This is a genomic window from Isoptericola luteus (assembly GCF_020297055.1).
In the GTDB taxonomy this organism is placed as follows: domain Bacteria; phylum Actinomycetota; class Actinomycetes; order Actinomycetales; family Cellulomonadaceae; genus Isoptericola; species Isoptericola luteus.
In genome coordinates, this window is the sequence record NZ_JAIXCQ010000009.1 from 56450 (window position 1) to 167728 (window position 111279).

Annotated in this window: 112 protein-coding genes, 3 tRNA genes, 1 other RNA gene, 1 pseudogene and 1 riboswitch (2 of these 118 only partly in view); of the genes and pseudogenes, 63 read left to right on the top strand and 54 right to left on the bottom strand. The window is 72.2% G+C overall.

Going from position 1 to position 111279, the window contains the following annotated elements:
• On the top strand, positions 1–324 hold the 3' end of the coding sequence (locus LEP48_RS13180; protein WP_225566059.1) for a hypothetical protein. It extends 1164 nt beyond the left edge of the window; 324 of the gene's 1488 nt are visible here — the last part of the coding sequence; the start codon falls outside the window, past its left edge; it ends in the stop codon at positions 322–324.
• A 51-nt stretch (positions 325–375) separates the two neighbouring features.
• Here LEP48_RS13180 and LEP48_RS13185 read toward each other — a convergent pair whose 3' ends face one another.
• From LEP48_RS13185 to LEP48_RS13195, 3 genes are read right to left on the bottom strand one after another with little or no spacing between them, the layout of a single operon-like run.
• On the bottom strand, positions 376–2088 hold the full coding sequence (locus LEP48_RS13185; protein WP_225566060.1) for a carbohydrate-binding domain-containing protein: 1713 nt from the start codon (positions 2086–2088) through the stop codon (positions 376–378).
• A gap of 37 nt (positions 2089–2125) precedes the next feature.
• Positions 2126–2923 (bottom strand): polyphosphate polymerase domain-containing protein, encoded by a 798-nt coding sequence (locus LEP48_RS13190; RefSeq protein WP_225566061.1) that lies wholly within the window; start codon positions 2921–2923, stop codon positions 2126–2128.
• Positions 2920–3525 carry a DUF4956 domain-containing protein gene (locus LEP48_RS13195; RefSeq protein ID WP_225566062.1) on the bottom strand — a complete coding sequence of 202 codons (606 nt, stop codon included), beginning with the start codon at positions 3523–3525 and terminating at the stop codon, positions 2920–2922. Before LEP48_RS13195 ends, LEP48_RS13190 begins: the two co-directional genes overlap by 4 nt.
• A gap of 240 nt (positions 3526–3765) precedes the next feature.
• On the opposite strand from LEP48_RS13195, the gene LEP48_RS13200 reads away from it, so the two are divergent.
• Both LEP48_RS13200 and LEP48_RS13205 read left to right on the top strand, forming a co-directional pair.
• Positions 3766–5502, top strand: coding sequence for a glycosyl hydrolase family 18 protein (locus LEP48_RS13200; RefSeq protein WP_225566063.1), 1737 nt, complete (start codon positions 3766–3768; stop codon positions 5500–5502).
• Positions 5503–5635: 133 nt separating this feature from the next.
• Positions 5636–5725 (top strand) — tRNA-Ser (locus LEP48_RS13205).
• Between the two features lie 66 nt (positions 5726–5791).
• On the opposite strand, the gene LEP48_RS13210 is transcribed toward LEP48_RS13205, so the two are convergent.
• From LEP48_RS13210 to LEP48_RS13235, 6 genes are read right to left on the bottom strand one after another with little or no spacing between them, the layout of a single operon-like run.
• Positions 5792–7009 (bottom strand): tyrosine-type recombinase/integrase, encoded by a 1218-nt coding sequence (locus LEP48_RS13210; protein ID WP_225566064.1) that lies wholly within the window; start codon positions 7007–7009, stop codon positions 5792–5794.
• A 3-nt stretch (positions 7010–7012) separates the two neighbouring features.
• Positions 7013–7240, bottom strand: coding sequence for a helix-turn-helix domain-containing protein (locus LEP48_RS13215; RefSeq protein ID WP_225566065.1), 228 nt, complete (start codon positions 7238–7240; stop codon positions 7013–7015).
• Between the two features lie 46 nt (positions 7241–7286).
• The gene (locus LEP48_RS13220; RefSeq protein ID WP_225566066.1) at positions 7287–8819 is read right to left on the bottom strand and encodes a replication initiator; all 1533 of its coding nucleotides are present in this window, start codon (positions 8817–8819) and stop codon (positions 7287–7289) included.
• The gene (locus LEP48_RS13225; protein ID WP_225566186.1) at positions 8819–10309 is read right to left on the bottom strand and encodes an FtsK/SpoIIIE domain-containing protein; all 1491 of its coding nucleotides are present in this window, start codon (positions 10307–10309) and stop codon (positions 8819–8821) included. The genes LEP48_RS13220 and LEP48_RS13225 overlap by 1 nt, the downstream gene beginning before the upstream one ends.
• A complete protein-coding gene (locus tag LEP48_RS13230) occupies positions 10309–10674 on the bottom strand; it encodes a hypothetical protein (protein ID WP_225566067.1) in 366 nt (121 codons plus the stop codon). The genes LEP48_RS13225 and LEP48_RS13230 overlap by 1 nt, the downstream gene beginning before the upstream one ends.
• Complete coding sequence (locus LEP48_RS13235) at positions 10674–11108, bottom strand: plasmid replication, integration and excision activator (RefSeq protein WP_225566068.1); 435 nt, start codon at positions 11106–11108, stop codon at positions 10674–10676. The genes LEP48_RS13230 and LEP48_RS13235 overlap by 1 nt, the downstream gene beginning before the upstream one ends.
• 141 nt (positions 11109–11249) lie before the next feature.
• Between LEP48_RS13235 and LEP48_RS13240 the strand changes: the two genes are divergently transcribed.
• From LEP48_RS13240 to LEP48_RS13265, 6 genes are all read left to right on the top strand, one after another.
• Complete coding sequence (locus tag LEP48_RS13240; RefSeq protein WP_225566069.1) at positions 11250–12095, top strand: GntR family transcriptional regulator; 846 nt, start codon at positions 11250–11252, stop codon at positions 12093–12095.
• On the top strand, positions 12092–12763 hold the full coding sequence (locus LEP48_RS13245) for an HAD family hydrolase (protein ID WP_225566070.1): 672 nt from the start codon (positions 12092–12094) through the stop codon (positions 12761–12763). Before LEP48_RS13240 ends, LEP48_RS13245 begins: the two co-directional genes overlap by 4 nt.
• A 161-nt stretch (positions 12764–12924) precedes the next feature.
• Positions 12925–13830: an MT-A70 family methyltransferase gene (locus LEP48_RS13250; RefSeq protein WP_225566071.1), complete on the top strand. Its 906-nt coding sequence runs from the start codon at positions 12925–12927 to the stop codon at positions 13828–13830.
• A 126-nt stretch (positions 13831–13956) separates the two neighbouring features.
• A complete protein-coding gene (locus LEP48_RS13255; protein ID WP_225566072.1) occupies positions 13957–15663 on the top strand; it encodes an McrB family protein in 1707 nt (568 codons plus the stop codon).
• On the top strand, positions 15636–17060 hold the full coding sequence (locus LEP48_RS13260; RefSeq protein ID WP_225566073.1) for a 5-methylcytosine restriction system specificity protein McrC: 1425 nt from the start codon (positions 15636–15638) through the stop codon (positions 17058–17060). Before LEP48_RS13255 ends, LEP48_RS13260 begins: the two co-directional genes overlap by 28 nt.
• Before the next feature lie 880 nt (positions 17061–17940).
• Positions 17941–18345, top strand: a complete 405-nt coding sequence (locus tag LEP48_RS13265) for a hypothetical protein (protein ID WP_225566074.1) — start codon at positions 17941–17943, stop codon at positions 18343–18345.
• A gap of 414 nt (positions 18346–18759) precedes the next feature.
• Here LEP48_RS13265 and LEP48_RS13270 read toward each other — a convergent pair whose 3' ends face one another.
• The 6 genes from LEP48_RS13270 to LEP48_RS13295 all read right to left on the bottom strand — a co-directional run bounded on the left by LEP48_RS13270 (position 18760) and on the right by LEP48_RS13295 (position 24229).
• On the bottom strand, positions 18760–19338 hold the full coding sequence (locus tag LEP48_RS13270; RefSeq protein ID WP_225566075.1) for a hypothetical protein: 579 nt from the start codon (positions 19336–19338) through the stop codon (positions 18760–18762).
• A 21-nt stretch (positions 19339–19359) separates the two neighbouring features.
• Entirely contained in the window at positions 19360–21201 is a 1842-nt protein-coding gene (locus LEP48_RS13275) for an IS481 family transposase (protein ID WP_225566076.1), read from the bottom strand.
• A gap of 315 nt (positions 21202–21516) precedes the next feature.
• Positions 21517–21825 carry a type II toxin-antitoxin system TacA family antitoxin gene (locus LEP48_RS13280; protein WP_225566077.1) on the bottom strand — a complete coding sequence of 103 codons (309 nt, stop codon included), beginning with the start codon at positions 21823–21825 and terminating at the stop codon, positions 21517–21519.
• Between the two features lie 55 nt (positions 21826–21880).
• The gene (locus LEP48_RS13285) at positions 21881–22393 is read right to left on the bottom strand and encodes a GNAT family N-acetyltransferase (RefSeq protein ID WP_225566078.1); all 513 of its coding nucleotides are present in this window, start codon (positions 22391–22393) and stop codon (positions 21881–21883) included.
• Positions 22394–22678: 285 nt separating this feature from the next.
• Positions 22679–23140, bottom strand: coding sequence for a GNAT family N-acetyltransferase (locus LEP48_RS13290; protein WP_225566079.1), 462 nt, complete (start codon positions 23138–23140; stop codon positions 22679–22681).
• A 474-nt stretch (positions 23141–23614) separates the two neighbouring features.
• Entirely contained in the window at positions 23615–24229 is a 615-nt protein-coding gene (locus tag LEP48_RS13295) for a hypothetical protein (protein ID WP_225566080.1), read from the bottom strand.
• Positions 24230–24336: 107 nt separating this feature from the next.
• Here LEP48_RS13295 and LEP48_RS13300 point away from each other — a divergent pair, with 107 nt between their 5' ends.
• The 3 genes from LEP48_RS13300 (at position 24337) to LEP48_RS18845 (ending at position 27761) form a co-directional block, all read left to right on the top strand.
• Positions 24337–24558, top strand: a complete 222-nt coding sequence (locus tag LEP48_RS13300; RefSeq protein ID WP_225566081.1) for a hypothetical protein — start codon at positions 24337–24339, stop codon at positions 24556–24558.
• Positions 24559–25154: 596 nt separating this feature from the next.
• Positions 25155–25505 carry a hypothetical protein gene (locus tag LEP48_RS13305; protein WP_225566082.1) on the top strand — a complete coding sequence of 117 codons (351 nt, stop codon included), beginning with the start codon at positions 25155–25157 and terminating at the stop codon, positions 25503–25505.
• 81 nt (positions 25506–25586) lie between these two features.
• Entirely contained in the window at positions 25587–27761 is a 2175-nt protein-coding gene (locus LEP48_RS18845) for an acyltransferase family protein (protein WP_225566083.1), read from the top strand.
• Positions 27762–27768: 7 nt separating this feature from the next.
• On the opposite strand, the gene LEP48_RS13315 is transcribed toward LEP48_RS18845, so the two are convergent.
• The gene (locus LEP48_RS13315; RefSeq protein WP_225566084.1) at positions 27769–28833 is read right to left on the bottom strand and encodes a serine hydrolase domain-containing protein; all 1065 of its coding nucleotides are present in this window, start codon (positions 28831–28833) and stop codon (positions 27769–27771) included.
• Between the two features lie 80 nt (positions 28834–28913).
• On the opposite strand from LEP48_RS13315, the gene LEP48_RS13320 reads away from it, so the two are divergent.
• Positions 28914–29456 carry a PadR family transcriptional regulator gene (locus LEP48_RS13320; protein WP_225566085.1) on the top strand — a complete coding sequence of 181 codons (543 nt, stop codon included), beginning with the start codon at positions 28914–28916 and terminating at the stop codon, positions 29454–29456.
• 8 nt (positions 29457–29464) lie between these two features.
• Here LEP48_RS13320 and LEP48_RS13325 read toward each other — a convergent pair whose 3' ends face one another.
• The gene (locus LEP48_RS13325) at positions 29465–30769 is read right to left on the bottom strand and encodes a glycosyltransferase 87 family protein (RefSeq protein WP_225566086.1); all 1305 of its coding nucleotides are present in this window, start codon (positions 30767–30769) and stop codon (positions 29465–29467) included.
• Positions 30770–31013: 244 nt separating this feature from the next.
• On the opposite strand from LEP48_RS13325, the gene LEP48_RS13330 reads away from it, so the two are divergent.
• Positions 31014–32336 carry an Nramp family divalent metal transporter gene (locus tag LEP48_RS13330; protein ID WP_225566187.1) on the top strand — a complete coding sequence of 441 codons (1323 nt, stop codon included), beginning with the start codon at positions 31014–31016 and terminating at the stop codon, positions 32334–32336.
• 23 nt (positions 32337–32359) lie between these two features.
• Here the strand turns inward: LEP48_RS13330 and LEP48_RS13335 are convergent, their stop codons facing one another.
• On the bottom strand, positions 32360–32839 hold the full coding sequence (locus LEP48_RS13335; RefSeq protein WP_225566087.1) for an NUDIX hydrolase: 480 nt from the start codon (positions 32837–32839) through the stop codon (positions 32360–32362).
• Positions 32840–33054: 215 nt separating this feature from the next.
• On the opposite strand from LEP48_RS13335, the gene LEP48_RS13340 reads away from it, so the two are divergent.
• Positions 33055–34299, top strand: a complete 1245-nt coding sequence (locus LEP48_RS13340; protein WP_225566088.1) for an acyl-CoA dehydrogenase family protein — start codon at positions 33055–33057, stop codon at positions 34297–34299.
• 10 nt (positions 34300–34309) lie between these two features.
• On the opposite strand, the gene LEP48_RS13345 is transcribed toward LEP48_RS13340, so the two are convergent.
• The gene (locus LEP48_RS13345; protein ID WP_225566089.1) at positions 34310–35158 is read right to left on the bottom strand and encodes a LysR family transcriptional regulator; all 849 of its coding nucleotides are present in this window, start codon (positions 35156–35158) and stop codon (positions 34310–34312) included.
• Between the two features lie 92 nt (positions 35159–35250).
• Here LEP48_RS13345 and LEP48_RS13350 point away from each other — a divergent pair, with 92 nt between their 5' ends.
• Positions 35251–35967 carry an SDR family oxidoreductase gene (locus tag LEP48_RS13350; RefSeq protein ID WP_225566090.1) on the top strand — a complete coding sequence of 239 codons (717 nt, stop codon included), beginning with the start codon at positions 35251–35253 and terminating at the stop codon, positions 35965–35967.
• A gap of 86 nt (positions 35968–36053) precedes the next feature.
• Here the strand turns inward: LEP48_RS13350 and LEP48_RS13355 are convergent, their stop codons facing one another.
• The 5 genes from LEP48_RS13355 to LEP48_RS13375 all read right to left on the bottom strand — a co-directional run bounded on the left by LEP48_RS13355 (position 36054) and on the right by LEP48_RS13375 (position 40535).
• On the bottom strand, positions 36054–36662 hold the full coding sequence (locus LEP48_RS13355) for a histidine phosphatase family protein (protein WP_225566091.1): 609 nt from the start codon (positions 36660–36662) through the stop codon (positions 36054–36056).
• A 37-nt stretch (positions 36663–36699) separates the two neighbouring features.
• Positions 36700–37416, bottom strand: a complete 717-nt coding sequence (locus LEP48_RS13360) for a nicotinamide mononucleotide transporter family protein (protein ID WP_225566092.1) — start codon at positions 37414–37416, stop codon at positions 36700–36702.
• Between the two features lie 126 nt (positions 37417–37542).
• Positions 37543–37676, bottom strand: a riboswitch (FMN riboswitch).
• 185 nt (positions 37677–37861) lie between these two features.
• Positions 37862–38824 carry a TetR/AcrR family transcriptional regulator gene (locus tag LEP48_RS13365; protein ID WP_225566093.1) on the bottom strand — a complete coding sequence of 321 codons (963 nt, stop codon included), beginning with the start codon at positions 38822–38824 and terminating at the stop codon, positions 37862–37864.
• 50 nt (positions 38825–38874) lie between these two features.
• The gene (locus LEP48_RS13370) at positions 38875–40152 is read right to left on the bottom strand and encodes a class I SAM-dependent methyltransferase (protein WP_225566094.1); all 1278 of its coding nucleotides are present in this window, start codon (positions 40150–40152) and stop codon (positions 38875–38877) included.
• A gap of 164 nt (positions 40153–40316) precedes the next feature.
• Entirely contained in the window at positions 40317–40535 is a 219-nt protein-coding gene (locus tag LEP48_RS13375) for a hypothetical protein (RefSeq protein ID WP_225566095.1), read from the bottom strand.
• 88 nt (positions 40536–40623) lie between these two features.
• On the opposite strand from LEP48_RS13375, the gene LEP48_RS13380 reads away from it, so the two are divergent.
• From LEP48_RS13380 to LEP48_RS13390, 3 genes are all read left to right on the top strand, one after another.
• Positions 40624–41316: a mycothiol-dependent nitroreductase Rv2466c family protein gene (locus tag LEP48_RS13380; RefSeq protein WP_479691268.1), complete on the top strand. Its 693-nt coding sequence runs from the start codon at positions 40624–40626 to the stop codon at positions 41314–41316.
• Positions 41317–41471: 155 nt separating this feature from the next.
• Complete coding sequence (locus tag LEP48_RS13385) at positions 41472–42395, top strand: LLM class F420-dependent oxidoreductase (protein WP_225566096.1); 924 nt, start codon at positions 41472–41474, stop codon at positions 42393–42395.
• A gap of 141 nt (positions 42396–42536) precedes the next feature.
• Positions 42537–43904: a uracil-xanthine permease family protein gene (locus tag LEP48_RS13390; RefSeq protein WP_225566097.1), complete on the top strand. Its 1368-nt coding sequence runs from the start codon at positions 42537–42539 to the stop codon at positions 43902–43904.
• Positions 43905–43963: 59 nt separating this feature from the next.
• Here LEP48_RS13390 and LEP48_RS13395 read toward each other — a convergent pair whose 3' ends face one another.
• Both LEP48_RS13395 and LEP48_RS13400 read right to left on the bottom strand, forming a co-directional pair.
• Positions 43964–44608, bottom strand: coding sequence for a LytR C-terminal domain-containing protein (locus LEP48_RS13395; RefSeq protein ID WP_225566098.1), 645 nt, complete (start codon positions 44606–44608; stop codon positions 43964–43966).
• A 37-nt stretch (positions 44609–44645) separates the two neighbouring features.
• Positions 44646–44942, bottom strand: a complete 297-nt coding sequence (locus LEP48_RS13400; protein WP_225566099.1) for a type II toxin-antitoxin system VapB family antitoxin — start codon at positions 44940–44942, stop codon at positions 44646–44648.
• Positions 44943–45367: 425 nt separating this feature from the next.
• Here LEP48_RS13400 and LEP48_RS13405 point away from each other — a divergent pair, with 425 nt between their 5' ends.
• Positions 45368–46501, top strand: coding sequence for a glycoside hydrolase family 6 protein (locus LEP48_RS13405; protein WP_225566100.1), 1134 nt, complete (start codon positions 45368–45370; stop codon positions 46499–46501).
• 76 nt (positions 46502–46577) lie between these two features.
• Here the strand turns inward: LEP48_RS13405 and LEP48_RS13410 are convergent.
• Positions 46578–46662 (bottom strand) — tRNA-Ser (locus LEP48_RS13410).
• Between the two features lie 138 nt (positions 46663–46800).
• On the opposite strand from LEP48_RS13410, the gene ffs reads away from it, so the two are divergent.
• From ffs to LEP48_RS13430, 4 genes are all read left to right on the top strand, one after another.
• An RNA gene (ffs, locus tag LEP48_RS13415) (signal recognition particle sRNA small type) lies at positions 46801–46897 on the top strand.
• A gap of 404 nt (positions 46898–47301) precedes the next feature.
• Positions 47302–48228, top strand: a complete 927-nt coding sequence (locus LEP48_RS13420) for a MetQ/NlpA family ABC transporter substrate-binding protein (RefSeq protein WP_225566101.1) — start codon at positions 47302–47304, stop codon at positions 48226–48228.
• A complete protein-coding gene (locus tag LEP48_RS13425) occupies positions 48228–49343 on the top strand; it encodes a methionine ABC transporter ATP-binding protein (RefSeq protein WP_225566102.1) in 1116 nt (371 codons plus the stop codon). The genes LEP48_RS13420 and LEP48_RS13425 overlap by 1 nt, the downstream gene beginning before the upstream one ends.
• Positions 49344–49396: 53 nt before the next feature.
• Positions 49397–49996 (top strand): methionine ABC transporter permease, encoded by a 600-nt coding sequence (locus tag LEP48_RS13430; protein WP_255641414.1) that lies wholly within the window; start codon positions 49397–49399, stop codon positions 49994–49996.
• Between the two features lie 66 nt (positions 49997–50062).
• Here LEP48_RS13430 and LEP48_RS13435 read toward each other — a convergent pair whose 3' ends face one another.
• Entirely contained in the window at positions 50063–50569 is a 507-nt protein-coding gene (locus LEP48_RS13435) for a hypothetical protein (protein ID WP_225566104.1), read from the bottom strand.
• Between the two features lie 74 nt (positions 50570–50643).
• On the opposite strand from LEP48_RS13435, the gene LEP48_RS13440 reads away from it, so the two are divergent.
• Genes LEP48_RS13440 through LEP48_RS13450 form a run of 3 tightly spaced genes read left to right on the top strand, consistent with a single transcriptional unit; the run spans position 50644 to position 54626 of the window.
• Positions 50644–51177 (top strand): MarR family transcriptional regulator, encoded by a 534-nt coding sequence (locus LEP48_RS13440; protein ID WP_225566105.1) that lies wholly within the window; start codon positions 50644–50646, stop codon positions 51175–51177.
• Positions 51178–51223: 46 nt separating this feature from the next.
• On the top strand, positions 51224–54187 hold the full coding sequence (locus LEP48_RS13445) for a DNA polymerase III subunit gamma and tau (protein ID WP_225566106.1): 2964 nt from the start codon (positions 51224–51226) through the stop codon (positions 54185–54187).
• A 1-nt stretch (position 54188) separates the two neighbouring features.
• Positions 54189–54626: an NUDIX hydrolase gene (locus tag LEP48_RS13450; protein ID WP_225566107.1), complete on the top strand. Its 438-nt coding sequence runs from the start codon at positions 54189–54191 to the stop codon at positions 54624–54626.
• A 41-nt stretch (positions 54627–54667) separates the two neighbouring features.
• On the opposite strand, the gene LEP48_RS18850 is transcribed toward LEP48_RS13450, so the two are convergent.
• The gene (locus tag LEP48_RS18850; protein ID WP_308010038.1) at positions 54668–55597 is read right to left on the bottom strand and encodes a VOC family protein; all 930 of its coding nucleotides are present in this window, start codon (positions 55595–55597) and stop codon (positions 54668–54670) included.
• Between the two features lie 116 nt (positions 55598–55713).
• Between LEP48_RS18850 and LEP48_RS13465 the strand changes: the two genes are divergently transcribed.
• The 6 genes from LEP48_RS13465 to LEP48_RS13490 all read left to right on the top strand — a co-directional run bounded on the left by LEP48_RS13465 (position 55714) and on the right by LEP48_RS13490 (position 60719).
• On the top strand, positions 55714–56682 hold the full coding sequence (locus LEP48_RS13465) for an ABC transporter ATP-binding protein (RefSeq protein ID WP_225566108.1): 969 nt from the start codon (positions 55714–55716) through the stop codon (positions 56680–56682).
• Positions 56679–57530: an ABC transporter permease gene (locus LEP48_RS13470; protein ID WP_225566109.1), complete on the top strand. Its 852-nt coding sequence runs from the start codon at positions 56679–56681 to the stop codon at positions 57528–57530. Before LEP48_RS13465 ends, LEP48_RS13470 begins: the two co-directional genes overlap by 4 nt.
• Positions 57531–57577: 47 nt before the next feature.
• Complete coding sequence (locus tag LEP48_RS18855) at positions 57578–58813, top strand: sensor histidine kinase (protein ID WP_225566110.1); 1236 nt, start codon at positions 57578–57580, stop codon at positions 58811–58813.
• Positions 58810–59415: a response regulator transcription factor gene (locus LEP48_RS13480; RefSeq protein WP_225566111.1), complete on the top strand. Its 606-nt coding sequence runs from the start codon at positions 58810–58812 to the stop codon at positions 59413–59415. The genes LEP48_RS18855 and LEP48_RS13480 overlap by 4 nt, the downstream gene beginning before the upstream one ends.
• A gap of 73 nt (positions 59416–59488) precedes the next feature.
• Positions 59489–60088 (top strand): recombination mediator RecR, encoded by a 600-nt coding sequence (gene recR / locus LEP48_RS13485; RefSeq protein WP_225566112.1) that lies wholly within the window; start codon positions 59489–59491, stop codon positions 60086–60088.
• 61 nt (positions 60089–60149) lie between these two features.
• Positions 60150–60719, top strand: a complete 570-nt coding sequence (locus tag LEP48_RS13490) for a DUF5063 domain-containing protein (protein WP_225566113.1) — start codon at positions 60150–60152, stop codon at positions 60717–60719.
• Positions 60720–60792: 73 nt separating this feature from the next.
• Here the strand turns inward: LEP48_RS13490 and LEP48_RS13495 are convergent, their stop codons facing one another.
• Positions 60793–61344: an SRPBCC family protein gene (locus LEP48_RS13495; RefSeq protein WP_225566114.1), complete on the bottom strand. Its 552-nt coding sequence runs from the start codon at positions 61342–61344 to the stop codon at positions 60793–60795.
• Positions 61341–61736, bottom strand: a complete 396-nt coding sequence (locus LEP48_RS13500; protein ID WP_225566115.1) for an ArsR/SmtB family transcription factor — start codon at positions 61734–61736, stop codon at positions 61341–61343. Before LEP48_RS13500 ends, LEP48_RS13495 begins: the two co-directional genes overlap by 4 nt.
• 110 nt (positions 61737–61846) lie before the next feature.
• Between LEP48_RS13500 and LEP48_RS13505 the strand changes: the two genes are divergently transcribed.
• The 3 genes from LEP48_RS13505 (at position 61847) to LEP48_RS13515 (ending at position 65239) form a co-directional block, all read left to right on the top strand.
• Positions 61847–62629: a sulfite exporter TauE/SafE family protein gene (locus LEP48_RS13505; protein ID WP_225566116.1), complete on the top strand. Its 783-nt coding sequence runs from the start codon at positions 61847–61849 to the stop codon at positions 62627–62629.
• Positions 62630–62834: 205 nt separating this feature from the next.
• A complete protein-coding gene (locus LEP48_RS13510; protein WP_225566117.1) occupies positions 62835–64139 on the top strand; it encodes an aspartate kinase in 1305 nt (434 codons plus the stop codon).
• A 5-nt stretch (positions 64140–64144) separates the two neighbouring features.
• On the top strand, positions 64145–65239 hold the full coding sequence (locus LEP48_RS13515) for an aspartate-semialdehyde dehydrogenase (RefSeq protein WP_225566118.1): 1095 nt from the start codon (positions 64145–64147) through the stop codon (positions 65237–65239).
• A gap of 64 nt (positions 65240–65303) precedes the next feature.
• Here LEP48_RS13515 and LEP48_RS13520 read toward each other — a convergent pair whose 3' ends face one another.
• The 3 genes and pseudogenes from LEP48_RS13520 to LEP48_RS13530 all read right to left on the bottom strand — a co-directional run.
• A complete protein-coding gene (locus LEP48_RS13520; RefSeq protein ID WP_225566119.1) occupies positions 65304–65498 on the bottom strand; it encodes a hypothetical protein in 195 nt (64 codons plus the stop codon).
• A 146-nt stretch (positions 65499–65644) separates the two neighbouring features.
• Positions 65645–66355: a Fic family protein gene (locus tag LEP48_RS13525; RefSeq protein ID WP_225566120.1), complete on the bottom strand. Its 711-nt coding sequence runs from the start codon at positions 66353–66355 to the stop codon at positions 65645–65647.
• A gap of 432 nt (positions 66356–66787) precedes the next feature.
• Positions 66788–67081 (bottom strand): annotated as a pseudogene (locus tag LEP48_RS13530) (helicase-related protein); the annotation flags it as partial.
• A 19-nt stretch (positions 67082–67100) separates the two neighbouring features.
• On the opposite strand from LEP48_RS13530, the gene LEP48_RS13535 reads away from it, so the two are divergent.
• The gene (locus LEP48_RS13535) at positions 67101–67445 is read left to right on the top strand and encodes a hypothetical protein (protein WP_225566121.1); all 345 of its coding nucleotides are present in this window, start codon (positions 67101–67103) and stop codon (positions 67443–67445) included.
• Between the two features lie 139 nt (positions 67446–67584).
• On the opposite strand, the gene LEP48_RS13540 is transcribed toward LEP48_RS13535, so the two are convergent.
• Positions 67585–68331 (bottom strand): hypothetical protein, encoded by a 747-nt coding sequence (locus LEP48_RS13540; RefSeq protein WP_225566122.1) that lies wholly within the window; start codon positions 68329–68331, stop codon positions 67585–67587.
• Positions 68332–68596: 265 nt separating this feature from the next.
• A complete protein-coding gene (locus LEP48_RS13545; RefSeq protein ID WP_225566123.1) occupies positions 68597–69193 on the bottom strand; it encodes a DUF6318 family protein in 597 nt (198 codons plus the stop codon).
• 295 nt (positions 69194–69488) lie between these two features.
• Here LEP48_RS13545 and LEP48_RS13550 point away from each other — a divergent pair, with 295 nt between their 5' ends.
• The 8 genes from LEP48_RS13550 to LEP48_RS13585 all read left to right on the top strand — a co-directional run bounded on the left by LEP48_RS13550 (position 69489) and on the right by LEP48_RS13585 (position 76126).
• Entirely contained in the window at positions 69489–69878 is a 390-nt protein-coding gene (locus tag LEP48_RS13550; RefSeq protein WP_225566124.1) for a GntR family transcriptional regulator, read from the top strand.
• Positions 69875–70867 carry an ATP-binding cassette domain-containing protein gene (locus tag LEP48_RS13555; protein ID WP_225566125.1) on the top strand — a complete coding sequence of 331 codons (993 nt, stop codon included), beginning with the start codon at positions 69875–69877 and terminating at the stop codon, positions 70865–70867. The genes LEP48_RS13550 and LEP48_RS13555 overlap by 4 nt, the downstream gene beginning before the upstream one ends.
• Positions 70864–71634, top strand: a complete 771-nt coding sequence (locus LEP48_RS13560; RefSeq protein ID WP_225566126.1) for a hypothetical protein — start codon at positions 70864–70866, stop codon at positions 71632–71634. The genes LEP48_RS13555 and LEP48_RS13560 overlap by 4 nt, the downstream gene beginning before the upstream one ends.
• A 5-nt stretch (positions 71635–71639) precedes the next feature.
• Positions 71640–72455: a hypothetical protein gene (locus LEP48_RS13565; RefSeq protein WP_225566127.1), complete on the top strand. Its 816-nt coding sequence runs from the start codon at positions 71640–71642 to the stop codon at positions 72453–72455.
• Positions 72456–72525: 70 nt separating this feature from the next.
• On the top strand, positions 72526–73512 hold the full coding sequence (locus LEP48_RS13570) for an ABC transporter ATP-binding protein (protein WP_225566128.1): 987 nt from the start codon (positions 72526–72528) through the stop codon (positions 73510–73512).
• Complete coding sequence (locus tag LEP48_RS13575; protein ID WP_225566129.1) at positions 73509–74327, top strand: ABC transporter permease; 819 nt, start codon at positions 73509–73511, stop codon at positions 74325–74327. The genes LEP48_RS13570 and LEP48_RS13575 overlap by 4 nt, the downstream gene beginning before the upstream one ends.
• 98 nt (positions 74328–74425) lie before the next feature.
• Entirely contained in the window at positions 74426–75385 is a 960-nt protein-coding gene (locus LEP48_RS13580) for a bile acid:sodium symporter family protein (RefSeq protein WP_225566130.1), read from the top strand.
• 9 nt (positions 75386–75394) lie between these two features.
• Complete coding sequence (locus tag LEP48_RS13585) at positions 75395–76126, top strand: glutamine amidotransferase (RefSeq protein WP_225566131.1); 732 nt, start codon at positions 75395–75397, stop codon at positions 76124–76126.
• A 135-nt stretch (positions 76127–76261) separates the two neighbouring features.
• Here the strand turns inward: LEP48_RS13585 and LEP48_RS13590 are convergent, their stop codons facing one another.
• Positions 76262–78583, bottom strand: coding sequence for an immune inhibitor A domain-containing protein (locus tag LEP48_RS13590; protein ID WP_225566132.1), 2322 nt, complete (start codon positions 78581–78583; stop codon positions 76262–76264).
• Between the two features lie 134 nt (positions 78584–78717).
• Complete coding sequence (locus LEP48_RS13595) at positions 78718–79215, bottom strand: NUDIX hydrolase (protein ID WP_225566133.1); 498 nt, start codon at positions 79213–79215, stop codon at positions 78718–78720.
• Positions 79216–79567: 352 nt separating this feature from the next.
• Here LEP48_RS13595 and LEP48_RS13600 point away from each other — a divergent pair, with 352 nt between their 5' ends.
• Entirely contained in the window at positions 79568–80635 is a 1068-nt protein-coding gene (locus LEP48_RS13600; protein WP_225566134.1) for a 3-deoxy-7-phosphoheptulonate synthase, read from the top strand.
• A gap of 11 nt (positions 80636–80646) precedes the next feature.
• On the opposite strand, the gene LEP48_RS13605 is transcribed toward LEP48_RS13600, so the two are convergent.
• The 6 genes from LEP48_RS13605 to LEP48_RS13630 form a co-directional block, all read right to left on the bottom strand.
• Positions 80647–81636: a hypothetical protein gene (locus tag LEP48_RS13605; protein ID WP_225566135.1), complete on the bottom strand. Its 990-nt coding sequence runs from the start codon at positions 81634–81636 to the stop codon at positions 80647–80649.
• Between the two features lie 128 nt (positions 81637–81764).
• Positions 81765–83138 (bottom strand): DUF4232 domain-containing protein, encoded by a 1374-nt coding sequence (locus LEP48_RS18860; RefSeq protein WP_225566136.1) that lies wholly within the window; start codon positions 83136–83138, stop codon positions 81765–81767.
• Between the two features lie 74 nt (positions 83139–83212).
• Positions 83213–84463, bottom strand: a complete 1251-nt coding sequence (locus tag LEP48_RS13615) for an NAD(P)/FAD-dependent oxidoreductase (protein ID WP_225566137.1) — start codon at positions 84461–84463, stop codon at positions 83213–83215.
• A gap of 216 nt (positions 84464–84679) precedes the next feature.
• Positions 84680–85558 (bottom strand): fructosamine kinase family protein, encoded by an 879-nt coding sequence (locus tag LEP48_RS13620; protein WP_225566138.1) that lies wholly within the window; start codon positions 85556–85558, stop codon positions 84680–84682.
• Between the two features lie 234 nt (positions 85559–85792).
• Positions 85793–85969, bottom strand: coding sequence for a PIN domain-containing protein (locus LEP48_RS18535; protein WP_255641375.1), 177 nt, complete (start codon positions 85967–85969; stop codon positions 85793–85795).
• 314 nt (positions 85970–86283) lie between these two features.
• Positions 86284–86706, bottom strand: coding sequence for a DUF6228 family protein (locus tag LEP48_RS13630; RefSeq protein WP_225566140.1), 423 nt, complete (start codon positions 86704–86706; stop codon positions 86284–86286).
• A 227-nt stretch (positions 86707–86933) separates the two neighbouring features.
• Between LEP48_RS13630 and LEP48_RS13635 the strand changes: the two genes are divergently transcribed.
• Positions 86934–87557, top strand: a complete 624-nt coding sequence (locus LEP48_RS13635) for a site-specific integrase (protein ID WP_225566141.1) — start codon at positions 86934–86936, stop codon at positions 87555–87557.
• A 98-nt stretch (positions 87558–87655) separates the two neighbouring features.
• Here LEP48_RS13635 and LEP48_RS13640 read toward each other — a convergent pair.
• The 3 genes from LEP48_RS13640 to LEP48_RS13650 all read right to left on the bottom strand — a co-directional run bounded on the left by LEP48_RS13640 (position 87656) and on the right by LEP48_RS13650 (position 91128).
• Positions 87656–87732, bottom strand: a tRNA-Pro gene (locus LEP48_RS13640).
• Positions 87733–87835: 103 nt separating this feature from the next.
• A complete protein-coding gene (locus LEP48_RS13645) occupies positions 87836–88756 on the bottom strand; it encodes a metallophosphoesterase (RefSeq protein WP_422723842.1) in 921 nt (306 codons plus the stop codon).
• A complete protein-coding gene (locus LEP48_RS13650) occupies positions 88753–91128 on the bottom strand; it encodes a transglycosylase domain-containing protein (protein ID WP_225566143.1) in 2376 nt (791 codons plus the stop codon). The genes LEP48_RS13645 and LEP48_RS13650 overlap by 4 nt, the downstream gene beginning before the upstream one ends.
• A gap of 193 nt (positions 91129–91321) precedes the next feature.
• Here LEP48_RS13650 and LEP48_RS13655 point away from each other — a divergent pair, with 193 nt between their 5' ends.
• Both LEP48_RS13655 and LEP48_RS13660 read left to right on the top strand, forming a co-directional pair.
• On the top strand, positions 91322–91486 hold the full coding sequence (locus tag LEP48_RS13655) for a Sp36 family protein (RefSeq protein ID WP_225566144.1): 165 nt from the start codon (positions 91322–91324) through the stop codon (positions 91484–91486).
• On the top strand, positions 91483–91962 hold the full coding sequence (locus tag LEP48_RS13660; protein WP_225566145.1) for a RidA family protein: 480 nt from the start codon (positions 91483–91485) through the stop codon (positions 91960–91962). The genes LEP48_RS13655 and LEP48_RS13660 overlap by 4 nt, the downstream gene beginning before the upstream one ends.
• Positions 91963–92043: 81 nt before the next feature.
• Here the strand turns inward: LEP48_RS13660 and LEP48_RS13665 are convergent, their stop codons facing one another.
• Positions 92044–92679, bottom strand: a complete 636-nt coding sequence (locus tag LEP48_RS13665; RefSeq protein ID WP_225566190.1) for a Crp/Fnr family transcriptional regulator — start codon at positions 92677–92679, stop codon at positions 92044–92046.
• A gap of 245 nt (positions 92680–92924) precedes the next feature.
• Between LEP48_RS13665 and nth the strand changes: the two genes are divergently transcribed.
• Positions 92925–93671, top strand: a complete 747-nt coding sequence (nth, locus tag LEP48_RS13670; protein WP_225566146.1) for an endonuclease III — start codon at positions 92925–92927, stop codon at positions 93669–93671.
• A gap of 44 nt (positions 93672–93715) precedes the next feature.
• Here nth and LEP48_RS13675 read toward each other — a convergent pair whose 3' ends face one another.
• Entirely contained in the window at positions 93716–94660 is a 945-nt protein-coding gene (locus LEP48_RS13675; RefSeq protein ID WP_225566147.1) for an alpha/beta fold hydrolase, read from the bottom strand.
• Between the two features lie 42 nt (positions 94661–94702).
• Positions 94703–95485, bottom strand: a complete 783-nt coding sequence (locus LEP48_RS13680; RefSeq protein WP_225566148.1) for a winged helix-turn-helix transcriptional regulator — start codon at positions 95483–95485, stop codon at positions 94703–94705.
• A 227-nt stretch (positions 95486–95712) separates the two neighbouring features.
• Here LEP48_RS13680 and LEP48_RS13685 point away from each other — a divergent pair, with 227 nt between their 5' ends.
• Positions 95713–96462 carry a hypothetical protein gene (locus LEP48_RS13685; protein ID WP_225566149.1) on the top strand — a complete coding sequence of 250 codons (750 nt, stop codon included), beginning with the start codon at positions 95713–95715 and terminating at the stop codon, positions 96460–96462.
• An 8-nt stretch (positions 96463–96470) separates the two neighbouring features.
• On the opposite strand, the gene LEP48_RS13690 is transcribed toward LEP48_RS13685, so the two are convergent.
• Positions 96471–97127 (bottom strand): YceI family protein, encoded by a 657-nt coding sequence (locus LEP48_RS13690; protein WP_225566150.1) that lies wholly within the window; start codon positions 97125–97127, stop codon positions 96471–96473.
• Positions 97128–97291: 164 nt separating this feature from the next.
• Positions 97292–97678 (bottom strand): DsrE family protein, encoded by a 387-nt coding sequence (locus tag LEP48_RS13695; RefSeq protein ID WP_225566151.1) that lies wholly within the window; start codon positions 97676–97678, stop codon positions 97292–97294.
• Positions 97679–97836: 158 nt separating this feature from the next.
• Between LEP48_RS13695 and LEP48_RS13700 the strand changes: the two genes are divergently transcribed.
• The 12 genes from LEP48_RS13700 (at position 97837) to LEP48_RS13755 (ending at position 109147) form a co-directional block, all read left to right on the top strand.
• Complete coding sequence (locus LEP48_RS13700) at positions 97837–98403, top strand: heme-binding beta-barrel domain-containing protein (protein ID WP_225566152.1); 567 nt, start codon at positions 97837–97839, stop codon at positions 98401–98403.
• A gap of 91 nt (positions 98404–98494) precedes the next feature.
• The gene (ygfZ, locus tag LEP48_RS13705) at positions 98495–99646 is read left to right on the top strand and encodes a CAF17-like 4Fe-4S cluster assembly/insertion protein YgfZ (RefSeq protein ID WP_225566153.1); all 1152 of its coding nucleotides are present in this window, start codon (positions 98495–98497) and stop codon (positions 99644–99646) included.
• Positions 99647–99656: 10 nt separating this feature from the next.
• Positions 99657–100841, top strand: a complete 1185-nt coding sequence (locus LEP48_RS13710; protein WP_225566154.1) for an FUSC family protein — start codon at positions 99657–99659, stop codon at positions 100839–100841.
• A gap of 89 nt (positions 100842–100930) precedes the next feature.
• Positions 100931–101305, top strand: coding sequence for a PadR family transcriptional regulator (locus tag LEP48_RS13715; RefSeq protein ID WP_225566191.1), 375 nt, complete (start codon positions 100931–100933; stop codon positions 101303–101305).
• Complete coding sequence (locus LEP48_RS13720; protein ID WP_225566155.1) at positions 101302–102261, top strand: permease prefix domain 1-containing protein; 960 nt, start codon at positions 101302–101304, stop codon at positions 102259–102261. Before LEP48_RS13715 ends, LEP48_RS13720 begins: the two co-directional genes overlap by 4 nt.
• 147 nt (positions 102262–102408) lie before the next feature.
• Complete coding sequence (locus LEP48_RS13725) at positions 102409–102699, top strand: type II toxin-antitoxin system Phd/YefM family antitoxin (RefSeq protein ID WP_225566156.1); 291 nt, start codon at positions 102409–102411, stop codon at positions 102697–102699.
• A gap of 127 nt (positions 102700–102826) precedes the next feature.
• Entirely contained in the window at positions 102827–103252 is a 426-nt protein-coding gene (locus LEP48_RS13730) for a type II toxin-antitoxin system VapC family toxin (protein WP_225566157.1), read from the top strand.
• Positions 103253–103262: 10 nt separating this feature from the next.
• Positions 103263–103592, top strand: a complete 330-nt coding sequence (locus LEP48_RS13735; RefSeq protein WP_225566158.1) for a DUF2516 family protein — start codon at positions 103263–103265, stop codon at positions 103590–103592.
• Position 103593: 1 nt separating this feature from the next.
• The gene (locus LEP48_RS13740; RefSeq protein ID WP_225566159.1) at positions 103594–104724 is read left to right on the top strand and encodes an asparaginase; all 1131 of its coding nucleotides are present in this window, start codon (positions 103594–103596) and stop codon (positions 104722–104724) included.
• The gene (dtd, locus tag LEP48_RS13745; protein WP_225566160.1) at positions 104721–105146 is read left to right on the top strand and encodes a D-aminoacyl-tRNA deacylase; all 426 of its coding nucleotides are present in this window, start codon (positions 104721–104723) and stop codon (positions 105144–105146) included. Before LEP48_RS13740 ends, dtd begins: the two co-directional genes overlap by 4 nt.
• A 98-nt stretch (positions 105147–105244) precedes the next feature.
• Positions 105245–107230, top strand: coding sequence for a helix-turn-helix domain-containing protein (locus LEP48_RS13750; protein WP_225566161.1), 1986 nt, complete (start codon positions 105245–105247; stop codon positions 107228–107230).
• Positions 107231–107467: 237 nt separating this feature from the next.
• On the top strand, positions 107468–109147 hold the full coding sequence (locus tag LEP48_RS13755) for a glycosyl hydrolase family 18 protein (RefSeq protein ID WP_225566162.1): 1680 nt from the start codon (positions 107468–107470) through the stop codon (positions 109145–109147).
• A 69-nt stretch (positions 109148–109216) separates the two neighbouring features.
• Here LEP48_RS13755 and LEP48_RS13760 read toward each other — a convergent pair whose 3' ends face one another.
• Positions 109217–109930, bottom strand: a complete 714-nt coding sequence (locus tag LEP48_RS13760; protein WP_225566163.1) for an LPXTG cell wall anchor domain-containing protein — start codon at positions 109928–109930, stop codon at positions 109217–109219.
• Positions 109931–110100: 170 nt separating this feature from the next.
• Positions 110101–111279 carry the 3' portion of a DUF4012 domain-containing protein gene (locus tag LEP48_RS13765; RefSeq protein WP_225566164.1) on the bottom strand. The gene runs 744 nt beyond the window's last position, so the window shows 1179 of its 1923 coding nt (coding positions 745–1923); the start codon falls outside the window, past its right edge — the gene reads right to left on this strand; the stop codon is at positions 110101–110103.

The window sequence follows — 111279 nt, forward strand, 5'->3', positions numbered from 1 at the left end:
CGGACGACGGTGCGCCTGAGCGATGCGTCGGTGCGCAAGGGCGCCACGGTGAAGGTCAAGGGGACTCTCGCGAAGCCGTCGGCGACGGACGCGAACAACGGACAGGGATGGCGCCCCACCCGCGGGCAGAGCGTGAAGATCTACTTCGACCCGAAGGGATCGGCCAAGGCCGCCTACCGGGGCACGGTCAGGGTCAGCTCGAAGGGCACGTTCAGCAAGAACTTCCGTGTGACGCGGTCCGGCACGTGGATCGTGAAGTACCCCGGGTCGGACGCCGTGCACCTGCGGGCGTCCAGCGCGAAGGTGTCCATGTCCGTCCGCTGACGCACGGCCCCCACGAGGTGCACGGCACCTCGCGGGGGTCGCGCCGCCTCGTCAGGCTGCGTCGTCGTCGGTGGTGGTCGTGCCCGACGGCACCCGGCCGCCGGCCCCCGGGCCGCGCCCGCCCGACCCGGCGCCCATGCCGCCGGCCGTGGCCACGCCCGCGGTGGCCGTGCCGACCTCGACGCCGTCGGCGTTCAGCGTGTACGGCGCGTCGTCAGTGATGCCGGGCCCGCTGTAGACGACGGACGCCGCCTGCTTCGTCAGCGTCCACGACGCGACGACGGTGCCGTCGGCGTCGGTGAGCGCGATGTCCGTGCCGGGCTCCAGGGTGGCGTCGACAGTCGCGGCGACCCAGCCCTGGGTCGACGCGTCGTCCGGTGACTCGGCCATGCCGGTCGACCCGACGGCGAGCAGCGTGCCGCCGGAGACCGTGGTGCCGCCCGCGGAGTCGAGCGCTCCGTTCCCGCTGGTGCTCGGCCCCTCGACGACGATCTCGCCGCCGCTGATGACCGTGACGCCGTTCGAGTCCAGGCCGTCGCCCTGCGCGTCCACGTGCAGCGTGCCACCGGTGACGGTCAGCGACGCGCCCTCCTCGGCAGCCATGTCGCCGCGCATCCCGCCGCCCCCCTGGGGCGCCGCGCCGTCCGCGGGCGGCGCGGGCATCTCGCCGTCGCCCGAAGCCTCGGGCACCTGCCCGTCGCCGGACGTCGCGTCGTCCTCGGTCGCGTCCCCGGTGGCGGTGTCGGTCTCGGCCTCCTTGACGGTGGCGTTCAACCCGTCGTCGATGGAGGTGATGTCGACGTCGCCGCCGGACTGCACGACGGTCGCCGCCTCGATGCCCTCCTCGGAACCGGTGACGGTCAGCGTCCCGCCGGTGACGGCGACGTCCGTGAATCCCTGGACGCCGTCCGACCCCGCCTCGACGGTCACCTCGCCGCCGGTGAGCGCGACGTACCCGGCGGTCTCGTCGTCGTCGGCGTCGGACTTGAGCCCGTCGCCGCCGGCCTCGACGTCGATCACACCGCCGGCGACGACGAGGTAGTCCTTGCCGCGCACGGCGTCGTCGGCGGCCTGGACGGTGATGTCGCCGGCGGCGATGACGAGCCCGTCCTTGCCGGTGATGCCGTCGTTCGCGTTGCCGACCACCTCGAGCGCGCCGTCTCCGGAGAGCGCCAGGTCGGCGGTGGAGTAGAGCGCTGCGTTGGCCGCGTTGTCGGACGTCGTGTCGGCGTAGGTGTCGGCGTCCTCCAGTCGGTTGGTGGACCCGCCGGCGAGGACGACGGACACCTGGTCGGCGTCCTGCACGTCGATCGCCGCGCCGGTCGAGCTCGTGATGTCCGCGCCGTCGAGCACGAGCCGCACCACGCCGTCGGCGGGTGATGCGACGACCAGCCCGCCGTCGTCGAGCGTGCCGGAGACGCGGTACGTGCCGGGCCGGGTGATGGTCACCGTGGTGCCGTCGACGGTGACGCCGTTGCCGGAGGCCGTGGCGGTGTCGCCCTCGAGGGTGATCGCGACCTCCTCCGAGGCCTCCCAGGTGGCGTCGGCCAGCGCCGCCGTCTCGGCCGACGAGAGGTTCTCGGCGAGCACCTCCTCGGCGCCGAGGCCGGAGTTGTCGATCGCGACGGTCGAGGACGACGCCTCGCCGGACGACGTGCCGGACGTGCCGGCGTCGCACGCGGCGACGGCGCCGACGACCAGGGTGCCGGCGGCCGCGAGCGCGAGGGCTCGGGCCCTCAGGGTGCGGGTGGGGAAGATGCGCATGGGTGGTCCTTTCGGGTGGTGACGTGTGGCGGGGGTGTCAGGCCGCGGCGCACAGGCGCTCGCGGCGCAGCCGGCGCCAGGGATGGTCGGGCAGGTCGGGCCGCAGCGTGGCGAGCCCGGTGGCGTACTTGGAGATGCGGTCGGGCCGGTGCCCGGCCCGCCACAGGGCGCGGTCGGCGGACGACGGCGCGGTCCCGGCCTTCGTCTCGACGACGACGAGATTGCCGACGTGGGCGTCCGCGTCCCCTCCGGGGTGCGTGGTCGCGTGCCGCCACTGCAGCCCGGTGTCGAGGGTCATGCGGGCGTCGGGCAGCAGCACGGTGGTGCGGCGGTAGCGCGAGCGGAGCACGGGCGCGAGCTGGGCGGACGGCGGGACGTCGAGCCCTGCGGCCGCGAGCCGGCCGTCGACGAACTCGGCGCCGTCGTCCGCCAGGGGCGCCGCGAGCGCCCAGGGGCACCGCTCCTTGACGGTGACCCCGCGGGCCGCGCGCGTCTTGACCTCGAGGAACGTGGTGCCGCCGGTGTCGACGTAGGTGCGCGTGCGCACCTTGAACCGGCGCCGTCGGCGCAGCGCGGCCAGGCGGAACGTCAGCAGGTCGGGCGTGTCGTAGTAGGTCGAGGCGTAGGTGAACGCACGGTCGCCGTCGATCTCCAGGACGCGGGCCGGGCCCTGCGTGGTGAGCGTCGTCAGCAGCGCCGTGACCTCGTCGGGGGTGAGCACGTACTTGCGGTCCACCCGGGTCTGCAGGGCGGCGGTGGCGTCGAGCTCGGCGAGGTCGACGGACCCGCTCCCGGCCAGGCCGCGCGCGACGACGTGCTCGGCGAGGGCGCTCATCGGGCCACCGCCAGGGCGGGCGCCTGCGCGGCGGGCGCGGGCGAGGTGCGGGAGGCGTCGCGCGGCAGCTCGTAGCGCACCTCGACGCGGGTGGTGTCGTCCGCGAGGTCCAGCTCCTGCACGCTCACGGCGCGCACGCGGCCGCCGAGCAGCTCCTCGAGCCAGGTGGTGAGCTCGGCGCGGTCGGTGACCGCGCGGTCGAGGACGATCGTCTGGCTGGCGTGCCGGGCGAGAAGGCGGGGGTGGTCGGCGACGGCGATGACGGCGAGGATGAGCGCGGACCCGGCGAGGCCGAGCCAGCCGGCCGACGTGCCGAGCCCGCCCAGGAGACCGAGGGCCAGGGCCGCGAAGTAGTACGCGACCTCGCGCTGCGAGAGCTCGTTGGACCGCAGCCGGATGATCGACAGCACGCCGAAGAGCCCGAGGCCGAGCCCCGCGGCGATCGAGCCGGCCGACAGGACCGCGGACACGGCGAGGACGCCGACGTTGACCCCGAGGTAGGCGACGACGAGGTCGCGCCGACGGTGGCGGGGGAAGTAGAGGGCGAAGGTCAGGATCGACACGGCGACGAGGTCGACGGCGTAGAGGACGACGGGCGGCATGAGGGCTCCGGGGTGTGGTGGCCGTCCTGGTGCTGCGAGACGGCGGTGCGATCGGTGGGCCCCTAGTGGACATCTGTTGTTTACCGAATCGCTGGGGTACGCCTGGGGCTTGCCTGGGACCGGGAGCGCGCGGCGAGGTTGCCGGGTCTGGTCCGACGTGCCTGCTCACGGTATTGTGCAGGAGCCCGTACAAACCGGTCCCGGGTGCGCCGCACCCGGAGGAAGCAACGAGGCTCCTCCATGAGACACCGACCCGCCCGACCCGCCCACCTCCGACCGGCCGCGGCCACCACGGCCACCGTGGCCGTCGTCGCGGCCGCCGCGCTCGCCCTCTCGGCAGGGACCGCCGTCGCCACGCCCGACGACGCGAGCCCGGCCCCCGACGCCGACGGCGTCAACGGCTACACGACGCTCGGCTACTTCCCCGCCTGGGGACCCGGCGACACGCACGACTACGAGGTCGCCGACCTCCACCGGACCGGCGCCGCCGCAGACCTCACGCACCTCACCTACGCGTTCGGCAACGTCACGTCCGACCTCGTGTGCGACATCACCGACGCCACCGGGCCGGAAGGACCCGAGGGCGACCCGGAGAACGACTACCTCCGCCTCGTCGGGGCACAGGACTCCGTCGACGGCGTCGCCGACACCGCCGACCAGGCGCTCGCCGGCAACTTCAACCAGCTGCGCAAGCTCAAGGAGCTCCACCCCGACCTGTCGGTGATGATCTCGCTCGGCGGCTGGACCTGGTCCGACAACTTCGCCGAGGCCACGCTCACCCCCGAGCGTCGCGAGCGCCTCGTCGAGTCGTGCGTGGACCTCTACCTCGACGGCAACCTGCCCGTCGTGGGCGAGCAGGGCGGGGCCGGCGCCGCCGCCGGGATCTTCGACGGCTTCGACATCGACTGGGAGTGGCCCGCGGCGACCGGCGAGCACCCGGCACCGCACCCCGACGTGGAGAAGGAGAACTTCCTCGCGTTCATGGAGCTGCTGCGCGCCGAGCTCGACGAACGCACCGCCGCCACCGGCGACGAATACCTGCTCACCGGCTTCGCCCCCGCGGGCTGGGCGCCCCGCACCGACGGCGGCTGGGTCGACCCGCGGCTCGCCGCCGTCGTCGACTTCCTCAACGTGCAGGGATACGACTACCACGGCACGTGGGTGACGGACCGCACCGGCCACCAGGGCAACCTGCACCCCTACTCCTGGCCCGACGCGCCCGACCAGGACGCCAACTGGGGCCTCGCCGCCGACGGCCTGCTCGGCGCCTACCGCGCCGCCGGCTACCGCGACGACCAGCTCGTGCTCGGCCTCGCGGCCTACGGGCAGGGCTGGTCCGGCGTCGACGACCCGACCCCCGGCGCGCCGGCCGAGGCCGCCGTCGGGATCAAGAACTACTCCGAGCTGCGCACCCTGGGCACCGAGTACTACGACGAGACCGCTGTCGCCGGCTACCGCTGGGACGGCGACCAGTGGTGGAGCCTCGACACCCCGCGCTCCGTGACCGCCAAGGCCGAGTGGGTCGCCCAGAACGGGTACGGCGGCGCCTACTTCTGGGACATCGCCGGCGACTACCGCAACGAGCTCGGGTCGGCGCTCGCGGACACGCTGCGCGCGGCCGCGCCCGGCCCCCTCGTCGAGGGTGACGGGGCCGACCCCTGGTACGCGTCGGGCGTCTACACGTCCGGCGACGTCGTCGCGCACGACGGCGTGGAGTACCGCGCCCGGTGGTGGACCCGGAACCAGGAGCCGGGCGACCGGCACGGACCGTGGCAGGAGATCGGTCCGCGCGGCACCGAGCCCGCCGGCGCGGCGGCCGAGTGCGGCCCGTCGTGGTCCGCGGACGCCGTCTACCGCACGGGAGACGTCGTCTCCCGGGCCGGGGTGAACCACACGGCAATGTGGCACTCCCGGGGCGGCAGCCTGCCCGGCGTCACCACCTGGGACGCCTGGGACGCGGGGGCGCCCTGCGCCTGAGCCCGCTGACCGGCACGACGCACGACGAAGCCCGTCCCTCGGCCGCGAGGGGCGGGCGTCGTCGTGCCGCGGGGGACGATTTCGAGTCTGCCGTTCCATTGGGTATCCTCGGACGGCCGGTTCCTCCGGCAGAGGTAGCGTGTCCGAGCGGCCTAAGGAGCACGCCTCGAAAGCGTGTGTGGGTGAAAGTCCACCGTGGGTTCAAATCCCACCGCTACCGCCACCCGAAGGGCCCCACCCGCAGAATCATGCGGCTGTGGGGTCCTTCGTCGTTTCCCGTACTCCCTTTTCACTCCGTTTTCCCTTCCGGGACGCCCGGCGTCGACGCCTGGGTGACGAGCTGGTCGATCACCGTCCGCAGGTCCGGGGCGACGTGGGTCCGCTTCACGTAGTGCCGCACCGTGGTGCCCTCATCGGCGTGGCCGAGCAGCGCGGTCGCGTTGGCGATGGTGGTCGAGTTGGCGACCTGGGTGGCGACGGTGCGGCGGAAGTCGTGCGGCATGACCTTGGTGCCGATGGCGGCCTGGGCGTCGCGGAGCTGGTCGCGGATACGGCTCGGTGCGCGCGGCGTGGCATTGGTCGACGGGAACACGAGGTCGTCGGGTCCGCCGTCGAGCCCGAGGTCCAGCGCCTCGGTGAGGGCGGCGACGACGAAGGCCGGCAGTGTGATGGTGCGCCTCGACGTGTCCGACTTGGGCTTGGACTGCCGCAGCAGCCGGCCCTCGACGCGGACGATGGTGCCCGTCACGGTGAGCGTCGGGATCAGAGCCTCGAGGTCGAGGTCCGCCTCCCGCAGCGCCAGGCACTCACCGATGCGCAGGCCGGTACCGAGCATCGTGTCCACGATCTGCGGCAGCAGCGTGATGTTGCGCCGACCGCGGGGGAGCGCGGGACGGTCCTCCCACTCCCGGACGGCTTTCCGCAGCAGGGCGATGTCCTCCAGCCCAAGGGCACGGACCTCCTCCCGACGCGGCTTGCGCACCGTCACGGCGTCCCGCACCGGGTTGAACGGCGCCGCCCCGTAACGGACGCACATCATCATCACCTGCGACAGCACGTTCCGGGCCTGCCGGGCGGTGTCGAACTTCCGCGCCGCGCTCAGCGCCATGAGCACCCGATTCACCGCGACCGGAGTCACCTCCCGCACCCGCAGCGCGCCGAACGCCGGACGCAGGTCCCGCTCCAGCACCCCGAGATACGTCGCGAGCGACTGCGGCGTGATCTGCCCCTCGACCCGCTTCTCTGACACCCACTGGTCGAAGACGACCGTCATCCGGGACTCCTGCGTGATGGCGGCGCCACCGCTGGTCGTACCGTCCGTGCTCGAACGGTGCAGCTTGTCCTCCAAGCGACGTTGCGCAGCAGCACCGGACGGCCCGCGGGCCTCGTACTTGTGGAGCACGCCCGCAAAGTCGCGGTACAGCGCCTGCGCCCGCCAGACGCCGGGGGAGATCTCACGGCGGCGGATCTGCCCCCAGCGTCCTGGCTCGATGGGCTTGCGAGGCATCGGTCAGCCCGCCGCATGGTCGTCGGTGACGCGATCCAGCCACGCCTCGACGTCGTCGGGGCGGTATCGCAGCCGGGCGCCGACGCGGACCACGTTCGGCCCACCGCCGCGGCTCGACCACGCGTACACGCAGTGCAGGCTCACGCCCAGGTACTCGGCCAGCTCGTCCGGCGTCATCAGGCGACGCCGGTTGGTCGTCCGGTCCATCGGGTTCACGCTCGTGGTGCTCATTGCAGTTCCCTCCCGTGTCCGTTCTTCTGTCCCTCGTCGTTGTGGGTCATGCGGTACGGCTTGCCTTCCACTGTGCGTACTCGCGGGCACGGGCGGCAGCGGCGTCGGCGAGGGCCTTGTCCCCGGGGTTGGTCCAGCCGGTGCCTGCGTAGGTCCAGTGCCCGATGACGAGCGTGGTGTCTTCGTCGTCGGCGAGCAGGCGGTTCTCGAGGTCGGCGGTGTCCATCGCGGTGCCGTCGCGGTCCGCGTCGGTCTTGAGCTTCTGGAACCTGGCGCGGGCTCGGCGGAGCCTGCCGAGGGGGATGGAGTAGCGCCGGGACTTGCTGGAGAAGTGGCCGCGAAAGCCGAGCATGTGCGCCCACTTGGTCAGCAGCCGGTACGGGCTGTCGGCGCACTGCCCGCACAGGCAGCCGTCATCGTCCTCGGGGTCGGGGCCGCCGAGCCCACGGCAGGCGGTGCGGGCGCGTTCGGCGAGCCAGCGGCAGGTGCGGATGAGGCGCTGGTGGTGCGGTCGCGGCGCGGACGGGTCGGTGCCGGTGCCCTTGGTGGAGTACTTGGCGAGGTAGCCGGCCACCTGCTCGGGACGCAGGTCGTCGGTGCCGTCGTCGTTGTCCGGCACGCCAGAGCGCACACACCGCACGTCGAGCTGCTTACCGAAGCGCAGCACACGCGGGACGTCGCCACCGTCGACCGGGGGAGCGGTCACCACGACAGAGCGAGCAGCGTCCTTCGCAGCCTGCGCCAGGGACTCGCCATCCAGGGGCGCGGGGGACCCGGGGCCGTCGGGTCCGTCGAGGCGGATGAGGGCGTGGAAGTGCACGAGGCCGCGCACCTGGTACTCGGCGACCTTGGCGAACTGCACCGAAGCCACGTCGCGCAGGGTGGACTCGCGGACACCGAGGCGGTCGGCGACCTGGCGGCGCAGGGCGATGGTGAAGCGGCGCCACAGCTCGGGGGCGTGCCACTGCCACACGACGGCGGAGTGCCAGTCGTAGCAGCCCTCGCACAGCGGCCCGCCCACGAGGGGATCGGTGTCGGAGTGCTGAGCGGTGCACGAACGGGGACGGCCATGCGGGCAGGTGCCCGTGCCGTGGGGGCGGCAGCGTCCGCCACCGTGCTTGCCCCCGGTGCCGTGGACATGCCCAAACGACGGCGCGGTGAGGGTCGAGAACACGAGCGGGTTGTCCGCGACCTCGGCGGGGACGGTCTTGCCGCCCAGCAGGCCGGCACGGATCATCTCGAACGTGTCGCGGGCATAGACGCGAGAGCAGGCAGGGCAGACCGACTCGCGCCGGTTGCCGCACGCCCGGTACAGGGTGCCGAGCGGGGCGTCGGTAGAGCTGAACTGCGACAGCACCTCACCCGTCGCCGCGTCGATCGTGGTCGAGGAACCTTGCAGCCGGATGGGGTGCGAGCAGTAGCCGGTGCGGGCAGCAGCATCGGCGAAGGCGCCCGTCGTGCGGTCGCGCAGGCGGGCCACGATTCCCGCAGCTTGCGCGTCGGTGAGGTCGGCCAGGTCGAGGGGGACTTCGGGGGAGTGTCCCCAGAAGCCCTCAGCCGTCGCTGTGGCCGCGTTCATCAGGCGACCTCGGCGTCCCGCTCGACGGTCGACCTGCGAGGGGATCGCTTGCGCGGCGTGCGCGGACGCGGCGCCGTCTCGACTGGCTCGCCCGGAGCCTCCGCCGGGACGTCGTCGCCCGCAGGGGAGTCCGCCTCGGATCGCGTGGGCAGCGGCGGTGCGGGCGGTGCGGGAAAGGTGGCGGCGACCATGCGGATGAAGTCGTCGGCCCAGTAGTCCGCGCGCACGCGCTCGACGTGGCCGTCGTCCCCGACGACGTAGCCGGCGCCGGGCATCGTGGTCGCGACGTGGTGGGCGGGCGCAGCCGAGGCCATGCCCTCTCCGAGGACCATGCGCGTCTCGGCCGCCGATGCGAGGCGCAGCGCGACGGTCTGGGTGAACAGATCCCGCATGCCCACGGTCTCCTTGCGCGGGTCCTGCACGAACGCGACGACCATGACCCCGAACGCACGCCCTTGGGTCAGGATCAGCTTCAACAGGGTCGCGGCCTCGTTGACGACGTCCTTGGAGGCGTAGGCGGTCAGCACGGCGAGCTCGTCGATCATCAGCACGTGGACGGGATCGCCCGGTGAAGGGGTGAACGTGCGCGACAGGCCACGCATGAGGCTCTGCCGGTGGACGATCACGCGGTGCAAGTCGCCGAGGAGCCGGACCGCGTCTGGCTCGTTCATGGCAACGTGGGAGAACATCGGCGCCCCGACGGAGACCTCGACGCCGCCCTTGAGGTCGACGCCCCACAGCTGCACCATCCCGGCGTGCGAGGCCGGGGCGAGGTTCCCGGCGATGCCCCAGAAGATCGACCCCTTCCCTGATCCGGAGCGGCCGACGACGAGGGTGTGCCGGGCCGTGAGGTCGAGGCGCCACGGTGACCCGTCGGAGGTGCGCCCGAGAGTGACCGCGCCAGTCTCGATCGCGGACGGGATCACGGGCAGGGCCGGCACGTGCAGCAGCTCGCGCATCGTGAGCGTCAGTTCGAGCCAGCCGCCGCCGATCCGGCGAGTCTCGACCGCCTCGGCACCGACCGACGTCGCGATGGCCTCGGCTGCGGCGGCGACGTCGTCGACGGTGTGCCCGACGCGGGCGCGGACCCGGAAGGTGAGCGTGTTCCCGGAGGTGCGCACACGCCGCAGGCGGGGGATCACCCGTGCCCCGTCGTCGGAGTCCGAGGTCGCCAGGCCACAGCGGTCGGCGATCGTCGACCACCGCTTGCGCAGGTGACGACGCCACCCGCGACGCCGGATCGGCCCGCCAAGCACCGCCTCGTACGTGAGGGGGTGTGCGACGGCCCAGACCGCGCGCAGCAGGCAGAACGCCGGGACGCACCACAAGACCGCGTAGCCGGCGAGGTGGTGGTCGAGGATCAGTAGGACGTTGCCCAGCACGACGCAGGCCAGCAGCAGCCGCCAGGACCGCAGCGTCCACCAGACCAGGTGCCACACCGCCCCGGCGACCGTCCGGATGACGGCCCACGCCGTGCCGAGCGCGTCCATCACGCCGCCTCCGCCCCATCAGTCGGTCGGTCGTCGAGGTCGTCCCACCACGGCTCGACCGGAGGGAACGCGCGCACCGGTCGGACGAGCTCGCCGGCGTAGTGCACCGCGAACCGGGGCTCGACCCCGGACATCGAAGACCAGACCGTGAACCCTCGGGCGTGGTCCTCGGGCGGGTACTCGGTCACCTCGCCCAGGGACAGCAGGCGGGCCAGGTGCTCGGCGTCCGCCTGGGAGTCGACGTGCACGCTCACGCACGTGCGCCCGAGCGCGAGGTAGCCGACCCGGCCGCCGACCCACTCGACCAGGTCCCCGGCGACCTGCAGCAGTTCCGCGGGAGCGAGCCCGCCCGTGGGCGCGGACATCAGGCCGCCACCTTCGCCGTGGGCGGCTTCGCGTCGGTGCGGTCCTGCCCGGGAGCGACCATGCCCGATGCCCGGAACGACCAGGACAGCCGCGGGCGTGGGCCCGAGTCGTCGATCCACGGCAGCGCCGTCAGGCCGGTGAATTCCACTGGCGTCCACGGCAGGGGAGAGGTGTTCTTCGGAGGAACCGGCTGGACCTCGGCCGCGAACTTCACACTGACGCCGATGTCCTTGCGGTTCGCGTCGTCGTCGGCGTCGATGACCGTGCACTGCCACAACGGCAGCCCGGTCTCCTTGTCACGCTGCTGCGGGCGCGAACCGTCCGGCCGCTTCTCGCCGTTGAAGTCCGCGACCGGCTCCACGTAGCCGCGCAGGAACGCCCCGTTGGGGAAGACCATCGCGTGAGCGATGGGGAAACGCTTGGCGAGTGCCATGGTCTGACTCCCTGCATCTCGTGACTAGGTTGACTAGTCATGTGGTTGGACTCACTCAGGATGCACGGCTTGGCTAGTCATGTCAACGGACTGGGCAAGGTTGGCTGACTTGGATGGGCAACGCGCCCTAGGGTGGACGGCATGAGTCTCGATCCCGACGACCCGCGACCGCCCTACCTCCAGGTGGCGACGGCGCTCCGCGCTGCGATCCTCACGCGCAAGATCGAGCCGGGGGACAAGCTGCCCAGCCAGAACGAGCTGGCTGAGCGCTACGGCGTCTCCCGGATGACGATCCAACAGGCGCTACGCGTCCTCAAGGACGAGTCGCTCGTCGTCTCCCGCCAGGGGAGTGGTGTCTTCGCTCGCGAACGCACGGAGAAGCCCGTGGGTCTTCGACCGCACATCGAGAAGGCGTTTGAGGCCGACGAGGTCAGCATCGATTTCCTCGGCTACACCGCCGAGACCCTGCACGGTGCGATCGCCGAACCACTCGACAAGATCCGCGCGGGCCGGCTCACGCCGAAGTCGATTCGGATCCGCATCTTGGTCTCGGACATGACACAGCCTCTCGCTCTGCCCGTGGCGGTCGACGGCGTCGAGCGCGACTCAGCCGCCGCTCGGGCTCGCATGGCCGACCTCAGCACTCGTTACATCGGAGGCGTCACGGACGCCGTGCAGGAGCTCGCAGATCTCGGCCTGGTACCCGACGCCACGGTTGAGACCCGTCGCTTCACTGCCGCCCCGATGTTCAAGGCGTACGTCATCAACGGCGCCGACGCCTTCTTCGGCTACTACCCCGTCGTCAGGCACGACGTGCGAACCTCGGGCCGTCAGGTGTCTATCTACGATCCGATGGGCAAGGACACCGTCCTGTTCCACTGGACCGACGACGGCGACATCGAAGCCGTCGACACCCAGTTCGTCATCGAGACCCGCAACTGGTTCGACAGCGTCTGGAACACCATCGCCGTCGAGGATGCCCAGTGACCGACGCCCGCACGCTGCTCTGGTCCGCCCGCGCCGTCCTGCTCGACTTCGACGGCCCGGTGACGCCGCTCATGCCTGCGCCGCTCAACATGCAGGCCGCAGACGCCGCACGGGCTGTACTGGCCCGGCACGGCATCGAGCCGGCAGAACTACGGGAGACCTCCGACCACCTCGCGATCATCCGCTGGGCCGGCGCCCACGCACCCGACGCGCTGCCGGACGTCGAGGCGGTGTGCATCGAAGCCGAGGTAGGAGCCGCCCGAACGTCCCAGCCAACCGCGGGCGCGCGCGAACTGATCCTGGCGCTTGCCGATGCCGGTGTGCCCGTAGTCATCGTCACGAACAACGGGGCGAGCGCGGCCCGGACGTACCTCGAACGATTCAATCTCGCCCAACATCTCCGGGATATCGTCGGTCGGCCCGAGCGTCGGCCCGACCTCTTGAAGCCGAACACGCACATGGTCAAGGAAGCGCTCCGGATCGCCAACGTCGAGCCGAGCGAGGCCGTGCTCATCGGCGACTCGGTCTCAGACGTCGCGGTCTCGCACGCAGCCGGCCTGCAAGTCATCGGCTACGCGAAGAACCCACGGCGCGGCAGTGAACTCGCTGCTGCTAGTGCAGACGCTCTCACTGAGACGATCACAGCTCTGACGCCTGCCGGTGGTTGAGCTCGTCGAGATCACCAGAGCGAACGTCGGAGTCCCGAGTGGGCCCGACAGCTCGGCCGACGGCGCGTTTGCGCGCAGGGGTCGGGCGCGCCTCCCGGTGCGCGTCGAGATACGCGAAAGATCTATTTCGCAAAAGTAGATCTATCGACTAGGGTGACGGCATGCCCGCAGAAGCCGCCCTCGCCATCGACTCTCCCATCGACGAGCTTGAGCGCGTCGCTCCGCTGAGGGCCGGTCAGGCGCCGCCGCCCCTACCCACTGTCGATGGCGGTTTCCAGACGGTCCTCGCAGACCCGCCGTGGCGATTCGCCAACCGGACTGGCAAGGTCGCGCCCGAACATCGTCGCCTCGACCGATACTCGACCCTGACGGTTGAGGAGGTCTGCCAGATCGGGGTCCGAGACGTCACTGCCAAGAATGCGCACCTCTACCTGTGGGTTCCCAACGCGCTCCTGCCCGAAGGGATCAAAGTCATGGAGGCCTGGGGCTTCCGCTACGTCTCCAACGTGGTGTGGGCGAAGCGCCGGAAAGACGGCGGTCCGGACGGCCGGGGCGTCGGCTTCTACTTTCGCAACGTCACTGAACTGATCCTCTTCGGGGTAAAGGGTTCGATGCGAACGCTCCCGCCTGCCCGCTCCCAGGTCAATATGCTCGAGACTCGGAAGCGGGAGCACTCGCGCAAGCCTGACGAGCAGTACGACCTGATCGAGCGGTGCTCGCCTGGTCCTTATCTCGAAATGTTCGCGCGCTACCCGCAGGACGGGTGGGTCTCTTGGGGTGACGAGTCCTCGGACGACGTCGAACCGCGGGGCCGGAACCATCGAGGCTACGGCGGCGGCGAGATTGAGAGTGTCTCGTTCCCAGTGCTGGAGAGCCACGAGCGTATGCCCTCGACCACGGAACGTAGGATCGCCAAGGTGTTGCGGGAGCAGTACGAAGCTGGGGCGAGCGTTCGGGACCTCGTGCAGGAGACCGAATACACGATCACGCGAGTGCGACGGTTGCTTGAGATCGCCGGTGCCGAGATGCGCGGGCGGGGGCGAAAGCCCACCGACCCCGTGTCCTGAGGCGGGTCGGGTTGGGCTGAGCCCCCGCAGAGGCCTGTGTCCCCTACCGGTGAGCATGACCTTGATCTGGCCGTCCCCGCGCGTCTTGATGAGCGCCGACGGGTAGATGGCAGCTAGAGTCTGGTCATGCCCGTAGGCCTCGACACGATGTCCCTCACTAGAAATGCGACTCTGCGGGGCCTGTCCAATACCGCAGCGGGCCTGTCCGCAGGTATGACGGTCGACGACGTTGCAGCGGTAGCACAGCAGAACAGTGCCGAAGACGCCTCGACCTGGATCCGAAGTCTCTTTGTCTTCAGGAATGACAAGCTCGTCGAGGACCTCTGGGTGAAGACCGCTAAGGCCGGGCAACTCGAAGAGGCGGACGCTCTCGCCTGGGCAGCGCGGGTTTGGTCCGAGCCGCGTATCGCCGCAGTCGTCGAACAGACGCTCACGGATTCCGAGGGCCACTTCGACCCGGCGAAGTTCTCGACGGATGTCGTTCTGAAAGCGTTCGAAGATCAGGGTGTCGCGGGAAATGCCCGGAAGGCTGCAAGTAGCCTATTAAACCAAGCCGTTCAGGTCCCCCTATTCGAGCCGATCAGGCATGGCTCGACCATCGTTGGCGCCGACAACTTCTGGCCAACGGCCCACCTTGTGCCCTTGGTGGCTCAGTTCGTCAACGAGCGCCTTCAGGGTCAGGTTGAGACGGTGGTCGCACGACGTGGCGACCCGATCGAGCTCGCGCTCCTCTGGAAGGCGAACCGTTGGCTTGGTCTAAGCGTCGACGAATTTCGCCGCGCCGCCCGGCCAGCCCCTCCTGTCGCTGCTTCGGCGCGTGCCGCCATTCCCAGCGATCTCGCGTTGATCGATGGAGAACTTCGCCGAAGGGGCCAGGTCGTGCTTCAGGGTGCGCCGGGCGTCGGCAAGACGTTCGTTGCGATGAAGTACGTCGACTGGGCCTCGGCAGACCGCAAACTCGACTCGCATCTGACATCGATTATCGGGACGCTGCCAAAGAACCAAAGGGCGCCCCGCGACATTGCGCAGGAGATTGTCAGAATTGGTCTCACTGCTGTCTGGGACCTAACGCAGTTCCACCCATCGTACGGCTACGAGGACTTTGTTCGAACGCTGGCTCCCAAGCCGGCGCCAGGAGGAGTTACTTTTCGCGCGGAGCACCGGACACTCAGCTTCGCCGCCGCCGTGGCGCAAGAACTCGCACTAATGCGGAGTTCATGTGATGTCATCATTATCGTTGATGAGATCAACCGTGCTGACATTGCTCGAGTCTTCGGTGAGTTGCTTTACGCGCTTGAGTACAGAGACGAACCCGTCCGCACCCCATACGCAGTGGACGGAGATGCCTCGCTGGTTCTCCCCGGGTCTGTTCTCGTCATAGGCACAATGAACACCGCCGACCGGTCCATCGCGCTCATTGACTATGCGCTGCGGCGGCGGTTCACATTCATTGATCTCGCTCCGGAGCCCTCCGTCATCACGACAGCTAGTTGGGTCGGTACGGCCGACAAGATCGCGGCGCTGCAACTGTTCGAACGCGTTACCGAGCTTTTCCAGGATGACGATCTCGCCAACCAGTCGCTGGCAGTCGGTCACTCCTACTTTCTGCCGTCAGGCAATCCGACAACTGAAGAGGACTCGATTCGTATACTTTCACGCAGGTTCGCCTACGAAGTCGTTCCGTTGCTGTCGGAGTACGTGGCTGAAGGGCTTGTCGACGGAGACAGATTCGGGCAACTGCTAGCTGAGTTCGGTGTTGGCAGTCCACGGACGCCGCAGGACCAAATCGAAGGTCAGGTACACGCGTGGCTCTTGAACCCGCCGAATCCGTAGGTCACGGCAGGGACGGTCAGGTTTGGGATCTTGGGCAGCCCGTTCTTGAGATGCGGGAGCAGTCCGAGGTTCGCGCCACTGCCGAACTCGTCGCAGCGGTTTCACCGGCGACCTGGGAGCGGCTCGGACTAGTGGTGCGACGATCACCCGGAGACACGTACTGGATCGTTCGGAGTTCAGATCTCGCGGGCGTGGTGCGTCTCGATGTTCGGAGTACCCACGTTCATCTTCGGATCCAGCCCAAGCTCGTGGACCTCGACTTATTCTTCCTGGCCGACTGGGCATTCGGATCGCAGAAGTCCGGTCGTGCGTTCTCAGATGCTCGCGCGGAGCTCCAAGCTCTTCGGGCGGAGCCCGCGGCGTGTCTCCTTGGCTGGTATATCGCAGAGATGGTCGCCTTCGCCACTCGCTGGACGCGCCGAGGGTACGTCGTTAGGCATGAGGACCTGGTCGGCAGGGTTCGAGGCCATATCGACGTCGCGCGGTACGCCGCTATGTCGCTAGCTCAAGCGCGTCCACATGTGATTCCGGCACGCTTCACCGAGCCGTCGCACGATACGCCGCCGAACCAGTATCTCAAGGCTGGGATCCGCCACGCCGCGGCTTTATCACGAGCTGTCCCCCTCCCTGCTGCGCAGCGCGCGCTGCAGGAGTTGTCGCGAAGGGGCCTGTCTCTCTTGGCAGGCGTTAGCGATGTTCGGTTGACGGCGCGCGACGGACAAAGACTGAATCTGGCTGGACCACTACGGCACTACCGCCAGCCTGTGGCGTTTACGACCGCCGTCCTTGACGGGACGTTTTTGAGCACCGAACTAGGGACTCACTCCCAAGAGGCGATCATGTGGTCGCTTAACGTGCTCTATGAGGAGAGTCTGCGACGGGTTTTGGAAGCATGGCCGGGCGCTACCTCCGTGCGAACCCCGCTGCGCGCCACTGTTGAGGGTTCGCTCGGGGAACGGCTCGGCGCGAGCGCTGTTAAGCCCGACTATGTGTTCCGGAGAGGCGACGGAACGCTTCTGGTCCTTGATGCCAAGTACAAGGACGTGACGCCACGCTCGGCCTTGGGGGCAGGCTCCGCTGACGACGTTGTCGACGTGGCTCCTACAAAGCGCCAACGGGTTCGGGTGCGCAGAGCCGATGTGTATCAGGCAGTCGCATATGGGCGTCACGAGGGGCTTGGTGGGAGCACGGTTGGCCTTCTTTACCCAGTCACATTGGCCCATGACGAGCCGTACCCAGCGCCGCTCCGCCTGCGCGAGTTTGACCCGCGGGTACACGTCGTGTTTTTCGACGTCGGTCCCACCGCCTCTAGTCACGTCACCGATCTTTACGCTGTGCTCGACGGGCTGGGGGTAAGCGCCGCCCAACCAGTTGTGACGGCAGGAACACCAATCTGATCACTAGATTGGTGAGAACTTTCCTTACTGACTCAAGGCGCGGCTCCGCCGCGCTGGCCGCCTCCTTGCGGGGCCCCGCGCTCCGCTCGCTGCGCTCGCTTCGCGCACCCCGCCTTCCGGCGGCCACATGGCGAAGGCGGCCTCAGAGTCGTTCCGAGACCGCCCCATCGTCGCCCAGCCGTGCTCACGTCCAGTAGCGAGCGTCCCGCCACCAGTACCCGCCGAGATCGCCGACCATCCGACCGTCGGAATCGCGTACGAGCCGTCGCAGCTCTCGCCCGGTGCTCGACGGTGTCCGACGTATCAGGGACTCGATGATGTCGCGTGTCTCAGCGAGGGGCCTGTGGAAGCCGCAGCACTCCCAGATGCCGCAACTGGTCACGGACGGTTCGACCACAGCATCGGCGCGTAGCCAGACCGACAACGCGACGAGGAGGGATCCGCGCATCAGGCCTGCCCGATGCTCGTACTGGAGCACCGCAGATCGGGCTGCCCCGGACAGGTTGCCGCCACCGACCTTCGGCCTTCGAAGTGGCGTCGTCGCCCGCGCTAGCAGCTGCGCCTCCGCGCGCAGCTGGGAAGGACGCCTACGCGGCATGTCCCTTCGTGGAAGTGTGCATGCCGGGATCGTAGGGGCGCCGTGCGAGCTGCGTCTATCCGGCACTGTCCGGCCCCGCACCGATCGCCGAGCATCCGGCCGCCTCCGGCCCGCGTCAAGGGCGCCTGCGGCGTCGCTGCGCGATGGCCTGCGGCCACCCTTGACCCGGACCTCCGCCGACCTCTTGTGCTCCGCTATCGGTACGGCGCCTCCGAGTGTCCCCACCGATGGCTCGCCCGCAGTCTTGGGTCGTGCTCGGCAGCCGATCCATACACTCGCGCTGTGAGCTACGTCTTCAACTCGCTTCTTGGCCGGCTTGTGGGCTACCGGCTCTACTCGATCGAGTTCGTCCTCGACTACGTCCAGCTCCACTTCGACGCCTTCCCGACCGCGGACATGCCCGCGTTGACTTGCGAGGTGAACCCGACTGTCATCACGAGCGACCGCGTGATCGCACCGGGCCAACACGGGTGGGCCGACGCTCTCGTCGCGCTGGCCGGGCAGAGCGTCACGGCAACGCGCGAGGGGGTCGGTGCCGGCCTCAGCATCGAGCTCGAGATGGGCACGATCCGACTGCGCCCGCGTGCCGACGACCTTGTTGGTCCGGAGATCGCGACGCTCAATGCCTTCGCTGATGGTGAGTGGATGTGCTGGCGTCCGGGCGAAGAGGCTTTCGAGTACCTGTGAGCGGCAGGCCTGGTCGCCGGATTGCCTCCTTTTTGGTCGCCGGATCGGTGCCCGCAGGTGCGACTTGGTCCAACGGTCGGCACCGCGAAAGTCCAGGTCAGATGCCAGAACGACCCGTGCGAGCAGGGCGAGCCAACGCGCAGTTTTCAACCCACCGCTACCGCCACCCGAAGGGCCCCACCCGCACAATCCTGCGGCTGTGGGGTCCTTCGTTGTTCCCCGACTCCGTTTTCAGTCCGTTTCGGTCTGTCGAAGCAGGGTCTCAGATACAGATCCGGTTCGGTTCGGCTGTCTTGAAGCGGGACGTGCTTGACGGATCTGTGTCAGGAGGTGCTTGACACATCGCCTAGAGATCTGAGGGTTCAGCGGTGCGCGGCCGCTGTGCCTGATGCTACGCACAGGCTCGGGGCTGCGTCAGCGTCGTGTGAAGTTGCTGGCGGGAAAGCCGAACCGGAGCATCGCCTCGGTGGTGAACGCGACGACGATCTCGTCGCCGGTCGTGGAGACTGTGCCGTCCTCGGTGGGGATGCCTGCGACCAACCACACCGGGCCGGCGGGGAAGTCGAGCCGCAGCGCGACCGGCAGGTCCACGGTTCGTGCGGGCTCGACGATGCGGCCGTTCGAGTCACTGGCCGGACCGAGGTCGAGCCGTTCCCAGAGGGTCTCGACGGCGGTCACCGGTTGGCCGGCTCGCACTTGCCACTCGCGGTGATCGGTGACCGACCAGCGCTCGGGGCCGTCCTGGCGCAGGCGTAGAAACGTCCTCATTGGTTCGGTGAAGACTTCCACGCCGTAGGGGTAGAACGTGTTCGTCCACAGCACGGAGATAGGTCCGGATGCGGTCTGCAGCTCCACGCCCATGACGGCGTGGTGCCAGTCGCCGTAGTCCCACTCCCGTGGCTCGTTGCCGAAGTTGTGGAGGTCCCAGTACCCGACGTCGTGGATGCGGATCCCGACCATGCTGGCCGTCTTTCGGTCGTGGTCATCGCGCATGCTCACAAGGTGAACGATGCCCTACGCCGTGCGCGGTCGTTGCCCCTTCATGCTGCGCACGGCGTTGTCGTTGGTCCGGCGCACGACTCGCGTGTCACCGTCGGGCAGCTCGATCGCCAGGGTCGCCTCGGCGGCGTGGACGGTGACGGTGGCGCCGGCGTGGATTCGTCCGAGCGGGACCTTCTGGCCCGCTACGGCGATGATGCCGGTGGCCGAGGCGCGCCGTTGCACGGTCACGGGCTCGACCGCGGGACGTGGCCGTTCACCGGTGGGCACGGCCTGTTGCAACGTGTATTGGTCGCCGGGTGAGAGCGTGTTCGGCCGGGTGCGCAAGATGGTGCGGGTGGCCGGGTCGAAGAAGATCAGCGGGGCGTGGTCCTCGATCCAGACCCCGACCCGCCGCCCGGCCAAGAGCTCGGCCACCGCCACGGCCTTGTTGCCCAGGGAGATGTTCCCCGTTCGGGCCACGGTCCGTTCGACCTCCACCACGCCCTCACGGGCCCGGGCGCGGGCGGCGGCGGGCGGGTCGCCGGCCGGCCAGGCGCCGCGGGCGGCCAGGACGTCCAGGTCGTTGACGGTGAGCCGGGACCGCAGCGTCTTGATCCGCTGGGCGCCGATGGACAGGTGCAGCCAGTCGCAGTCTGCCCAGACCCGCACGACCTGCCCGGACCGTTCCGGGCCGAGCCAGACCTGCTGCCGGCCCACGGTCATGTTCCCCGAGGCCGGCGCGACCTTGTCCAGCTCGACCGGCGCCCCCGAACCCGGCACCCGCCGTGGCCGGTCCGTAGCGACGATGACGGGCCCCTCCACCGCTGCAGTCACCTGGGCGTCTCCAGCGGCCGGTCCGGGCGCGATCTCGAGGGAGGGCGGCACCCACAACGGGAGCATGGCCTCGTCCTTTGTGGGTGTGAACCGGTCCGCAGGCATCACCGGCGCCTGCTCGTCCAGCGCCTGGTGGGGCCGTTCGGCGTTGTAGTGCGCCACCCACACGTCGACCGCCCCCTGCGCCTCGACCAGGGAGACGAACGGCCCCTGCTCGGAGATCTCGGGCCGGAACGTGCCGTGGAACCTCTCCACCTTCCCGTTCTGGTTCGGCGAGGCGGGCTGCGTGAGCCGGTGCGTGATCGCGTTGTTGCGGCAGATCTTGTCGAACAACGCCTCCCCGCCCTTGGCGAACCGGGCGGTGAACTGCTTGCCGTTGTCGGTGATCACTTCCTCGGGCACCCCGTAGGCCGCCAGCGCCTTCGCGAACGCGAGACACACCGCCCGCCCGGTGGCCCGCTCGACCACCTGTGCCATGACGCAGAACCGGGAGTGGTCGTCCACGCCGGTGACGATCTTCGCCTCCCGCAGCTCCCCGGTGACCGGGTTGACCAGCTCGATCCCGCCCACGATGTCGATGCCCCACAGCTGCATCGGTCCGGGCCGCTCGAACCGCACGAACGAGGACCGGGGCCGCTTGCGCGGGCGCGGCTTGACCAGCCCGTGCCGCAACAAGATCCGGTTGATCGTGGCAGTCGACGGCACCGCCGCCGCATCGAGCCCTTCGCCGGGATGCCACGGCGGATCCGCGCGCAGCAGCTCCAACCGGATCCGCCTGGCACCCCAGCGCGGGTGCTCGCGGCGCAGCTCGGCCACCGCCGCCTCGACCTCGTCTGGCGCCCGCGACGGGCTCAACATCGGCCGCGAGGACCGGTTCGCCAGCCCCGCCACCCCGCCCAAGAGATACCGGGCCACCCATGTATGGAGCGACTGCCGCGAGACCCCCACACCCCGCGCGACCTCGGCCACCGGTGCCCCGCTCAACACCGCCCGGACCGCGTCCAACCTTCGCTCGACGACCGACAACGCCACCACTGCCATTCCCGACCTCCCGCCCGACGATGCCCGCGAACATCGTCCGGCCAGAGCCCGCGATCACGGCGGATGTCAAGCAGGTCCTGATACACGAGTGTCAAGAAGGTCCCGAGACAGGACACGGTTCGGTTCGGCCCGTCGTGAAGACTTTCCTTACTGACTCAAGGCGCGGCTCCGCCTCGCTGGCCGGGGCGTCGCGCGGGCTCCCACGCTTCGCTCGCTCCGCTCGCTGCGCACCCCACCCGACACCCCGCCCCGAGACGACGAAGGGCGGCCCTGGATCAGTCCGGGGCCGCCCTCTGTTCATGCTCGGCTGATCGTTCAGTGCGAGGTCAGCTCCTGCTTGCCGTGCTGCGGCGTGTCCCGTCGGACCGCAGCGATGAGCGCGGCGAGCTCCGGGACGACGCGAGGCTCGGCCTCGAGGGCAGTGTCGACTTGGTCGAGCTCGCGCGGAGTGAGCTGGAGGACGCGGTCCCGGAGCAGGACCTCGCGGGCGTGCTCCATGGCGGCCCCGAGCACGAACGCGGACACGTCCTGCTGCTGGGCGGCAGCGGCCTCGCGGATGGTCGCGAGGGCATCGGGCGACAGGCGCATGTTCAGGCGTTCTGACCGCGCGTTGGCGGTGGGCATAGTGGCTCCTCGGATCTGTAGTGTACGTCTACTGTACGCACGTGGTGCGTACGGCTCAACTTGGTTCTGCTGAAGCGAACGTCGCGCGCAGGTCCTTGGTCGTGAGGAAGAGGCTGAGATCGTGGTCGAGGAACCGGCGGAAGCCGTGCTTGAGGTAGAAGCAGGCGGCGTCCTCGTGGAGCGCATGCACGACGACGATCTCGAAGCCGACGTTGTCGGCCGCTGCCAGCAGCCGCTGGAGGGCGTCGACGAGGAGCAGCTTGCAGACGCCTTGACCCTTGTAGTCGTTGTCGACCGCGAGCCGTGCAAGGAGCATCGCCGGCACGGGGTAGCGGAGTCTGCGTCCCATCGCTGACTCGCCGTCGGCCGCTGACAGCTCGAACGTGCGCATGGAGAAGTAGCCGGCGACGCGCTGAGCCTCCTCGTCGAGCAGCAAGGTCGTGCGGACGTTGTCCTTCTTCTCGCTCTGGCTGGCGTAGCGGGCGAGGCAGTCGTTGAGCTCCGGCTCTCCGCAGTCGAACGGATGGAGCTTGATGGCCGCCGAGGTGAACGGCCGCGCGATGAGCATCGTCGTTGGTGCCTTTCCGATCGCCAGGACTCGAGCGGTCGCCACCCCATGGCGAGGCGGTGACAGGGATGTGTGCAGGTGGGAGGCGCCGCCGTCGGGTAGCGCTGCTCTCTTGCGTTCCGGCCCCGCACCGACAGCCGAGCATCCGGCCGGCTCCGGCCCGCGTCAAGGGCGCCTGCGGCGGCGCTGTGCGATGGCCTGCGGCCACCCTTGACCCGGACCTCCGCCGACCTCCAGTGCTCCGCTATCGGCACGGCGCCTCCGAGTGTCCCGACCTCGAAGAGCTCACGTCGTCTGAGCAGTCACTTCCGCCTGTGAAGGAGGCCGAGTCAGGAACCGGTGCGTGTCGGTTTCGCCGGTGAGCTCGAAGCCGCATCGCTGATAGAGCCGGACGGCACCGAGGTTCGGCCGTAGCGTTCGCAAGCGGACCTCCCGGCCTCGAGCCTCGTCGACGACGCGAGCAATGATGCGCCCGCCGATCCCTCGGCCCTGGTGTTCCGGAAGGACGAAGAGCTCCTTGAGCCAGACGTGGCCGTCTCGGTGCTCCCAGCCGACGACGCCGACCGGCACGCCGTTCCCCATGACGATGTGGATGCCGCCTGCGTCGAAGGCACGCTCAGCCGCGGCGTCCTGTGTGGCGTCGTCCCACACGAACAGCTGCTCGATCGTCGAGCGATACGACTCGTGGTGTACTCGGACGAAGAAGGCGCGGTCCGATTCGCTCGCCGGTACGAGGTCAACGTCCACAGCGTGACCTTAGCCGGGATCCCACCTCTTACCCTCCGTCTTGCGGTGGCGATCTGCCTGATCGCGTGCAACTCCGTGCGACGAGTCGGGTCCTGAAACTGCAGGTCAGAGCGGGTTTCATGGCCGTCGGGGTGGTCGCGTCCGAAGACGCGAGCAAAGCCCACCGCAACCATCACAGCTCTGGCACACGCACCCCGACCGTGAATGGCGCCGCGCTCGGGCGGATGGCGGCCATCCCTCGTCCTTGCCCTGCGTCGGGTGGCGTGAGACGTTTCCATCCTGACTTGAGTCGCGGGTTCGCCGCGCGGCCGTCACGAGCGGGCTGGCCATTGGGCCCGGTGCTCCGGTCGCAAGTTCGCTGCGCGCACCTCACAGCTCCCCCCGCCTGCTCGCGCCATCCCCGTGTGACAGGGCTGGCCCCGTCGGCGAGGAAGGCCGAAAGCCTCGCGGGCCGCGAGATCGCAGCCTTTGCGCTTAGCGCTCGTGAGACTTGCTCTGTTCTTCGGACGAGTCACAGCGCAGGGCTCGCAGCATCGCGGAGACGTCGTTGTCCGGGTGTGCGGGGAGCCGTGAGTATCGTGGGGCAAGCGAGACGGCGTGGTGATCGTCGCTCATGTTGACCACATTCCAGTTCGTCGTGCCCACTCGAGCGGTGCCAAGCGAGAGCACTAAGTCGTTGCGCGCTGCTGACCATCGCGGCCCTGCCTCCTTCCGCCCACTCCATAGTTCAACGCGGTCCGCCAGGACGACCAGAGCGGCAGGGCTGCCGCCAGATGCATGGGGACCGGTCCGCTGGAGGCCGAGCTCGAGCCTGTCTGCCCTGGTTGGAGCGAGGGCTGCAGCAGGAAGCACCGTTAGTCCAGGGCGCATGCGGGAGACGTGTTCGGTCAGGCTTGTGACCTGGCCGGCCAGGGCGCTCACAACGAATGCGACAAGCGCCAGGCCGAGAACAACTGCCGTGGCAAGCCCGGCGATTTGGGGTAGTCCGACGGCATCGGCAAGTAGGACCATCAGCACCATGAGGGCCAGCACAGCCGTCAGCCCAGCCACGATGATGCGGTTCGCCGTCCAGAAGTAGTTCGATCGCACCGGGGTCTCCCTGTCGTGGGGTGCAAGTCGTGATGGCCGGGACCGTAGCGCTAGATCGGGCCACAAACTGAAGTACGACGGTGATATACACGGCCCGTGAGCTCGCCGTGGACTATCCGTCCCTCGACGCGCTGGACGAGCTCGACTCCGAAAATGAGGATTCTGAGGCGCGACTGACCGACTACAGCTTCGGCCACCGACTGTTCTACGGCGCTGGCTCGTGGAGCCTTGCCCGCGAACTCGCCGAGTCCTGGGAGAGGCTCGGGCGGGAACACGGCGTCGCGATCGCGTTCGTCAGCGATTCGCCGCTGCGCATCGTCCGGCCATAGCGCGCCTGGGCACGCGCGTGGCGGAGCCGTCTCCGCCACGCGGGTGGTCCCCAGCCCGATCAGTCGCCGCTGCCCCGGGTGGTCGTCCCACAAGATGACGCCCGCGGCGATCAGAAGCGTGGCCGAGGCGGCATCAGGGCCGCTACCCCACATCGCCGCCCACGGTGAGAAGAGGCCGATCACGACGTCGACGAAGATCGTCAGCCACAGCAACGACTGCCCCGCGAGGTGGCGATCGGCGGCGATGGCCCCGATGGCGGCGTTACTGGTCCGTCACCCAGGGAGGTGCCGCGAACGTCGGGGCTCCACTCGATGAGTCCGCACCAGCCGCCGAACGCCCAGACGAACAGTGGTCAGGGTGGGGGCGTCCAGCGGCATGCACGTCATCGCGGACGCTCGCGCTGTGGGTGCCACAGCCATGGTGGATCCCGACCGTCGACGGCCCCTTGGCCAGCTCGCCCGGGGCGGGGGCCCAGGTGCCGTCGATGTCTTCCCTGGTCGTACTGTATTTTTGACCGCCGATGCCCGACACCGGGCTGATAGACGTCGCCATCGTCGACGTCGCACCAGACTCGACCTCGGGAGACGATATCCCCATGCGATCGCGGCGCGTGGCCGACGCCTACGGCCAGGAGCAGGAGTCCTCGGAGGGGGACCACGGGCCGGGCCTGCTGCACGCGGGCGCGGTGGTCGGCATCCTGCTCATCCAGGCCGGGATCACGATGCTCGCGGTCAGCACGTGGTGGCGGCACGTGAGCCTCGTCCTCACCAGCCCGTCCGTGGGATCGGTGCTGTGGCACCTCGTGACGGGTGCGCTGCTGGTGGGAGTGGTCGGCACCGAGATCCGCGCACTGGTGCGGGGCCGCAAGCCGCCGATCGTGGTGGTCGCCGCCGGCACGGGTGCGATGGTCGTCGTCCTGCTGCTCGAGGCCTTCGGCCCGCGCTGACGGCCCGCGACGGGGTGGCGAGAGCTACCCCGGCACCCGGACGGGCGCATCGGGCGGCCCGCGGTGGCCTACCCTGCCTGGGTGCTTGGACGGGACTCGGACGTGACGCGCGCGGACCCGCGTGGGGCCCCCGCACGCCCTGAGGCCGCCCGGCAGTCGGGCGCGCGCACGGACATCCAGGGCCTGCGCGCCATCGCCGTGGCCGCGGTCGTCGCGTTCCACCTGTGGCCGGGCGCGGTCACCGGCGGGTACGTGGGCGTCGACGTCTTCTTCGTGATCTCGGGCTTCCTGATCACGAGCCACCTGCTGCGCACACCCGTCCGCGGCGTCGGGTCCCTCGCCCAGTTCTGGGCGCGGCGCATCCGCCGGCTCATCCCGGCGGCGAGCGTCGTGCTGTTCGTGACGCTGGTCGCCACGGTGATCTGGCTGCCCTCGACCACGTTCGGCGTCGTCACCCGCGAGGTGATCTCGGCGATCTTCTACGTCGAGAACTGGACCCTGGCGTCGTTCGAGACCAACTATCTCGCCGCCGACCAGCAGGAGTCGCCGGTCCAGCACTACTGGTCCCTCTCGATCGAGGAGCAGTTCTACATCGTGTGGCCCGTGGTCCTGGGCCTCACGGCGTTGGTCGCGCGCCACGTCGCACGCCGGCGGGGGGCGGACGGCGCGGCCGCCCGGTGGGTCCCGGCCGTCGTCATCGGCGCGATCGTCCTGGCGTCGCTCGCCTGGTCCGCGCACCTGACGTCCACGGACCCCTCGGCCGCGTACTTCGTGTCGACGACGCGCGCCTGGGAGCTCGCGCTCGGAGGGCTCCTCGCCGCCGTCGTCGCCGCGTGGCCCCGGCTGGACCTGGCCGCGTCGACGGCGGCACCGGCCGGCGCGGCGCGCGCCGCCACCGCCTGGCTCGGGCTGGCACTCGTCGCGTGGTCGGTGTTCCGGTTCGACGCGGCCACGTCGTTCCCCGGCGTCTCCGCCGTCGTGCCGACGCTCGGGACCGCCCTGGTGATCGGCGCGGCCGCCGACGGCGCGCGGTGGGGTCCGGGCGGGCTGCTCGCGCGGCGCCCGATGCAGTGGCTCGGCGACGTCTCCTACTCGACGTACCTGTGGCACTGGCCGCTGATCGTCATCGTGCCGTTCGCGATCGGCCGCCCGCTGGGCCTGGTCGACACGCTCGGCGTCCTCGCGGCGTCGCTGCTCCTGGCGGCGCTGTCCCAGCGGTACGTGGAGGACCGGCTGCGCTGGCACCCACGGCTCGCCCGGAGCGTCGGCGCGACGTTCGGCATGCTCCTTGCCTGCGTGGTGGTCGTCGGCGGTGCCGCGGCGGGCGTCCTGCTGTACGCGGACGCCTCCGAGCGTGCCGCGCAGGACCGGTTCGAGCAGTCGGTCGCCGAGCTGTCCCCGTGCATCGGGGCGGGCGTGGCGGGGGACCCGTCGTGCGCGGACCCGGACCTGTTCATGCCGCCCGCGGTGGCGGCCGACGACAAGCCGGCCCCCTACGCCGACGGCTGCTGGAACAACGAGCCGTTCACCTCGCGCCACACCTGTACGTACGGCGTCGGAGACCAGGCCGCGGACGACGGCGCGCGCGTCGCGCTGTTCGGCAACTCGCACGCCGGGCACTGGCTCCCGGCCATGCAGGACGCGCTGGAACCGAACGGCTGGCAGGTCACCACGTACCTCCAGTCGGTCTGTTACGCGGCGGACGAGCCCCTGGAGTTCGAGGCCGCCGAGTCGTCGCAGAACTGCCAGGACATCAACCGGTGGGCCATCGACTCCATCGTGGCCGGCGGGTACGACCTCGTCGTCATGTCGAACCGCACGAACCAGCCGCTCGCGGGCGTCCCGGCGGCGGACCAGGCCGCCGTCGCCCAGGCCGGGTACCAGCGCACGCTCGACGAGCTCACGCGCGCCGGCATCCGGGTGCTCGTGCTGCGCGACGTCCCCGCGATGCCGCAGAACGTGCCTGACTGCGTCGCGGAGCACGAGGACGACCCGGACGCGTGCGGTGCGCCACCGGCCGAGGCCATCGAGCCGGACCCGCTGGCCGAGGCGGCACGGGGCGACGACTCCGGGGCGGTGTCCCTCCTGGACGTCAACGACTTCCTGTGCGACGACGCGCTGTGCCGCCCCGTCGTGGGCGGGCTGATCGCCTACTTCGACCACGGCCACCTGACGGCGACGTTCGCGCGGACGCTGGCCCCCGACGTCACGGGCGCGATGCGCGAGGCGCTGGACGGCGTTCCCGCGCCGTCCTGAGTCGCGGTCACGGCGCGGCGGCGAGGAGCTGCGCGATGCGCGCGTGCGTCATGAAGCTCTGGTTCATGCGGCTGTAGGAGTGGAAGTTCAGCACCACGTGGGCGTCGTGCTGCGGGTAGAAGAACATGTGCGTGGCGAAGTGCCCGAGCCCGCCCACCGGCTCGGGCAGCCCGCGCAGGAACGGCGGGGTGAACTCGCCGAACCGGACGGTCACCATGCCGGCCCCGTAGTGGATGCCCCGACGACGGCGGTGTCGCGGCGCCGACATCCACGCCAGCGTCTCGGCGGAGACGAGCCGCCCGCCGTGCAGGGCGCGCTGGAAGGCCACCAGGTCGGCGGGCGGGGCCACGATGCCCCCGCCGGCCCAGTCGAGGCTCATGCTCAGCGCACGGCTCAGCTCGTGGCCGCCCAGCCAGAAGGGGGCGACGTCGAGCCCGGCGAGGTCGGCGGGCGTGCGGGCGTCGCTGTACGGGGTGGCGGCACGTTCCATCCCGGCGGGCGCGAAGACGCGTTCGCGCAGCCGGGAGCTGAACGACTGGCCGGTGGCCTCCTCGACGATGCGACCCAGCAGCACGAACACGGTGTCGCCGTACCGGAAACGATCGCCCGGCCGGCCGACGGCGGGCAGCCGCCGCGCCTCGTCGAGCAGGTCGGCCGGGGACCAGTAGCGGTCGGGATCGGCGGCCACGGTCCGCACGGAGCACCCGGTGCTCGTGCCTCGCGGTGGCTCGAAGTAGTCCGGCAGCCCACTGGTGTGCGTGAGCAGGTGCTCGACCGTGACGTCGGTGGCGGCGTCGACGCCCGGCGCGGCGGGGAGGCCGTCGACGTCGGCCGCCGGGAGCAGCTTGCCGAGCGGAGTGCCGACGTCGAACCGGCCCTCCTCGACGAGCATCGCGACGAGAGTCGCCGTCATGACCTTGCCGACGCTCGCCGCGTGGAACGGCCGTGCGCCGCCGTGCTCCAGCTCCAGCGCGGGCGAGATGACGAGCACCTGCGGGGCCGGTCTCGAGCTCCGCCGCCCCATCCGCTCCAGCGATGCCTGCAGCCTGCCGACCGCGTCCTGCCGCGCCATGGTGGTCTCCTCGCCTCGACAACCCTCATAGACATGTCTACTAGACATGTCTATGAGCGTCAACGGTCTAGGGTCGGGGCATGGCGTACGTGATCCTCGGTCTGCTCCACCTGTGGCCGCAGAGCCTGTACGACCTCGTCAAGAACTTCGAGGCCGGGGTCTCGCTCTTCTACAGCGCCAGCTCGGGCAGCATCAAGCGCGCGCTCGACGGCCTGCTCGAGCGCGGCGCCATCGAGGCGGACGACGGCGACGGCCCCCGGTCGCGCAAGGTGTACCGGGTGACCGCCGTCGGGCGGCGCGAGTTCCACGAGTGGATGACGGGCCCGCTCGCCGGCCCCGACGCCGAGGCGGCCGCGCTACCGCGGCTCTACTTCCTGGGGCTGTTGGCCGAGCCGGAGCGCGGGCCGGTGCTCGCCGGCATCCTCGCCCGGATCGACGCCGACCTGGCCCGGCTCACCGACCTCGCGACGCAGATCGAGGGCGTGGACGTGCCCGACGAGCTCCGGGACGTGTTCGTCTTCCAGCAGGCCACGCTCGACTACGGGATCACCTCGTACCGGCACTCCCTCGAGTGGTTCCGCGACCTCGCGCAGCGGCACGCCGACGGGTCGGCGCAGCGGTGACCTAGCGGCTACGCCACGGAACGTGTGGCGTCGTCCGCCGGGTGCGGGGCGCTCCGGCCGAGCTGGACCACGCGCCACACCGCGCCGACGAGCAGTGCGACGAGCGCGACGTTCCGCAACGCCTCGACGACGACGATCCACGGCACCGCCGTGAGGAACTCCCCGTACGCGACCGGGTAGACGAGGTAGGTCGCGTAGGCGACGAGCAGGGCGCCGACGGCGGGCGGGGCCCAGATCCGCCGATGGCCGGGGCCGGCCAGGGCGAGCGCCACCGCGAGGGGTGGCCCGATCCAGGCGACGAACTGCGGCGAGCCCACCTTGTTGAACACGATGAGGGACAGCAGCAGCGCCGCCGACCCCAGCAGGAGGACGTCCCCGCCGTGGTCGGGGCGGCGCCGCGAGGCCCGGAGCACGAGGCCGGCGATGACCAGCACGGCGACGGGCAGCAGCCAGTCCAGGACGCCCGCCACGCGCGCCGCGGCCTCGCCCTGGACCTCGTAGGTGTAGATGTCGTCGTTGTAGTCGATCTGCACGGACGGGTCCCACAGGCGGGCGACGCTGAACCAGGTGGCCGCGACGGACTCGGCCTGCAGCGTGCGGTCGCCCTGCTCGCCGAAGACGCTCAGGGCGCGGTCGCCCGCACCGCCGGTGAGCGCGAGCCCTACCGCCACCACGCTGACCGCGGCCCCGGGCAGCAGGACGGTGCGCCACAGGTCGCGGGTCGTGCGCCGGGTGGCGGCGAGGGCGACGACGACGGCGCCCGGCGCGATCTTGATCCAGGCGCCGACGGTCGCGATCGTGGTGGCCAGGGCCGGACGGCGGGCGGCGAGCACCAGGGCGACCAGGATCATCGGGGCGATCACGCCGTCGAGCCGGCCGAGGAAGATCGGCCCGAGGGCCACCAGGAACGCGAGCCACCACCAGGCGCCGACCAGGCCGCGTGGCGTGGACCGGACCAGCACGACCGTGGCGACGGCGTTCAGCGCGACGATCATCGCCGTCCACACGATCTCGTACCCCAGCACGTCCTGGGAGACCAGTGCCGGGAACGTGACGGGCACGAGCGCGCCGACGGGGTAGACCCAGTCGTAGTCGAGCACCGGCCACTGCCCGGTCGTCAGGCCGTGGCGCGCCCACCACTCGTAGAGCGTGACGTCGCCATAGATGGTGTAGGCCCAGCCGATCGCCGCTCGCACCACCCAGGCGTGCACGGCGACGAATCCCGCCAGGAGCAGCCACGGCGACCGCAGCACGGACCGCAGCACGCGACGCGCTGGGCGCGGGGTTCCGGTGGTCTCGGCGGCGGGAGGCACGCGCACATGCTGCCAGAAGCCCCGGCCATGTCGTCGGTGCGTGTGAGATGCGGGCGGCAGCGTCTATGGTTTCGGATATCCGAAACCATGCCCCATGGCGCCAGGAGGAGAACACGTGAGCCGCACCGGACCAGTGACGTCGGAGCACGGCGCCGTCCCGGGACCGTCCGGGGGAGCCCCTGCCGGGGGTCGTGCCGGCCGGGGTGCCCACGGGCGCGGGGCTCGGTCGGCGCGGCTCGTCACGCTGCTAGGCCCGGCGTTCGTGGCGGCCATCGCGTACGTCGACCCGGGCAACGTCGCGGCGAACCTCACGGCGGGCGCCCGGTACGGCTACCTGCTCGTCTGGGTGCTGGTCGCCGCGAACGCGATGGCGGTGCTGGTCCAGTACCTCTCGGCCAAGCTCGGGGTCGTCACCGGCCGGTCGCTGCCGGAGGTGCTGGGCGAGCGGATGTCCCGGCGGGGCCGCATCGCGTACTGGCTGCAGGCCGAGGCGGTCGCGATGGCGACCGACGTCGCGGAGGTCATCGGCGGAGCCATCGCGCTGCACCTGCTCTTCGGGGTGCCGCTGGTGCTCGGCGGCGTGATCACGGGCGTCGTGTCGATGCTCGTGCTGTCGCTGCAGCAGCGTCGTGGTCAGCGGGTCTTCGAGACCGTCGTGACGTCGATGCTCGCGATCCTCACGGTCGGGTTCTGCGCGGGGCTGTTCTTCGCGCCCCCGGACGTCGGTGCGCTCGTGGGCGGGCTGGTCCCGCGCCTGGACGGGCCGGAGTCGGTGCTTCTCGCGGCGTCGATGCTCGGCGCCACGGTGATGCCGCACGCGATCTACCTGCACTCCTCCCTCGCCCGTGACCGGGTGCGGCACGACGCTCGCATGCGGCAGCGGCACGTGCTCGCGACCGGGTCGGACGCTCCCGTCACGGGCGTCACGGGCGTCACGGGCGTCACGGGCGTCACGGGCGTCACGGGCGACGCGGTCGATCCCGGGCGCGACGGCGCGACGCCGCCGTCGACCTCGACCGTGCGCCGGTTGCTGGTGGCGACGCGCTGGGACGTGGTTGCGGCCCTCGTGCTGGCGGGCGGGGTGAACATCGCGATGCTGCTGCTCGCCGCGGCGAACCTGCCCGGCCGCACGGGCACGGACACGATCGAGGGCGCGCACGCCGCGATCTCCGCCTCGCTGGGGCCCGCCGTGGCGGTCCTGTTCGGCATCGGGCTGCTCGCGTCCGGGCTGGCGTCGACGTCGGTCGGGGCGTACGCCGGCGCCGAGATCATGTCCGGGCTGCTCCGCGTGCGGGTGTCGCTGACGGCGCGACGCCTCGTCACGCTGGTCCCGGCGATCGTGCTGCTCGCGACCGGCATCTCGCCCACCTGGCTGCTGGTGGTGAGCCAGGTGGTGCTGAGCTTCGGCATCCCGTTCGCGATGATCCCGCTGGTGCGCCTCACCCGGGAGGCGGAGCTGCTCGGGTCGTTCCGCAACCGCTCGGTCACGCAGCTGATCGCGTGGGCGATCGCCGCGGTCATCGTGGCGCTGAACGTCGTGCTGCTCTGGTTGACGTTCACTGCCTGACGGGCGCGCCCGCTGCTCGACGCCTACCCGGCGACGGCGGTCTCGAGGCGGTCGACGAGCGCGGCCTGCGCTCTCACGACGAGGCGGCGTGCGTCGTCCGGCGCGAACCATGCGACGCGGTCGATCTCGGGGACCTCGAGGCGCCGCCCGGAGCGCGGCGGCCACTCGATCTCGACGGTGTTGCTGCGCACCTGGTCGAGGTCGGGCCCGGGCAGGGGCCACTCGCGCGCCCAGGCGAGCACGCGCTTGCCGGACTTCTGGCGCACCTCGCCGAGGTCGACGTCGGGGGACGGGGGTGTCGGCAGCGGCAGGCCGAGCTCCTCGCCGGCCTCGCGGACGGCAGCGGCGTGCGGGTCCTCGTCCGGGTCGAGCTCACCCTTGAGCACCGTCCACGCGCCGGCGTCCTTGCGTGTCCAGAAGGGTCCGCCCATGTGTCCGAGCAGCACCTCGAGCCCGTCGGTTGTCGTCCGGTAGAACAGCAGGCCCGCGCTCGTCGTCGCCATGCACCCAGTGTGGGCGGACGGTCCGACACCGGCGCGCTCGTGCCTGCCTGACGGCGTCCGAGAGGTTGATACGGAGTCTCGTTTGACGTGAGACCCCGTCGCGGTGGACGATGGACGCAGGACGGCGCCGTCGCTGCCACCAGCCTCGCGTCGGCGCCGTCCGCTGTTCTCCACCGGGCCCGAGCCGGACCCCCGCGCAGAGAGTGAGGTCGTCGATGACCCGCAACGCCCCCGTCATGCCTGGCGTGACCGCCCCCGACTACGACCTGTCGGCGCCGCTCGACCTGGACTACGTCGGCGCCTTCGCCGACGTGACACCCGCGGAGCGGGAGCACCAGCTCGCCGTCCGCGCGTTCGTCCAGGAGCACGTGCTCCCCGTCATCGACGGCTACTGGGAGCGTGCCGAGGTCCCGTTCGACCTCGTCAAGAAGCTCGCCGAGCTCGACTTCCTGCGCGACGGCGTCGACGTGCCCGGCCGCCCGAAGGTGTCCTTCATGGCCGAGGGCCTCGCCAGCATGGAGATGTCGCGCGGAGACGGCTCGGTCGCCACCATCTGCGGCGTCCAGGGCGGCCTCGCGCTGCGCTCCATCGTCATGCACGGCTCGCCCGAGCAGATCGAGAAGTACGCCGAGCCCATGGCGCGCGGGGAGATCCTCGGCGCCTTCGCGCTCACCGAGCCCACCCACGGCTCGGACTCCGTCTCCCTCGAGACGACGGCCCGCAAGGAGACCCGCGACGGGGTCGAGGGGTACGTCATCGACGGCGAGAAGAAGTGGATCGGCTTCGGCTCCTGCGGCGACATCTCCGTGGTCTGGGCCCGCCTGGTGGGTGAGGACGGCGACAACCAGGTCCACGGCTTCATCGTCCCGCAGGACGCTCCGGGGTACGACGCCACCACGATCGAGGGCAAGCTGTCGCTGCGCGCCATCACGCAGGCGCACATCGTGCTCACCGACGTCTTCGTCCCCGCGGACGCGGCGCTGCCGCGCGCGACGTCGTTCGCCGCGACGGCCGCGGTCCTGTTCGCCACCCGCCTCGCGGTGGCCTGGTCGGCCGTCGGGCACGCCGTCGCCTGCTACGAGGCCGCGGTGGCGTACTCGAAGCAGCGCATCCAGTTCGGCAAGCCGTTGGCCGCCAAGCAGATGGTGCAGGAGCGCCTGACCCGCATGCTGTCGCTCGTCACGCAGATGCAGCTGCTGGTCGCGCAGACCACCCGCCTCGCCGACGCCGGCGCGCTCACCGGCGAACAGGCGTCGCTCGCCAAGTACACGACCACGCGGCAGGCCCGCGAGGTCGCGTCCATCGCCCGCGACATGCTCGGCGGCAACGGCATCCTGCTCACGAACCGCGTCGCGCGGCACTTCGCGGACGTCGAGGCGCTCCACACCTACGAGGGCACCGAGTCGATGCAGGCGCTCATCGTGGGCCGCGACATCACCGGGGTGTCGGCCTTCGCCTGAGACACGCCTCTCACAGCTCGGTCGCGGTCTCGCGCAACGCGTCGAGAGCGGCGGAGCGGGTGTGCGGTGGCCACGCGAGGACGGTCGTCACCTTCGGTGCGTCGGTCACGGGGACGGCGGCGTGCTGCGGCCACTGCCACGCGCGGCTGGAGGCAGGGATGACCAGGAGGGCGCGGCCCAGGGCCACCAGCTGTGCGATCTGGGACTGCGTCCTCACCCCGGGTCCCGGTCCGTCGGGATAGGTCCAGTCGGGCCGCGGCCAGCGCGCCATCGGCAGGTCGGCGACGTGCGCGATCTCGGAGGTCGTCACCTGGTCCCGGGAGGCGAGCGGGTGCGCCGCGGGAACGATCGCCACCTGGCCCTCCGTCAGCAGGTCCTGCGTCGCCAGCCCCGCGAGGTCGTCGACCGGCCGGTGCATCAGTGCCACGTCGGCCGCCCCGGCACGGAGGATGCCCGCCTGCTCGCCCACCTCGCACAGGAGCACGTCGACCGGTACGGCGTCCGGAGCGCGCGAGAAGGCGTCGAGCAGGGACTGCAGCAGGTCGGACGAGGCCCCGGCCTTGGTCACGAGCGTGATCGCCCGCGCCGGGTCGGCTGCTCGCCGGGTGCGTCGCGCCGCCGCCTCGACGGCGGCCAGCGCCGGCCCCGCCTCGCGACGCAGCACCTTGCCCGCCTCCGTGAGAGCGACACCCCTGCGGTCGCGGTCGAACAGCCGCACCCCGAGCCGTCGTTCGAGCTGACGCACCGCCCGCGACAGCGGGGGCTGAGCGATCCCCAGCCTCTCGGCCGCCCGCCCGAAGTGCAGCTCGTCGGCCACCGCCGTGAAGTAGCGCAGCTCACGCGTCTCGAGACCGTCCATGATGCGAGCCTACGCAGTGATACCCGCCAGGTATCACAGGCGACCCGATCGGTCTTGGACGGGTCAGGCACGCGCCGTCGAACATGTCTCGTATGGAAGAGAAGAAGGTCGCCCTCGTCACGGGCGCCAACAAGGGAATCGGGTTCGCCGTCGCCCGCGGTCTGGGCACCGAAGGGTTCCGGGTCGCCGTCGGCGCCCGCGACGACGCGCGACGGGACGCCGCCGTCGAGAAGCTCCGCGCGGACGGCGTGGACGCGTTCGGTGTGGCGCTCGACGTCACGTCCGACCGGAGCGTGGCCGCGGCGGCGCAAGCGATCGATGCCGAGGCGGGGCGGCTCGACGTCCTCGTGAACAACGCCGGGATCTCCGGGCGGTTCGACGGCGGCGCCCAGGACCCGACGACGCTCGACCTCGACGTCCTGCGCACCGTGCTGGACACGAACGTCCTCGGCGTCGTCCGCGTGACCAACGCGATGCTCCCGCTGCTCGAGCGGTCCCGTGCACCCAGGATCGTCAACATGTCCAGCGACATGGGCTCGCTGGAGCTGCACACCGGCCCGATCCTGGCCACCTACGCGTCGTCGAAGACGATGGTCAACGCGCTGACGGTCCAGTACGCGCGCCGACTGGCCGACGGCCCCGTCGTCGTCAACTCCGCGTGCCCGGGCTACGTCGCCACCGACTTCACCGGCCACGCCGGCCCGCGCACCCCCGAGCAGGGCGCCGCGATCGCGATCCGGCTGGCCTGCCTGCCCGACGACGGCCCGCGGGGCGGGTTCTTCAACGAGGCGGGCCTCGTCCCGTGGTGACGACCGTCCCGTGGTGACGACCGTCCGCTGGTGGCGCCGGCACGGCGAGGTTCCGGTGCGCGGCCCTCAGGGGCCGAGCGACCGGGTCAGGCGAGGTCGTACTCGAGGTGCAGGACGTCGGGGAACGACAGCTCGTCCCACGCGCGGGCGGCCGGCGCGCCGGGGTCCACTCGGCCGATCGACACGAGCCACGCCGTCAGGACCATGCCGTGCGTGCCGATCACCAGCGTGCGCGTCCCCGTGGCGTCGGCACCGCCCGCGCGGGCGTGGGCGCGCACCGCGGCGTCGAACCGGAAGGCGGCGACGTCGGGCGGTTCCCAGCCGGCGTGCCGACCGTCGAGGGTCCCCTCTACCCAGGCTCGCCGCGCCTGGCGGAACGAGGTGTCGAACGGCTCTCCCGGGCGCGCCACCTCGTCGAACCGGGCGTCCGTGGCGACGGACCGGGTGCCGAGCGCCAGGCAGAGCGTCTCGATCGACTTCGGCTCGGTGCTCGCGACGGCCAGGCTCGAGGCAGGGAGCACGCCCAGCAGGCCGCCGGGCACGCCCTCGGGAGGGGGATCCGGGACATCCCGACGGCTCGCAGCCGGCCCGAGCCGTGCGCTCGCCACCCGCCCCTCGGACGAGAGGGGCCACGACCGTGCGGGCACGGCCGCCGACACCTCGGGGGCGCCATGGCGGACCAGGACGATCTGCACCGTCCCAGTATGGGCGGCCACGTCGTGACCGGCCCGGTCAGATGGCGGCGTCGCGCGCCAGGTCGCCCGACGCGCGCTCGCGCCGGTGGATGCGCCACCAGACGAAGAAGCCGACCAGCGTGAACACCCCGTAGAACACGTACATGAGCGCGGTCGCCCAGTAGTCGGCGGCGAGGAGCAGGGGCACGCCGACGATGTCGACCGCGACCCAGACCAGCCAGAACTCGACCCACCCCTTGGCCATGCCGTAGGTGGCGATCAGCGAGCCCATGAAGATCCAGGCGTCGGCCCACACGGGCTCGAACGAGCCGAGGGCGCGGAACAGCGGGGTCAGCAGCAGCGTGCCCGCGGCCATCGCCACGACGATGCCGGCCCGCTGGCGCCACGACGCCCAGTGCGGGTGCACCCCGACGCCACCGTCGGCCGGGATCTTGCCGTCGGCGCGCACCTCGAGCGCGGCGCGCCGCGTCTGGCGCCACTGCACCCACCCGTACACGGAGACGATCAGGAACATCACCTGGCGGCCGGCCTGGCCGAGCATGTCCGCACGCCCGGCGTCGCCGAACCAGGAGCCCATGAAGACGGTGAAGAGCACCAGGTTGCCCACGATGCCGATCGGCCACGCCCACACCTTGCGCCGCATGCCGCCCAGCGCGGAGGTCAGGCCAAAGGCGTTGCCGATGATCTCGCGCCACAGCAGATGCTGGTCGCCGATGGTCAGTGTGGCGTCGAAAAGGGCGCTGATGGCGTCCATCGGATCCTCTCCCGGTCGGGCGTACCGACTCCGGGGGGACGGGCGTGGGTCGCCGAGGCCGGCCCCCAGGGGGCGGCCGCGACGACACGACGACCGGGCGGCACGCACCCGTCGCCGGGGCGCGCCGCACGTGCTTCCTCCCATCCGGACTTTGACCGTCGGCTCTGGAGTTCCACCAGATCAACCGCCTCTCCCGAGGGAGACGCGGGTCGCGGGCTGTGACCGCCGGCTCGGAATTTCACCGACCCCGGAGCACGTACGTACGTGTCTCGCCGCCGGATGTCCCGACGGCGTCCTGCACAACGCAGGATGCCACACCGTCATTCCCCGTCCGGCATCGCCCGCACCGCCGCGGGCTCGGTGGGTGGGGGAGCCGCGGGCTCGGTGGGTGGGGGAGCCGCGGGCTCGGCGCGCGGGGGAGTCGAGGGTTCGGGCCGCCGGCCGGCTACAGGAGCGCGTCGCGCACGGCCCGGGCGACGTCGTCCGGGCCGGCGCCGGGCTCGAGGACCGTCACGACGACGCGCCGCCCGTCGGACCCGGAGGACCGCGACCGGTTCCCCGCGGGACCCGTCCCGCGACCGGGCTCGTCGTTGCCGGCGTCGGCGCCGGTGCCCGCGTCCTCGGCGCCGGTTCGCGTGCCCCTTCGAGACGAGGCGGCACCCGACGCACCGGCACCCGACACGCCCGTGCCCGAGGTGCCAGCGCCCGCGTCGGTGGCACTGACGCCCTCGGTCGCGGGGTGCTCGGAGGCGGAGGCGGCGGTCTCCGCGGTGCGCGGGTCGGACGAGACCGCGGCCCGCCGCAGGTCGGCGAACGCCTCCTCGAGCTCCGGCCGCAGGTCGAGGTGCGGGTGGCGCAACCAGCGGCGCAGGATCGCGTTGTGCACCGCGACCACCGACGCGGCGAACGCGATCGACATGGTCGTCGAGGAGCGGTCGGGAGGCAGCGTGTCGCGCAGGTACGCGGTGAAGGCGCGCTCGTACCGGTGCGTGGTGACGAGCTCGCGGTCGCGCAGCGCCGGCACCTGCTGCAGCAGCGTGTGGCGGGCGATCGACGTCTCCCGCTGCCCCACGTGGTGGTCGAACACGAGCCGTGCCGCGCGGCAGACCTCGAGGTAGGGGTCCGTCGCCGGGTCCCAGGCGCGTTCCGGGGCGCGCCCCGACTCCTCGCTCGCCCGCGCCTCCGGACGCGTCTCGGCGAGCATCACCACGACCTCCTCCAGCAGGAGCTCGTGGTCGGCGAAGATCACGTCGTCCTTCGACCGGAACCGGCGGAAGAACGTGGCACGGCTGACCTGCGCCGCGTCGGCGATCTCCTCGACCGTCGTCTGCTCGTACCCCTGGCGTGAGAAGAGGTCGATCGCGGCGTCGACGGCCTGGGCGTGGGTGTGCGTCCGAACGGCAGTCATGGCACGGAGGTTACTCCGCGGGAGGGTCGAGCCCGCACCGGTGCCGTGCCTCAGTGCATCAGCTGGTAGAACCGGAAGGCGGCGAAGTCGTCCACCGGGAGCACGTCGAGACCGGTGAACCCGGCATCGAGTGCGTACCGGCGCAGCATGGAGGTGCGCATCACCGTGCCGGTACCGGCGGACGGCGACGTCGACAGGCCGTCCGGCAGGCACACGAACAGGCTGTACCCGTACATGAGCCGGTCGATGTCGTCGGCGGGGGCGCTGAACTCGTCGGCCACGGCCTCGTCCATGACGACGACGGCGCCGCCCGGGCGGACCGCGCGCCGCAGGGACGCGAGCACCTCGACGGGGTGCGGCAGGTCGTGCACGCACTCGAAGGCGAAGGCCGCGTCGTAGGGCTCGGCGGCCTCCAGCCGTGCGGCGTCCAGGTGCTCGAACGTCACGCGGTCGCCGAGACCCTCCTCGGCCGCGGCCGTACGGGCCGCGTCCAGGGACGGGAGGTCGACGTCGAGCCCGTGCACGACGGCCTGCGGGTAGGCCCGGGCGAGCGCCAGCGTGGACCAGCCGAACCCGCACCCGACGTCGAGCACCCGTGCGCCGGGCATCGAGAGCGCGTCGTGGACCGCGGGCAGCCCGGCCAGCGCCGGCGCGAGCCGCTGGGTGAACCACGGGCGGTTGGCGTCGGACTGCGCCTCCCGGGCGTCCTCGCCGAACTGCTCCCACGACACGCCGTTCCCGGTGCGGTAGGCCTCGAGAAGCTGCGGCATCCGGGCGGCGATCGCACCCACGAACCGGGCGAGCGGCGCCAGGTACAGCAACGAGGCCTCGTCGGTGAGCACCTCCGCGTGGCCGGTGGGCAGCGCGTACGCGCGAGTGCGAGCGGTCGACCGGGGGTGGTCGGGGTGCAGGTCGTCGGGGTCGTCGCCGGGCGCGCCCTCGTCGGCGTGCGGTGCCGGGCTGGGGGAGGGCCGTTCCTGGACGACGACGATGCCCGACCCCGCCTGCTGCTCCAGCCACTCCCGCGCGAACCGTTCCGCGGTCCCGGTGGTGTGCGCCAGCTCGGACGAGGTGAGAGGCCCGGAGGCGGCGAGCGCGCGGTACCAGCCCAGCCTGTCGCCGAGGTGCGCGGCCATCACGTCGACCGTGCCGAGCCAGGCGCCGAGGAACTGGTCGGCGAACGCGTCCGCCGACAGCCCGCCGTCCGCCGGCAGCCCAGCACCTCGGGGCGTACTGCTGTCCGTGCCGGTGGCGTCCCTGGGGAGTCCGGCTCCCGCGGCGTCGTCGCTCGCGGTGCTCTCGCTCGTGCTGCTCTCGATCGCGGCCATGGCGGTACCTCCGTACCGGTCATTGCGGGGGTATGCGGCCGGGGCGTCGTCGGGCGTCGTCGGGCGGCATCGCCCCGGTGTCGACGCTAGACCGCGACCGATCGCGTGTCGATGCTCGCGGCGGGTGACTCTCGCGGAGGCACGACGCCGTCCTGCCCTTCTCGTCAGCCGCTGCGGCGGCGTCCGCGCGGGGTCTCGTCGAACCCGACGGGCGGCCGCGCAGCCCGCTGGAGGTGGCGCACCTCGCGCACGGCCACGCCGAGGGCGAGGACGAACGGGACCAGCGCCCAGGCGCGGCCCCGGATCGCGACCCACAGCATCACCAGCGCCACCACGCCGGCACCGACGACGGTCGCGACGCTCGACCACTGGACCCTGCGCACACGTCGAGGCTACCCGCGTGCCCCGGACGGGTCCGTGCAGCGGCCCGCGGCCTGCTGGCGGAGCGACCCTCGGCGTAGGGTGACGCACGTGACTTCCGGCACCACGAACGAGACCGAGACCACCACCCGCACGGCCGCCGAGACACCGGCGGACGCACCGTCGGAACCGACCTCGACGGTGCCCGTCGTCGACGTCTACGTCGACCCGACGTGTCCCTTCGCGTGGATCACCTCGCGGTGGGCGCTCGAGGTGGCCGGGCAGCGCGAGGTGCGCCTGACGTTCAGGCTGATGAGCCTGTACCTGCTCAACCGCGACAAGGACATCCCCGACGACTACCGCGCCAGGATCGAGCGGTCCCGCGGGATCGGCCGGGTCGCCGCGGCCGTGCAGACCGATCACGGCCCCGAGGCGTTCTCGGCGTTCTACACCGCGGCCGGCACGCGCATCCACGGCGGTGGCCGCCGGGACGAGCTCGACGACGTCACCGTCGAGGCGCTCGCCGAGGCCGGGCTGCCCGCGTCGCTGGCCGACGCCGCGACCTCTCAGGACTACGACGACGCCCTGGCCACGTCCCACCACGCCGGCATGGACCCCGTCGGCCAGGAGGTCGGCACCCCGACGATCCACGTCGACGGCGTGGCGTTCTTCGGCCCCGTCCTGCAGAGCATCCCGCGCGGCGAGGACGCGCTGCGCGTGTTCGACGGCGCCGTGGCGCTCGCGTCCTACCCGGACTTCTTCGAGCTCAAGCGCACCCGCCAGGGCAGCCTCGACTTCTCCTGACCGCGGGCCGGCGGTCGCCGGCCACGGCCGCGTGCGTCGTGACCCGCGGCCGCGCGACCTCCCGCGGGACGGGCGCCACACGGCCGTCCCGGCCCGTGCCGACCCGCGGCCCCGCACCGGCCACGCCACGCCCCTTCGATACCTGTGAGGACCCCATGACCCTCGACCTGCGCATCTTCACCGAGCCCCAGCAGGGTGCGTCCTACGACGACCAGCTCGCCGTCGCCCAGGCGACGGAACGACTCGGCTTCAGCGCGTTCTTCCGCTCCGACCACTACCTGGCGATGGGCGGCGACGGCCTGCCCGGCCCCACCGACGCGTGGACGACGCTCGCCGGGCTGGCCCGTGAGACGACGACGGTCCGCCTGGGCACGCTCGTCACGTCGGCGACGTTCCGCCACCCGGGCGTCCTGGCGATCCAGGTCGCCCAGGTGGACCAGATGTCCGGCGGCCGCGTCGAGCTCGGGCTGGGCGCGGGCTGGTTCGCCCGCGAGCACGAGGCGTACGGCATCCCGTTCCCGGACCGGCGGTTCGGCCTGCTCACCGAGCAGCTCGAGATCCTCACGGGCCTGTGGGGCACGCCGGAGGGGGAGACGTTCTCGTACGACGGCGAGCACTACACGCTCGTCGACTCCCCGGCGCTGCCCAAGCCCGCCCAGGCGCGGATCCCCGTCATCGTCGGGGGCGGCGGACCCAAGCGGACGCCGGCGCTCGCGGCCCGGTTCGGCGACGAGTACAACCAGGCGTTCCCCGAGCTCGACACCGTCGGTGCGCGGATCGGCGTCATCAACGACGCGCTGGCCGAGACCGGGCGCACCCCGGACTCGATCACGCAGTCCGTGGCGCTCGTCCTCGCCGTCGGCACCGACGAGGCGGAGTTCACGCGCCGGGCGGCCGCGATCGGTCGTGAGCCCGGGGAGCTGCGCGAGCACGGCATCGCCGGCACCGTCGACGAGGCCGTGGACCGGCTGGGGACGCTGCGCGACCAGGGCGTCGAACGGGTGTACCTGCAGGTGCTCGACCTGCACGACCTCGACCACCTGGACCTGGTGGCCCGCGAGGTCGCGACGCGCCTCTGAGGATCGCGTCCCGGGCTGCCCGCCTCGCGACCCCGCGGGCGACGGCCGGTACTCTGTGCGGCGGCGATCTTCACCGGACGTTCACGGGCGAGCGGCATCGGTGACCATGTGGCCCCGCGCGGGCCTGACGGACGGAGCACCATGAGCCTCGGCTGGACCCTGCACGGCGACGGCAAGCACGTCGGACCTGGCGACGTCGTCCCCCCGGAGGAGCGGCTGAGCTGGCCGCGCACCGTGGGCATCGGCATGCAGCACGTGGTGGCGATGTTCGGCGCCACGTTCCTCGTGCCGCTGCTGACGGGCTTCTCGCCCGCGACGACGCTGTTCTTCTCCGCCATCGGCACGGCGCTGTTCCTGCTGATCACGAGGAACCGGCTGCCCAGCTACCTGGGGTCCAGCTTCGCGTTCATCGCGCCGATCATCGCCGCGACGGCGTCGCACGGGCAGTCCGTGGCGGTGGGAGGCATTCTCGTCACCGGCCTGGTGCTCGCCGTCATCGGCGTGGTCGTGCACTTCGCCGGGGCGCGGTGGATCGACGTCGCCATGCCGCCGGTCGTGACCGGCACGATCGTGGCGCTCATCGGCCTCAACCTCGCCCCGGTGGCGTGGGGGTCGTGCGACCAGTCCGTCGTCGACGGCGCCATCGTCCAGACGTGCACCAACGGGTTCCGCGCGGCACCGGTCACCGCCACGGTCACGCTGGCCTCGATCATCCTCGTGACCGTTCTGTTCAAGGGCATCCTCGGCCGGCTGTCGATCCTCGTCGGCGTGATCATCGGCTACGTCGTCGCGACGATCCGCGGCGAGGTCGACTTCACCTCCGTCGAGGCGGCGGGTTGGGTCGGCCTCCCCGAGTTCGTGACCCCGTCGTTCGACGTCGGTGTGCTGGGCCTGTTCGTGCCGGTGGTCCTCGTGCTCGTCGCGGAGAACGTGGGCCACGTGAAGTCGGTGGCCGCCATGACCGGCAGGAACCTCGACCACCTCACCGGCCGCGCGCTGTTCAGCGACGGTCTGGCGACCACGCTGGCCGGGGTGGGCGGCGGTTCCGGCACCACGACGTACGCCGAGAACATCGGCGTCATGGCCGCGACCCGCGTGTACTCGACCGCGGCCTACTGGGTGGCGGCGGCGACGGCCCTGCTGCTGTCGATGTCGCCCAAGTTCGGTGCCCTGATCGCGACGATCCCGGCGGGCGTGCTCGGCGGCGCCACGACGTTGCTCTACGGGATGATCGGCATCCTCGGCGCGCGCATCTGGGTCCAGGGCCGCGTGAACTTCGGTGACCCGGTGAACCTCACGACGGCGGCCGTGCCGCTCGTCATCGGCATCGCGAACTTCATGTGGGTCGCGGGCGAGCTGACCTTCGAGGGGATCGCGCTCGGCACGGCGTCGGCCCTGGTGATCTACCACGGGATGCGGGCCATCTCCCGGTGGCGCGGCACCTCGGCCGAGCCCGCGTCGCCCGCGTCGGTGCCGTCCGTCCCCGCGGGCCCGGCGACGCAGAACTGACCGTCAGGTCCTGCTGGCAGGGTCGTGGGGTTCAGGTCCTCGAGGTCGGGGCCGCCGGCTCAGGCGTACTTGACGCTCGCCGCGGGCTCTTCGCGGACGATCGGTGTGATCTGGTCGGCGGGGACGCATCCCTGGACGTCCTGCAGGGGCGTGTCGGCGGTGATGAGCACCTGGTCGGCGTTCATCGGCGGCGTGTACCGGTTGCCGACGAGCATGTCGACCGAGCCGCCGTCGCGGTCGTCGAGCACGAGCCGGATCGAGGTGAACTGCGCGGCGAGGGTGTAGGCGCGGGTGATGCCCTTGACCCCGAAGTGCAGCTCGGACGTCTCGACCTGCCTGCTCATGTCGCCGGTCGCGATGACCGTGAACCCGCGCTCGTCGAGCACCTCCGCGGTGGCCGAGGCGATCCCGCCGGTCTCGGACGCGTTGAACACGCGGACCTTGATCTTCTCGTACGGCACCGGGAGCGCGCCGTCGGGCTGCCCCTTCACCGCCGGCAGGCAGGGCTCGGGGCTGGGCGCGACGGCGACAGGGGTGTAGATCGGGCGCGAGAACGGTGTGCTGATGGCGCCCGAGTACGCGGCGACGGCCCCCAGCGCAGCGATGAGCAGGAACGCGATGATCAGGCCGAAGACGACGGCCTGGCGTTCGTGCTCGCGCCGACGGCGCGTCAGGCGCGTCGGGTCAGGGGTCGGTGTTGTCACGCGTAGAAAATACCTGAGTTCGTCGGGGAGGGTGGGATCAGCGCAGCACGAGCACGCGGGCGTGCAGCACGGGGCGCTGCTGGAGGGCGGCACGCACGGCGCGGTGCAGGCCGTCCTCGAGGTAGAGGACGCCCTGGTACTCCACGACGTGCGCGAAGAGGTCGCCGAAGAAGGTCGAGTCCTCGGCGAGCAGCGCGTCGAGGTTGAGGTTGCGCTTGGTCGTGACGAGCTCGTCCAGGCGAACCTGACGCGGGGGCACGTCGACCCAGTCCTTGGCACTGACGTGCCCGTGGTCGGGGTACGGACGGCCGTCCCCCACGGCCTTGAAGATCATGGCTGCCATCGTAGGGCCCGCCGCGGTGGTGGAGGCCAGGCCGCTTCCCGATACGGACACGATCCCGTCACGATCCCGACACGGGTGTCGGTCGTGGTCAGAGGACTGCGGCGGGTCGCCGCCGCCCCCGGCGACCGGTTGACGCGGCCGCCGGACCGGAGGACGCTGGGACCCGCAGCCATGGGAACGCTCCCACCGTGTCCCGGGCCGCATGCCAGGTTCGTTGCGACATCGGGTCATTGGAGATCTCCATGTCTTTCGGCAGGTCCATCGGCAGGTCCATCACACCGTCCCTCCTGAGGTCGGTTGCCGTCCTCGGCGTCGGCAGCCTCGCCCTCCTCGGAGCCGCCTCGGCGTCCGCGGCCCCACCACCTCCCAGGGACCCGGTCCTGTGGGTCAACCCCCACAGCTCGACCCTCGCTCACGTGGAGGAGCTCGGTCTCACGGGCGACGCGCGGGACGACGCCCTGGCGCTCGCCGACATCCCGTCGGCGTCGTGGTTCACCGGAGGCAGCGCGCGGGAGGTGCGGCAGGACGTCAAGCACGCCGTCGTGCACGCCCACGCCGACCGGGCGATCCCCGTGCTGGTGGCCTACAACCTGCCGTTCCGCGACTGCGCTCAGTACTCCGCGGGCGGCGCGACGTCCCTCGCCGAGTACACGGCGTGGATCGACGGGTTCGCCCGCGGCATCGGGAACAAGCAGGCGGTCGTGGTCCTCGAGCCGGACGGGCTCGGCATCATCCCCTGGTACACGACCTACGAGGGCACGCAGGAGTGGTGCCAGCCCGACGAGGCGGACCCGGAGACGGCAGCGGCCGAACGGTTCGCCATGCTCAACCACGCCGTCGACACCCTCGGTGCGCTGCCCGGGACCAAGGTCTACCTCGACGCCGGGAACAGCAAGTGGCTCAACGTGGGCGACAACGCCGACCGCCTGCTCAAGGCAGGCGTCGAGCGGGCGGACGGCTTCTTCCTCAACGCCTCGAACTACCAGTACACCGAGAACTCCGTCGCCTACGGGCGGTGGATCTCGTCGTGCGTCGCGCTCGTCACGCAGGCCGGCGGGGCGCTCGCCGACTGCGGCAACCAGTACTGGAACGGCGGGCCCGCCAACGGGTGGTCCGGCGTCGAGATGTCGCCGTACGGCCGGTGGACGGCGGGCGCCGCCGACCCCGCGCTGGACACCGCCGGCGTGGACTCGCGGTACGCCGAGCAGCTCGGCGACGTGCGTCCGACGACGTCGTTCGTCGTCGACACGTCACGCAACGGTCAGGGGCCGTGGGACCCGGCGACGTCGGCGAACACGTACACGGACGCCGAGGACTGGTGCAACCCGCCCGGACGCGGCCTGGGCGTGCGGCCCACCCTCGACACCGGCGAGCCGCTCGTCGACGCGTACCTGTGGATCAAGGTCCCGGGGGAGTCCGACGGCCAGTGCTTCCGCGGTACCGGCGGGCCGCTGGACCCGGAGCGCGGCATGGTCGACCCGCCCGCCGGGCAGTGGTTCGTCGAGCAGGCCGACGAGCTGATCGACCTGGCGGTGCCGCCCCTGGGCTGATCCACCCGCCTCGGGGTCGAGCAGCCCACCTCACGACGAAGGCCCGCACCGGCGAACGGTGCGGGCCTTCAGGCGGCGGAGGATGGGGGATTCGAACCCCCGAGGGCGTGAACCCAACACGCTTTCCAAGCGTGCGCCATAGGCCGCTAGGCGAATCCTCCTGGAGCGACCGGCGCCTCCCCGCGGACGGGTGGTGGCGCAAGCAGCCTGAGCAGGATACCGGACCGGAGCGGGTGCCCCGAAATCGAGCCGGCGAGACGGCGGTTTCGGTGCACGGGGCCCTCTCGGTTAGGCTGTTCCCAGACCCCTCGTGCGGCACCATCTCGCCGAACTCCCCCAGGGCCGGAAGGCAGCAAGGGTAAGTGAGCTCTGGTGGGTGCACGGGGGGTCCTTTCGCGCCTCCGGGGCGCCCGACGAGTGACCGGCCTCACTCTGCCCACGATGCGGATGGTTTTGTGTTCGCATGGCGAGATTTCCGGTCGGCCGAGTTGGCGAACACCGATCCGGGGTGGTCACCTTGTGCCATGCCCCGCATCGCCACGACAGCCACGACGACCGCGCACTCCCTGCCGCGCGTCGCCATGTGCTGCCGCGCGAGCACCGCGGGGCGAATGTGCGAGGGACGCTGACCCCGAGCGTCTGACGACGCGCCGTCCGGTGCCGCCGTCCTCGATGACCCGGCTCTGCCTGGTCACCACCACACCCGCGCCCGCCCCGCGCTGATGGCCGGGGCCGCCGCCCCTCATGCTCACCGGCACCGCCGATCCACACCGGTGTCGCCTGCCCTGGAAGGACTCACCATGTCCAGCACCGCCCGTCCCACCGCCCGTCGCGCCGTCCGCGCCGCGGGCTCTCTCGCCGCCGTCGCGCTCGCCGTCACCGCGTGCGCCGCCCCGGGCAGCGACGCCGCCGCCGACGGCGCGGCCTCCGGCTCCGCCGAGGACCCGGTCCGCATCGGCGTCGTCTCGTCCGGCGAGGAGTACTGGACCACGTTCGCGGACGCCGCGAGCGACGCCGGCATCGAGGTCGAGATCGTCAACTTCTCCGACTACCAGCTCCCGAACCAGGGCCTGACGGACGGAGACCTGGACCTCAACCAGTTCCAGCACCTGCAGTTCCTCGCGGGCTACAACGTGGCGTCGGGCAGCGACCTGACCCCGATCGGGGCCACCGCCGTCTACCCCCTGGCGCTCTACTCGGCGAAGCACGACACGGTCGAGGCGATCCCCGCGGGCGGCGAGGTCGCCATCCCCAACGACGACACCAACCAGGCCCGCGCGCTGCTCGTGCTCCAGGACGCCGGCCTGATCACGCTCAAGGACGGCGGCAACTCCTTCTCGACGCCGGCGGACGTGATCGCCGACGAGTCGAAGATCACCGTCACCCCCGTGGACGCCGCGCAGACCGCGCTCGCCCTGCAGGACGTCGACGCGTCGATCATCAACAACGACTTCGTCGGCGACGCCGGCCTCACGGCGGACGACGCGCTCTTCAGCGACGACCCCGACTCCGCCGCGGCCGAGCCGTACATCAACGTGTGGGTCTCCCGCGCGGAGGACGCCGACGACGAGACGCTGAACAAGCTCGTCGACATCTTCCACAGCCCGGAGATCGAGGAGGGCGTGCTCGAGGCGTCCGGCGGCACCGGCGTCATCAAGGACAACGACGCGGCCGACCTGCAGCGCATCCTCACCGACATCCAGACCAACCTGGGCGCGCAGGGCTGATGCCTGCACCGATCATCAGCTTCCGTGAGGCGGCCAAGATCTTCCCCGGCCGCAAGGGGGCCGAGGTGCGCGCCGTCGACGGCGTGACCCTCGACATCCGGGCTGGGGAGATCTTCGGCGTCATCGGCTACTCCGGCGCGGGCAAGTCCACGCTGGTGCGGCTCGTCAACGCGCTCGAGCGGACGACGGGCGGTGCCGTGGTCGTCGACGGCACCGACCTCACGGGGCTCTCCGAGGCCCGGCTGCGGCCCGTCCGCGCCGGCATCGGGATGATCTTCCAGCAGTTCAACCTGCTGAGCTCGCGCACCGTCGCGGGCAACGTCGCGTACCCGCTCGAGGTCGCCGGGTGGCCCAGGGCCCGGCGCCGCGAGCGGGTGCGCGAGCTGCTCGACTTCGTCGGCATCGCCGACAAGGCGGACGTCTACCCGGCCAAGCTGTCCGGCGGGCAGAAGCAGCGTGTCGGCATCGCCCGGGCGCTCGCCACCAACCCGAAGATCCTGCTCGCCGACGAGGCCACCAGCGCCCTCGACCCCGAGACCACGCACGACGTCCTCGCCCTGCTGCAGCGGGTCAACCGCGAGCTGGGGATCACCGTCGTCGTCATCACGCACGAGATGGACGTGGTGCGCTCCGTGTGCGACCGCGTCGCCGTCATGGAGCACGGCAAGGTCGTGGAGCTCGGCGACGCGTACCAGGTCTTCAGCGCGCCGCGGCAGGACGTCACCCGCCGGTTCGTCTCCACCGCGCTCAAGGACCGGCCCTCGCCGGCCGTCATCGCGCGCCTGCGCGCCCGGCACACCGGCCGCATCGTCACGGTCGGGGTGGACGACGTGTCCGGCTCGTCCGCGCACGTCACCCACGTGCTTCGTGAGCACGGCGTCGACGGCACCATCGTGTACGGCGGCATCACCGAGGTGGCCGAGCGGCCGTACGGGTCGCTCACGCTCGAGATCGTCGCGGACGGCGCCGCGGGGGACGACCCGCGCGTCGAGGCCGCCGTCGCCGGCCTGCGCGCCGTCACCGACGTCGTCGACCACGGCACCGCGCGGGACCCGCTCGACGACGCCGCACCGTCCGGCGGACCTACCGGTCTCCTGGAAGGGAACGACCTGTGAGCACCGAGCAGCTCCTGCCCCTGCTGTGGCAGGCATTCCTGGAGACGTCGTGGATGGTGCTCGTCGCGCTCGCCGTCGGCGGCGTGGCGGGCCTCGCCATCGGCATGGGCCTGTACCTGACACGGCCCGGCAACCTGCTCGCCAACGGGCCGGTGTTCGCGGTGCTCAACGTGCTGGTGAACATCGTGCGGCCGGTGCCGTTCATCATCTTCCTGGTCGCGCTGGGACCGGTGACGCGTGCGGTCGTCGGCAAGACGATCGGCATCGAGGCGTTCACGTTCGCGATGTGCGTGATGTCCGCGTTCGTGTTCGCGCGCCTGGTGGAGCAGAACCTCGTGTCGATCGACCCGGGCGTGGTCGAGGCCGCACGCGCGATGGGTGCCTCCCCGCTGCGGATCGTGCGCACGGTGCTCGTCCCCGAGGCGTTGTCGCCGCTGATCCTGGGGACCACGTTCCTGTTCGTCGGGGTGCTCGACATGTCCGCCATCGGCGGCTACCTCGGAGCGGGCGGGCTGGGCGACTTCGCCATCGTCTACGGCTACCGGCAGTACGACTGGGGCACGACGGCGATCGTCGTGGCGATCATCATCGTCATCGTCCAGCTCGTGCAGTGGCTGGGGAACACGCTGGCGAGGCGGGCGCTGCGCCGCTGATCCGCTGGCGTCGATCGGTTCGTGACGTCGTGAATTCTTCGCTTCCGGGGCCTAGAGGCGAAGAATTCACGACGTCGGCACGCGGGCGGTGGTGGCGATGTGAACGATCGTCGTCATCCACACCAGGGTGAACGGGATGACGGTGACGTTCTTGACCGCCAGCTCCCAAGCGGCGAACGACGCCTGCGCGTCGGCCGCGAGGGTCCCGGCGACGACGGCCGGGAGCACCTTGGCGACCAGGGTGAGCGCGACGAGCAGCACGGCGCTCGCGAGCAGCATCCCGGTGTGCGCCTCGGCGAAGCGGGTCACGCGCGGCCAGACCTGCGACCACGGCACCTGCGAGCCCGTGAAGAGCGTCCGGACGAGCCAGAGCACGAACAGCAGGCGGACCGCCGTCGTGAACGCCTCGCCGGCGATGCCGCCCGCCCAGGCGAACCGTTCCTCGCCGCCGACGGAGAGGAACCGCTGGGCGGACACCAGGATGCCGAAGCCCGCGACGACGAGGTAGTGGCGACCGGTGAAGGACAGCGCCTGGACGAAGGCCGTCCAGGCCTCGGTGAACGCGGTGTGCATGAGGACTCCCGACTGCTTCGGTGGACTAAATGGTTTAGCGTACTGAACTATAAGCCATGATGGAGGATGTGACCATGACGGCGGACGACACGACCGGCCAGAGCGGTCCCCAGGACCCTGGCGCGCTGATGGGCACCGAGCTCAGCGACGCGGTGGTGCTCTTCCACGACGCGCTGGGCTCGCTCATGGGCCTGTCCGCCGCCGACCACAAGGCCCTCGGGATCCTGCGCAGGGAGGGCCCGATGTCGGCGTCGGAGCTGGCGCGGCGCACCGGGCTCACGGCGGGGGCGGTCACGGGGCTGGTGGACCGGCTGGCGCGCGGCGGGCACGCGCGTCGCGAGCGCGACCCGGACGACCGCCGCCGGCTCGTCATCGCGGCCGGCGGTCCCGCGTCGCCGGAGCTCGTCGCGGCCGTTGCCGGGCTCACGCAGGGCATGGCCGCGGTCACGGCACGCTTCACGCCTGACGAGCTCGCCGTCGTCGCGCGGTGGGTCGAGGCGACCACGGCGACCCTGCAGGAGCAGGTGGTCGCGATCGCGCGCCGCCGGGACGCGGACGCCGCGACGAGGACGCCCGCCGGGTCGTCCACCGGGTCGTCCACGGGGTGACGGCGGCGCCTCGTGACTGTCGGCCGCGACGTCTACAGTTGCGGGGGTGACCACCGCTCTGTACCGCCGCTACCGGCCCGAGACGTTCGCCGAGGTGATCGGCCAGGAGCACGTCACCGCACCGCTCATGCAGGCGCTGCGCAGCGGGCGCGTCAACCACGCCTACCTGTTCTCCGGCCCCCGCGGCTGTGGCAAGACGACGTCGGCCCGCATCCTCGCGCGCACGCTGAACTGCGCGCGGAACACGCCGGAGAACCCGATCGACACCCCGTGCGGCGAGTGCGACTCGTGCGTCGAGCTGGCCCGCGGCGGCCCCGGCTCGCTCGACGTGGTGGAGATCGACGCGGCGAGCCACAACGGCGTCGACGACGCTCGCGACCTGCGGGAGCGCGCCACGTTCGCCCCGGCACGCGACCGGTACAAGATCTTCATCCTCGACGAGGCGCACATGGTGACGCCGCAGGGCTTCAACGCCCTGCTCAAGATCGTCGAGGAGCCGCCGCCGCACATCAAGTTCGTGTTCGCCACGACGGAGCCGGACAAGGTGATCGGCACCATCCGCTCGCGCACCCACCACTACCCGTTCCGGCTCGTGCCGCCGGACGTGCTCGGCCCGTACCTCGAGCAGCTCTGCGCGGCCGAGGGCATCGAGCTGGGCGGCGGCGTGGTGCCGCTCGTGACGCGCGCCGGCGGCGGTTCCGTCCGGGACAGCCTCTCCGTGCTGGACCAGCTCATCGCCGGCGCCAGCGGCGGCACGGTCGAGTACGACACCGCGGTCGGGCTGCTCGGGTTCACCCACGCGACGCTGCTCGACGACGTCGTGGACGCGCTCGCCGCGCGGGACGGGGCGTCGATCTTCCGCGTCGTGGACCAGGTCGTCGCCACCGGGCACGAGCCGCGCCGCTTCGTCGAGGACGTGCTGGAGCGGCTGCGTGACCTCATCGTCATCGCCGTGTCCGGGGACGAGGCCGAGGTCGTGCTGCGCGGCCTGCCCACCGACCAGCTCGAGCGCATGCGCGCCCAGGCGTCGCGGCTCGGCGTGGCGGAGCTGTCGCGCGCAGCCGACCTCGTCAACGCCGCGCTCACCGAGATGACAGGTGCCACGTCGCCACGGCTGCACCTCGAGCTGCTCTGCGCGCGCCTGCTGCTGCCCGGGGCCGACGACGGCGCCGCCGGGCTGGCGGCGCGGCTCGACCGTCTGGAGCGGGGCGTCGTCCCGGTGGGTGCCACCGCGGGGACGGTCGCGCAGGGCGGCGTCGCGGCCGGTGCCGTGCCGTCCGGCCAGGCTTCCGGCGGGACGCCCGGAACGTCCGACGGCAGTGCGTCGTCGTCGGTGGCGTCGTCGGCGTCCGTACCCGGCGGGCTCAGCGGTGCCGCGGCGGCTCGTGCCGCGCTCCTGGCGAGCCGGCGCCCGGCCGAGCCCGGGGCTCCGGCCGAGCCTGCCGCTCGACCCGCGGCTGCTCCCTCGTCCGCGCAGGCTCAGGCCCCCGCCTCGTCGGGCGCGCCTTCGCCGTCCGCTCCCGCGGACGACCCGGCGCCCTCTTCGGAGCCGCAGGCGCCCACCGTGTCCGAGACCGAGCCTGCGCCCACGCCCGCCTTCGGGACCGAGCCCGTGCCCGCCTTCGGGACCGAGCCCACGCGCGAGCCCACGCCCACGCGCGAGCGCGAGCGCGGGGCAGAGCCGCCGACCGAGCCGGGGGACGGAGCGGGACTCCCCGCAGCCCAGGTGCCGAGCCCGGACGTCGAGGCCCCGGCGCGGTCGGTGGAGCAGCCGACATCGGGATCCGCGTCGGCACCGGACTCGGCCGACCGGTCGTCGGCGGAGCAGCCAACGGCAGAGGCTCCGGCCGCGGAGGCGGCGGCGCCGTCCGGAGGGGTGACCACCGAGACGGTGCGGCGCCGCTGGGACGAGGTGCTCGCCAACCTCGGCCGCGTCACGCAGACGCTCGTGAGCCAGAACGCCCAGGTCGTGACGCTCGACGGCGGGGTGCTCCGCCTGGGCTTCGCCGCGGCGGGCATCGCGCGCACGTTCTCCCAGCCACGCCACGTCGGGGCGGTCGAGGAGGCGCTGTACCAGACGCTCGGCGTCCGGGCCCGCGTCGAGGCGATCGTCGGCGACGCCGGCACCCCCGGAGGGACGCCCGGTGGCGCCGGTGGAGCACCGGGCGCCGGTCCCCGGGGGGCGGGTGGCCCCGCGGGCACCGGACCGGCAGCCCCGACGTCCGCGGCACCGGGAGAGTCCCGGCCCGACGGGCGAGGGGAAACGTCCCGTCCCGGCACGGGGTCGCGATCAGAGGCGGCGCCGTCGGGCGGCGTGGCGTCGTCGACCGTTTCGACGTCGGGCGGCGTGGCGTCGTGGACCGCTGCGGCACCAGGCGTGGCGTCCGGGCAGTCCGGGCAGTCCGGGCCGGCTGCCGGCACGGCGGTTGCGCCGTCGTCGCCCGGCGGTGGGCTCGCCCTCGCGGAACGCCCCGTACCGGCCCCGGACGCGGCGCCCAGCGCAACGACACCCGGCGCAACGACACCCGGCGCAACGACACAGGGCGCCGCGGTGTCGGACGCCGCAGACGCGGCGTGGCTCGCGGGCGTGCCGCTCGCCGAGCCTGCCGACCCTGCCCACGCGCCCGAACCGCCGCCCGAGCCGTGGCCGACGGAACCCGACCCCGCGGGAGACCCGGGCGAGACGACCGCGCTGTCGACGTCTGCCCGATCGGCCGGGCCCGCACCCGGCTCGCAGGCCCCGGCGGGTCAGCCCGCCGCGCCGGCGGCCGGCCCGCACGTGCGGGAGACTCCGCGCCAGGCCGCCGAGCGGCAGGTGCGCGAGTCGCAGGCGCGCTCGCAGCAGCGGACCGTCCCGGTGCCCAACGCCGCGCAGGACGCGGACTACGCGGAGTACGACGACTCCACCGACGACGACCAGGCTGCCGCCGCCCCCGGGCTGGCCGGCGTCCCGCTGGTCGTGAAGGTGCTCGGCGGCACCGTCATCGAGGAGTTCTCGGATCAGGGGTGAAATGACCGACCGGACCACCACCCTGCACATCGTCGCTGCCGTCATCGTGCGCGGCGACGGGCGAGCGCTGCTGGTGCGCAAGCGTGGCACGACCTCGTTCATGCAGGTCGGCGGCAAGATCGAGCCCGGCGAGGAGCCGTTGGCCGCGCTCGTGCGCGAGTGCGCCGAGGAGATCGGGCTCGACGTCGACCCCGCGTCGGTGCGGGCGCTCGGGCGGCGCACCGCCGTCGCCGCGAACGAGCCGGACCACGTGGTCGACGCGCACGTGTTCGAGGTCGACCTGGACGCGGGCGCGGGCCCCGACGACGTCGATGTCCAGGTCCGGGCCGAGCTCGCCGAGCACGTCTGGGTGGACCCGGCCGACCCGGTGGCGTCGCACCCGATCGCGCCCCTGTCGGTGGACCTGCTGCGGGAGGTCGCGCAGCCCTCGCCGAGGTAGCCGTCCTCGCCGGGGCTCTCCGGCTCTCGCCGTGCGCCGGCTCAGCCCGCCACGAGCTCCACCTCGAAGCCGTCGGCGTCCTCCAGGTACGCGGCGTGGTGCTCGGGCCCGCCGGCGAACGGGTGGCGGTCGGCGAAGAGCAGGGTCCAACCGTGCTTCGGCGCCGCGGCGACCAGGGCGTCGAGCTGCGCCGGAGTGCCCGCGTGCAGAGCCAGGTGGTTCAGTCCGGCGCGCCGGCGGTCGTGGCCGCCGTCGCGCATCGCCGGGCTCTGCTCGACGACGACGTAGGTGTCGCCGAGCCGCCACGACCGCCCGTGCTCCCACGACCGGTACGGCCGGTGCCCGAGCTCGCCCAGGAGCCAGCCCCACGAACGCTCGGCGCGGGCGAGATCGGGCACCCACAGCTCGACATGGTGGACGACGCCTGGCTGCACGGTGCCCCGGGGCCCGGCCGGTCGCGACGGGCGGGCGGGCTCCCCGGCGGCGAGCGCCTCGACGTGGCCGCGCATCCCGACGACGGTGTCGGGCATGAAGGGCAGGACGTCGAGCAGCTCCAGCAGCAGGGCCGGCGCGACCCATGCGCCCCACGCGACCTCCTCCGGCTGCCACGTGACGGGGCCGTCGTACGTGCACTCGTACAGGAACTCCCGCATCCGGGTGCGGGAGTCGGCGTAGTCGGCGAACCCGAGGGGCACCAGCTCGACGCCGGTGACCCCGAGCTCCTCCGCGAGCTCGCGCACCGCGGAGTCGTACGGCTCCTCGCCGGCGAGCACCACGCCGCCCGCGCAGATGTCGTACCGGCCGGGGTAGAGGTCCTTGGTCTCGGTGCGGCGGTGCACGTAGACGTCGCCCGTCGAGCGGCGTACGAGCACGCCGGTCGACGCGTGCCGCAGGTTCTGTGCCCGCACCCGCGCGCGGTCGGCCACGCCGCAGGGCCCTTCGTCGTCGTACAGCGCCACCAGCTCGGTCATGGGTCGATGGTGTCACCCGCCGCATGACAGATGTCACCGCGCCGGCGTGACGGGTGCCCGCGCACCGGTGAGAGACGGCACTACCTGCGGCGACGCCTCGCCCGCAGGCTGGGAGCATGACTTCGCAACCCATCGTCTCCGTCCGCGGGGCCCGACGCCGGTACGGCAGCTTCGAGGCCGTCCGCGGCGTCGACCTCGACGTCCACCGCGGCGAGCTGGTCGCGCTCCTCGGCACGAACGGCGCCGGCAAGACGTCCCTCGTCGAGCTCGTCGAAGGGCTCGCGCCCGCCGACGGCGGCGAGGTGCGCGTGCTCGGCCACGACCCCTACCGCGAGCGTCGCCGGATCGTCGGCTCGCTCGGCATCATGCTGCAGAGTGCGGGCTTCTCCGGCGACCTCACGGTCGCCGAGACGGCTCGCACGTGGGCAGGCACGCTGACGCGGCCGCGCGCCGTCGACGAGGTGCTGCGCGCCGTCGACATGGCGCACCGTGCCGACGTGCGGGTGGCGAGCCTGTCCGGCGGCGAGAAGCGGCGCCTCGACCTGGCGCTGGCCACCATGGGCGACCCCGAGGTGCTGTTCCTCGACGAGCCCACGACCGGGCTCGACCCGGAGAGCCGTCGCGCCACCTGGCGCCTCGTGCAGGGCATGCTCGCCGCGGGCACCACCGTGCTGCTCACCACCCACTACCTCGAGGAGGCGGAGCAGCTCGCGGACCGCATCGCGATCCTCCAGGGGGGCCGGATCGTCCGCTCGGGCACGGTGGCGGACATCGTCGCCGCCGAGCCGGCCCGGCTGGAGTGCGTGGTGCGCGGGCGGGACGGCGGGGCCCTCGCCCCGGCCGTGGCGGACCTGCCGGTGCTGGCCGGCGTCGTCGGTGCGCCCGACATCGACCACACCGGCCGCCTGCGCCTGCGGACCACCGCCCTGCAGGACGACCTGTACACCCTGCTGCAGTGGGCCGACGCCCGGCAGCTGCGCCTCGACGACCTGGACGCCCGCTCGGCGTCCCTGGAGCAGGCGTTCCTCGCGATGGACGGCGCCGGGACCCGCGCCGTCGACGACACCTCGGAGGTGGCGGCATGACCACGAAGACCTTGGCCTCGACCTCGCCCGCCGGCGGCCGCCCGTTGCCGCCCCCTGCGCGGAGCTTCAGCCCGCGCCGGGTCGCGGTGCTGGCCCGCGCGGAGCTGCGGCTGCTGGTGCGCAACCGCACGGCGCTGTTCAACGCGCTGGCCATGCCGCCCCTGACGGTGGTGCTGTTCGCGGCGGTCGGGGGGATCGACGCCGGGACGTCCGCCGCCACGGGCGTGATGATGGTGAACCTCCTGGTGTTCATGTCCCTCGCGTTCGTCGTCTACTACAACCTCACGGTCACGTACGTGGCGCGGCGCGAGGAGCTGGTGCTCAAGCGCTACCTCGTCGGCGAGTGCTCGCGGGTGGAGATCCTGGCGGGCGGCGCCGTGCCGGCGTTCGCCGTGGCGCTGGCGCAGACGGTGCTGGGCATCGTGGCGGTGTCGCTGGTCCTGGAGCCGCCCGCCTTCGTCAACCCGCTGCTCGTCGTGGTGGCCGTGGTCGGCGGCGCCGTGATGCTCACGGCGCTGGCCGCCGCGACGTCGGGGCTGTCCCGGACGGTCGAGTCGGCGCAGCTCACGACCCTGCCGCTGCTGATCGTGGCGATCCCGTTCGGCGGCCTGTTCGGGGCTCCCGGTGCGTCGTCCGGCCTGTTCTCCACGATCGGCACGTTCACGCCGTTGCGTCCGATCACCGACCTCATGCTGCTCGGTTCCGCGGGGATCGGCGACGGCGGGCAGGTGCTGACCCTCGGCGAGACCTTCGCGGCGGCTGCCGTGCCCGTGGCGGTGCTCGCCGGCTGGACGCTGCTCGGCGCGCTCGCCGCCCGGCGCTGGATGCGCTGGGAACCGCGCCGTTGACCTTCCTCGTGACCGCACCCGGCGGGGTGTCGTGGCAGGCTGACGACGTGACCAGTCGTCGGCCCGCCGCGACCCTCGCCGGTGGCGCGCGCGGGGTCGAGGTCTACACCCGCGTGAGCCTGTACCTGTTCGTGCTCCTGGAGCCGTTCCTCTTCCTGTACGCGGCCGCCGCGCTGTCCGGCGTCGGCACCGTGCCGGGCGCGGGGGCGGCGCTGGTGCTCGTCGTCCTGGGCCTGCTGCACACGGCGCTCTGCTTCGCGACCGTGCACGTGGGTTTCGACCACGCACTGTGGCACGGGCGCCGTCCGGGCGCCGTCGTCGTCGCCCTGGCGGCGGTGACGGTCGCTCTGGTCGTGGCCGTCCTGCTGGTGCTGCCGGCGTACGACGGCGGAGGCGTGAGCAGCGACCCGCGCACGGTGATGCTCTTCGTGACCGGCGCCGCGACGATCGGCGCGCTGGCGGTCGCGGTCCCCATGGGCAGGCTGATGCTGCTCGCGCTCGTGGTGCCGCTCGGCCTGGCTGCCGCACGCGCCGGGTCCGAGGGGATGGTCGACGTCGTCCCCCTCGGCCTCGGTGCCTACACCTTCACCCTGCTGTGGGCGGGGACGCTGCGCATGTCGATGTGGATCGTCGAGGTGGTCCGCGCGCTCGACGACGCACGTGGGGTCGCGGCCCGGCTCGCCGTCGCGGAGGAGCGGCTGCGAATCTCCCGCGACATGCACGACGTCGTCGGCCGGGCGCTGTCCGCCGTCGCCGTGAAGGCGGAGCTCGCCGGCGCGCTGGCCCGCCGGGGGGACGCCCGTGCCGCGGACCAGATGGACGAGGTGCGGACCCTCGCGCAGGACTCCCTGCGGGAGGTGCGCGGCGTCGTCGCCGGGTACCGTGCGGCGGACCTCGCGACCGAGCTCGACGGCGCCCGGTCGGTGCTGCACGCGGCGGGGACGGCGGTGCGCGTCGTCGGCGACGTGCCCGACCTTGCGGCGCCGCAGGTGGAGGCGCTCGCCTGGGTGGTGCGGGAGGCCGTGACGAACATCGTGCGGCATTCGGCGGCGACCGCGTGCCGGATCGACCTGGAGCGGGAGGAGCAGGCCATGGTGCTGCGGGTGAGCAACGACGGGGCACGGACCGGCGTCGGCGGTGTCACAGGCCTGAGCGGAGGGTCGGGGCTCGCCGGCCTGCGGGAACGGCTCGCGGCGGTCGGCGGGGAGCTCCACGTGGCGGCCGACGGCGACCGGTTCGTCGTCACGGCGCGCGTGCCCGTGCCGTCGGGGGTGGTCGTGTGATCCGGGTCGTGCTCGCGGACGACGAGACCCTCATCCGCGACGCCGTCGCCCAGCTGCTCGGGCTCGAGGACGACCTGGAGGTGGTCGCCGTGGCCGGGGACGGGCCGGAGGCGATCGCCGCGATCATGGCGCACCGCCCCGACGTCGCCGTCCTGGACCTGCAGATGCCGGGCGCCGACGGCATCGAGGTCGCCGAGACCGTGCGCCGCACGCATCCCGGCTGCCAGGTCGTGATCGTCACGAGCCACGGCCGGCCGGGCTACCTCAAGAAGGCCCTCACGGCCGGCGTGCGGGGGTTCCTGCCCAAGACGGTGCCGGCGACGGTGCTGGCGGGGGCCGTGCGTCAGGTGGCCCGCGGCGGCCGGTACGTCGATCCCGAGCTCGCGGCGGACGCGATCTCCGCGGGGGACTCGCCGCTGACCCCGCGCGAGGCGGACGTGCTGGAGCTCGCGGCGGAGGGAGCGCCCGTCGAGGAGATCGCCCGGCGCGCGTCGCTGGCCGCCGGGACGGTGCGCAACTACCTGTCGTCCGCCGTCGCGAAGCTCGGCGTCAGCAACCGGCACGAGGCGGTGCGGGCGGCCCGCGCCCAGGGCTGGATCTGAGGCTGCTGGATCTGAGGCTGCCCGCCGCCCGGGCGGCGTCCGCTGTCGTCGGCGCACCGTAGGCTGGTCGACTGTGTACGAGGGCGCAGTCCAGGACCTGATCGACGAGCTCGGCCGCCTTCCCGGCGTCGGGCCCAAGAGCGCGCAGCGGATCGCGTTCCATCTGCTCGCGGCCGACACCGCCGACGTGCGCCGGCTCGCCGACGCGCTCACGGAGGTCAAGGCGCGCGTGCAGTTCTGCGAGCTCTGCGGCAACGTGGCGGAGTCGGAGCGCTGCCGCATCTGCGTCGACCCGCGCCGCAGCGACGACGTGATCTGCGTCGTCGAGGAGCCCAAGGACGTCGTCGCGATCGAGCGCACCCGCGAGTTCCGCGGCCGGTACCACGTGCTCGGCGGCGCCATCAACCCGATCGAGAACGTCGGCCCGGACGACCTGCGGATCAGCCAGCTCATGACCCGCCTGGCGGACGGCACGGTCACCGAGGTCATCCTCGCCACCGACCCGAACGTCGAGGGCGAGGCCACGGCCACCTACCTGTCGCGCCTCATCGCGCCGATGGGCGTGACCGTGTCTCGTCTCGCGTCCGGGCTCCCGGTCGGGGGAGACTTGGAGTACGCCGACGAGGTCACCCTCGGTCGGGCGTTCGAGGGCAGGCGGGTCGTCGGCGGCTGAGCTGGCCGTCCGGCACCACCGGCAGATCGCGCTGTCGACCACGGCGCAGGGAGGACAGATCGTGGGGGAGATCGAACCAGGCTCCGAGTACAGCGACATCGCGGAGCAGATGTCCGCGCAGGCGCGCACGTTCCTGTCGACGACGACGCAGGTCGCGTCAGGCGCCGCGCCAGGGGCCGAGCTCTCGCTGCTCATCCTGGCGACGTCGGACCTGCTCGCCGCCGGCGCGCGGCTCGCGGCCGTCGTCGACGTCGTGCCCACCGAGCGGTTCGAGCCCGACGCCGGGCCCGAGACCGACGTCGACCCCCTGCGCGACGCCCTGGCGAAGATGTTCGCCGGCTTCGACGACTACGTCGAGGTGTCCGACCCGGCGCTGAACGCCGACGTCGCCCCCGCCACCCTCTCCGGCGACCTCGCGTGCGTGGCCGAGGAGCTCGCCAAGGGGCTCCAGCACTACGACGACGGCCACGAGCTCGAGGGGCTGTGGTGGTGGCAGTTCAGCTACCTCTCCTCGTGGGGTGAGCGCGCGTCGTCAGCCCTGCGCGTGCTCCAGGGCGTGCTCGGCCACCTGCGCCTCGACGTCGAGGACGACGTCGCCGCCGAGGCGGAGTACGACGCGCTGCACTCCTGACCCGGGTCCCTGAACCGGGCTCCTTGCCTAGCTCGCGGCCCCGGGCGTGCCTCGCGGTGAGGGCCCGCGGCGGTCACGCGCCGTCCGCGGCCCGCCGGTAGTGCTCGCTCATGGCCGGGTAGTAGGCGTCCCACGGCACGGCGTCCGTCGGCCGCCCTTCCCGAGCGGCGACGAGGCGGTCCAGGTAGTACTCCCACCCCGGCCCGGTGGAACCCGGGTCGGCCTCCGGCCCGAGCAGCTGGCGGAACGTCAGGGTCGTGACGCCACCGGACTCGTCGAGGTCGAACCGGACGTGCCACACCTCGCCGGCCGTCGTCGTGTCGGCCGCGAACCGGTGCGGTGGTTCGCAGCGGGTGATCCGGACCTCCTCCGGGTCGACGTCGTCGCCCTCGGCCGTCATGAAGAACGTGACGCGGCCCGTGGACGGGTCGCCCTCCCACCGCCCGATCCAGCGCTCCATCCGGTCGGGCTCGGTGAGGCTCGCCCACACGTCGGACGCGGGGGCACGGAACGTCCGGGTGAGGAGGAGCTCGCGCCCCTCGCGGCCCGTCGTGACGGTCCCGGTGGCCCGGGGCCCGGCCGCGGCGTCGTCGTCGCGCCCCTCGCTCTGCTCGTGGTCGTTCATGCCGTCTCCTCTTCTCGGGCCGCCGTCCGGGCGGCGCGGCGTTCTCGTGTCGTCCGGCGGACCTCGAGGTCGAGCCCCGCCAAGGCTCCGGCCGGCAGGGGAGGCCTCACGTCCGCCTCCGTCGTCGTCCCTGTCGCCGGCTCTGCCCGGAGTGTTGCGACGAGGTGCTCGACCGGGGCGAGTGCGTCCGGACGCAGCGAGTAGACGCGGTGCCGCCCTCGGGCCTCGACGTCGACGAGCCCTGCCTCGCGCAGCCGCCGCAGGTGCCTGCTGACCCCGGGCTGGGAGCCTGGCTGCGGGTCGCCGAGCTCGCTGGCCGAGAGGTCGGCGCCGCGGAGCGCGAGCAGGAGCTCCCGGCGTACCGGGTCGGCCAGCGCCTCGAAGACGTCCATCCAGCAAGCATAACCGCACGGTTATGCATTCGCGCGGTGGCCGGTGGCCCGCGACCCAGCGGCCCGGCGGCCCGGTGGGTGGACGGGCGCGGCCGTGGCAGGATCTGCGCGTGCCCGACCTCGACCTGCTCACGATCGTGCTCCTCGTCCTCGCCGGTCTCGCGGCCGGCTGGGTCGACGCCGTCGTGGGCGGCGGCGGGCTCATCCAGCTCCCCGCACTGCTGCTCGTGCCGGGCATCTCGCCGGTGCAGGCGCTCGCGACGAACAAGCTGGGCTCCATCATGGGCACCTCGACCAGTGCCATCACGTACTACCGGCGGGTGGGGCCGGACCTCACGACGGCGGGACCGATGGCGCTCGCCGCGCTAGTGGGCGCCTTCGGCGGGGCGGTGCTGGCGAGCAGGATCCCGTCCGAGCTGTTCACGCCGGTCATCCTCGTGGTGCTGGTCTGCGTCGCCACGTACACGATCCTCAAGCCGCAGCTCGGCGCGCACGACAACCTGCGCTGGGAGGGCAACCGGCACCGGTGGACCGCCGCGGGCATCGGCCTGGTCATCGGCGCGTACGACGGCCTGCTCGGGCCGGGCACGGGCACCTTTCTCGTGATCTCCCTGGTCAGCGTGCTCGGGTACGCGTTCCTGCCCGCCTCGGCGCTCGCCAAGATCGTCAACTTCGCCACCAACCTCGGCGCGCTGCTGTTCTTCGTGCCGCACGGCGCCGTCATCTGGGGGCTGGGCCTGGCGATGGGCGCCGCCAACCTCGTGGGCGGGTACGTCGGCGCCCGGATGGCGGTCGCCAAGGGCAGCGCGTTCGTGCGGGTCGTGTTCGTCGTCGTCGTGGGTGCGCTCATCCTCAAGCTCGGCTACGACGTCATCACCGACCAGCTCGCCTGAGCGCCCCCCTCCTCGCTGTGAGCGGGCGTTTGGCCCTGTCGACGGGGCTTCGGAGGGCCAAACGCCCGCTCACAGCGTTCGAGTAGTCACGACCTGAGACGCCACTCGTCGACCGGGGCGGTCGCCGTCTACCATCGACGGGCAAGCACAAGCACCCGGCGGGCCGTTGAGAGAGACGGAGGCCGGCGACAGAAGGTTGTGAAGCATGGCACTTGTCGTACAGAAGTACGGCGGATCATCGGTCGCAGACGCCCAGAGCATCAAGCGCGTGGCCAAACGGATCGCAGCGACCAAGCGGGCGGGCAACGAGGTCGTCGTCGTGGTGAGCGCCATGGGCGACACCACGGACGAGCTGCTCGACCTCGCCGGGCAGATCACCCCCCTGCCCCCGCAGCGCGAGCTCGACATCCTCCTCACCTCCGGTGAGCGCATCTCGATGTCCCTGCTCGCCATGGCGATCACCAATCTCGGGGTCAAGGCGAAGTCCTTCACCGGCCAGCAGGCCGGCCTCATGACCGACGCGGTGCACGGTCGCGCGCGCCTCGTCGACGTCGTCCCGCACCGCATCCGGGAGACGGTCGAGCGCGGACAGGTGGCGATCGTCGCCGGGTTCCAGGGCGTGAGCTCGACGAACGACGTCACGACGCTGGGCCGCGGCGGCTCGGACACGACGGCGGTCGCGCTCGCGGCCGGCCTCGGTGCCGACGTCTGCGAGATCTATACCGACGTCGACGGCGTGTTCACCGCCGACCCGCGCATCGTCCCCGGTGCGCGCAAGGTCGACCGCGTCACCTACGAGGAGATGCTCGAGCTCGCGGCGTCGGGCGCCAAGGTCCTCGCCCTGCGCGCCGTCGAGTACGCGCGCCGCTACGACGTGCCCGTGCACGTGCGCAGCTCGTTCAGCAGCACCACAGGCACTCTCGTCACCGGCACGTACGGCGACAGGATCGACCCGAACGCCCCCGACGGCGAGCAGGAGGAAACCCCGATGGAAGCCCCGATCATCTCCGGCGTCGCGCACGACCGCAGCGAGGCCAAGATCACCGTCGTCGGCGTCCCCGACAAGCCCGGTACCGCCGCGCGCATCTTCGAGGTCGTCGCGGGCGCGGGCGCGAACATCGACATGATCGTGCAGAACGTGTCGGCAGCCCACACCGGGCTGACGGACATCTCGTTCACCCTGCCACACGGCGACAGCCCGTCCACGCTGGCCGCCCTGAACGGCCTGCAGGACGAGATCGGCTTCGCGTCGCTCCAGTACGACGACCAGATCGGCAAGCTGTCGCTCGTCGGCGCGGGGATGAAGTCGCACCCGGGCGTGTCGGCGCGGCTGTTCGGCGCGCTGCGCGACGCGGGCATCAACATCGAGATGATCTCCACCTCCGAGATCCGCATCTCCGTCGTCACCCGCGAGGACGCCCTGGACGACGCCGTGCGCGCCATCCACACGGCGTTCGACCTGGACTCCGCCGACGGCGAGGCCGTCGTCTACGCGGGCTCGGGGCGGTGAGCGCGGTGGCACGGATCAACGAGCACGGGATCAGCCTCGCCGTCGTCGGCGCGACCGGGCAGGTCGGCGGCGTGCTGCGCCGGCTGCTGGCCGAGCGCGAGTTCCCCGTACGGGAGCTGCGGTTCTTCGCGTCGGCGCGCTCCGCCGGGTCGGTGCTGCCGTTCGGCGGGGTCGACGTGGTCGTCGAGGACGTCGCGGCGACGCCCACCGAGGCGCTGGCCGACGTCGACGTCGCGATCTTCTCCGCCGGCGGCTCGACGTCGCGCGAGCACGCCCCTCGGTTCGCCGAGGCCGGCGCCGTCGTCATCGACAACTCGTCGGCGTGGCGTCTCGACCCCGAGGTGCCGCTCGTCGTCTCCGAGGTGAACCCGGAAGCGATCGGTGACGCCGTGAAGGGCATCGTCGCGAACCCGAACTGCACCACGATGGCGGCGATGCCGGTGCTCAAGCCGCTGGCCGACGAGGCCGGGCTCGAGCGCCTGCAGGTCGCCACCTACCAGGCGGTCTCCGGGTCCGGGGTGGACGGCGTGCGCGAGCTCGCCGACCAGGCGCGCGCCGCCGTCGCCGGGGACCTGGAGGGCCTGGCGCACTCGGGCGGGGCCGTGGACTTCCCGGCGCCGTCGAAGTACGTCGCGCCGATCGCGTTCGACGTCGTGCCCCTGGCGGGGTCGATCGTGGACGACGGGTCCGGGGAGACCGACGAGGAGCAGAAGCTGCGCCACGAGTCGCGCAAGATCCTCGGGCTGCCGGACCTGGCCGTGTCCGGCACGTGCGTGCGCGTGCCCGTGTTCACGGGCCACTCCTTGGCGATCCACGCGGAGTTCGGCGTGGCGATCACGCCCGAGCGGGCGCGCGAGCTGCTGGCCTCCGCACCGGGCGTCGAGCTGGCGGACGTGCCGACGCCCCTGGCGGCGGCCGGTGCCGACCCGTCGTTCGTCGGGCGGATCCGCGTCGACCAGTCCGTACCCGGCGGGCGCGGGCTCGTGATGTTCGTGTCGAACGACAACCTGCGCAAGGGCGCGGCGCTCAACGCCGTGCAGATCGCGGAGATCGTCGCCGGCGACCTGGCTGAGCTGGAGGTGCTCGACGCCGCCGGCTGATCACCGGTCTGATCGGACCTCGTCGCTCCGGTGGGGCCTGCCGAGACGCGTCGTCTCGGCAGGCTCAACCGGAGCGCGTCAGTACCTGAAGCACCCGCGGGGCGAAGAACCGGCGCTTGTACGCGTCCGGTTCGACCACGTCGAGGATCTTCAGGTCGACGAGCTGGCTGACGAGCTTGTTGGCCCTGCCGTACGACAGACCGAGCTCTGCCTCGACCCTGCGGACCGTGAAGGTGGGGTTGGCGACGGCAAGATCCACGAGCGCGTGCGCCGAGTCGGCCCGGAGGCTGGAAGCACGGATGACCTCCTTGAGCTCGGCCTGAACTGCGACGAGCGCGCCATCTCCCGGTGCGTCGTGTCCGCCGCCTGGCGCAGGCCCTCGGCGAAGAACCTGATGAACGTGTCCTAGTCGTTGCGGGTGCTGATGCCGAGCAGGTGGTCGTAGTACTGGCTTCGCCGGGCCTCGAACCATGGCGAGACGGTGAGCGTGGGTTCGACGAGGACGCCCGCGCTCTGTAGCTGGAGGACGATCAGGAACCGGCCGATGCGGCCGTTGCCGTCGCGGAACGGGTGCAAGGTCTCGAACTGGTAGTGGGACATGCCCGCTGCCACCACGGGATCGATCGCTCCTTGGTGATCGGTCCGCATCCAGTCCACGAGATCCCGCACCCCGGTCTCGAGGGCGAGTCCCGCAGGTGAGGGGACGAACCGCGCTGCCTCCACGGGGAACTCCACCGCGGCGGCGTCGTCGCGGCGGCCGATGACGACCTGCCCGTCCCGGAGCCGCCCGGACTGGGCGTGCAGCGGGGTGCCTGCCATCAGGATCCCTTGGAGCTCATTGAGCATCGTGACGGAGATGGGCCAACCCTCGGAGGTCCGCGCGAAGCCCGCATTCGCCATCCGAACGTAGTTGAGGATCTCGACCAGCTCGGCAGTGGCGGGTTCTTCATCGTCGGCAGTGAACACCTGGGACAAGGGCGCATAGGTCCCTTCCAGCGCGGACGTGCTCTGCGCCTCTCGTCGCAGGGTGGGCATACGGAGCAGCGTGGGGTTCGGGAGTCGACGGGCAGTGCTGTCGAGCGCTGCCAGGGCGGCGCGCGCCTCAGCGATGGCCAAATAGGTCGGGGGAGTGAGGCTTGGTCATGGGCAACGGGTGCGGGACAAACGCTCGGTGTCGCCACTCGCCCAGCACCGGGTCGCTCCCGTGGATCGCGACGAGTTCTCCCGGAGCGTTATTGAGGAACATTTCGATGTTCACAATGTCACTCTAGGGTCACTTGAGTGTCATGACGGCAGTTCAAGTGTCACTTGTGGACAACTAATACCTGCTCCCGGGCGGTGACGCCGTCCTGCGCCTCCACCGGTTGTCGTCAGGGCCGCTCACAGCCCGATGGTCGCCGACCTGTTCGACACGTTCACGCCGTCGGAGTCGCTCGCGCGCGCTCTCCTGGGTGCCACCGGAGCCACGGGCACGACGAGGCGCACCGAACGATCTTCGGTGATGGCGGGACGACGAAACGTCGCCAGAGCGACGTCAGTAGGCCACCGTCAGACGCCGCCGTCGAACAAGCCGCGGATGTCGTCCGCGCCGAGACCTTGAGAGAAGAACTCCTCGTCGTCGCCCAGGACCGCCCCGACCATGCTGGCCTTGCGCTCCTTGAGCGCCATCACCTTCTCCTCGATGGTGCGCGCGGCGACGAGGCGGAAGACCATGACGCTGCGGGCCTGGCCGATGCGGTGGGCGCGGTCGACGGCCTGCGCCTCGGTCGCGGGGTTCCACCACGGGTCGAGCAGGTAGACGTAGTCGGCCTCGGTGAGGTTGAGGCCGAACCCGCCTGCCTTCGATGCGCCGAAGGGGGAGATGCAGCCCCTCGGCTACGTCATCATGCAGCCGGAGATGCGCCTGGACCGTCCGGTCAAGGCCTATGCGCGGTGGTTGCAGCGCATCCCGCGCGTTTTCGCCTCGGCCGTGCTCGGTGACGCCGCTGAGGCTGACGACCGAAGCCATGAGATCGCTACCCTGCGCAACTTCCGCAGTCTCATGCCCTTGGCGCACGACGCACGCAAGCCGATGTTCGACCTGCGCGCGGCCGACGGGGCGCTCGGCAGCACGCAGCAGTACGTGCAAACCTGCTACCGGGAGTTCAGGTCGCTCGCGGAGGAGATCATTGAGCGGATGGACCTGACCATTTCGGACCCTGCGTAGGGGATCCTTCGATCATGGCGTCGAACGCTCAGCCGCTCTGATGGCGCCGGTTCGGCACTCCGAACCTTTCGCCGCCGGGCCAGGCGACGTGTCAGTTCAAGGGGGAACCGGGACCAGACCGCTCGATGGATCGTTGAGCTCAGCAGAAGCTGTTGCCGTGGAGGTCCTCGCAGACGAGGCGGGTGCGGGCCTCGGTGACCGTGGCCGGGTCGGTGGTGCTGGTCGTGGTGATGGCGCCGTCGATGTCGGTCCAGGTGCTGGTTCCCTGGAGGCGGAACCGGCCCTGCCACGTGGTGGTCAGGGTCACGGCGATGTCGGTGCGGTAGACGTCGCCCTCGGCGTCGCGGTGCACGCCGGCGTCCGTGTCGGGGTCGCCGAGCCGGCTGTAGGTGTGGCCCACCCACGTGGCATCGGGAAGAGGGTCGCCGTCACGCCAGGGGTGGCCCGGGTCGGTGGTGGTCAGGGTGCCGCCACCGGCGCCGTGCGGGTCGTCGAAGTCCCACGTGAACTCGGCAGGGTCGGCGCGGATGACCACGGGCACGCCCAGCAGCACGGCCTCGAGCTCCTGCGGCTCCGCGGTCGTGTAGGCGGGGTAGTGCACGTTGACCAGCATGGGTTCGCCGCCCTGGACGATCGCGGGCGGAGCCGTGATCCTCATCGTCGCGAACTCACGCTGCGCCTCGGCGGTAATATCGGCAGGGGTGATGCACTCGTTGTCGGTGAGCTGTTCGGGCTCGGCGTACGTGCCGTCGGGGCGGACGCGCTGGACCCAGAGGGCGTTGAGCCAGACGCCGTCGCAGTCGGGCGTGATCCCGACGTCGAGCATGCCCTCGTCGCACGCCCTCGGGGTCGCCACGATGGCGGAGATCGTGTCGATGTCGGACATCGCGCCGCACGCCCGCGCGTCGACACGCAGGTACCGGTCCCGAGGCTCGTCGGAGCCTGAACTGTGGCCGTCGCCCGAGGAGGGCCGGGTGCCCTCTCGTCCCGCCTCTAGCGTGTCACCCACTTCGCCGATCCGGCCCCATACCGAACTTTCTTCGTCCTCGACTATGGTCGTCGTCGATGGCCGGGGTTCTGGTTCTGGCTTGTCGTCCGCCGCAGCAGTCAAGCACAGCGTGCCCGCAAGGATGCTTCCCAGAAGGCGCATCTCACTCGTCCTCGAGGGCGCTGACGGCAACGATGACCCAGCTGTCGTTCTTCGAGGCGATCTCGACGCCCAGCTCGAGGGTTACTTGATCTTCTTGGTAGATGACCGAGCCGTCTGAGGCGCTGAGCGTGACCGCGCCTTGAGTGACCTCGATGTCCATCGGCCAGGTCCCCGTCGCCGCATCTTGTTCGTAGGTGTGGACGACCCGCGCGCTCGTCGGCCCGCTCGTCCATGTGTAGCCCTCGTCGGCGATTTCGTTTGCACGCTTCAGCCGGTTGGCACAGTGCTGACAGCTCTTGTGCGACATCGCTTCCCACTCGGTGGTGTCACCAGTCGACATCATGTAGTCGTCGAGTTCAAGGAAGTACACGGCGGCCGCCTCGGCACCGTCAGCCCCGTCGTCGTCCATCGCGTCCGGACGTTCCGGGGCCACGACCACCGCGGTGGCAGTGGGCGACGCCGACGGCGATGCGTCGGGACTCGCGCTGTGGGAGGTGGGCTCGGGCGTCGGCGCCACGGGCGGGTCGTCGTCGCACCCGGAGACGAGCAGCACGGCGGCGAGGCTTGCGGCGGCGTATATGGCCCGGGATCGGGTCATGACGAGGCTCCCTGTCGGCGGTGACGTCGCCGACACTGTAGAGCAAACCGTCAGATCGTTGCCCGGGCGTCTGTGGACAGCCCCACCCCTGCCGAGTTGTCAGGCCCAGGAGCACCGGAACGTGGACTTGGGCCTGACAAGTCGTTGGGGTGGCGAGTTGTCAGGCCCAGGAGCACGGGAACGTGCACGTGGACCTGACAACTCGCACGAAGGGGTTGCGCGCCGACGTGGGTCTGTGGTTCATTAGTCGAGTAATGAACCACCGAAGCAAAGAACCAGCCCGAGGGAGGCCCGCGTGTTCGACGGACCCGAGCCGATCTACGTCCAGATCGCCCAGATGATCCGGTCGCAGGTGCTCGCCGGCGAGCTCGCCGAGGAGGAGCAGGTCATGTCCACCACCCAGTTCGCGACGACCTTCCGCATCAACCCGGCGACGGCGGCCAAGGCGTTCAGCGGCCTCGTCGAGGAGGGCGTGCTCTACAAGCGCCGCGGCCTGGGGATGTTCGTCGCCCCCGGCGCGCGCGAGCGCCTCCTCGGACAGCACCGCGACGCGTACTTCGCCGACGTGCTGGCTCCCGCACTCGCGCAGGCCGACGTCCTCGGCATCCCCACCGACGAGATCGTCGCCTACGTCCTCGGCAGCAACGGCCACCAGCCCCGCCCCACCACCACGGAGGAGTCATGACACCCGCACCCTTCGGCGCCCGCCTGGACGACGTCGTCGTCCGGTTCGGCACGCAGCGCCGGATGACGGTCGCCGGCACCACGTACAAGGACGACGCCACGACGGCGCTCGACGGCGTGGACCTGACGATCCGCCCGGGCGTCATCACGGGCATCCTGGGCCGCAACGGCGCGGGCAAGTCCACGCTGCTGTCGCTGCTGGCGTCGTACACCCGGCCGACGTCGGGCACGATCCGGGTGGGCCCCGACGCGGCGGACGACCTGTGGGAGGACCCGTGGGAGAACCCGTGGGTGACGGCGAACGTCCAGCTCGTCCGCGAGAGCGGCGACCTGCAGGACGAGGAGAAGGTCTCCGAGTCGCTGAAGTACTACGCCGACATGCGCCCGTACTGGGACGCGGACCTCGCGGCGCGCCTCCTCGACCTGTTCGAGGTGAACCCCCGCAAGAAGCCGTCCGCGCTCTCGCGCGGCAAGCGCTCGGCCGTCGGCGCGATCATCGGCCTGGCCGCCCGGGCACCCCTGACCGTCCTCGACGAGGTGTACCTCGGCATGGACGCCCCCACGCGGTACGCGTTCTACGACGAGATCCTCGCCGACTACGCCGAGCACCCCCGCACCATCCTGCTGTCGAGCCATCTCGTGGAGGAGGTCGCGCGGCTCTTCGAGGACGTCGTGGTGCTGCACCGCGGCAAGGTGCTGCTGGCCGAGCCCGCGGAGCAGATCCAGGCGCGGGGGTTCAGCCTCACCGGGCCGGCGCGCGCCGTCGAGCAGATCGCGGCGGGACGCCGGGTGCTGCACCGTCAGCAGCTCGGCGCCACCGTGCAGGTGACCCTCGAGGGCGCGCCCGCCGACGGCGAGAGCGCCGCCGCCCGGGCCGCCGGCGTCGAGATCGGGTCCCTGCCGCTGCAGGACCTCTTCGTCCGCCTCACCCAGCCCGACCTCGACGCGCGAGGCGCCGTCGCGGCCGGCCAGGACGGCGGTGCCCGATGAGCGCCGTCACCGTCACCCGCGACCAGCGGGATGCCTTCGCGGCCCAGGTGCACTCCTGCGCGGTGCGCAAGGTGTTCCGCACCGTCACGGAGGGGTGCGTCGTGCTCGGACTCGGGTTCTGGGCCGTGTTCGGCCTCGTCATGGTGGTCGTCCCGCTCGTCGTGCACCGTTCCGGAGGCGTCATGGGCGGCGGCGTGTCCTACGGCGCGGAGTACAGCGCCCGCTGGTTTGCGTTCTCCCTGGGGATGATCCTGTTCCTCCTCGTCCTGGCCACGCACCTTGCCGCCGGGGGGACCCGGCGCGCCCTGTTCACCGGGGTTCTCGGGGCGTCGCTGGTGACCGGGCTCCTCTACGGGGTGCTGCACGCCCTCTTCCTGCTGGCGGAGCGAGGCCTGTTCGGCGCGCTCGGCTGGGAGTGGACGAGCCCCGACGCCACGGCCGTCACCGGAACCGGCTTCCTGGTGACCGTCGGGACCCAAGGCATCGTCGCCGCGGCCTACATGCTCGTGGCCGTCGCCGTCGCGACGGGCTACCAGGCCTACGGCGTGTGGCGTGGCACCGTCCTCGTCGTGCCGGGGCTCGCCATGCTGGGGCTGGTGGAGGCCGTCGTCGGGAGCGGCGGCGTGGCCGACGCCGTGACCGCGAACGCGCCCGACCTCGTCATCCCGACGTCGCTGCGCCTCGTGGGCGGCCTGGTCCTGCTGGCGCTCGCCGCGCTCTGGCTGCGGTGGCAGCTCCTGGGCCTCCGTCTGCGGCCCGCGAGGTGAGCGCGATGACGACACGCGACATGAGCGGCACCGACCGGCGCCGCGTCTCGCCCCAGACCCTGAACAGGCCCGCCGTGCGGGTCGCCCGACGCAAGTTCCTGCGCGCGTTGCTCGTCGCCGGGGCCTGGTTCTGGGCCCTGTGGGGACTGCTCGTGGCCGGGGTGCCCCTAGCCGTCGAGCGCTGGGGCGGGGACATGGAGGGCCTCAGCTACGACGCTGCCGGCGGCCCGGCCCGCTGGGTCGCGTTCACCGTGGGCGCCGTCGTCACGGCGGGCTGGCTCACGCTCCACCTCGCGGCGGGCGGGACCCGGCGCTCGTTCGTCGAGGGCGCGGCCCGCGCGGCCGTCGTCGCCGGCGGCGTGTTCGGGGTCCTGGCGGTGCTGCTCGCCGTCGCCGAGGAGCGGCTGTACACGTCGCTCGACCGGACCTGGCAGGGCACCGCCTCGGCGGTGCCGCTCGACACCCCTGCGGGGTTCATGGTCACGGCGGCGGGGGAGGCGCTCGTCGTCGTGACCTACACGCTCGTGGGACTGGCCGTCGTCGGCGGCTACCGGCGGTTCGGCGCGTGGCGCGGAACGCTGTTCATCGCCCCGCTGCTCCTGCCGGCAGCGCTGGCCGACGTCGCGACGGCGACGGGCATGGCCGGCCTCCTGCGCCGGGGCGGGCCCGACGCCGGCCCGCTCGCCGCGGACCTCGGCCTGCCGCTCGGCGCCGCGGTCGTCGTCGTGGGCGGGCTCGCCGCCGCGGTGATCGCGGCCGTCGTCGCCGGCCGGGTGCTGCGCTCCGTCCCCGTGAGCCCCGAGCAGAGAGGACGCCCCTGAACCGTGCCCGACCACGTGCCCGAACGACCGACCGACAACCATCCGAACGAACCGACGAAGGAGGCCTGACATGGCCGATCCCATCGTGGAGGTGCGGAACCTCCGCAAGACGTACGGCGCCAAGGTCGCCGTGGACGACGTGTCCTTCGCCGTCCAGCCAGGAGAGATCTTCGGCATCCTGGGCCCCAACGGGGCCGGCAAGACCACGACCGTCGAGACGCTCGCCGGGCTGCGGTCCGCCGACGGCGGCGCCGTCCGCGTGCTCGGCATCGACACCCTGCGCGACCCGGCCGCCGTCCGCGACCGGTTGGGCGTGCAGCTCCAGGAGTCCTCGCTGCACGACAAGATCACCGTGGCCGAGGCCCTGGGTCTCTTCGCGTCGTTCTACGACGACGCGGCCGACCCTCGCGAGCTCATGGAGCTGCTCGACCTCGCGGACCACGCCGACAAGCAGTTCGCCCGACTCTCCGGCGGGCAGAAGCAGCGGCTGTCCATCGCGCTGGCGCTCGTGGGCAACCCGCAGGTCGCCATCCTCGACGAGCTCACGACGGGCCTCGACCCGCAGGCGCGCCGCGCCACCTGGGAGCTCGTGGAGCGGGTGCGTGACACGGGCGTGACGATCCTGCTCGTCAGCCACTTCATGGAGGAGGCCGAGCGCCTGTGCGACCGGCTCGTCGTCATCGACGCCGGGCGGGTCGTGGCGGAGGGCAGCCCCGCCGAGCTGATCGACGGGCTCGAGGGCGGCCGCACCGTCGTCGTGCGGTTCGCGACCGACGACGCCGCCCGGGGCCGCACGCTCCTCGCGGACGTCGCCACCCGGCACCCCGACGTGGACAGGGTCGAGGTCTCCGACGGCGGGCTCGAGGTCGCCGTCACGGGCACCCCGCGCGTCCTGTTCGCCGTCGTCCCCGCCCTCGCGGAGGCCGACCTCGTGCCCGACGACGTGCGTACCGTCACGCGGACGCTCGAGGACGTGTTCCTCGCCGTCACCGGGCGCACCTACGACCCCCAGGCGGAGCGCGAGCCCGCCCTCGCTGGAGAAGGAGACCGGTCATGACCGCCCTCACGCCCACCGCACCGTCCCGGGCCCGCCAGGGCACTGCCGGCTGGCGCGGCTTCGGACCGCTGCTGCGGACCGAGACCCGCGTCTGGCTGCGGGACTTCGCGGCCCCGTTCTTCGGGATCGTGTTCCCGACCCTCATCCTCGTCGGCGTCGGGTTCGCCATCCCGGGGATGCGCGACCCGATGGTCGAGGACGTCCCGCCGGGGTCCGTCTGGTACGGGCTCACGCCGATCGCCACGTACCTGCCGACGGTCATCGCGATGGCGGTCGGGACGGCATCGCTCACCGTCATGCCCGTGACCGTCGCGACGTACCGCGAGAAGGGCGTGCTGCGCCGGCTGTCCACGACGCCGATGCGGCCCCAGGGGATGGTCGCGAGCCACCTCGTCATCAACGCGGGCACCACCGTGGTGGGCGTGGCCCTCGCCCTGGTCGTCGCGCTCCTCGCGTTCGACGTCGCCACTCCCACGCAGGTCGGGGTCGTGCTCCTGGCCTTCGTGCTCGGCATGTGCGCGATGTTCGCGGTCGGCATGCTCGTGGCAGCGGTCGCGCCACGGGCCTCGGCGGCCAACGCGATCGCCATGTCCCTGTACTTCCCGATGCTGCTGCTCGCGGGCCTGTGGACACCGGGACCGATCATGCCCGAGCTGCTGCGCCAGATCGGGCAGTTCACCCCGCTCGGCGCCGCCGGGCAGGCGATGACGACGGGCTGGTTCGAGTCCGGGTTCCCGCTGCTGCAGTGCGTCGTCATGGTGGTGTGGACCGCGGTGCTGCTGCCCCTCGCGATCCGGCTGTTCCGCTGGACGTGACCCGCTCACCCTGAGCGCCGAGCACGGGGTCGGGACCGACATGGCTCGCATGTCGATCCCGGCCCCGTGCTCGGCGCCGAGTCGGTAGGGTGCGGCGGGTGCGCACAGTGGCGGAGCTGGCAGGTCGGTGGTTCGCGGTCCTCGTGGTGCTGGGCGGTGTGGCGGGACTCCTCGCGCCCGACGCCCTGGCACCGATCGCCACACAGATCCCCCTCTTCCTCGGGATCATCATGTTCGGCATGGGTCTCACGCTGCGGGGCGCGGACTTCGCGCTCGTGGCCCGGCGTCCCTGGGCGGTGCTCGTCGGCGTCGTCTGCCAGTTCACGATCATGCCGCTGCTGGCCTGGGGGATCGGGCACCTGTGCGGGCTCGAGGGCGAGGCGCTGATCGGCATGATCCTCGTCGGCGCCGCACCCGGCGGGACGGCGTCGAACGTCATCGTGTACCTCGCCAAGGGCGACACCGCGCTGTCGGTGACGCTCACCTCGGTCTCGACCGTGCTCGCGCCGCTGCTCACCCCGGCGCTGGTGCTCTGGCTCGCCGGGTCGTCCCTCGACGTCACCTACGGCTCGCTCGTGATGTCGATCGTGCAGGTCGTGCTCATCCCCGTGGTCGCGGGCCTGCTGGTGCGGACCTTCGCCGGCGGTCTCGTCGAGCGGTACATGCTGCCGTACCTGCCGCTGGTCTCCGTGCTGGGGATCGTCGTCGTGGTCGCCGGCATCGTCGCCGCGAACGCGGACGCCGTGCTCGGCACCGGACTGCTGGTGGCGCTCGCGGTGGTGCTGCACAACGGGCTCGGGCTGCTGCTCGGGTATGGCGCCGCGCGTGCGGCGGGCCTCGACGAGTCGGCGCGCCGGGCCGTGAGCGTCGAGGTCGGCATGCAGAACTCCGGCCTCGCGGCCAGCCTTGCCACCACGCACTTCACGCCGGCGGCCGCGCTGCCCGCGGCGCTGTTCTCCGTGTGGCACAACGTGTCCGGGTCCGTGCTGGCATCGTTCTGGTCGCGCCGCCCCGTCGCGGTCACGGCTGAGAGGGCGCCGGACGACGCGCATGCCTAGAGTGCAGCGGTGAAACCGTTCCTGTTCCTCGGTACCCGGGCGGAGGACGTCGCCGCCGACGGCGAGTACGACGCCGTGCGCCGGTACGCCGGTCTGTCCACCGAGGAGCTGCTCCGCGTGCGGCTGGAGCGGGACCCGATGCCCGTCCTCGACCTCGACGCCTGCTCCGGGATCGTCGTCGGCGGCGGGCCGTTCAACTCCTCGGACCCGCCCGCCGAGAAGTCGGACGTGCAGGTGCGGGTCGAGGGCGAGATGGCGGCACTCCTCGACGACGTCGTGGACCGCGACTTCCCGTTCCTCGGGGCGTGCTACGGCGTCGGGACGCTCGGGGTGCACCAGGGCGCCGTCGTCGACCGCACGTACTCCGAACCCGTCGGGCCCGCGGAGATCGAGCTGACGCCCGACGGGCTCGCCGACCCCCTGCTCGCCGGGATGCCGCCCCGCTTCACCGCCTACCTGGGCCACAAGGAAGCGGTGCGGGAGCTGCCGCCGTCGGCGACCCTGCTGGCCCGTTCCGCGGGCGCACCCGTGCAGATGTTCCGGGTGAGGCGGAACGTGTACGCGACCCAGTTCCACCCGGAGCTCGACCTGGCGGGCATCGAGCAGCGGGTCGACGTCTACAAGTCGTACGGGTACTTCGCGCCCGACGAGGCGGCGGACGTCGTCGCGAACGCCCGCGCGCACCGCGTCACCTGGCCCATGCGCATCCTGCGCAACTTCGTCGAGCGCTACGCCCGCTGACCCGCCCGTTCCCGCCCAGTTGTCAGGCTCACGTGCTCAACAACGTGCACGTGGCCCTGACAGCTCGAGGCGCGACGCGCCAGAGCCACGCCCCTGCGGACCGGGACGTGGCTCTGGCGGCTCGCTGCCGACGGGTCAGCGGCGGTTGCGCGGGGTCGTGACGTCCACCGTCATCACGCCGTGCTTCTTGTCCAGCTTGGAGACCTTGATCTTCGTGCCGGACCCGGCCACGATCACCGATCCGCCCGGGTTGGTCTCGTCGTAGTAGGCGTACGGGTCGGAGTCGTTGAACACCCGCTCCGTCCTGTCGGCCCAGGTGCGCAGCGTGGTCATGCCGTCCTCCGTCTCACGGTGCAGGCGGAAGGAGTCGGACCGGCCGGTCGTGAACGTGGCGTCGTACGCCTGGATGCGGTTGCGGGCGACGACGCCGTCCGACCACCGCATGGCGCGTGCGTCCGCGTCGACGGGCAGGGCACGCCCGCCGCCCGGGTGCTGCGACGTGTTGTTGTCCCCGTAGAAGCTGTTCGCGTACCAGACCAGCAGGCCGTCCTGGTACGGGAAGTGCTCCACGGTGTTCGGCTTGGACTCCGTCCAGCCGAAGTTGTACGGGCCGGTCCGCAGCGTCGTGTCGTACCCGGCGTACTGCCGGTTCTCGGCCACGTAGTAGTGGGAATACTCCACGTCGTAGGTGCCGTCGGCGGAGATGACGGTGAAGCCGTCGTTGGTCCAGCCGGCGACGCCGTCGGAGAAGTCCTCCGTCAGCGCGTCGCCCACGGCCACGTCGTCGACGGCGAGGCCCAGCTCGTTCACGCCGCCGTCGGACGCGTACCGGAACCGGACGGACGCCGTCTGGCCCTCGTAGGCGGACAGGTCCGCCGTGAGGTCGACCCAGGCGCCGTCCGTGGTGCCGGAGATGCCGCCGTTCGCGCCCTCGTCCGACTGGTTCGTGGGCAGCGGGGTCCACGACGCGCCACCGTCGGTGGACACCTCGACGAACGCGTAGTCGTAGTCGACCTCGATGTCGTAGTTGACCTTGGCGGTCAGCGACCCGCCCGCGGGCACCGTGAACGTCGGCGAGGCCAGCGAGTTGTTGACGTTGCTCGCGGAGCCGGAGTAGGCGAACTGGCCGTCGTGCGGCGTCACGCCCAGGTCGACCTGCTTGACGCCGTCGGGCAGGTTCACGACCACGGCCTGCGCCTTCTTCGTGGCGTGGAACGACGGGCCGAGCTTCACCCGGGCTCGTTCGCCGGGCTCGACCGTCTCGTAGTCCAGCCAGCCGAGGAACATCTTCTCGGTGGCGCCCATGTGGTTCGGCGTGGTGCCGATGGTGTCCTTGCCGTGACCCAGCCAGGACCCGGAGCTCATGAGCGTCCAGAACCCGGTGCCGTTCTCGCCGCCGGCCGTGTCGTAGTAGTCCGGCAGGCCGAGGTCGTGGCCGAACTCGTGCGCGAACACCCCGAGGCCGCCGTTCTCCGGCTCGGTGGTGTAGTCGCGGATCCAGAGGTCGGAGTCGCCGATCTTGATGCCGCCGGCCTTCTCGTAGTCGGCGGGACCGTCGCCCTCGAGGTACCCGTTCGGGTTCACCGCCCAGCGGTGCGACCAGATCGCCCACTCCGGGGCGCCGGCCTCTTCGCCCTCGCCCGCGTGGATGGCCTGGAAGTGGTCGATGTAGCCGTCGGCCTCGTCGAAGACGCCGTCGGCGTCGAGGTCGTAGCGGTCCCAGACGTCGAACGACTGGAGGTACTCGGTGATCTCGGCGTCGGTCTTGCCGGCGGCGAGCTGGTCGGCGTACCAGGCGTCGGCGGCGTCCTGGACGAACCGCGTCATGTCGACGTTCGACTCCGTCTGGCCGTACGAGGCCTCGGCGTACGGGACGGTGACCCAGTCGGAGACGTCGCCCTGCAGGTCGAAGCGGCCCGACGACATCTCGTCGTACACGCCCGCGAACGACTCGCCGTTCTGGTCGTCCAGGCCGGTGAAGAACATCTCCTCGAAGTGCTCCTGGGAGAAGTCCGACGTCCAGTAGGTGCTGTTGTCGCTCCGGGTGGGCTCGGGGATCTCGTTGTGGAGCGGCCCGGACGTCGGGGCGTCGGGGAACCGGTCGTCGGCCTGGTCGCCGAACTCGATGAGGAAGCTCAGGAGCTGGGCCGTCTGCTCGGTCTCGTACTCGACCCACTGGCCCTTGCCGACCTTGACGGACTTCGAGGTCCGGTCGCCCTTGCCACGGGTGACGACCTTCGCGTCACCGGTCGCGACGCGGTCGACGGCCTCCTGCTTGAGCGCCTGCCGCTTGTCGGCGAGGGTGTCGGGCCGGTCGTCGTTCTTGATGTGCGCGGGTGAGTCGTGAGTAGGTGGCTCGCCGGGAGCGGGTGCTGCGGCGGCGACACCGGGGACGACGACGGCTGCTGCCAGCAGAGCCGCCGCCGCGCCGAACGCGCTGGTGGTGCGTACTCTCACTTTTCCTCCAAGGTGTGCTGGAGCGCCGGCCGGAAGACGACCGGCGTGCCCATCCGCCAGGACGTCGCTGTCGGGGCGAGATGTGGCCAAGGACACACAACCAGAGATGGGTTCGACGCGCGCGACGAAAAGGCTCAGCGCGTGAAGAACGGGCCGGCGCCCGGAGCGGCGCGCCACCCGAGCGCGTGGGCGAGCCGTTCGGCGGACGACGGCGTCAGGTCCGCTGGGACGTCGGCGGGGGCGAACCACGCGACCTCGAGCGACTCGTCGTCACCGACGTGGGCACGCGCCGCGGCCAGGGCGCTCACGGGGCGGCACAGGAAGCACAGGTCCAGGTACTGCGAGCGGTCGCCGTTCGGGTAGTCGACCGGGTCGGTCACCGTCACGGACACCAGCGCGTCGACGACGACGTCGACGCCGGTCTCCTCGAGCACCTCGCGCACCAGGCCCGCCGCGGGCTCCTCGCCGGGCTCGAGGATGCCGGACGGCACGGCCCACCGGCCCGTGTCCGCGCGCCGACCGAGCAGCAGCCGGCCGTCGTCGTCGAGCACGACGCCCGACACCCCGGGCAGCCACAGCAGGTCGTGACCGACGTGCGCGCGGAGCGCGGCGACGAAATCGGGGACAGGCATGCGGCGACCCTACCCACCGTCCCGAAGGCCCGGATGGTGGACAGAGTTGGACGACGGACCACCGACGACGTACCTTCGACGACGTGGACACCCGTTGGTATTGGCGCTTTACGCCGGCTCCGGTAGGAGCTCGGCGGGCTGACGCCTGACCGACGACCACCTCCGGAGCCAGCACAGGGCCTGGGACGCATCATGCGTCCGGGGCCCTTCGTCGTCAGACGGGCCGCTCCGGTCGGGCATGGGCCACGGTGCGTCGACGATGCCGGACCCGCCACGACCGCCAGCACCCCGAACGCGACCAGGAGCCCCGATGCGCACCACCACCAGCAGCGCCGCCGCCCATACTGAGCTGATGGCTGAGACCTCCGACCTGCGCGTCCGCGCGCTCGACCCGCTGCCCGCGCCGGGCGAGATGCGGGCCACGCTGCCGCTCGGGACCCCCCGCAGCGACCTCGTCACCACCTCACGCCGCGAGGTGCGCGACGTGCTGCGGGGCGAGGACGACCGGCTCATCGCCATCGTCGGCCCCTGCTCCGTGCACGACCCGGAGGCCGCGCTCGAGTACGCCCACCGCCTGGCGCCGCTGGCGCGCGAGCTGTCGGACGACCTCGTCGTCGTCATGCGCGTCTACTTCGAGAAGCCGCGTACCACCGTGGGCTGGAAGGGCCTCATCAACGACCCGCACCTGGACGGCACGCACGACGTGCACCACGGGCTCCGGCTCTCGCGCGAGGTGCTGCTCGGCGTGTTGGACGCGGGGGTGCCGGCCGCCTGCGAGTTCCTCGAGCCCACCAGCCCGCAGTACATCGCCGACGCCGTGACCTGGGGGGCCATCGGCGCGCGCAACGCGGAGTCGCAGGTGCACCGGCAGCTCGCGTCCGGGCTGTCCATGCCGGTCGGGTTCAAGAACGCGACCGACGGGGACGTGCGTATCGCCGTCGACGGCTGCATCACCGCCGCCAGCGAGCACACGTTCTTCGGGGCGGACGCGGAGGGCCGGGCGGCCGCGGTCGAGACCACCGGCAACCCGGACTGCCACGTGATCCTGCGCGGCGGGCGCAGCGGCCCCAACTACGGCACCGACGACGTCGCGGACGCCCTGGCCGTGGCGCGCACCTCGGGCCTCGGTGGCGCCGTCGAGGCGGGGGTCGTCGTCGACGCGTCGCACGGCAACTCCGGCAAGGACCACGTGCGCCAGGCCGAGGTGGTGCGCGAGGTCGCAGCGCGCCTCGCCGCCGGTGAGCGGGGGATCTCCGGCCTGATGATGGAGAGCTTCCTCGTCGCCGGCGCGCAGAAGCCCGCGCCGCTGGAGAAGCTGACCTACGGGCAGTCCGTCACCGACGCGTGCATGGACTGGGGCACCACGGCGGAGCTGCTCGGCACGCTGGCCGCCGCGGTGCGGGAACGCCGCTCGGTCTGAGCCACGGGGCCTCAGCCCACGACGCGGAGGACGGCGTCGTGGGCGAGCGGCGCCGGTCGCCAGCCGGCGTCGGTCAGGAGACGTGCGATCGCCACGCCCACTCGCCCGTTCCAGGCGTCCGAGCCGGTGAACCTGCGAACGATCGTGCGGGGTGTGACGAGCCGATTCTGGCGGTCCCGGTCTGCAAAGACCGCACCGGGTGTCGAGTGCACGTCGCGACCGTCGATCTCCACGAGCAGGACGGTGTCGCCGGGTAGCACCCAGGCGAGGTCCACCCGCGCGAACACCCTGGCGTCACGTCCGGCGATCGCGAGCTGCAGGGTGTCCGGTGGGAACCCGAGATCGACGCACGACAGCCGTGCCCAGGTCTCCGCCGGCGACTCCGCGCGTGCGTCCGCGTCGCTCCACCAGCCGTGGGTCCTGGCGACTCCCGGACGGCGCGCTGCGGCGGCGTGGGCGGCGGTGAGCTCGGTCGGCGTGATGGCTTCCCTGTGGAGCGCGGAGTCCAGGAGCGCCACAGCATGTCGGCGGCCCAGCTCGGGCACGGCCTGGACCAGGGCGTCCGGGACCGCGGCGACCCGGAGACCGGCGACGACGTCCCACCGGTCGAGCGCGATCCGTCGGAGCCGGACCGGCGGACACGTCGCGCGAGGAGCGCCGGTGGGCACGGTGACCTCGGGTCGGATCCTCGCCGGCGCACCCTGGACCTCATGCAGCACCAGCGCGGCCAGCCCGGTGGCGATCGATCCCCGGTGGGCGAGGACGCCGAGGACGGCGGACCGTCGTCGTCCACGATCGAGCTCGTGGCGCGTCGTGGACACGGGGAGACCGACGTCGTACACGCCGCGGACGACGAGCCGCCACTCGTTGCGGCGGAGGGAGCCGGCGACCTGCGACCGGGTGACGCCCTGTTCTCGGCACTGGTCGGCCGAGACGAGGCCTTCCTGGAGCGAGGCCAGCCGGAGCAGGGAGTTCGGGACGGCAGGTGGGCGTCGGGGCACGGAAACAGTCCACCAGAGGCTCACCATCGTCCGATGTGGTCATCCACAGCCTGCCGACCGCGCACTTCCGTCCCTGGCCGTCGCCTTCCCGGGCTCTGAAGACGACGCGCAGGGACGACCGGGCGCGGTCATGACCAGCCGTCGGCGCCCTGCGCCCAGGGTCCGATCTGGACCTCCGCGCCGTCGAGGACGTCGAGGGTCGTCGGCCCGGCCGAGGTCCCTGCGCCGGCCGGGATCTCGGGGACGAGCCGCACGGGGTCGGCACCCGGCACAGGGGTCACGTCGAGGGCGGTCGTGACGTCCGGGTCGTTCGCCGTCGACATCGCGTCCCACTCGAGCGTGGCCAGCAGGTTCTCGCCGGGCGGCACGACGACGCGCCCCGGCACCACGCCCGGCGCGGCGGCCACGAACCGCACCCCGGCCTGCTCCTCGCCGTCGGCGTCGCGGAACACCACGTCCGGTACGCCGTCGACGGCACAGGGAGCGGCCGAGATGTTGCGGGCCTCGACACCGAGGTACCTGCTCCCGAGCGCCGCGTCGGGCGTGCCCAGGGTCAGCTCGAGGTCGGAGCCCGTGCAGTCGGGGGCGTCGGCGTCGGCGGGCCACTGCTCGACGTCGTCCGGCAGCGGCACGGAGTGCGGCACCGTGCGGGGCGGTTCGAGGCCGGCGACCCAGCCGGTCGTCTGCGAGCCGTCGTCCGCGACCAGGGTGTACCCGGTCGGCGTGACCACCGTCGACTCGGGGGCGTCGTCGAGCAGCGTTGCCAGGGCGCGGGCGTCGTCGGACCCGGTCGGCGAGGTCGTGGTGATGCGCAGCTCGCTGGGGCTGACCTGCTCCCAGGTGAACGCCACCCGCGTGACGCCCGGGTACGCGGCGACGTCGGCGACGAGCCCGGCCGTCGCCGCGCGCGGCACCAGGCCCGCGTCGTAGACGACGGCGTCGTCGCCGGTGCGCAGCCGGTTCGGGGGGCGGAACATGCCGCCCTCGTCGGCGTGCTCGACGACGGCGGCCGCCGGGGCGAGCCGGGCCGCGTCCGGCACGGTGACCGTGGAGTCGTCCACCGTCGACGCCCCGCTCGCTAACAGCGAGTACGCGAGGGCGACCGCGCCCTCGTCGGGTGACCGGAGGCGCATCGTCTCGTCGCCGGCCGACGTGGTCGGGCCCGTCGTGAACGTCAGCGCCAGCACCGTGGAGGACTCCAGCGACGCGGGCACCCGGGCCTCCGACGTCACGGCGCTCGCGGCCGACTGCGCGGCGGCGGGGGAGAGGGCGGGGTCGAGCCGTACCGTCCAGTCCACGAACGTGACCGGATCCTGCGACAACCCGGCCGACGTCGTGTCCTCGGTGTCGAGGCCCACCACCCCGGGGACCAGCTCCACCCGCGCGGCGACGTCCTGCAGCGGTCCGGGCAGCGGCTCCACCACCGAGCGCCACACGAGCGCGAGCACCATGCCGATCGTGGAGACGAGGAGCATCACGGCGACGGCACGGGTACGGGTCACGGCGCCGATGGTGCCAGATTCTCAGGGGCGGCCGGTGCCGCTCCCGTGCAGGTGGTGCACAGGCACCGCCCCGGTCAGCCGGTGAACGCCTCCAGCTCGTCGCGCGGCACGACCCGCCGAGAACGGATCAGCTCCTCGACGTCGTCCATCCGCTCCCACACGTTCATGGCCATGCCCGCGTGGACCGCGCCGTCGCGCAACCAGAACGCGACCAGCTCGCGATCTTCCGTCGATCCGCTGATCACCAGCTCGTAGCCGCCCGCACGCAGGTCGACGAACCCCTTGTACTCCATGCCGACGTCGAACTGGTCGCTGAAGAAGTACGGCAGGACGTCGTAGGGCGAGTCGTCGCCGAGCATCGCGCGGCCGGCGTGGGCGCCCGACTCCTGCGCCACCGCCCAGTGCTCCACCCGCAGCGGGCGGCCGTAGTGCGGCGACGGGATCGACGCGATGTCGCCCGCCGCGAAGACGTCCGGGTGCGAGGTGCGCAGGGAGCCGTCCACGACGACGCCGCCACCCTGCGCCGCGGGCCGCAGCTCCAGCCCCGCGGCCACGGCCAGCCCGATGTTCGGGGTCACGCCCACGCCGATCACGACGACGTCGGCCTCCAGGTGCCGGTCGCCGGTGAGGTCCACGCCGGTCACGCGGCCCTTCTCACCGGTGAGGGCGATGGCCTCGCCACGGTGGCGCCCCACGCCGCGCTCGGTGTGCAGCGCCCCGTACAGGGCACCGAGCTCCGGGCCGAGGACCGCCTCGAGCGGGTTCGCGGCGAGGCCCACGAGGCAGACGTCGAGCCCGAGCGTGCGCGCCGACGCCGCGACCTCCGTACCGATCCAGCCGTCTCCCACGACCACGACCCGCTCCGCCCCCTCGAGGGACGCGTTGAGCAGGATCCCGGCGAGCAGATCCGCGTCGTCCACCGTGCGCAACGTGTGCACGCCAGCGAGCTCGTGGCCCGGCACCCCGAGCGAGCGGGGCGTCGAACCCGTGGCCAGCAGCAGCCGCGAGAACGGGAGCACCGTACCGTCCGTGAGGGTCGCCCGGCGCGCCGCCGGGTCCAGACCCACCACCATCGCCGACGTGCGGACCTCCACCCTCTGCTCCGAGTACCAGGACTCCTCGAGGGGGAACACCGCGTCCGGCTCGGCCTGGCCGCGCAGGTACTCCTTCGACAGCGGCGGGCGCTCGTACGGCTGGTGCCGCTCGGCGGTGACGAGCACGACGTCGATGCCGGCGTCCTGCGCGCGGACGGCCTCCGCCGCGCGGGCGGCCGCAAGGCCTCCGCCGACGATGACGACCGGCTCGGTGGGTGACTCGATGGACACGGAGCGCCTCCAGATGGCCGCGGCGAAGGTCACCGGGCCTCGACCAGTCTCACCCCCGCTGGTCGGGGCTGCAACGCACCGCCGGTCCGTGGACGGCGGAAGAACCTCCGCCCAGCATCGCTCGTGGTCAGAGAGCCTTCCGGTGGGATCGAGCCGGAGCGGGTCCGTACGTCGGACGCAGTTCGCTGCGCGCAGCGAAGCGCGCCGCGATCAGGGTCACTTGCGGAACGGGGCCAGCGTGGTGCGCACGATGTCTCCGGCACCCCAGTCGTCGTCGAACTGCGCAAGCACCGCCAGGTGCTGACGGAGCTGAAGGATCGGCATGCGGTCGCGCCAGCCGCGGTCGAGCGACGTCAGCTCCGCGTACAGGTCGAAGAAGCGCTGCGCCTCGGGCGGCGGTGCCGTCGTCCAGAGGTGGGCCAGGTCGACGTCGGCCCACGTGTACGAGACGGCCGGGTCGATCAGCGCAGGCCGCCCGTCGGGGGTGGCCAGGACGTTCTGGGCCCACAGGTCGCCGTGCGTCAGGCAGGCGCGCGCGTCGGGAAGCAGCTCCGGAAGTCTGGCGCACAACCGTTCCAGTGCGCTCCTGTCGGGGGCGTCGAGAGCGGCCCGTACGCGGGGTTCGTCGAGCCAACGCAGCAGTCGGCACCGGGCGAAGAACTCGAAACCGTCGTCTGCCCAGGTGTTGATCTGCCGCCGGCGCCCCAACCAGTTGTCGCGGTGCCACCCGAACCGGGAGCTGACGGTGGTCGTGTGCAGGTGGGCCAGCGCGTGCGCGAGCTGCTCCCAGAGGGCCTCGGTGCTCGGCCGGGGACACAGCATCGACAGCACGAGCAGGTCTCGGTCGGCGTGAAGCACGTCAGGTGTCGTGACGCCGCCCAACGTGCGCAGAGCCACAAGACCCTCCGCCTCCGCCTCCAAGGCGCCGTCCAAAGTTTGCTCGGCGAACGTCTTGGCAAAGATCGACGTGCCGCCCGCGCGGCGCGCGAGACCCGCGACCGCCGCGAGTCCGCCTGTCGCGGGCTCGACCGCGACGACATCCGTGATCCCCGCCGCATGCAACCGCTCTGAGAGCAGCGTCGTCGGATCGGACATCCGGCGCCTCCCTTGCCTCGACCCTCGCCCGTCGCCGCGCGACGCATCGGCATTCAAGCACGGTGATGTCGTCGTCGAGGAGAAGAAAAGCCGGACATCACGTGCCGCGCGCGAGCGCGGCGCCGCAGTCGTCCGTCGGTCGACCCATCTGTTCCTTGAGCCAGAGCAGGTGTGTCGTTCGCTGGCGTTTGCCGCTGGTCGCATCGACAATCCCCCAGTTGCCCCCCGGCGGGGTCACGGGCTCGTCGTGCTCGGACCCTGGTCCGACCCGTCGTCGGCGAGGTAGATCCCCACACGGTCGGTGGTCCAGATTGGTACGCCGGTACCGAAGAAGTCGTTGTCCTCGGTCCACACCTGGCACTCCAACATGAGCGCGACAGCGAGGATGGGCCAGTCGTCCGGGTCGCGCATCTCGATCCGTGCCAGGGCCGGGCCCGCTTGGTGGCGTAGAACTCTTCCTCGACGCCGTGGACCAGCGGCTCGAGTGCGTCCAGGATGGCGAGCGCCGCAGCGTTTCCGCTGGCCAGAGGGCCTTCCTGTCGGTCGGGGTGACAGGATTGGAGCCTGCGACCTCTTCGTCCCGAATGGAATCCGAGGCATCCTTGCGGTCGCTCGCGCGCGGGATCCTGCGGCTTCTCGTCCGCTGCTGTTCGCGGATCGTCGGATAGTTTGTGCAGCAGTTAGTACAGCAGCGCAGCGACCGTGGACGATCGCGGATGCGTGGGTCAGGCCAAGAGGTGATGGAAGCCGTCGGCCAGTCGGCGAACGTCCTCGCCGGCTCCGTGCTGTGTCGTCACTGCGAAGCTCCACGAGTGCTCCCGCTCGTATGGTGCATTCGTCAGATCCCAGCGCAAGTGCACGTGGCCGTCGTGCCGTGCGGAGATCCGCAGTTCGCTCTCCAAGGACTGCCAGACACGCTCGCCGGTCCAGCCGCGGAAGTCGTCGTACATGGCGTGGAAGAAGCCCACGAGGTCTCTGGAGCCTCCGAGAAGAACCTCATGTTCGACGCTCACGCCGCCACCTGTTGCACGCATGACCATTCCGCCGACGTAGGGGTCATCTGGGCCGTAGGGGAAGGACCTCTTGAACTCCAGAGTCAGCCCGCTCGGGGTCGGAACTCGGAGCAATGGCCGGTCGTCATGCTGCACGCCAACAACGTATCGGTGGCCAGCCTGGTGCCCGAAGGATTTCCGGCGGGGACACTCGGAGGCGCTGCGGCGACAGTGGAGCACAAGAGGCTGACGGAGGTCTGGGTCAAGGGTGGGCGTAGCCCATCGCGGAGCGACGCCGTAGGCGCCCTTGATGCTGGCCGTAGTCGGCCGAATGCTCAGAACACCAGGCCCTCGACGTCCTGACGTTGACGAAGGCTCACTGGATGTACGCGTACATCGTGGTCTCGATGCTGGTCGGGGTCCGCACGGAGGAAATGCGGGCGCTGACCTGGGATCGAGTCGACCTCGACGCTGAGCCGGCGACGGTCGCGGTCTGGCGTTCGGTGCGGAAGTCGGGGGACACCAAGACCAAGAAGTCCAGGCGCACCCTCGCGATGCCAGACCTCGCGGCCGACCTCCTCCGCCGTCGTCATCGGGAACAGGAGGCCGACCGCGTGAAGGCGGGAGCCGACTGGAAGGACACCGGACTCGTCTTCACGACCAAGGTCGGCACCGCGCTTGATCCGGCCAACGTGCGCCGGGGCTTCCGGGCCGCGCTGGGTTCCGTCCCGAGCGTCAACCCTGACGACTGGACTCCGCGCGAGCTTCGGCACTCGTTCGTCTCGCTCATGTCGGCGGGTGGTGCGGCGGTCGAGCAGATCGCTCACGTCGTCGGGCACTCGGACACGTCGACGACGGAACGCATCTACCGCCACGAGTTGCGCCCCGTGATCCAGACCGGCGCCACCTTCATGAACAAGTTCGCCGCCGTCGACGACGTCGGGCCGGACTGGCACATGGAACCGCTGTTCAGGCTGCCGGGGGAGGGGAGCCGAACCCATGCGTAGTGCAGCAGTTAGTACAGCACCGGGGGTTCTGGGGGCATCGGGGCAAAGCAAAAGGCCCCCTGCGCTCAGCGTTTCCGCTGGTCAGAGGGCCTTTCGGCTGGTCGGGGTGACAGGATTTGAACCTGCGACCTCTTCGTCCCGAACGAAGCGCGCTACCAAGCTGCGCCACACCCCGAAGGACTGCTCCCACGCCCATAGGCATCACCCTGAGGCCTGCCCTGCGTGCGGAAGCCTGCCTAGAATAGCCGACGATCCGGCCAGGACGAAAACGAGATCCGCTAGGCGGCGGTGAAGGTGAGCAACGTCGCCTCGGGTCGGCACGCGAACCGCACGGGCGCGTACGGGGACGTGCCCGCACCTGCGGAGACGTGCAGCCAGGTCGAGCCCGCGCCGTCCGCGTCGTCGGGTCGTGCGCCGGGCCAGCCGTGCAGTCCGCTGGCGCGTCGTCGGTCGATGTCGCAGTTCGTCACCAGCGCGCCGTAGCCGGGCACGCGCAGCTGACCGCCGTGGGTGTGACCGGCCAGGACCACGTCGGCCGCGTCGGCGTGCATCTGGTCGAGCACCCGCCGGTAGGGGGCGTGCGTGACGCCGAGGTGCAGCACCGCGTCGTCGGGCCGGCCGGCGGGGAACTCGTCGCGGTCCAGGTGCGGGTCGTCGACCCCCACGAGGGAGAACGGGCGGCCGTCGGCGACGACGACGTCGCGCCGGTTGGTGAGGTCTTTCCAGCCGGCGTCGCGCATCGCCGCGGCGAGCTCTGCGGCCGGCAGCGACGGCGGGCGTCGCGGCGCCACCCGGGCGTCCGGCAGGAGGTACCGCGCGGGGTTCTTCGGCACGGGCTCGAAGTAGTCGTTGGACCCCAGGACGAACGCCCCGGGCACGTCCAGCAGCGGCTCCAGGGCGTGCAGGAGCGGCCCGAGGGAGTCACGGTGAGCCAGGTTGTCGCCCGTGTTCACGACGAGGTGCGGGTCGGTCGCGGCGATCGATCGCACCCAGTCGATCTTGAGCTGCTGCGACGGGGTCAGGTGCAGGTCCGAGACGTGCAGCACGCGCAGGTCGGGCTCGCCCGCCGGGAGCACGGGCACGGTGGCCCGGCGCAGCGTGAAGAGCTTGGTCTCCACGTGGGCGTACGCGAGCCCGGCCAGTCCGACGACGGCGACCCCGCCGAGGACGCGTCGGGCGCGGGCCCCCGCGGGGGTCAGTTGTCCCGTCCCGTCTGGGCGAAGCTGTCCCAGGCGCTGGCAGCGTTCGCCGACGACGTGCCGGCCGGGCTGCCGTCGCTGCCTCCGCCGCCACCGGGCTTGTCGTCACGCCCCTTGTCGTCGTCGCCCTTGTCGTCGTTGCCCTTGTCGTTGCCCTTGTCGTCACCCGAGTCGTCGTCGGAGTCGTCCGGCGGCGGCGCCTTCGGCGGGGCGCCGATGAGCGACTGGTCGGGCGCACCGAAGTCCTTGACGGGAAGGTCCTGGATCGCCGTGTCCATGAACTTCTTCCACGCGGGCGCCGCGAGGGTCGAGCCGTACAGGACCCGGTGGAACTGGCCGTTGACCACGTTGCCGTTCGTGTGGTCCTCGTTGGGCTTGTCGGCGTTGCCCACCCACACCGAGGTGGACAGGTTGGGGGTGAACCCGGTGAACCAGGTCTGCGCCGACGCGTTCGAGGTTCCCGTCTTGCCGGCCACCGGTCGGCCGTCGGCGAGCCCACCCAGGCGCCGCGCGGTACCGGTGCCCGAGAAGACCTTCTCCATGGCGAACACGACCGTGTTGGCGATGTTGGTCGGCAAGGCGTTCTTGTCGCAGCTCGTACCCGGGACCTCGAGCTCCTCGCCGTCCGGCCCGGTCACGGAGGTGATCGCGATGGGCTCGCAGTAGGTGCCGCCCGAGGCGAGCGTGGCGTACGCGGCTGCCTGGTACAGCGGTGTCGACTCCTGCGTCCCGAGCACCATCGGGGCCGCGATGTCGATGCTGTCCTCCTCCGGGGTGGTGACGACCGCACCGTCGTTGTCCGAGGACCGGGTGGGCCGGAAGCCCATGTCCCAGGCGGTGCTGCGAAGGCTGCAGAGGTTGAGCTCGAAGCCCATCGAGGCGTACGCGGTGTTGACGGACTCGTACGTCGCCTGGAGCGCCGAGATGGACCCGTATGCGACGCCCTCCGCGTTGCCCGGCTCCCACACGTCGCCGCCCAGGGACCCGATGCACGGGGTGTTGAAGGTGCCGACCACGCGGCTGACCTTGTTGGCGGTCACGCGTTCGTTGAGGGTGTGACCCTCCTTGAGCCACTCGGCCAGGACGAAGGGCTTGAAGTTCGAGCCCACCTGGAACCCGCCCGACGCGCCGTGCAGCGGGTCGGCGGCGTAGTTGACCCGGGTCGTGAGCTTGTCGCTGCCGGCGGCAGGGGTGTACGGGATGTTCTGCGCCATCGCCCGGATCTCGCCGGTGCCGGGCTCGACCGACGCGATGGCGGACTGCAGGCCGCTGGCGTCGCCGGGGGCGACCGCCTCCTTGACGACCTCGACGGCCTTCTTCTGCAGCTTCATGTCGAGGGTGGTGTGGATCTCCAGCCCGCCCTTGTACAGCAGGTCCTGCCGCTCGCCCTTCGTCTCGCCGAAGACGGGGTTGAGGACGATCTCCTTGGTGACGTAGTCGCAGAAGAACTCGGCCTTCTTCGCGGCGCTGCAGCCGACCTCGACGGGCGTGACGTCGAGACTCTCCTTGATCGTCAGCGCCTTGGCCTCGTCGTACTCCTGCGTGGTGATGTACCCCAGCGACCACATCTTGTGCAGCACGAGGTTCCGGCGCTCGAGGGCGTCGTCCGGGTTCGCCGTCGGGTCGAACCGGGCGGGGGACTTCGTGATGCCGGCGATCGTCGCGGCCTCGACGACGTTCAGGTCCTTGGCGTGCTTGGAGAAGTAGTACTGGGCGGCCGTCTCGACGCCGTAGATCTGGTTCTTCCCGAACTGGGCGACGTTCAGGTAGCCCTGGAGGATGTCCTCCTTGCTCATCTTCTGCTCGAGGGAGATCGCCATCTTGGCCTCGCGCAGCTTGCGGTTGACCGTGTCTTCCTTGGCCTCGATGACGCCGAAGGGGTCGTCGTCCTGCAGCGCCTGCTCGATGAGCATGTTCTTCACGTACTGCTGGGTCAGGGTCGAGGCGCCCTGCGTCGCGTCGCCCGAGAGGTTGTTGGCCAGCGCGCGCGTCATGCCGCGCGTGTCGATGCCGCCGTGCTCCCAGAAGCGCTCGTCCTCGATGGCGATCACGGCGTTCTTCATCGGCTCGGAGACCTCGTCGAGCGAGACGACGATGCGGTTCTGCGCGTAGAACGTGGCCAACAGCTTGCCGTTGCTCGCGTAGATGCGGGACTGCTGCGAGAGCGGTGACGGCTCGAGCTCGGCGGGGAGCTCGTCGTAGATCTCCACCGTGCTGTCGGCCGCGGCGTTGACCCCTGCGGCGAAGGGGATCACCAGGCCGGCCGTGAGGACACCGCCCGCCACTGCCGCGAGCACGAACGCGAGGAGCAGCGCCACGAGCTGCGTCGCAGGCATCGTACGGGTGATGCGACGGGGGTCCTGATTGGCCATGGCTACCAGGGTAAGGGTTCGTCCCGGGGCGGAGCAGGCCGGTCGGCGCCACCGGGTGTGCAGGTCCTGTGGACTCCTCGTCACCACGCGGTGGGAACCGTCCGCCCCCGGGCCCACCGCTCGTGGCACTGCACCGGGGGCGCGACCGGGCCCCCGGTGCGTGCGGCGCGTCCCGGCTGGTTACGATCGCCGCATGGCTACCACGTGGGAGTACGCGACCATCCCCCTGCTGATCCACAACACCAAGGCGATCCTCGACCAGTGGGGCGCCGACGGGTGGGAGCTCGTCCAGGTCGTTCCCGGCCCCGACAGCACCAACCTCGTCGCCTACCTGAAGCGACCGACGGGCGACCGGTGACGGCCGCCACGGGCGCCGAGGCCCGGCTCGCCGAGCTCGGCATCACCCTGCCCGACGTCGCGGCCCCCGTGGCCGCGTACCAGCCGGCGGTGCGCTCCGGCCAGTACGTCTTCACGGCCGGCCAGCTGCCGTTCGTCGACGGCGCGCTGCCCGTCACGGGCAAGGTGGGCGAGGTCGTCACCGCGGAGACCGCCGCCGACCTGGCGCGCACCTGCGCCCTCAACGCACTGGCCGCGGTGCGCTCGCTCACCGGCTCGCTCGACGCCGTGGCGCGCGTCGTCAAGGTGACCGGCTTCGTCGCCTCCGACCCGTCGTTCACCGGGCAGCCCGGGGTGCTCAACGGCGCCTCGACCGTGCTCGGCGAGATCTTCGGCGACGCCGGCGTGCACGCCCGCAGCGCCGTCGGCGTCGCCGTCCTGCCGCTGGACGCGCCGGTCGAGGTGGAGCTGATCGTCGAGCTCGCCCCGGGGAGCTAGCGAGGCGTCACGCACGAAGGGACGGACCGTAGCGCTACGGTCCGTCCCTTCGTGGTGTCTCGCGCTTGGCCGCGGTCGGCTTCAGCGGGCGCGGCGCTCCAGGCGGTCGAGGTCCAGCAGCACGACGGCGCGGCCCTCGCGACGCACCCAGCCGCGGGTGGCGAAGTCGGCCAGCGCCTTGTTCACCGTCTCGCGGGAGGCGCCGACGAGCTGCGCCAGCTCCTCCTGGGTGAGGTCGTGCGCGACGCGGATGCCGTCGTCGTTCGGCTCGCCGAAGCGGGTCGACAGGTCGAGCAGCGCCTTCGCCACCCGGCCCGGGACGTCGGAGAACACGAGGTCGGCGAGCGTCTCGTTGGTGCGGCGCAGGCGGCGGGCCAGCGCGCCCAGCAGCGTCGTCGCGACGCTCGGGTGCGCGCCGATCCAGGCCACGAGCGCGTGGTGGCGCAGCTCGTAGACGAGCGCGTCGGACACCGACGAGGCGGTGGCGGTGCGGGGGCCCGGGTCGAACAGGGAGAGCTCGCCGAACATCTCGCCGGGGCCGAGGATGGACAGGAGGTTCTCGCGTCCGTCGCTCGAACGGCGGCCCAGCTTGATCTTGCCCTGCGCGATGACGTACAGGCGGTCGCCCGGCTCTCCCTCACGGAAGAGGACGTCGCCCCGGCTCAGCTCGACGGGGACCATGGACTCGAAGAGCGCCTGCGTCTCCTCGCTTTCCATGTCCGCGAAGAGGGGGGCGGAGAGCACGACGGTGGTGTCGTCCACAGGATTCCTCACGTGGTCGGGGGCGTCCGTCCCGATGGCGGGGCGGGTCGTCCAAGGATGTCAAGGGATTGTGTTCCAGTTCTCAGTCTGCCTCACCGCACCAAATCGCGTCGAAGATCCGGTACGGCACCCTCGCGCGCCGCCGGGTGCGGCGGGGGAGCGGCGGTGCCCCTGTCGGCGGCGCTCGCTACGCTGCCAGGGTGCCGACGACGCCGACCACAGCCTCCTCGAAGTCCGCCGCCGCGCCCACCGGGGAGTCCCGGCTCGCGCTCGTGCGCCGCGCGCGCCGCATCGACCGCGAGCTCGCGGCCGCCTACCCGGACGCGCGGGCGGAGCTCGACTTCACCACGCCGCTCGAGCTGCTGATCGCCACCGTCCTGTCCGCGCAGACCACGGACGTGCGGGTCAACGCGACCACCCCGGCCATCTTCGCGCGGTACCCGGACGCGGCCGCGTACGCGGCCGCGGACCCCGCGGAGATGGAGGAGCTGTTCCGCCCGCTCGGCTTCTTCCGGGCCAAGACACGGTCCGTCATCGGCCTCGGTCAGGCGCTCGTCGAGCGGTTCGACGGCGAGGTGCCGGCGCGGCTCGAGGACCTCGTGACCCTGCCCGGTGTCGGCCGCAAGACGGCGAACGTGGTGCTGGGCAACGCGTTCGGCATCCCGGGGATCACGGTCGACACGCACTTCGGCCGCCTGGCCCGCCGGTTCGGCTGGACCACCGAACAGGACCCGGTCAAGGTCGAGCACGAGGTCGGCGAGCTCGTGCCGAAGAAGGACTGGACGATGCTCAGCCACCACCTCGTGTGGCACGGCCGGCGGGTCTGCCACGCGCGCAAGCCCGCCTGCGGCGCCTGCCCGGTGGCCCGCTGGTGCCCGTCCTACGGCACGGGCGAGACCGACCCGGTGGCCGCGGCCAAGCTCGTGAAGCCGGGCCCGCGAGGCTAGAGGCCCGCGAGGCTAGAGGCCCACGAGGCTAGAGGCCCCGGAGGCTAGGAGGCGTCCGTGGCGGTGCGGGGCAGCCAGTCGAGCAGCAGCGTGGAGACGTCGTCCGCGGCCTGCTCCGGCAGGAAGTGCCCGGCGCCGTCCACCGTCTCCAGGCGGAAGTCCCGTGCGAGCGCCCCGCCGTCCACCCCGGCGTACTCCGGGCGCAGGAAGGGGTCGGCGCTGCCGTGCACCTGGAGCACCGGCACGCCGATCGGCTGCCGGATCGCGGTCAGGTAGCGCCGTCCGTCGGGCCGGGGCGTGGAGCGCACCAGCCAGCGCAGCGACTCCATGACGGTGTGCGCGGCGAAGGGGATGCGCATCACCGTGCGGTACAGCTCGGCGTCGTCCGACGGGAACGCCCCGCCGCCCCCGGCGGCGAGCACCCGGGCCACGAGGTCGCCGTCGACGAGCCGTCGCTCGGGCAGCGTGGGGAGCTGGTAGAAGGTCAGGGCGCGGCGGGCCGGGCCGGTGAGGAGCCGGCTCCCCGAGACGTGCAGTCGCGCAGGGTGCGGCGACGCGAACGCGGCGACCCCGGCCGTGACGGCCGGCTGGAGGCGCGCCATCGACCACGCGATCGTCCCGCCGCTGCCGTGCCCGACGACGACCGCCCGGTCGTGGCCCAGCGAGCGCACCACGCCCGCGACATCCCGGGTGCTGGTCGGCACGTCGTAGCCCGACGGCGGCTTGTCGGACGCGCCGACCCCCCGCAGGTCCATCGCGGCGACCCGGTACCCGGCGTCGGCGAGCGCCGTGACCTGGTGCCGCCAGGCCCACCAGAACTGCGGGTACCCGTGCAGGAGCAGGACCAGCGGCCGGCCGCCGACCGTGGGCCGCTCCGGGCCGGCCAGGGCCACGTGGAAGCGCGCGCCGTTCGCGGGCACGAGCTCGTGCCGCCAGGGCCCGTCCACGAGGGCGCTGGAGAAGTCGCTGGAGTCCGACATCGCGGTCATCCGGTCGAACCTACCTGCTCGACGGCCGAGTTCACGGAACGGCTAGCGGGACGTGGTCGTGCGGGCGTCCGCGGTGCCCCTGGACGTCTGCACGACGGGCGGTGGCTCTCCGGCCGTGTCGTGGCCGGCGCCCTCCTCGCCCGCGCGGGGCTCCTTGGGCGGGTCGAACCGGTACCCGACGTTGCGGACGGTGCCGATGAGCTGCTCGTGCTCGGGGCCGAGCTTGGCGCGCAGCCGCCGCACGTGGACGTCCACGGTGCGGGTGCCGCCGTAGTAGTCGTAGCCCCAGACCTCCTGGAGCAGCTGGGCGCGGGTGAAGACGCGGCCCGGGTGCTGCACCAGGTACTTGAGCAGCTCGAACTCCTTGTACGTGAGGTCGATGGGACGCCCGCGGAGCCGGGCCGTGTACCCGCCGGCGTCGATCGTCAGCTCGCCCGCGGCGATCTCCTCCGGGCCGTCGTCGGCGACCCCGTGCGCGGAGCGCTCGATGACGAGCCGCAGCCGTGCCTCGACCTCGGCCGGGGACGCCGTGACGAGCAGGAGGTCGTCCGCGCCCCACTCGTGGGTGACGACGGTGAGGCCGCCCTCGGTGAGCACCAGCACGAGCGGGACGGTCAGGCCGGTCGCGTGCAGCAGCCGGCAGGTGGTGCGGGCGGCGACGAGGTCACGGCGGGCGTCGAGCAGCACGACGTCGGAGTCCGGGGCGTCGACCAGGGCGGACGGCTCCATCGGCAGCACGCGGACCTTGTGGCTGAGCAGGCCGAGCGCGGGCAGCACCTCGACGGAGCCACCGGTTCCGGGCGTGAGGATCAACAGCTCGGCCATCGCCCCTCCTCCCGATCGACGGGGCGTCCGCCCGGCGGGCGAACCATCCGGTGCGTTGTCAAAGTACCTTGCGCCGTACCGTCCCTGCCCGAAGTCTGCCCCGAACGGTGTTACCAACGTGTGAATCGCTCGTTGCCGTCTCGTGTGGCGGACATCCCTCAGGCATCGGGGGTGTTGCGCCCTGGCTCGGCTCGGAGTGCGACGAAGTCTCTGGGACACTCGACGACGTGCCCGTGCCGACCCGTGTGACCACCCGAGCCGTCGCGACGTCTGCGCTGTCCGCCGCCGTGGCGGTTGCCGCCTACTTCGGGACCGAGCCGCTGACTGCCGTCGCCGGCGCCCTCGTGATCCTGCTGGCCCTCGGTTGGGCCCCGCTGCTGCGGCTGCCCGCCCGCGGCGGCACGACCGTCGTCGTGGCCATCGCCGGGCTCGGCGGGGTCGCCGTGGCGTACGCGACGCGCGGCGAGCCCGTGCTTCGCCACCTGCCGGTGGTCATCGCGATGGCGCTCGTGCTGGCGTTCGTCGCGGAGATGCTGCGCCGGGGCGGGCGGGCGCGTCTCGTCGAGTCGGTGAGCGGCACCGTCACCGGCGTGGTGGTCGCGGTGGCGAGCGCCGGGTGGGTGGCCGCGGGGCGTACGGAGGCGGGGGCCGACCTGGTCGTGACCAGCGCCGTCGGGCTCGCCGTCGCGTCGGCCGTCGCAGCGCTGCCGGTGGCTCGCGGCTGGGCCGGCTCCCTGGTGGGCGTGGTGCTCGGTGGCGCCGCCGCGGCGGGCGCCGCGACGGTCGTGCCGTCGGTGGACCTCGTCACCGGTGCGGTCGCCGGTGTGGTGACCGGCCTGGTCGCGGCGGTCCTGCGGCTGCTGTTCGAGCGGCAGCCTGCGCTCGCCGGGCGGCTCCCGACGCTCTCGGCGATCGCCGTCCCGGTCGCGGTGAGCGGCATCCTGGTCTTCGCCGTCGGGCGGCTCGTCCTGGCCTGATCCGAGGGTCAGACCTCGCGGATGGCCTCCCCGGCCAGCTCGATGCGCACGGTCTTGGCCACGAGCACGCCACCGGCCTCGAGCGCGACGTTCCACAGCAGCCCGAACTTCTCGCGCTCGAAGTCCGCCGTCGCGTTGAACCCGAAGATGTCCCGCCCGTAGGGGTCGCGGCCCGCCCCGCCGAACTCGGCGTCGAGCGCGATCGGGTGCGTGATGCCGCGGATCGTCAGCTCGCCGTGGAGCACGAACTTGGCGGACGTCGTCGCCGCCTGCTGGCTGAACCCGGCGGACCGCCCGGGGCCGTGGCCCTTGAGCCGGGCCCACGAGAAGATCGGGTCCACCTCGGTGCGCCACTCGATCCCGGTGCTGCGGAAGTCGATCGTCGGGTGGTTCTCGACGTCCAGGAAGTCCGGGCTGCTCAGGTGGGCGTCGCGGTCGGGGTGGTGGGTGGTGATCGACGCGGTCTCGAGCGTCGCGGTGACCCAGGAGGTCAGCGGGTCCTCGCCGACGTGGATGGTGGCGCTCCCGGAGCTGAACTCGCCCCGCACGGGGCTGACCATCATGTGCATCGCCAGGAATCCGAGCCGCTTGTGCGCCTCGTCGAGGGTGTAGGTGCCTGCGGCCGGGATGACGAGGTCGTTCCAGGTCCGGGTGGGCGAAGTCATGGCGGGCCTCCGGGTCGTGGGGGGATGTCCACGGGTGCCGTGGGCGCCATCTAGTTCAACATTCAACCTGCGACGCCCGGCAACAGAACCGCCGTGTCGTCCGTCACGGGGAATTCACCCCGAGCCCCGGTGCCCCTGGGTCCCGGACGGACCGCACCCAGGGGTCAGTACACGACGGCCTGGGCCTGCGGGCGCAGGATCTCCTCGGTGAACACGGCCGCACCCGCGATCCGCACGCCCGGCAGGACGTCGTCGGCGGTGATCTGACGCCGGGCCGCGCACTGCGTGCACAGGGTCACCGTCCCGCCGGCCAGCACGGCGTCGAGCAGGTCAGGTACGGGGGCGGCGTGGTCCAGGGCGAGCTCGGCCGCGCGGCCCGGCACCGCGAACCAGGCGGCCTCGCCCGTCAGCCACAGGCTCACCTCGACGCCCGCCGCCGCGGCGGACGCGGCGACCGTGAGGGCCTGGTTGGCGGCCTCCGGCCGGTCCAGCCCGGAGGTGGTCTTGATCACGAGCGAGCGCGAGGCGTGGCCGGCGGCAGAGGAGGTCATGTCGATCGACCCTACCGATCGCGGCCGGCTGGGTAGGATCGGCGCATGTCTATCGAAGCCCTCGAGGCAGTGTTCACCGGCCTGCTCGTCGTCGTGTCGATCACGATCGTCTGGTTCGCCGGGTACGTCGTCTACAAGCTCTTCCAGGGTCAGCGCTGATGGCCTTCGCCTTTCCGGAGGGCCTCGCGCCCGAGGTGTACCCCCTCGCCTGGCTCGTGGGCCGCTGGCGAGGCGAAGGCGTCATCGAGTACCCCGGCATCACCCAGACGCCGTTCGTCCACGACCTGGAGTTCGACCACGACGGCGGCCCCTACCTGCGCGTCACCTCGACGCTGCGGGTGAGCTCCGCCGCCGCGGCGGACGGCGAGGCCGAGGACGGCCCCGATACCGGCGAGCCCGACACGGTGTGGTCGACCGAGACCGGCTTCTGGCGCGTGTCCAGCGAGCGTCCCGAAGGCCTCGAGGCGGACCGCCACGCGCTCGAGGTGCTGCTGACCGACGCCTCCGGACGTCTCTCGCTGTTCCTCGGCGTGGCGGGCAACGGTCGTGTCGACCTGGCCACGGACTTCGTGGCGCGCACCTCCACCGCCGCCGAGGTCACCGCCGCCAAGCGCCTGTACGGCCTGGTCGAGGGCCAGCTCATGTGGGTCGAGGAGCTCGCGGCGTTCGGGCACCCGCTCGGGTCGTACGCCTCCGCGAAGCTGGACCGGGTCACCGACGGCTGAGCCCGCCGGCCCGACCTCCCGCACCGACGACCGGCCCACCGGCCCACCGGCCACCGACAACGCAGACACCGACGCCCGAGGGGGAGACCTGATGGACAGCCCGCTGCTCGCACGGCACGGAGCCGTGGCCGCCACCGGCGCGGACGCCGGGGTCGCCTGGCACTACGGGGACCCGGTGGGTGAGCAGCGCGCGCTGACGCGCGGCGGCGCCGTCGTCGACCAGTCCCACCTGGGCGTCGTCCGCGTCGCCGGGCCGGACCGGCTCTCCTGGCTGCACTCGATCACGTCCCAGGACCTGCAGGCGCTGGCGCCGCGCACGTCCACCGAGCTGTTCGTGCTGTCGCCGCAGGGCCACGTCGAGCACGCGGCGGGCGTCGTCGACGACGGCGAGGCCACCTGGCTGATCACCGAGACCGACCACGCCGCGCCGCTCGCCGCCTGGCTCGACCGCATGAAGTTCATGATGCGGGTCGAGATCGAGGACGTCTCAGCGCAGTACGCCGCGCTCGGCGAGCCCGTCGCGGCCGAGGGCGCCGACGGCGAGCCCGTGACGTGGTGGGACAGCTGGCCGCGCGTCGCCGCAGGCGGCACGCGGTACGGCCCGCCGGAGACGGAGCACCCGGGGGCCGACCGGCCCTGGCGGCTCGTGCTGGTGCCGCGCGAGGGCCTCGCGGAGGCCGTCGCCGAGCGTGAGGCGGCCGGCTGGCGGCTCGCCGGCACCTGGGCGGCCGAGGCGCTCCGTGTCGAGGCCTGGCGACCCCGGCTCGCGCACGAGGTCGACCACCGCAGCGTCCCGCACGAGCTCGACTGGCTCCGCACCGCCGTCCACCTGCACAAGGGCTGCTACCGGGGCCAGGAGACCATCGCACGGGTGCACAACCTGGGCCGCCCGCCGCGGCGGCTCGTCATGCTGCACCTGGACGGCTCCCAGCACGTCGTCCCCGAGGCCGGTGCCGAGGTGCGGCTCGGCGGGGCCGACGGCAAGGCCGTCGGGTCGGTGACCACCGTCGCGCGGCACCACGAGCTGGGGCCGGTGGCGCTCGCCGTCGTCAAGCGGTCCGTGCCGGAGGACGCCGAGCTCACCGTGGTCGGCGACGTGAGCGGGCAGCCGCTCGCCGTGGCCGCCGCCCAGGAGGTCGTGATGCCCGGTGACGGTGTCTCGGCCGACCGTCCCGAGGCCCACGGGCCCCTCGCGCGGGGCCTGACGCCGCGCGGGCCGCAAGCCCCGCAGAGCCTGCTGTGACCGGGCGCCCGTGAGCGACGAGCCGTCGGCCCGTCCCGCGGGCGAGCTCGCCCGCGCGGCGCTGCGCACCATGCGGCGCCGCGTCCGCCTGCGCCAGGGCTGGCGGCGGGTGCACGCCTCCTTCTGGCCGGTCGTCCAGGCGTCGCTGGCGGCCGGGGTCGCGTACGGCATCGCGATCCTGCTGCTGGGGCACCCGCAGCCGTTCTTCGCGGCCGTCGCCGCCTGGGTGTGCCTGGGGTTCAGCTTCGACCGCGACCTGCGTCGCGTCGCCGAGGTCGCCGTGGGCGTCGCGCTCGGCGTCGGGCTCGGCGACCTCCTGGTGCACCTGATCGGGTCGGGCTGGTGGCAGCTGTCCGTCGTCATGGCGGTCTCCGCGCTGCTCGCGAGGTTCGTCGACCGCGGGGCGCTGCTCGCCACCCAGGCGGGGGTCCAGGCGATCGTCGTGGTGGGCCTGCCCGTCGCCGTCACCCAGGGCGGGGTCTGGGGCCGGTGGACCGACGCCCTGACCGGTGGCGCCGTCGCGCTCCTGGTGGCGCTGCTCACCCCCGGGGACCCGCGGCGCCGGCTGCGCAAGCTCGCCGGGGACGCGACGGACGAGCTGGCGTCCGTGCTCGAGCTGGTCGCCCGCGGGCTGCGCGACGCCGACGTGGACGACATCGCGGGCGCCCTCGTGCGCGGCCGCGGAGCCGAGACGGCGCTCACCGACTGGCGGGAGCTCGCCCGCAAGTCGCGCGAGATCGCCCGGGTGAGCGTGAACCGGGTGCACCGCGAGGAGCTCACGAGGCTCGCGTCCCAGGCCGTGCTGGTCGACCGGGCGATGCGCGGAGTGCGCGTGCTCGCCCGCCGGTCGCCCGCGGCGCTGCGCTCGCTCGGGCTGCTGGACGACGACGGCGCCCCCACCGGTGAGCTGCCCGCCGTCGGTACCGAGCCGGCGCACCATCCCGTCGCCGACCTGGTGGACCGGTACGCGGTCGGCGTCCGGCTGCTGGCCAGCGCGCTCGGCGCCGGCATCGACCCCGCGCGGGCGCGGGAGACGCTCTCCGCCCTCGCGGCCGACGTCGACCCGCGCGTGATCGGCGAGGGGTACTGGCAGGTGCAGTCCCTCGTGCTCCTGCTGCGCTCGCCCGTCGTCGACACCCTCGAGGCAGCAGGGATGACGCCGGAGCAGGCCCGCGCGGCCCTCCCGGAGATGTAGCCGCCCCTCACCCTGGCTCGGCGGAGCAGATGCAGCCGCGTCGGGAGGCGTTGTCGTCTAGTAGTTGATGAGATACAGTACTTGGTGTGATGCAGCGCGATGAGAGCTCGACGGCGGGAGACGCGTTCTCCGCCGATCTGCTGCGTGGCCACACCGACACGATCGTGCTCGCGACGTTGCGTCGCGGGGACCGCTACGGCTTCGAGATCTACAAGGCGATCCGCGACGCGACCGGCGGCGCGCACGAGATCAAGGAGGCCACGCTCTACGCGACGTACCGCCGCCTGACCAAGGACGGGCTGGTCGAGGCCTACTGGGGCGACGAGTCCCAGGGCGGACGCCGCAAGTACTACCGGCTCACGGACGCAGGTCGGGCGGTCTTCGCTCGCAACGTCGCGGCGTGGGTCGCCACCCGGGACGTGATCGACGCCCTTCTGCGCACAGACAAGGACACCGCGAGATGACCACCGTCCACCGCTTGCTCGACGACGCCTTCGCCGGCGTCGACCTCACCCCTGAGGTCCAGGACCTCAAGGAGGAGATCCGCGCGAACCTCGAGGCCCGCGCTGCCGAGATCGAGGCGTCCGGGGTGTCGCCGTCCGACGCCGCGCACCAGGCATTCGACGAGCTCGGTGATGTGAGCGCGCTCGTGGCGGAGGCCGCCGGGGCGCCGTCGTCGACCGACGCCACGGCCACGCCCGGAGGCCGGCCGGCCGCGGCAGCCCGGTACGCGTCCACGGCGCAGGCCATGCTCGCGAACAGGGTGCGACCGAAGCCCGGCTTCGTGGTGGGCGTGGTGCTCGGCGCGCTGGTCGTCGTCGCGGCGCTCGCCCTCGCGGGACTTGGCGCGGCGAGGATCCTCACGCTGCCGGCGATCGTCGTCGTCGCCCTGCTGGTGACGGCTGCCAGCGCGGCCGGCTTCATCGTCGGGTTCTCCCTCTCGCAGGAGACGACGACGAACCACCCGGTGCCCTCCCCGCGTGCGGGCGGCTACTACCTGGCGACGGGGCTCTCCGTGCTCGGCCTGCTGCTGGCCCTGTTCACCCTCCTGGAGGCGTTCCCCTCGTGGATGTACCTCGTCGCCGGCGTCTTCGTCGTCCCCGGCGTGGTCCTGTTCGTCGGTCTCGGCGTCACGCAGACGAACCGCAAGAAGGCCTGGTTCCGGGAGGTCTCCCGGGAGCACGGGGTGGTCGGCGACCGCTTCGACCGTGACCCGGAGGCCGCAGCCCGGTTCGGGATCTTCACCGCGGTGATCTGGGTGTCGGCGTTCGTCGCGTGCGTGGTGGTCGGGACCACCGCGGGCTGGGCCTGGTCGTGGCTCGCGCTGGTCGCCGGCTGGATCGTCTTCATGCTGCTGCTCGCCCGGATGCTGTTCGGGGAGAAGCCGAGGACGACGGCCGCGCCCGACGACAAGGGCTGACGAGGGCTGACAGGGGCTGGCAGGGGCTGACAGGGCTCGCCGACGACGCGCACCGCGTCCGTCGTCGAGCACGCGCTCCGGCAAAGGACGGCGGGGGCGAGACGGGGGGCAGACGGCGATGGGGGAGGGGCGGTACGGTCTGGCGTCATGGAGGTCGCCGTCAGCGCGCTGCGCGCCGAGCTGAAGTCGTGGATCGAGCGGGCGCGCGCGGGCGAGGAGGTGGTCATCACCGATCGGGGCGTCCCCGTCGCGCGCCTCACCGGCGTCCAGACGGCGGACCTGGTCTCCGGCCTGGTGCGTGACGGCCTGCTGACGCCGGCCACGACGGAGCGACCGTCCCAGTCCGTACCCGACGGCGTCCCCACGGCGGCCGCCGCCCGCGCGGGCGCCAGGTCGCCGTCGCTCATGTCCGACCTGGTGCGACGCATCCGCCGCTGACGGTCGCGTCCTCCGCCCGCCGAGGACGGCGCCAGACGGCGCAGGACGGTACGACGCGGCACAGAGCGGCACAGAGCGGCACAGCACGACCACCGGACGACCCACCGGAACCGACGGACGGAGCACGATGGCCCTCGTCTACCTCGACGCCAGCGCCCTGGTGAAGCTGTGTGTGCCGGAGCAGGGCTCCGAACTCGCCGCGGCCCTGTGGAACCGCGCGGACCTGGTCGTTACGTCACGCGTCTCGGACACGGAGGTCCGGGCGGCGCTCGCCGCGGGGGAGCGGGCGGGCGTGATCGACCCGCTGACTCGCCGCCGCGGGGTCGGACGCTGGGACGAGCTGTGGCCCGCGATCGCGATCCTCGAGGTGTCGCCGCAGGTCTCCGCCGATGCGGCGGACCTCATCGCGACCTGCCCGGTGCCTCTGCGCGGCGCGGACGCGCTGCACGTGGCGAGCGCCCTCGCGCTCGCGCACGACGACACCGTCGTCGCGGCGTGGGACGCGGGCGTCGCGGGCGGCGCGCGCTCCCGCGGGCTGCGCGTCCTCCCGTAGGCTCGCCCTCGTGCTCGGATCCCTGCAGCTCCTTGTCCTCGCCGTCCTCGCCGTCGTGGTGTTCGTCGTGCAGCTCGTGGCCCTCGTCGACGCCGCGCGCCGCCCCGCGTCCGCGTACGTCGCCGAGGGCAAGCTCGCCAAGAAGATCTGGCTGATCATCCTGGGTGTCGCGGCCCTGATCGGGTTCCTCGGCCTGCCGCCGACGTACCTGACGTCCGGCTCGTTCTTCAACGTCATCGCGACGGCGCCGGCGATCATCTACTGGGTCGACGTCCGGCCGCGCATCGCCCCGTACGGCACGGGCAAGGGCCGTCCCCAGGGGCCGACGGGTGGGTGGTGACGTGACGCCGGAGGCGACGCCGCAGCCGGGCACGCTCGCTTCCGAGGCCGAGACCGACGTCGCGCGCGGTGCGGTGCCGCTCGCCGAGGTGGTGCGCGGCGACCTCGTGGAGTCCGTGCACCTGGGCCACCTCGTGGTGCTCGACGCCGCGGGCGAGGTCCGCCTGGCCCTCGGCGACCCGGCGACGACGATCTGGCCGCGCTCGACGGTCAAGCCGCTGCAGGCCGTGGCCATGCTGCGCGCGGGGCTCGACCTGCCGGACCGCCTGCTCGCGCTCGGAGCCGCCAGCCACAGCGGTGCGCCCGAGCACCTCGCGGGCGTGCGAGAGATCCTCGCCCGTGCGGGGCTCGACGTCTCGGACCTGCGCAACACCCCGGACCTGCCGTACGACGCGGACGAGGCCGTGGCCTGGCAGCTCGCCGGGCACGGCCCGGAGCGACTGAGCCAGAACTGCTCGGGCAAGCACGCCGCCATGCTCGCCACGTGCGTCGCCGCCGGGTGGGACACCGCGTCGTACCTGGACCGCGACCACCCGCTGCAGCGCGCCGTGCGGGACGCCGTCCTGGAGCTCACCGGGGACGGCCCGGCCGGGCTGCACGTCACGGTGGACGGCTGCGGGGCGCCGCTGTTCTCGACGTCGGTCCTGGGGCTCGCGCGCTCGTTCGGCGCGCTCGCGGCGGCGGGCGCGGACGCCGAGGGCGACCCGGCGGACGCCGCCGGGCGGGTGGCCAGGGCGATGGCGGCGCATCCGGAGATGGTCGCCGGGCGTGGCCGTGAGGACACGCTGGTCATGACGGCGGTGCCCGGCGTGATCGCGAAGATCGGCGCGGACGGCGTGTGCGCGGCCGGCCTGCCCGACGGCTCCGCGGTCGCGTTCAAGGTGCTGGACGGCGCTCCCCGGCCTCGGCCGGCGGTGCTCGCCGCGGCGCTGGCGCTGGCCGGCGCCGCCCACGTCCCGGGCGCGGACGCCGCGGCGCTCGCCGCGGTGGGCCAGACGCCGGTGCTGGGCGGCGGCCTCCAGGTGGGCAGCGTGCGGGCGGCGTTCCGGGCGGGCCCGGGCGGCACCGACGGCCAGGCGGGCACGGGTGCCTCAGGGCTCCCGCGCGATCCGTCCGGCGAGGGCGACCGGTGAAGGCGGTCCTGCAGCGTGTGACGCGCGCGAGGGTCACGGTCGACGGCGAGGTCGTGGGAGCCATCGACCGGCCGGGCGTGCTCGCCCTCGTGGGGGCGACCCACGCGGACGGCGCGGCCGAGGTCGCCACCATCGCGCGCAAGATCGCCGAGCTGCGGATCCTGCGCGACGAGCGCTCCGTGCTCGACGCCGGCGCGCCGGTGCTCGTGGTCAGCCAGTTCACCCTCTACGGGGACGCGCGCAAGGGCCGGCGGCCCACCTGGAACGCGGCGGCACCCCGGCCGGTCGCGGAGCCCCTGGTCGACGCCGTCGTCGCGGACCTTCGCGGCCGGGGGCTCGAGGTCGCCACCGGCAGGTTCGGTGCCGACATGGCGGTCGAGCTGGTCAACGACGGGCCCGTGACTATTCTGTTGGAGGCCTGACAAATCGCTGACCTGTGGGTTCGCGATCCGTCGACGACGACGGCGGCAGACCTGAGCGCCCGGGACGCCCGAGCCCGGCGCGAGACAGGAGGGCGACGATGACCTCGTTCCGCGACAGCTTCACCCCGTCCGCCGACCGGACGCTGGCCGCGGCCGTCGCGCCGCAGGTGGTGTGTCACGTCGCCGGACGCGTCGGCGCCGACCGCGAGGCGCTCGCCCAGACGCTGGCCGTGCTGACCCGGGCGCAGCTCGCGGGCGTGTCGATGCTGCCCGACCCGCTGCCCCCGACGCCGGCCGTGCGGGCCGCCGTCAGCGCCCAGGTGGCCGCGCTCGACGACGAGGGCCGGCGCATCCTGCTCGCCGCCGCCGTGCTGGTGCTGGACCGGGTGGACGTGCTGCTCGGCGCCACCGGTGCCGCGGTGGACCGGCTGCTCGCCTCGCCGCTCGTGGACCGCCTCGAGCTCGCGGACGGGCGGTTCCGCTGCGTGGACCCGCGCGTGCGCGCCGTCGTGCACGAGGACGCGGATCTCGCCGGGCGGACGGCGGTCCATGCCGCGCTCGCCGCGGAGCTCGTGCGGTCGGGCGAGGAGCGGGGCGCTCGCTGGCACACCGCGCTGGCCACCCTGGCCGGGGACCCGGCCCTGTGCGGAGGGCTGGTCGACGACGCCCGCGCGATGCTGAGGCGCGGCGCCGCCGTCACGGCGCACGCGATCGCCCGCGAGGCGGCGAGCCACGGCGCGGGAGAGGACCGTGCCGAGGCCTTCCTCGTCGCCGGGCAGGCGGCGTTGTTCTCCGGGCACCTGGCGGACGCCGACCACTGGCTGGAGCGGGTGGCGAGCACCGGCGTCGAGGCGGTCCGCGCCGACGCCGAGCGCGCCGAGGACGCCGTTCGTGCGCTGGTCGGGTGCGGTGGGCCGACGGCCGGCTCGAGCGCCCGGTCGGCCGTCGGCGCGACCGCCGGCCCGACCGCTGGAACGCCCGGTCCAGGGGAGGACCGCCCGGGCTCGACGCGGGGCGCCGGCCAGAGTGGTGTCAGAGGCCCTGGGCCCCGCAGCAACCGGCCCGAGGACGCGGCTCGCCGTGATGGCGCGGAGAGCGACGACGCGCCGGCCGGGGGCGGCGACGCCGACGCGCCGGGGATGCGGCTCGCCCGGCTCGTCGTGCCCGTGGCCCGGGCCGCGGTCTCGGACGTGGACCGGTCGGCGCTGGTCGCCGTCGTGGACGCGCTCGCGCGGCTCGAGACGCACCCCCGGGACGCGGACGCCGTCCTGGCACGAGCGGTCGTGACCACGGCCCCGGCGCGCGACGAGGAGGCGTGGACGACGTCGCGCGACGCGCTCTCGCCGCTGGCGGAGGCACACCTGCGGGTCGTGCAGGCGTTGGTGCTGCTGCGCTCGGGTGCCGCGGAGCAGGCGCGGCGGGTGCTCGACGATGCCGCGGACCGGCTGCCCGTGGCGCCGGTCGTCGGTGGGCTGGCGGCGGCGATCGCGCGGTCCTGCGGCGGGGTGCAGGGCGGTCTGGCGGTGATCCTGGAGTCGGTGGGCCCGGCGGTGCACCCCGCCGCCGCGGCCGCCTGCGCGGCAGGCTGCCGGCCGGGCGGCGCTGCCCGCTCGTCCCGGGACGACCGGGCCGAACGGCGCGACCGTGCCGATCGAGACGACCCTGCCGACCGCGACCGCAACGACCGTGCCGACCGTGCCGACCGTGCCGACCGTGCCGACCGGACCAGCCGTGCCGGTCACCTCGACCGCGGCGAGAAGAGCGACACCGGGCTCGACGGCGAGGAACCGACGACGGCACCCGGCCCGCCGTCGGGCGTCCTGGTGAGCTGCGCCGTCCAGGCGACGGGGACGAACGGCGCGGCCGCCGTCGTCGACGTGTGGTCGAGGTGGGCGGACCTGCTGACGGCGCGTGAGCTCGACGTCGCCCGGCTCGTCGCCCAGGGGCTGGCCAACAAGCAGGTGGCGGGGCGGCTCTCCGTGTCCGTGCGGACCGTCGAGGTCCACCTGGGCCGGGTGTACCGCAAGCTCGGGGTGGGCTCGCGCGCGGAGCTCACCGTCCTGGCGCTGCGCGGCGCGGCCTGACGCCACCCGGCTGACGGCGTCCGGCCCGGCGGAGTACGGGGAAACACCTACGCCCGCACCGCGCCGCGCGGCGGATCCTGTGGACATTGCGGATGCCATAAAAGGAAGGCTTCCTTACTTTTGGCCATAGAGCGTTCACCGTCGAACGACCCGCCCTGGGCGGCCGGCGGTCGCGCCCTGATCCCCGTGGGGCCCGCCCCCACGGACCCATCCGCGCAAGGTCAGGGAGGAAGTTCGATGGACCAGCACACCCAGTCCGCACGCCGGCCCCGGCGACGACGGCTCGTCGCGGGGCTCGCCGCGCTCGCCGTCGCCGTCACGGGAGCCGTCGGAGCGGTCGCGGCCACGCAGAGCGCGTCGGCGGCCGAGGCGACCAACCCCGGGGACAGCTCGATCAACGGCTACCGCAACGTCGGCTACTTCACGCAGTGGGGCGTGTACGGGCGGGGCTTCCAGGTCAAGGACCTGGTGGACTCGGGCGCCGCCGAGCAGCTCACCCACATCAACTACGCGTTCGGCAACATCCACCACCAGACGCTCACCTGCTTCGAGGCCAACAAGGCGCAGGGCAGCGGGCCGAACGGCTCCGACGGGGCCGGTGACGCGTGGGCCGACTACGGCATGTCCTACACGGCGGCCACGAGCGTCGCCGGCGTCGCCGACACGTGGGACCAGCCGATGGCGGGGTCGTTCAACCAGCTCAAGCAGCTCAAGGACGCCTACCCGCACCTCAAGGTCATGCTGTCCCTCGGCGGCTGGACCTGGTCCAAGAACTTCTCCCGGGCCGCCGCCACCGACGCGTCGCGCCAGGCGTTCGTCAGCTCCTGCATCGACCTGTACATCAAGGGGAACCTGCCCGTCATCGACGGGCGCGGCGGCGCGGGAGCGGCGGCCGGGGTGTTCGACGGCTTCGACATCGACTGGGAGTGGCCCGGGTCGCTCAACGGCGCCGAGGGCAACCACGTCGACCAGGCGAACGACGCGCGCAACTTCAAGCTCCTCCTCGCCGAGTTCCGTGAGCAGCTCGACGCCTACGGTGCCACGACGGGCGAGGACTACCTGCTGTCGGCGTTCCTGCCGGCGAACCCGGACGACATCGCGGCGGGCGGCTGGAACGACCCGGCGATCTTCGACTCCCTGGACTACGGCAACGTCCAGGGCTACGACCTGCACGGTGCCTGGGACGCCACGCTCACCGGCCACCAGATCAACCTCTACGACGACCCGGCCGACCCCCGCCCGGCGGCCCGCCAGTTCAGCGTCGACAAGGCCGTCCAGGAGTACGTGGGCGCGGGGATCGACCCGGCACAGCTCGGCCTCGGCATGGCGATGTACGGCCGCGGCTGGACGGGTGCCACCCAGGCGGCGCCGTGGGGTCCCGCCACCGGCGCGGCGCCCGCCACGTACGAGGCGGGCATCGAGGACTACGACGTCCTGAAGTCCGTCGGGACCGGCACCTACGACGCGGCCGTCGGCGCCGCCTGGCGCTACGACGGCACCAGGTGGTGGAGCCTCGACACCCCGCAGACGGTGACGCAGAAGTCCGCGTACATCCGGTCCCAGGGGCTCGGCGGGGCGATGTGGTGGGACCTGTCCGGTGACGAGCCGGGCGAGCTGCTCGACGCCGTGGAGGCCGGCCTCTTCACGGGGACTCCCGGCCCGGTCGACCCGGGCGAGCCCACCCCCGACCCGACCGACCCGACGCCGGACCCGACCGACCCGACGCCGGACCCGACCGAGCCGACGCCGGACCCGGGTGACTGCGCGGTCGCGGCCTGGGACGCGGGCGCGGTGTACACCGGCGGCAACGTCGTCTCGCACGAGGGCCACGAGTGGCGCGCGAAGTGGTGGACGACGGGCGAGGAGCCCGGCACCACCGGCGAGTGGGGCGTCTGGGCGGACGAAGGCGCCTGCTGACCGCACGGCCGAGCCCGCCGGGACCTGGTGGTCCCGGCGGGCTCGGCCGGAGGGTTGCTCGGTGAGCCGTCAGCCGGTGGTGCGTCGACGGCGCACGAGGACCGTGATGCCCGCGCCGACGGCGACCAGGCCGGCCGCGACGGCGGCGAGCAGCCCCACCTCGGCCCCGGTCTGCGGCAGGAACCCGGAGCTTGTCGGCTGGGCGGCGGGGACGGCGCCGGGTGCCGGCTCGCTCCCGGGCGCCGGGGCGCCGGGGGTCGACGGTGTCTCGCCGGGCGGGTTGGTCGCGCAGCTCGGGGACGACGGCGGGTAGGCCGCGGTGGCCGTGAGCTCGGGGTTGACCTCGAACTTCACGTCGACCTGGGGGCGCACCCAGTCGAACTCGTCACCCTCGACCCACTCGCCGTCCACGAGGCTCCAGCCCGGCCAGTCGAGGGGGCTGCCGTCGGCGCCGACCACGGCCCCGGGCCACAGGACGCGGCCCGACAGCGGCTGGTCGGTCAGGACGACGTCGTCGCCGGACGGGTTGATCCAGGTGATCGTCGCGGTGCTGCTGTCGGTGCCGGTGGCCGTCAGCCGGTACAGCAGGTACGGCACGTCGCCGTCACAGATCGGCTGGAACATCTCCGCCGTCAGCGACGGCTCCTCCGGCTCCGGGTAGCCCGTGACACTGGGGCTCGGTGACGCGTCGGCGGTGGCTGCGGAGGCACCCGCGACACCCATGGCCAGGCCGAGCCCGAGCGCCGTCACGGCGCGGGGCAGGGTGCGTACGGCGGTAGCCATCGTGATCTCCTCGGGTCTGCGGTGCGAGCAGCGGTGGTACGTCCCCCTGCGCGTTCACGCTAGCGGCGCGGTAGGCGAGCAGCCCCCGTCTCACCCGGGTGAAAGGACTGGTGGGCGCGGGTTTCACCCGCGCCCCGAGCACCCGTCCCGGCGCCGTCCCGGCGCGGTCGTCAGCCGCAGGTGGGGACCTCGAGGTCGTGCAGGCCGGGCATCGTGGCGGTGGGGGTCGTCCACACCTCGAGGTGTCCGGACGGCGTGGACCCGGCGCTCGACGTGCCGGCGGCGGGGACCGCCAGGCGCAGGGTGGTCTCCTCGCCCGGCGCCAGCACGACGGTGGCAGAGACCGTCGCGCGGTCGTGGGTGGTGCGCGTCTCGCCGCCGAAGGGTGCACCGTCACGCTCCAGGCGCGCCACGTCCGCGCCCCGGGCGCCGGCCACGGTCACACCGAGCCGGATCGTGCCGGGCTCCGACTTCTTGCCGGGCAGGCCCGCGACGTACCAGGGCAGAGAAGTGGCGGCGTCGGCCGGAGCGTTCGAGGCGAGCCGCAGCTCGAGGGTGTCGACGCGGCCGTCGGCGGTGCACTCGGACCCCACCTGGCTCAGCGACGCGTCGAGGTAGGCCGACATCTTGCCCGCGACGTGGTCCGTGAGGAAGACGCCCACGGCGTCCGCGGCGCGCGGGGTGGAGGCGAACGCCCCGGCGAGCTGGGTCCCGTCGAACTCGGCCTGCTCGGTCTCGTCCGCGGACCAGACCCGCAGCCGGTGCTCGTCCGCGGCGTGCTCGAAGCCCGCGAGGATCGCCGCGGGCGTGGCCTCGGACGACGTGACGCTCGCCAGGACGGTGGCCGCCACGTCGGCGTAGAACACGTCCGCCGTCGCGGGGTCGAGCACGTCGTAGGTGCGACGCAGCAGGATGTCGACGGCGTTCTCGGCGCTCACCTCGACGGCGTCACGGCCCAGCTCCTCCGCGACCTGGGGCGAGACCGGCACCGTGACGGGCCCCGTCCCGGCAAGCAGGTACGACACCGCGACCGGGTCGGTGGCGACGACGCCGTCCACCCGCTCGCCCTGCGACCGCTCCCACATCTCGGCCGCGAGTCGGGCGGACGTCGGGAAGTCGGGGGTCGCGGTGACGTCCTGGACGAAGGTGCCGAGGCGGGCGGTGTACGCCGCGTCGTCGTCCGGGTGCAGGGGCAGCACCGGCGCGTCGAACGGACCGACGGCGGCGGTCGAGACCTGCCGGACCACCTCGATCGCGCCCGCGTCGGTGCGCAGGAGCACGAGCGAGCCGGGGATGCCGCCGCCGGCGCGGAGCTCCGCCGGGTTGAGGCTGAGGAGCAGGTAGGTGCG

Bases quoted from the DNA above. Each gene is read 5' to 3' on its own strand.
- LEP48_RS13280 (WP_225566077.1), bottom strand. From the start codon at position 21,825: ATGCCCACCGCCAACGCGCGGTCAGAACGCCTGAACATGCGCCTGTCG.
- LEP48_RS13535 (WP_225566121.1), top strand. From the start codon at position 67,101: ATGCAGCCCCTCGGCTACGTCATCATGCAGCCGGAGATGCGCCTGGAC.
- LEP48_RS13545 (WP_225566123.1), bottom strand. From the start codon at position 69,193: ATGACCCGATCCCGGGCCATATACGCCGCCGCAAGCCTCGCCGCCGTG.
- LEP48_RS13235 (WP_225566068.1), bottom strand. From the start codon at position 11,108: ATGGCACTCGCCAAGCGTTTCCCCATCGCTCACGCGATGGTCTTCCCC.
- LEP48_RS13715 (WP_225566191.1), top strand. From the start codon at position 100,931: ATGCAGCGCGATGAGAGCTCGACGGCGGGAGACGCGTTCTCCGCCGAT.
- LEP48_RS13400 (WP_225566099.1), bottom strand. From the start codon at position 44,942: ATGATCTTCAAGGCCGTGGGGGACGGCCGTCCGTACCCCGACCACGGG.
- LEP48_RS13285 (WP_225566078.1), bottom strand. From the start codon at position 22,393: ATGCTCATCGCGCGGCCGTTCACCTCGGCGGCCATCAAGCTCCATCCG.
- LEP48_RS13240 (WP_225566069.1), top strand. From the start codon at position 11,250: ATGAGTCTCGATCCCGACGACCCGCGACCGCCCTACCTCCAGGTGGCG.
- LEP48_RS13540 (WP_225566122.1), bottom strand. From the start codon at position 68,331: ATGTCCGACATCGACACGATCTCCGCCATCGTGGCGACCCCGAGGGCG.
- LEP48_RS13655 (WP_225566144.1), top strand. From the start codon at position 91,322: ATGGCTACCACGTGGGAGTACGCGACCATCCCCCTGCTGATCCACAAC.
- LEP48_RS13755 (WP_225566162.1), top strand. From the start codon at position 107,468: ATGGACCAGCACACCCAGTCCGCACGCCGGCCCCGGCGACGACGGCTC.
- LEP48_RS13275 (WP_225566076.1), bottom strand. From the start codon at position 21,201: ATGGCAGTGGTGGCGTTGTCGGTCGTCGAGCGAAGGTTGGACGCGGTC.
- LEP48_RS13635 (WP_225566141.1), top strand. From the start codon at position 86,934: ATGTACGCGTACATCGTGGTCTCGATGCTGGTCGGGGTCCGCACGGAG.
- LEP48_RS13565 (WP_225566127.1), top strand. From the start codon at position 71,640: ATGACGACACGCGACATGAGCGGCACCGACCGGCGCCGCGTCTCGCCC.
- LEP48_RS13230 (WP_225566067.1), bottom strand. From the start codon at position 10,674: ATGTCCGCGCCCACGGGCGGGCTCGCTCCCGCGGAACTGCTGCAGGTC.
- LEP48_RS13350 (WP_225566090.1), top strand. From the start codon at position 35,251: ATGGAAGAGAAGAAGGTCGCCCTCGTCACGGGCGCCAACAAGGGAATC.
- LEP48_RS13720 (WP_225566155.1), top strand. From the start codon at position 101,302: ATGACCACCGTCCACCGCTTGCTCGACGACGCCTTCGCCGGCGTCGAC.
- LEP48_RS13195 (WP_225566062.1), bottom strand. From the start codon at position 3,525: ATGCCGCCCGTCGTCCTCTACGCCGTCGACCTCGTCGCCGTGTCGATC.
- LEP48_RS13305 (WP_225566082.1), top strand. From the start codon at position 25,155: ATGCGATCGCGGCGCGTGGCCGACGCCTACGGCCAGGAGCAGGAGTCC.
- LEP48_RS13435 (WP_225566104.1), bottom strand. From the start codon at position 50,569: ATGCACACCGCGTTCACCGAGGCCTGGACGGCCTTCGTCCAGGCGCTG.
- LEP48_RS13225 (WP_225566186.1), bottom strand. From the start codon at position 10,309: ATGGACGCGCTCGGCACGGCGTGGGCCGTCATCCGGACGGTCGCCGGG.
- LEP48_RS13220 (WP_225566066.1), bottom strand. From the start codon at position 8,819: ATGAACGCGGCCACAGCGACGGCTGAGGGCTTCTGGGGACACTCCCCC.
- LEP48_RS13575 (WP_225566129.1), top strand. From the start codon at position 73,509: ATGACCGCCCTCACGCCCACCGCACCGTCCCGGGCCCGCCAGGGCACT.
- LEP48_RS13750 (WP_225566161.1), top strand. From the start codon at position 105,245: ATGACCTCGTTCCGCGACAGCTTCACCCCGTCCGCCGACCGGACGCTG.
- LEP48_RS13600 (WP_225566134.1), top strand. From the start codon at position 79,568: ATGGCTGAGACCTCCGACCTGCGCGTCCGCGCGCTCGACCCGCTGCCC.
- LEP48_RS13190 (WP_225566061.1), bottom strand. From the start codon at position 2,923: ATGAGCGCCCTCGCCGAGCACGTCGTCGCGCGCGGCCTGGCCGGGAGC.
- LEP48_RS13450 (WP_225566107.1), top strand. From the start codon at position 54,189: ATGACCGACCGGACCACCACCCTGCACATCGTCGCTGCCGTCATCGTG.
- LEP48_RS13500 (WP_225566115.1), bottom strand. From the start codon at position 61,736: ATGGACGTCTTCGAGGCGCTGGCCGACCCGGTACGCCGGGAGCTCCTG.
- LEP48_RS13250 (WP_225566071.1), top strand. From the start codon at position 12,925: ATGCCCGCAGAAGCCGCCCTCGCCATCGACTCTCCCATCGACGAGCTT.
- LEP48_RS13725 (WP_225566156.1), top strand. From the start codon at position 102,409: ATGGAGGTCGCCGTCAGCGCGCTGCGCGCCGAGCTGAAGTCGTGGATC.
- LEP48_RS13730 (WP_225566157.1), top strand. From the start codon at position 102,827: ATGGCCCTCGTCTACCTCGACGCCAGCGCCCTGGTGAAGCTGTGTGTG.
- LEP48_RS13185 (WP_225566060.1), bottom strand. From the start codon at position 2,088: ATGCGCATCTTCCCCACCCGCACCCTGAGGGCCCGAGCCCTCGCGCTC.
- LEP48_RS13365 (WP_225566093.1), bottom strand. From the start codon at position 38,824: ATGACTGCCGTTCGGACGCACACCCACGCCCAGGCCGTCGACGCCGCG.
- LEP48_RS13320 (WP_225566085.1), top strand. From the start codon at position 28,914: ATGGCGTACGTGATCCTCGGTCTGCTCCACCTGTGGCCGCAGAGCCTG.
- LEP48_RS13620 (WP_225566138.1), bottom strand. From the start codon at position 85,558: ATGTCCGATCCGACGACGCTGCTCTCAGAGCGGTTGCATGCGGCGGGG.
- LEP48_RS13760 (WP_225566163.1), bottom strand. From the start codon at position 109,930: ATGGCTACCGCCGTACGCACCCTGCCCCGCGCCGTGACGGCGCTCGGG.
- LEP48_RS13270 (WP_225566075.1), bottom strand. From the start codon at position 19,338: ATGCGCGATGACCACGACCGAAAGACGGCCAGCATGGTCGGGATCCGC.
- LEP48_RS13335 (WP_225566087.1), bottom strand. From the start codon at position 32,839: ATGGCGACGACGAGCGCGGGCCTGCTGTTCTACCGGACGACAACCGAC.
- LEP48_RS13425 (WP_225566102.1), top strand. From the start codon at position 48,228: ATGCCTGCACCGATCATCAGCTTCCGTGAGGCGGCCAAGATCTTCCCC.
- LEP48_RS13695 (WP_225566151.1), bottom strand. From the start codon at position 97,678: ATGACCTCCTCTGCCGCCGGCCACGCCTCGCGCTCGCTCGTGATCAAG.
- LEP48_RS13690 (WP_225566150.1), bottom strand. From the start codon at position 97,127: ATGACTTCGCCCACCCGGACCTGGAACGACCTCGTCATCCCGGCCGCA.
- LEP48_RS13440 (WP_225566105.1), top strand. From the start codon at position 50,644: ATGACGGCGGACGACACGACCGGCCAGAGCGGTCCCCAGGACCCTGGC.
- LEP48_RS13345 (WP_225566089.1), bottom strand. From the start codon at position 35,158: ATGGACGGTCTCGAGACGCGTGAGCTGCGCTACTTCACGGCGGTGGCC.
- LEP48_RS13665 (WP_225566190.1), bottom strand. From the start codon at position 92,679: ATGGAAAGCGAGGAGACGCAGGCGCTCTTCGAGTCCATGGTCCCCGTC.
- LEP48_RS13315 (WP_225566084.1), bottom strand. From the start codon at position 28,833: ATGGCGCGGCAGGACGCGGTCGGCAGGCTGCAGGCATCGCTGGAGCGG.
- LEP48_RS13470 (WP_225566109.1), top strand. From the start codon at position 56,679: ATGACCACGAAGACCTTGGCCTCGACCTCGCCCGCCGGCGGCCGCCCG.
- LEP48_RS13465 (WP_225566108.1), top strand. From the start codon at position 55,714: ATGACTTCGCAACCCATCGTCTCCGTCCGCGGGGCCCGACGCCGGTAC.
- LEP48_RS13650 (WP_225566143.1), bottom strand. From the start codon at position 91,128: ATGGCCAATCAGGACCCCCGTCGCATCACCCGTACGATGCCTGCGACG.
- ygfZ (WP_225566153.1), top strand. From the start codon at position 98,495: ATGGACAGCCCGCTGCTCGCACGGCACGGAGCCGTGGCCGCCACCGGC.
- LEP48_RS13560 (WP_225566126.1), top strand. From the start codon at position 70,864: ATGAGCGCCGTCACCGTCACCCGCGACCAGCGGGATGCCTTCGCGGCC.
- LEP48_RS13255 (WP_225566072.1), top strand. From the start codon at position 13,957: ATGCCCGTAGGCCTCGACACGATGTCCCTCACTAGAAATGCGACTCTG.
- LEP48_RS13700 (WP_225566152.1), top strand. From the start codon at position 97,837: ATGGCCTTCGCCTTTCCGGAGGGCCTCGCGCCCGAGGTGTACCCCCTC.
- LEP48_RS13390 (WP_225566097.1), top strand. From the start codon at position 42,537: ATGAGCCTCGGCTGGACCCTGCACGGCGACGGCAAGCACGTCGGACCT.
- LEP48_RS13340 (WP_225566088.1), top strand. From the start codon at position 33,055: ATGACCCGCAACGCCCCCGTCATGCCTGGCGTGACCGCCCCCGACTAC.
- LEP48_RS13570 (WP_225566128.1), top strand. From the start codon at position 72,526: ATGGCCGATCCCATCGTGGAGGTGCGGAACCTCCGCAAGACGTACGGC.
- LEP48_RS13215 (WP_225566065.1), bottom strand. From the start codon at position 7,240: ATGAGCACCACGAGCGTGAACCCGATGGACCGGACGACCAACCGGCGT.
- LEP48_RS13360 (WP_225566092.1), bottom strand. From the start codon at position 37,416: ATGGACGCCATCAGCGCCCTTTTCGACGCCACACTGACCATCGGCGAC.
- LEP48_RS13680 (WP_225566148.1), bottom strand. From the start codon at position 95,485: ATGGCCGAGCTGTTGATCCTCACGCCCGGAACCGGTGGCTCCGTCGAG.
- LEP48_RS13200 (WP_225566063.1), top strand. From the start codon at position 3,766: ATGAGACACCGACCCGCCCGACCCGCCCACCTCCGACCGGCCGCGGCC.
- LEP48_RS13210 (WP_225566064.1), bottom strand. From the start codon at position 7,009: ATGCCTCGCAAGCCCATCGAGCCAGGACGCTGGGGGCAGATCCGCCGC.
- LEP48_RS18850 (WP_308010038.1), bottom strand. From the start codon at position 55,597: ATGACCGAGCTGGTGGCGCTGTACGACGACGAAGGGCCCTGCGGCGTG.
- LEP48_RS13595 (WP_225566133.1), bottom strand. From the start codon at position 79,215: ATGCCTGTCCCCGATTTCGTCGCCGCGCTCCGCGCGCACGTCGGTCAC.
- LEP48_RS13385 (WP_225566096.1), top strand. From the start codon at position 41,472: ATGACCCTCGACCTGCGCATCTTCACCGAGCCCCAGCAGGGTGCGTCC.
- LEP48_RS13430 (WP_255641414.1), top strand. From the start codon at position 49,397: ATGGTGCTCGTCGCGCTCGCCGTCGGCGGCGTGGCGGGCCTCGCCATC.
- LEP48_RS13370 (WP_225566094.1), bottom strand. From the start codon at position 40,152: ATGGCCGCGATCGAGAGCAGCACGAGCGAGAGCACCGCGAGCGACGAC.
- LEP48_RS13675 (WP_225566147.1), bottom strand. From the start codon at position 94,660: ATGACCGCGATGTCGGACTCCAGCGACTTCTCCAGCGCCCTCGTGGAC.
- LEP48_RS13495 (WP_225566114.1), bottom strand. From the start codon at position 61,344: ATGAACGACCACGAGCAGAGCGAGGGGCGCGACGACGACGCCGCGGCC.
- LEP48_RS13420 (WP_225566101.1), top strand. From the start codon at position 47,302: ATGTCCAGCACCGCCCGTCCCACCGCCCGTCGCGCCGTCCGCGCCGCG.
- LEP48_RS18535 (WP_255641375.1), bottom strand. From the start codon at position 85,969: ATGCGCGACCCGGACGACTGGCCCATCCTCGCTGTCGCGCTCATGTTG.
- LEP48_RS13555 (WP_225566125.1), top strand. From the start codon at position 69,875: ATGACACCCGCACCCTTCGGCGCCCGCCTGGACGACGTCGTCGTCCGG.
- LEP48_RS13510 (WP_225566117.1), top strand. From the start codon at position 62,835: ATGGCACTTGTCGTACAGAAGTACGGCGGATCATCGGTCGCAGACGCC.